General features: G+C 62.1%; 89 protein-coding genes, 1 tRNA gene, 2 pseudogenes and 1 riboswitch (1 of these 93 running past the window's edge). Of the genes and pseudogenes, 41 read left to right on the top strand and 51 right to left on the bottom strand.

The features are described 5' to 3' along the window. Nucleotides 1-1530, top strand: partial view of a M23 family metallopeptidase gene (locus ACR65T_RS06560; protein ID WP_434495724.1) — the 3' portion only. It extends 486 nt beyond the left edge of the window; only the last 1530 of its 2016 coding nucleotides appear in the window; its start codon lies beyond the left edge, outside the window; its stop codon occupies nucleotides 1528-1530. Nucleotides 1531-1581: 51 nt separating this feature from the next. On the opposite strand, the gene ACR65T_RS06555 is transcribed toward ACR65T_RS06560, so the two are convergent. Then, a complete protein-coding gene (locus tag ACR65T_RS06555; protein ID WP_434495723.1) occupies nucleotides 1582-1848 on the bottom strand; it encodes a phosphopantetheine-binding protein in 267 nt (88 codons plus the stop codon). Nucleotides 1849-2241: 393 nt separating this feature from the next. Between ACR65T_RS06555 and ACR65T_RS06550 the strand changes: the two genes are divergently transcribed. Both ACR65T_RS06550 and ACR65T_RS06545 read left to right on the top strand, forming a co-directional pair. After that, nucleotides 2242-2439 carry a type II toxin-antitoxin system VapB family antitoxin gene (locus tag ACR65T_RS06550; protein WP_196391946.1) on the top strand — a complete coding sequence of 66 codons (198 nt, stop codon included), beginning with the start codon at nucleotides 2242-2244 and terminating at the stop codon, nucleotides 2437-2439. After that, nucleotides 2436-2798, top strand: a complete 363-nt coding sequence (locus ACR65T_RS06545) for a PIN domain-containing protein (protein ID WP_434495722.1) — start codon at nucleotides 2436-2438, stop codon at nucleotides 2796-2798. Before ACR65T_RS06550 ends, ACR65T_RS06545 begins: the two co-directional genes overlap by 4 nt. On the opposite strand, the gene gluQRS is transcribed toward ACR65T_RS06545, so the two are convergent. From gluQRS to ACR65T_RS06510, 7 genes are all read right to left on the bottom strand, one after another. Continuing rightward, nucleotides 2793-3647 (bottom strand): tRNA glutamyl-Q(34) synthetase GluQRS, encoded by an 855-nt coding sequence (gluQRS, locus tag ACR65T_RS06540; RefSeq protein WP_434495721.1) that lies wholly within the window; start codon nucleotides 3645-3647, stop codon nucleotides 2793-2795. The genes ACR65T_RS06545 and gluQRS overlap by 6 nt on opposite strands. Nucleotides 3648-3726: 79 nt before the next feature. After that, nucleotides 3727-4356 carry a (d)CMP kinase gene (gene cmk / locus ACR65T_RS06535; protein WP_434495720.1) on the bottom strand — a complete coding sequence of 210 codons (630 nt, stop codon included), beginning with the start codon at nucleotides 4354-4356 and terminating at the stop codon, nucleotides 3727-3729. After that, nucleotides 4353-5702 (bottom strand): 3-phosphoshikimate 1-carboxyvinyltransferase, encoded by a 1350-nt coding sequence (aroA, locus tag ACR65T_RS06530; RefSeq protein WP_434495719.1) that lies wholly within the window; start codon nucleotides 5700-5702, stop codon nucleotides 4353-4355. Before aroA ends, cmk begins: the two co-directional genes overlap by 4 nt. Nucleotides 5703-5823: 121 nt before the next feature. Then, a tRNA-Gly gene (locus ACR65T_RS06525) sits at nucleotides 5824-5898 on the bottom strand. 234 nt (nucleotides 5899-6132) lie between these two features. After that, on the bottom strand, nucleotides 6133-8613 hold the full coding sequence (locus ACR65T_RS06520) for a TonB-dependent receptor (RefSeq protein WP_434495718.1): 2481 nt from the start codon (nucleotides 8611-8613) through the stop codon (nucleotides 6133-6135). Nucleotides 8614-8827: 214 nt separating this feature from the next. Beyond that, the gene (locus tag ACR65T_RS06515) at nucleotides 8828-9829 is read right to left on the bottom strand and encodes a c-type cytochrome (protein ID WP_434495717.1); all 1002 of its coding nucleotides are present in this window, start codon (nucleotides 9827-9829) and stop codon (nucleotides 8828-8830) included. Nucleotides 9830-9833: 4 nt separating this feature from the next. After that, on the bottom strand, nucleotides 9834-10934 hold the full coding sequence (locus ACR65T_RS06510; protein WP_434495716.1) for a 2'-deoxycytidine 5'-triphosphate deaminase: 1101 nt from the start codon (nucleotides 10932-10934) through the stop codon (nucleotides 9834-9836). Between the two features lie 100 nt (nucleotides 10935-11034). Next, nucleotides 11035-11113: riboswitch (SAM riboswitch) on the top strand. A gap of 76 nt (nucleotides 11114-11189) precedes the next feature. On the opposite strand from ACR65T_RS06510, the gene ACR65T_RS06505 reads away from it, so the two are divergent. After that, on the top strand, nucleotides 11190-12395 hold the full coding sequence (locus ACR65T_RS06505; protein ID WP_434495715.1) for an O-succinylhomoserine sulfhydrylase: 1206 nt from the start codon (nucleotides 11190-11192) through the stop codon (nucleotides 12393-12395). 122 nt (nucleotides 12396-12517) lie between these two features. Here ACR65T_RS06505 and ACR65T_RS06500 read toward each other — a convergent pair whose 3' ends face one another. The 6 genes from ACR65T_RS06500 to ACR65T_RS06475 form a co-directional block, all read right to left on the bottom strand. Beyond that, on the bottom strand, nucleotides 12518-12649 hold the full coding sequence (locus tag ACR65T_RS06500) for a hypothetical protein (protein WP_434495714.1): 132 nt from the start codon (nucleotides 12647-12649) through the stop codon (nucleotides 12518-12520). 114 nt (nucleotides 12650-12763) lie between these two features. Next, nucleotides 12764-13171 carry a hypothetical protein gene (locus ACR65T_RS06495; RefSeq protein ID WP_434495713.1) on the bottom strand — a complete coding sequence of 136 codons (408 nt, stop codon included), beginning with the start codon at nucleotides 13169-13171 and terminating at the stop codon, nucleotides 12764-12766. Nucleotides 13172-13175: 4 nt separating this feature from the next. Further along, nucleotides 13176-13403 carry a hypothetical protein gene (locus ACR65T_RS06490; RefSeq protein ID WP_434495712.1) on the bottom strand — a complete coding sequence of 76 codons (228 nt, stop codon included), beginning with the start codon at nucleotides 13401-13403 and terminating at the stop codon, nucleotides 13176-13178. A gap of 115 nt (nucleotides 13404-13518) precedes the next feature. Further along, nucleotides 13519-13914 carry a DUF2946 family protein gene (locus ACR65T_RS06485; RefSeq protein WP_434495711.1) on the bottom strand — a complete coding sequence of 132 codons (396 nt, stop codon included), beginning with the start codon at nucleotides 13912-13914 and terminating at the stop codon, nucleotides 13519-13521. 129 nt (nucleotides 13915-14043) lie between these two features. Further along, a complete protein-coding gene (locus ACR65T_RS06480; protein ID WP_434495710.1) occupies nucleotides 14044-16629 on the bottom strand; it encodes a TonB-dependent receptor in 2586 nt (861 codons plus the stop codon). A 146-nt stretch (nucleotides 16630-16775) separates the two neighbouring features. Next, a complete protein-coding gene (locus ACR65T_RS06475; protein WP_434495709.1) occupies nucleotides 16776-17141 on the bottom strand; it encodes a hypothetical protein in 366 nt (121 codons plus the stop codon). Nucleotides 17142-17331: 190 nt separating this feature from the next. On the opposite strand from ACR65T_RS06475, the gene apaG reads away from it, so the two are divergent. Both apaG and argE read left to right on the top strand, forming a co-directional pair. Continuing rightward, entirely contained in the window at nucleotides 17332-17724 is a 393-nt protein-coding gene (gene apaG / locus ACR65T_RS06470; RefSeq protein WP_434495708.1) for a Co2+/Mg2+ efflux protein ApaG, read from the top strand. A gap of 9 nt (nucleotides 17725-17733) precedes the next feature. After that, complete coding sequence (argE, locus tag ACR65T_RS06465; RefSeq protein ID WP_434495707.1) at nucleotides 17734-18891, top strand: acetylornithine deacetylase; 1158 nt, start codon at nucleotides 17734-17736, stop codon at nucleotides 18889-18891. A 14-nt stretch (nucleotides 18892-18905) separates the two neighbouring features. On the opposite strand, the gene ACR65T_RS06460 is transcribed toward argE, so the two are convergent. Beyond that, on the bottom strand, nucleotides 18906-19271 hold the full coding sequence (locus tag ACR65T_RS06460; protein ID WP_434495706.1) for a hypothetical protein: 366 nt from the start codon (nucleotides 19269-19271) through the stop codon (nucleotides 18906-18908). 359 nt (nucleotides 19272-19630) lie between these two features. Here ACR65T_RS06460 and yajC point away from each other — a divergent pair, with 359 nt between their 5' ends. From yajC to ACR65T_RS06425, 7 genes are read left to right on the top strand one after another with little or no spacing between them, the layout of a single operon-like run. Further along, complete coding sequence (yajC, locus tag ACR65T_RS06455; RefSeq protein ID WP_434495705.1) at nucleotides 19631-20251, top strand: preprotein translocase subunit YajC; 621 nt, start codon at nucleotides 19631-19633, stop codon at nucleotides 20249-20251. A 36-nt stretch (nucleotides 20252-20287) separates the two neighbouring features. Then, nucleotides 20288-21880 (top strand): protein translocase subunit SecD, encoded by a 1593-nt coding sequence (secD, locus tag ACR65T_RS06450; protein ID WP_434495704.1) that lies wholly within the window; start codon nucleotides 20288-20290, stop codon nucleotides 21878-21880. Between the two features lie 13 nt (nucleotides 21881-21893). Further along, the gene (secF, locus tag ACR65T_RS06445) at nucleotides 21894-22961 is read left to right on the top strand and encodes a protein translocase subunit SecF (protein ID WP_434495703.1); all 1068 of its coding nucleotides are present in this window, start codon (nucleotides 21894-21896) and stop codon (nucleotides 22959-22961) included. Continuing rightward, on the top strand, nucleotides 22958-23335 hold the full coding sequence (locus ACR65T_RS06440) for an Mth938-like domain-containing protein (RefSeq protein ID WP_123176343.1): 378 nt from the start codon (nucleotides 22958-22960) through the stop codon (nucleotides 23333-23335). The genes secF and ACR65T_RS06440 overlap by 4 nt, the downstream gene beginning before the upstream one ends. 4 nt (nucleotides 23336-23339) lie before the next feature. After that, nucleotides 23340-24179, top strand: a complete 840-nt coding sequence (locus ACR65T_RS06435) for a phytoene/squalene synthase family protein (protein ID WP_434495702.1) — start codon at nucleotides 23340-23342, stop codon at nucleotides 24177-24179. A 36-nt stretch (nucleotides 24180-24215) separates the two neighbouring features. Next, the gene (locus ACR65T_RS06430) at nucleotides 24216-25550 is read left to right on the top strand and encodes an ActS/PrrB/RegB family redox-sensitive histidine kinase (RefSeq protein ID WP_434495701.1); all 1335 of its coding nucleotides are present in this window, start codon (nucleotides 24216-24218) and stop codon (nucleotides 25548-25550) included. 59 nt (nucleotides 25551-25609) lie between these two features. Next, nucleotides 25610-26203 (top strand): ActR/PrrA/RegA family redox response regulator transcription factor, encoded by a 594-nt coding sequence (locus ACR65T_RS06425; protein WP_434495700.1) that lies wholly within the window; start codon nucleotides 25610-25612, stop codon nucleotides 26201-26203. Between the two features lie 5 nt (nucleotides 26204-26208). Here the strand turns inward: ACR65T_RS06425 and ACR65T_RS06420 are convergent, their stop codons facing one another. Next, a complete protein-coding gene (locus ACR65T_RS06420) occupies nucleotides 26209-26682 on the bottom strand; it encodes an MmcB family DNA repair protein (protein WP_434495699.1) in 474 nt (157 codons plus the stop codon). A 104-nt stretch (nucleotides 26683-26786) separates the two neighbouring features. Here ACR65T_RS06420 and ACR65T_RS06415 point away from each other — a divergent pair, with 104 nt between their 5' ends. Beyond that, nucleotides 26787-27872 (top strand): polyamine ABC transporter substrate-binding protein, encoded by a 1086-nt coding sequence (locus ACR65T_RS06415; RefSeq protein WP_434495698.1) that lies wholly within the window; start codon nucleotides 26787-26789, stop codon nucleotides 27870-27872. A 73-nt stretch (nucleotides 27873-27945) separates the two neighbouring features. On the opposite strand, the gene dnaA is transcribed toward ACR65T_RS06415, so the two are convergent. The 6 genes from dnaA to coaBC all read right to left on the bottom strand — a co-directional run bounded on the left by dnaA (nucleotide 27946) and on the right by coaBC (nucleotide 33706). After that, on the bottom strand, nucleotides 27946-29448 hold the full coding sequence (gene dnaA / locus ACR65T_RS06410) for a chromosomal replication initiator protein DnaA (RefSeq protein WP_434495697.1): 1503 nt from the start codon (nucleotides 29446-29448) through the stop codon (nucleotides 27946-27948). Nucleotides 29449-30378: 930 nt separating this feature from the next. Next, nucleotides 30379-30651: a 30S ribosomal protein S20 gene (gene rpsT / locus ACR65T_RS06405; protein ID WP_014893140.1), complete on the bottom strand. Its 273-nt coding sequence runs from the start codon at nucleotides 30649-30651 to the stop codon at nucleotides 30379-30381. Nucleotides 30652-30766: 115 nt separating this feature from the next. Further along, on the bottom strand, nucleotides 30767-31540 hold the full coding sequence (locus ACR65T_RS06400) for an enoyl-CoA hydratase (RefSeq protein ID WP_434495696.1): 774 nt from the start codon (nucleotides 31538-31540) through the stop codon (nucleotides 30767-30769). A 44-nt stretch (nucleotides 31541-31584) separates the two neighbouring features. Then, the gene (locus ACR65T_RS06395; RefSeq protein WP_434495729.1) at nucleotides 31585-32031 is read right to left on the bottom strand and encodes an RrF2 family transcriptional regulator; all 447 of its coding nucleotides are present in this window, start codon (nucleotides 32029-32031) and stop codon (nucleotides 31585-31587) included. After that, nucleotides 32031-32492, bottom strand: a complete 462-nt coding sequence (gene dut / locus ACR65T_RS06390; protein WP_434495695.1) for a dUTP diphosphatase — start codon at nucleotides 32490-32492, stop codon at nucleotides 32031-32033. The genes ACR65T_RS06395 and dut overlap by 1 nt, the downstream gene beginning before the upstream one ends. Beyond that, nucleotides 32489-33706 (bottom strand): bifunctional phosphopantothenoylcysteine decarboxylase/phosphopantothenate--cysteine ligase CoaBC, encoded by a 1218-nt coding sequence (coaBC, locus tag ACR65T_RS06385; RefSeq protein ID WP_434495694.1) that lies wholly within the window; start codon nucleotides 33704-33706, stop codon nucleotides 32489-32491. Before coaBC ends, dut begins: the two co-directional genes overlap by 4 nt. Before the next feature lie 428 nt (nucleotides 33707-34134). Here coaBC and ACR65T_RS06380 point away from each other — a divergent pair, with 428 nt between their 5' ends. From ACR65T_RS06380 to ACR65T_RS06360, 5 genes are all read left to right on the top strand, one after another. Further along, nucleotides 34135-34689: a DUF3124 domain-containing protein gene (locus ACR65T_RS06380; RefSeq protein WP_434495693.1), complete on the top strand. Its 555-nt coding sequence runs from the start codon at nucleotides 34135-34137 to the stop codon at nucleotides 34687-34689. Between the two features lie 43 nt (nucleotides 34690-34732). Next, nucleotides 34733-35872: a DNA replication/repair protein RecF gene (recF, locus tag ACR65T_RS06375; RefSeq protein WP_434495692.1), complete on the top strand. Its 1140-nt coding sequence runs from the start codon at nucleotides 34733-34735 to the stop codon at nucleotides 35870-35872. A gap of 97 nt (nucleotides 35873-35969) precedes the next feature. After that, the gene (gene recQ, locus ACR65T_RS06370) at nucleotides 35970-37808 is read left to right on the top strand and encodes a DNA helicase RecQ (protein WP_434495691.1); all 1839 of its coding nucleotides are present in this window, start codon (nucleotides 35970-35972) and stop codon (nucleotides 37806-37808) included. Nucleotides 37809-37987: 179 nt separating this feature from the next. Next, complete coding sequence (gene gyrB / locus ACR65T_RS06365) at nucleotides 37988-40432, top strand: DNA topoisomerase (ATP-hydrolyzing) subunit B (protein WP_434495690.1); 2445 nt, start codon at nucleotides 37988-37990, stop codon at nucleotides 40430-40432. An 8-nt stretch (nucleotides 40433-40440) separates the two neighbouring features. Continuing rightward, nucleotides 40441-41286: a trypsin-like peptidase domain-containing protein gene (locus ACR65T_RS06360; RefSeq protein WP_434495689.1), complete on the top strand. Its 846-nt coding sequence runs from the start codon at nucleotides 40441-40443 to the stop codon at nucleotides 41284-41286. A gap of 186 nt (nucleotides 41287-41472) precedes the next feature. On the opposite strand, the gene ACR65T_RS06355 is transcribed toward ACR65T_RS06360, so the two are convergent. Next, entirely contained in the window at nucleotides 41473-41745 is a 273-nt protein-coding gene (locus ACR65T_RS06355; protein ID WP_434495688.1) for a ribbon-helix-helix domain-containing protein, read from the bottom strand. A gap of 224 nt (nucleotides 41746-41969) precedes the next feature. Between ACR65T_RS06355 and glyA the strand changes: the two genes are divergently transcribed. From glyA to ACR65T_RS06340, 3 genes are all read left to right on the top strand, one after another. Further along, the gene (gene glyA, locus ACR65T_RS06350) at nucleotides 41970-43229 is read left to right on the top strand and encodes a serine hydroxymethyltransferase (protein WP_434495728.1); all 1260 of its coding nucleotides are present in this window, start codon (nucleotides 41970-41972) and stop codon (nucleotides 43227-43229) included. An 8-nt stretch (nucleotides 43230-43237) separates the two neighbouring features. Beyond that, a complete protein-coding gene (locus tag ACR65T_RS06345) occupies nucleotides 43238-43552 on the top strand; it encodes a (2Fe-2S) ferredoxin domain-containing protein (RefSeq protein ID WP_434495687.1) in 315 nt (104 codons plus the stop codon). 78 nt (nucleotides 43553-43630) lie between these two features. After that, nucleotides 43631-43888: a hypothetical protein gene (locus ACR65T_RS06340; protein WP_434495686.1), complete on the top strand. Its 258-nt coding sequence runs from the start codon at nucleotides 43631-43633 to the stop codon at nucleotides 43886-43888. A gap of 37 nt (nucleotides 43889-43925) precedes the next feature. Here the strand turns inward: ACR65T_RS06340 and ACR65T_RS06335 are convergent, their stop codons facing one another. Together ACR65T_RS06335 and ACR65T_RS06330 are read right to left on the bottom strand one after the other, a co-directional pair. Continuing rightward, nucleotides 43926-47207, bottom strand: a complete 3282-nt coding sequence (locus ACR65T_RS06335; protein ID WP_434495685.1) for an efflux RND transporter permease subunit — start codon at nucleotides 47205-47207, stop codon at nucleotides 43926-43928. Nucleotides 47208-47227: 20 nt separating this feature from the next. Continuing rightward, the gene (locus tag ACR65T_RS06330) at nucleotides 47228-48364 is read right to left on the bottom strand and encodes an efflux RND transporter periplasmic adaptor subunit (RefSeq protein ID WP_434495684.1); all 1137 of its coding nucleotides are present in this window, start codon (nucleotides 48362-48364) and stop codon (nucleotides 47228-47230) included. 18 nt (nucleotides 48365-48382) lie between these two features. Here ACR65T_RS06330 and ACR65T_RS06325 point away from each other — a divergent pair, with 18 nt between their 5' ends. Continuing rightward, entirely contained in the window at nucleotides 48383-48940 is a 558-nt protein-coding gene (locus tag ACR65T_RS06325) for a GYD domain-containing protein (RefSeq protein ID WP_434495683.1), read from the top strand. A gap of 325 nt (nucleotides 48941-49265) precedes the next feature. Continuing rightward, nucleotides 49266-49532, top strand: a complete 267-nt coding sequence (gene bufA2 / locus ACR65T_RS06320) for a BufA2 family periplasmic bufferin-type metallophore (protein ID WP_434495682.1) — start codon at nucleotides 49266-49268, stop codon at nucleotides 49530-49532. Nucleotides 49533-49620: 88 nt separating this feature from the next. On the opposite strand, the gene ACR65T_RS06315 is transcribed toward bufA2, so the two are convergent. Both ACR65T_RS06315 and ACR65T_RS06310 read right to left on the bottom strand, forming a co-directional pair. Beyond that, nucleotides 49621-50304 (bottom strand): NrsF family protein, encoded by a 684-nt coding sequence (locus ACR65T_RS06315; protein WP_434495681.1) that lies wholly within the window; start codon nucleotides 50302-50304, stop codon nucleotides 49621-49623. 4 nt (nucleotides 50305-50308) lie between these two features. Beyond that, the gene (locus tag ACR65T_RS06310) at nucleotides 50309-50884 is read right to left on the bottom strand and encodes an RNA polymerase sigma factor (RefSeq protein WP_434495680.1); all 576 of its coding nucleotides are present in this window, start codon (nucleotides 50882-50884) and stop codon (nucleotides 50309-50311) included. Nucleotides 50885-51168: 284 nt separating this feature from the next. Here ACR65T_RS06310 and ACR65T_RS06305 point away from each other — a divergent pair, with 284 nt between their 5' ends. The 4 genes from ACR65T_RS06305 to ACR65T_RS06290 are packed head-to-tail and all read left to right on the top strand — an operon-like array spanning nucleotide 51169 to nucleotide 53690. Continuing rightward, nucleotides 51169-51447, top strand: coding sequence for a BufA1 family periplasmic bufferin-type metallophore (locus tag ACR65T_RS06305; RefSeq protein WP_434495679.1), 279 nt, complete (start codon nucleotides 51169-51171; stop codon nucleotides 51445-51447). An 8-nt stretch (nucleotides 51448-51455) separates the two neighbouring features. Continuing rightward, complete coding sequence (gene bufB, locus ACR65T_RS06300) at nucleotides 51456-52382, top strand: MNIO family bufferin maturase (RefSeq protein WP_434495678.1); 927 nt, start codon at nucleotides 51456-51458, stop codon at nucleotides 52380-52382. After that, a complete protein-coding gene (locus ACR65T_RS06295) occupies nucleotides 52366-53139 on the top strand; it encodes an HvfC/BufC N-terminal domain-containing protein (protein ID WP_434495677.1) in 774 nt (257 codons plus the stop codon). Before bufB ends, ACR65T_RS06295 begins: the two co-directional genes overlap by 17 nt. A 56-nt stretch (nucleotides 53140-53195) precedes the next feature. Further along, entirely contained in the window at nucleotides 53196-53690 is a 495-nt protein-coding gene (locus ACR65T_RS06290) for a DoxX family protein (protein ID WP_434495676.1), read from the top strand. A 262-nt stretch (nucleotides 53691-53952) separates the two neighbouring features. Here ACR65T_RS06290 and ACR65T_RS06285 read toward each other — a convergent pair whose 3' ends face one another. Beyond that, nucleotides 53953-54186, bottom strand: coding sequence for a hypothetical protein (locus tag ACR65T_RS06285; protein ID WP_434495675.1), 234 nt, complete (start codon nucleotides 54184-54186; stop codon nucleotides 53953-53955). A 279-nt stretch (nucleotides 54187-54465) separates the two neighbouring features. Here ACR65T_RS06285 and ACR65T_RS06280 point away from each other — a divergent pair, with 279 nt between their 5' ends. Further along, nucleotides 54466-54948, top strand: coding sequence for a hypothetical protein (locus ACR65T_RS06280; protein WP_434495674.1), 483 nt, complete (start codon nucleotides 54466-54468; stop codon nucleotides 54946-54948). Nucleotides 54949-54993: 45 nt separating this feature from the next. Here ACR65T_RS06280 and ACR65T_RS06275 read toward each other — a convergent pair whose 3' ends face one another. Then, a complete protein-coding gene (locus ACR65T_RS06275; protein WP_434495673.1) occupies nucleotides 54994-55149 on the bottom strand; it encodes a hypothetical protein in 156 nt (51 codons plus the stop codon). A gap of 149 nt (nucleotides 55150-55298) precedes the next feature. After that, the gene (locus ACR65T_RS06270; RefSeq protein ID WP_018408066.1) at nucleotides 55299-55511 is read right to left on the bottom strand and encodes a cold-shock protein; all 213 of its coding nucleotides are present in this window, start codon (nucleotides 55509-55511) and stop codon (nucleotides 55299-55301) included. Between the two features lie 390 nt (nucleotides 55512-55901). On the opposite strand from ACR65T_RS06270, the gene ACR65T_RS06265 reads away from it, so the two are divergent. Further along, nucleotides 55902-56180 (top strand): hypothetical protein, encoded by a 279-nt coding sequence (locus tag ACR65T_RS06265; RefSeq protein WP_434495672.1) that lies wholly within the window; start codon nucleotides 55902-55904, stop codon nucleotides 56178-56180. Nucleotides 56181-56246: 66 nt separating this feature from the next. Here the strand turns inward: ACR65T_RS06265 and ACR65T_RS06260 are convergent, their stop codons facing one another. Further along, on the bottom strand, nucleotides 56247-59120 hold the full coding sequence (locus ACR65T_RS06260; protein ID WP_434495671.1) for a discoidin domain-containing protein: 2874 nt from the start codon (nucleotides 59118-59120) through the stop codon (nucleotides 56247-56249). 158 nt (nucleotides 59121-59278) lie between these two features. On the opposite strand from ACR65T_RS06260, the gene ACR65T_RS06255 reads away from it, so the two are divergent. Continuing rightward, nucleotides 59279-62656 (top strand): GH36-type glycosyl hydrolase domain-containing protein, encoded by a 3378-nt coding sequence (locus tag ACR65T_RS06255; protein ID WP_434495670.1) that lies wholly within the window; start codon nucleotides 59279-59281, stop codon nucleotides 62654-62656. Here the strand turns inward: ACR65T_RS06255 and ACR65T_RS06250 are convergent. The 4 genes from ACR65T_RS06250 to ACR65T_RS06235 all read right to left on the bottom strand — a co-directional run bounded on the left by ACR65T_RS06250 (nucleotide 62653) and on the right by ACR65T_RS06235 (nucleotide 69008). Continuing rightward, nucleotides 62653-64131 carry a glycoside hydrolase family 15 protein gene (locus ACR65T_RS06250; protein WP_434495669.1) on the bottom strand — a complete coding sequence of 493 codons (1479 nt, stop codon included), beginning with the start codon at nucleotides 64129-64131 and terminating at the stop codon, nucleotides 62653-62655. The two genes, ACR65T_RS06255 and ACR65T_RS06250, sit on opposite strands and share 4 nt — an antisense overlap. A gap of 191 nt (nucleotides 64132-64322) precedes the next feature. Continuing rightward, entirely contained in the window at nucleotides 64323-66131 is a 1809-nt protein-coding gene (locus ACR65T_RS06245) for an ABC transporter ATP-binding protein/permease (protein WP_434495668.1), read from the bottom strand. 666 nt (nucleotides 66132-66797) lie between these two features. Next, nucleotides 66798-67949, bottom strand: coding sequence for a patatin-like phospholipase family protein (locus ACR65T_RS06240; RefSeq protein ID WP_434495727.1), 1152 nt, complete (start codon nucleotides 67947-67949; stop codon nucleotides 66798-66800). 321 nt (nucleotides 67950-68270) lie between these two features. Beyond that, nucleotides 68271-69008 carry an acetoacetate decarboxylase gene (locus ACR65T_RS06235; RefSeq protein WP_434495667.1) on the bottom strand — a complete coding sequence of 246 codons (738 nt, stop codon included), beginning with the start codon at nucleotides 69006-69008 and terminating at the stop codon, nucleotides 68271-68273. A 514-nt stretch (nucleotides 69009-69522) separates the two neighbouring features. Between ACR65T_RS06235 and cyoA the strand changes: the two genes are divergently transcribed. The 6 genes from cyoA to ACR65T_RS06205 all read left to right on the top strand — a co-directional run bounded on the left by cyoA (nucleotide 69523) and on the right by ACR65T_RS06205 (nucleotide 76881). Next, on the top strand, nucleotides 69523-70374 hold the full coding sequence (gene cyoA / locus ACR65T_RS06230; RefSeq protein ID WP_434495666.1) for a ubiquinol oxidase subunit II: 852 nt from the start codon (nucleotides 69523-69525) through the stop codon (nucleotides 70372-70374). Beyond that, entirely contained in the window at nucleotides 70371-72383 is a 2013-nt protein-coding gene (locus ACR65T_RS06225) for a cbb3-type cytochrome c oxidase subunit I (protein ID WP_434495665.1), read from the top strand. Before cyoA ends, ACR65T_RS06225 begins: the two co-directional genes overlap by 4 nt. Beyond that, complete coding sequence (locus tag ACR65T_RS06220; protein ID WP_434495664.1) at nucleotides 72380-73045, top strand: cytochrome c oxidase subunit 3; 666 nt, start codon at nucleotides 72380-72382, stop codon at nucleotides 73043-73045. Before ACR65T_RS06225 ends, ACR65T_RS06220 begins: the two co-directional genes overlap by 4 nt. Next, complete coding sequence (gene cyoD / locus ACR65T_RS06215; RefSeq protein ID WP_434495663.1) at nucleotides 73042-74184, top strand: cytochrome o ubiquinol oxidase subunit IV; 1143 nt, start codon at nucleotides 73042-73044, stop codon at nucleotides 74182-74184. Before ACR65T_RS06220 ends, cyoD begins: the two co-directional genes overlap by 4 nt. 111 nt (nucleotides 74185-74295) lie before the next feature. Next, the gene (locus ACR65T_RS06210; protein WP_434495662.1) at nucleotides 74296-76065 is read left to right on the top strand and encodes a pyrroloquinoline quinone-dependent dehydrogenase; all 1770 of its coding nucleotides are present in this window, start codon (nucleotides 74296-74298) and stop codon (nucleotides 76063-76065) included. Nucleotides 76066-76281: 216 nt separating this feature from the next. Further along, nucleotides 76282-76881, top strand: coding sequence for a hypothetical protein (locus ACR65T_RS06205; protein ID WP_434495661.1), 600 nt, complete (start codon nucleotides 76282-76284; stop codon nucleotides 76879-76881). Between the two features lie 148 nt (nucleotides 76882-77029). Here the strand turns inward: ACR65T_RS06205 and ACR65T_RS06200 are convergent, their stop codons facing one another. Continuing rightward, nucleotides 77030-77707, bottom strand: coding sequence for a hypothetical protein (locus ACR65T_RS06200; RefSeq protein ID WP_434495660.1), 678 nt, complete (start codon nucleotides 77705-77707; stop codon nucleotides 77030-77032). Between the two features lie 208 nt (nucleotides 77708-77915). Between ACR65T_RS06200 and ACR65T_RS06195 the strand changes: the two are divergent. Further along, nucleotides 77916-78071, top strand: a pseudogene (locus ACR65T_RS06195) (transposase); the annotation flags it as partial. A 34-nt stretch (nucleotides 78072-78105) separates the two neighbouring features. Here ACR65T_RS06195 and ACR65T_RS06190 read toward each other — a convergent pair. Both ACR65T_RS06190 and ACR65T_RS06185 read right to left on the bottom strand, forming a co-directional pair. Further along, complete coding sequence (locus ACR65T_RS06190) at nucleotides 78106-78495, bottom strand: PRC-barrel domain-containing protein (RefSeq protein WP_434495659.1); 390 nt, start codon at nucleotides 78493-78495, stop codon at nucleotides 78106-78108. 384 nt (nucleotides 78496-78879) lie between these two features. Continuing rightward, nucleotides 78880-79020: a hypothetical protein gene (locus tag ACR65T_RS06185; RefSeq protein ID WP_434495658.1), complete on the bottom strand. Its 141-nt coding sequence runs from the start codon at nucleotides 79018-79020 to the stop codon at nucleotides 78880-78882. A gap of 281 nt (nucleotides 79021-79301) precedes the next feature. Here ACR65T_RS06185 and ACR65T_RS06180 point away from each other — a divergent pair, with 281 nt between their 5' ends. Then, entirely contained in the window at nucleotides 79302-80516 is a 1215-nt protein-coding gene (locus ACR65T_RS06180; RefSeq protein ID WP_434495726.1) for an NADH-quinone oxidoreductase subunit D, read from the top strand. A gap of 197 nt (nucleotides 80517-80713) precedes the next feature. Here the strand turns inward: ACR65T_RS06180 and ACR65T_RS06175 are convergent, their stop codons facing one another. Further along, on the bottom strand, nucleotides 80714-82711 hold the full coding sequence (locus ACR65T_RS06175) for an aconitate hydratase (RefSeq protein WP_434495657.1): 1998 nt from the start codon (nucleotides 82709-82711) through the stop codon (nucleotides 80714-80716). A 498-nt stretch (nucleotides 82712-83209) separates the two neighbouring features. Then, a pseudogene (locus tag ACR65T_RS06170) lies at nucleotides 83210-83459 on the bottom strand (NADH-quinone oxidoreductase subunit D); the annotation flags it as partial. 139 nt (nucleotides 83460-83598) lie between these two features. Between ACR65T_RS06170 and ACR65T_RS06165 the strand changes: the two are divergent. Beyond that, nucleotides 83599-84381, top strand: coding sequence for a LysM peptidoglycan-binding domain-containing protein (locus ACR65T_RS06165; RefSeq protein ID WP_434495730.1), 783 nt, complete (start codon nucleotides 83599-83601; stop codon nucleotides 84379-84381). 1161 nt (nucleotides 84382-85542) lie between these two features. Here the strand turns inward: ACR65T_RS06165 and ACR65T_RS06160 are convergent. From ACR65T_RS06160 to ACR65T_RS06110, 11 genes are all read right to left on the bottom strand, one after another. Further along, on the bottom strand, nucleotides 85543-86505 hold the full coding sequence (locus ACR65T_RS06160) for a F0F1 ATP synthase subunit gamma (RefSeq protein ID WP_434495656.1): 963 nt from the start codon (nucleotides 86503-86505) through the stop codon (nucleotides 85543-85545). Continuing rightward, on the bottom strand, nucleotides 86502-89111 hold the full coding sequence (locus ACR65T_RS06155) for an alternate F1F0 ATPase, F1 subunit alpha (protein WP_434495655.1): 2610 nt from the start codon (nucleotides 89109-89111) through the stop codon (nucleotides 86502-86504). Before ACR65T_RS06155 ends, ACR65T_RS06160 begins: the two co-directional genes overlap by 4 nt. A 2-nt stretch (nucleotides 89112-89113) precedes the next feature. After that, the gene (locus tag ACR65T_RS06150) at nucleotides 89114-89935 is read right to left on the bottom strand and encodes a F0F1 ATP synthase subunit delta (RefSeq protein ID WP_434495654.1); all 822 of its coding nucleotides are present in this window, start codon (nucleotides 89933-89935) and stop codon (nucleotides 89114-89116) included. Nucleotides 89936-89938: 3 nt separating this feature from the next. Next, a complete protein-coding gene (locus ACR65T_RS06145; protein WP_434495653.1) occupies nucleotides 89939-90220 on the bottom strand; it encodes a F0F1 ATP synthase subunit C in 282 nt (93 codons plus the stop codon). Nucleotides 90221-90244: 24 nt separating this feature from the next. After that, nucleotides 90245-90949, bottom strand: coding sequence for a F0F1 ATP synthase subunit A (locus ACR65T_RS06140; protein ID WP_434495652.1), 705 nt, complete (start codon nucleotides 90947-90949; stop codon nucleotides 90245-90247). After that, the gene (locus ACR65T_RS06135) at nucleotides 90939-91253 is read right to left on the bottom strand and encodes an N-ATPase subunit AtpR (RefSeq protein ID WP_434495651.1); all 315 of its coding nucleotides are present in this window, start codon (nucleotides 91251-91253) and stop codon (nucleotides 90939-90941) included. The genes ACR65T_RS06140 and ACR65T_RS06135 overlap by 11 nt, the downstream gene beginning before the upstream one ends. Then, on the bottom strand, nucleotides 91246-91584 hold the full coding sequence (locus ACR65T_RS06130) for an AtpZ/AtpI family protein (protein WP_434495650.1): 339 nt from the start codon (nucleotides 91582-91584) through the stop codon (nucleotides 91246-91248). Before ACR65T_RS06130 ends, ACR65T_RS06135 begins: the two co-directional genes overlap by 8 nt. Further along, nucleotides 91577-91972 (bottom strand): F0F1 ATP synthase subunit epsilon, encoded by a 396-nt coding sequence (locus ACR65T_RS06125; protein WP_434495649.1) that lies wholly within the window; start codon nucleotides 91970-91972, stop codon nucleotides 91577-91579. Before ACR65T_RS06125 ends, ACR65T_RS06130 begins: the two co-directional genes overlap by 8 nt. Before the next feature lie 133 nt (nucleotides 91973-92105). Then, a complete protein-coding gene (gene atpD, locus ACR65T_RS06120) occupies nucleotides 92106-93518 on the bottom strand; it encodes a F0F1 ATP synthase subunit beta (RefSeq protein ID WP_434495725.1) in 1413 nt (470 codons plus the stop codon). A 168-nt stretch (nucleotides 93519-93686) separates the two neighbouring features. Continuing rightward, on the bottom strand, nucleotides 93687-94340 hold the full coding sequence (locus ACR65T_RS06115) for a hypothetical protein (protein WP_434495648.1): 654 nt from the start codon (nucleotides 94338-94340) through the stop codon (nucleotides 93687-93689). Beyond that, a complete protein-coding gene (locus tag ACR65T_RS06110) occupies nucleotides 94337-94546 on the bottom strand; it encodes a cation-transporting P-type ATPase (RefSeq protein WP_434495647.1) in 210 nt (69 codons plus the stop codon). Before ACR65T_RS06110 ends, ACR65T_RS06115 begins: the two co-directional genes overlap by 4 nt. Nucleotides 94547-94661: 115 nt before the next feature. Between ACR65T_RS06110 and ACR65T_RS06105 the strand changes: the two genes are divergently transcribed. After that, nucleotides 94662-95000: transposase (locus ACR65T_RS06105; protein ID WP_434495646.1), on the top strand; the 339-nt coding region annotated here is incomplete at its 3' end.

Genomic DNA, 95000 nt, shown 5'->3' with positions numbered 1-95000 from the left:
ACCGACGCCCGCGCTCCCGAAAACGCCGCCGACGCCGATCTCGCCCCGGATCTGGCGGAAGTCTCGTTCGAGACCCGGGACCTCGCCGCCGTGACGGTGATGGCTCAGAGCGCCCAATTGACGCTCGCCGAAGCGCAGGCGCAGGTGATCGAGCAGGTCAAATCCAGCCTCGCCGCCGGAACGCAAGCGGCGGCGCTGCCCCTGCCCGGCCAGATGCTGCTCACGCGCACGAGCCGGGCGGCGATCGACCCTCTCGCGCTCGCCTATGCGACGCCTGGCGGATCGCTCACGCCCTTCTCCGGAATCGAAGTGCGCATGGTGGCGGAAAACGTCACCGTCGCGCCGCGCGATACGCTGCAGCCGACGCAGATGGAAGAGAAGCTTGTCGTCGTGAAGCGAGGACAGACGCTCGCCGACGTGCTGGACAGCGTGGACGTGCCCAAAGGCCGGGCCGCCGCGGTCGCCGCCGCCTTCAAGAACAAGCGCGGCGAGCCGGTGCGCGAAGGCCAGCGCGTCAAGCTGCTCTTCGCCGACTTCGACGGCTCGGGCAAGAACATGCAGCTGGCCCGCATGTCGGTTTACAACGACGAAACGATCGAATCGGTCGTCGCTGCGACCGACAGGGGCGCATTCATGCAGACGCCGACGGCGCCCACGTCGCTCGCCAAAAATGGCCGATCGAAGTCGCACAATGAGGTCGAGGAAGATGAAGGCGCGATGCGCCTCTATGATTCCCTTTACGAAACCGCGCTCAAGCAGCAAATTCCGCGACCGATCATCAATGAGCTCGTGCGGGTTTTCGCAAATGACGCCGATCTGCAGCGCGGCGTTTCCGGCGGCGATACGTTTGACGTCTTCTATGACGAAGCGGAGGACGGCGCGACCGCGGGTCGCGACGCGCTGCTCTATGCGTCGCTGACGACCCGTAACGAAACCTATCGCTATTACCGCTTTTTTACCCCCGACGACGGGCTGCTCGACTACTACGACGAGAACGGCCGCTCGAGCCGCAAATTCCTTGTGCGCAAGCCGATCGCCATCGGCGAAACGCGCTCAGGCTTCGGCATGCGCCGCCATCCGATTCTCGGCTATTACAAGATGCACACGGGCGTCGACTGGGCGGCGCCGATCGGCACGCCGATTCTCGCGGCCGGCAACGGCACGGTCATCAAGGCGCAGTGGGATTCGGGCTATGGACGGCGCGTCGAGATCCAGCACGCCAACGGCTACATCACCACCTACAATCACATGTCGGGCTTTGCGCGCAGCGTGAAGGAAGGCATGCGGGTCAAACAGGGCCAGGTGATCGGCTTCCTGGGCTCGACCGGATTGTCGACCGGACCGCACCTTCACTACGAGGTGATGGTCAATGGCCATTTCGTCGATCCGATGCGCGTCAAGCTGGCGCGCACGCGCGAGATCGAGGGCCGGCTTCTCGCAGAATTCAGGAAAGAGCGCGATCGCATTGACTCGCTGATGGCGAAGGCGCCGAACAACAGCGCAAAAGTGGCGACTCGTCAGGCCCGGTAAGCTTCGATCTTTGTTGCGGCCTCCGGGCTGGGCGGCCCGAAACGACCTTTCTTAGGCCGCCTGGAGCCATTCGTAGGCGGGGGCGAACTGGGCGGCGCGCACGCCCCGGACAATATTCTCTATCGTCGCCATCGTCCGGCGATTGAGCGAGTCGCGCGGGAATTCGACGCGAAAGTCGCGCTCGATCGCGAGCAGCAGGCGGATCGCCGTATAGGGCGTCATGCCCAACTCATAGAGATTGGCGCGCGGCGTCAGATGGCTCGCCGGAACGCAGATCTGGGCTTCCTGATCGATCAGGCTTTGGATCGTCTCGAACATTTCGCTCTCCCTTGCCGCTTTGGAACTCAATGATCGAAAGCTACCGGGAGCCCGAGAAAATGTTCGTGCGCCGACACACACGGAGAACTGCAGGGCGATCGGGCGAAGGGCTTCTTCATCTTGAGGAGCGTGCGCAGCACGCGTCTCGAAGGGCGAGGAAGCCCGTTTCGCGTATTTTTCCTCACCCTCGTCCTTCGAGACGCCGCCTGCGATCTCGGGCCTGCCCGAGATCGACATTAAATTCGCAAGTCGGGTAAACCCGACTTGCGGGCGGCTCCTCAGGATGAGGGTGAGGAAAACAATCCTTCACCCGATCGCCCTGCGGAGAACCGGCATCGGCATTGTTACCGGCATCAAATGATGCTATTTCTGTGCTTCTCAGTGGGAGCACGCATGCGCACGACAATCGCGCTCGACGATGAGCTCGTGGCCAAGGCCCAGGATTTCACCGGACTTACGGAAAAATCGGCGCTGATCCGCGAAGCGCTCAAGGCGCTTATCGAGCGAGAAAGCGCACGAAGGCTGGCGCGTCTCGGGGGCTCGGAACCACAGCTTCAAGACATTCCCCGACGGCGATCGACCCCGAAGTGATTCTCGTCGACGCATCGATATGGGTTGGCCACTTCCGCCAAACGAATGTTCGGCTCGCCGCTTTGCTGAACAACAGCGAAGCATTGACGCATAATTTCGTCATCGGCGAGCTCGCGCTTGGCAATATGGCCAGCAGAAACACCCTGCTGCCGCTGTTGCGCAATCTTCCGAGGGCGCCGCTTGCCAGCGACGACGAAGTCTTGAAGTTGATTGACCGGCGCGCGTTGCATGGCGCGGGCATCGGATATGTCGACGCCCATCTGCTCGCCGCAACGCTGCTCGCCGCGCCGGCGTCGCTTTGGACGGGGGACAAACGACTGCAATCCGCCGCTGCGCGCATCGGAATCTCGGTTCTATAAGCCTATGCGCCGGCGCACGTCGGCGGGCGTCCAGCCCTCCGCCCGCAGCGCCGTCGAAGCGACGCTCTTCGCAAGCTTCTCGCCGTTCTCGTCCAGAACGAGGCCGTGGTGGCGATAATCCGGCGCCGGCAAGTCTAACAGTCGTTGCAGCAGGCGATGCAGGCTCGTCGCTTCAAACAGATCCTTGCCGCGCACGACGTCCGTCACCCCCTGCAGCGCGTCGTCAACGACGACGGCGATATGATAGCTCGCCGGCGTGTCCTTGCGCGCGAGGACGACGTCGCCCCACTCTGACGGATCGGCGACAATGTCGCCGGCGTCAAATTCGCGCCACGAGAGCCCCTGCCCCGCCAGAGCGGCCGCCTTACGCATATCGAGCCGCAGCGCGACGCCGCGCTGCGTTAGGACCTCGCGCGCCGCACGTCGCGGCTTGTCGCGGCATGTCCCCGGATAGAGCGGCGCGCCATCGGGGTCGCGCGGCCAGCCCGGCTTGCCAGCCGCAAGGCGCGCAATGTCGGAGCGCTTGCAGTCGCAGGCGTAAATGAGCCCCATCGCGTCCAGGCGCTCGAGCGCGCCGGCATAGTCTCCGAAATGCTCGGACTGGCGGCGGACCGGCCGCTCCCAATTGAGCCCGAGCCAGGCGAGATCTTCATAGATCGCCGCCTCGAATTCGACGCGGGCGCGGCCTGTATCGATGTCCTCGATGCGCAACAGCAAGCGCCCGCCGCACTGGCGCGCGAGATCGAAATTCAGAAGCGCCGAATAGGCGTGGCCAAGATGCAAATAGCCGTTCGGCGACGGCGCGAAGCGGAAGACGCGCTGGCTATCCGCTGTCACTCCCGACGTCATTGCGAGGAGCGCAGCGACGAAGCAATCCAGCCGCCCACCAATGCCTGGATTGCTTCGCTTCGCTTGCAATCACGAAACTTCAACGTCGCGCCTTTTCCACCACTCCCCGCGCGGCCGCGAAAGCCTCCTCGATGTCGAGGTCGGTCGTGTCGAGCGTCACCGCGTCAGCGGCCGCCTTTAAGGGCGCGGCGCTGCGGGCGCTGTCGCGGGCGTCGCGCTTCTTCACGTCTTCGAGAATGGCGGCGTAGTCCGCTTCTTCGCCGGCGCGCGCAAGCTCCAGAGCGCGGCGGGTGGCGCGCGTCTCCGGCGCCGCGGTGACGAAAATCTTCACCTTCGCGTCGGGGCAGATCACCGTGCCGATGTCGCGGCCATCGAGGACGGCGCCTTCCGGCCGCGCCGCGAAGCCCCGCTGCATGTCGACGAGCGCCGCGCGCACCGCCGGCATGGCGGCGACGACGGACGCCGCCTCGCCCATGTCGCGGGCGCGCAGCCGCTTTTCGTCGAAGTCAGTGAGCGACAGGCTGCGCGCGGCGGCGACCGCGGCTTCGACGTCGTCGAGCGGGAGCCCCTCCTCCAGCAACGCGCAGGCCGTGGCGCGATAGAGCAGCCCCGTGTCGAGATGCGGCAGGCCGTAATGCGCCGCAAGGCGTCGCGCCAGCGTGCCCTTCCCCGACGCCGCGGGGCCGTCGATGGCGATGACGAAGCTCACGAGAAGCGCGCTCCGAGTCGCTCCATGAGCGGGCGAAACGCCGGAAAGCTCGTCGCGATCATCGTCTCATCGTCGACCGTGACGTTCTTCTCGGCGGCGAGCCCCATGACCAGAAAGCTCATGGCGATGCGATGATCGAGATGCGTCTCGACCATGCCGCCGCCGGCGACCCTGCCGCCGCGCACGATCAAGTCGTCATCGACGATCTCGCAGTCGACGCCATTGGCTTTGAGCCCGGCGGCGACCGCCTCGAGACGATCCGATTCCTTCACCCGCAATTCGGAGAGCCCGCGCATCCGCGTTTCGCCTTGTGCAAAAGACGCCGCGACGGCAAGGATCGGATATTCGTCGATCATCGACGGCGCCCGCGCCGCCGGCACGTCGACGCCGGCAAGATGCGAGGAGCGCGCGCGAATGTCGGCGACCTCTTCGCCGCCCTCCTCGCGCCTGTTCTCGAAGGCGACATCGGCGCCCATTTCCTGCAGCGTCGTCAGCAGACCGCTGCGCAGCGGATTGATCATGACGCCTTCGATGACGATGTCCGAACCCTCGACGATCAGCGCGGCGACGAGCGGAAAAGCCGCCGATGACGGATCGGCGGGAACCCGCACGTCGCGCGCGATCATTTCCGGGCGCCCTTCGAGCGCAATCTTGCGGCCATGCGGGCCGTGAGGCGCGCTCACGACCTTGGCGCCGAAATGCGCGAGCATTTTTTCGGTGTGATCGCGCGACGCCTCGGCCTCGATCACCGTCGTTTGGCCAGGCGAATTCAGTCCGCAGAGCAGCACCGCCGATTTGATCTGCGCCGAGGCGACGGGCGTCTTATATTCGACCGGCAGAGGCTCGCTCGATCCTTGCAGCACAAGCGGCAGACGGCCGCCCTCGGCCTGCTCCAGAACCTGCGCGCCCTGCAGCGCCAGGGGATCGAGAATGCGCTTCATCGGGCGTTTCCGCAGCGAGGCGTCGCCGTCGAAGCGCGCGAGGATCGGGTGGCCGGCGACGACGCCCATCATCAGCCGCGAGCCGGTGCCGGCATTGCCGAAATCGAGGGTCTCGGTCGGCTGCAGCAGCGAGCCGAGCCCGGCGCCCCAGACGCTCCAGCGCCCGTCCGCGTGGCGCAGGATCTTCGCGCCAAGCTGGCGGCAGGCCTGCGCGGTGCGCAGCACGTCCTCGCCTTCGAGAAGCCCTTCGACCTTCGTCTCGCCGATGGCGAGCAGGCCGAAGATCAGCGCGCGATGAGAAACCGATTTATCGCCCGGCGGGCGCACGCGGCCCGACAGCGGCCCGGATCGATGGGCGCTGAGCGGCGCGGCGGGGGCGTGAGCATGGGCGGCGGCGGTCGGCATCGTCACTTTCGGTCGAGGGCTTCGCCACCCGCTTCGCACTTTTGGCGATAATGCTCAACAGCGGCGGCTGACGGGGCCGGCATAGGCTGACGGGGCCGGCATATATGGCAGCGCGTGAGATTGGAGCGGGCGATGGGAATCGAACCCACGACATTCAGCTTGGGAAGCTGACGTTCTACCTCTGAACTACGCCCGCGCGCTCCTTGTGTAACGCGGGAGGCCGCCCGTTTCAACGGGAGCACCCTCCCTCCGGTCGGGGCTGAAGGGCTTCCTCATCCTGAGGAGCGCCGGAGGCGCGTCTCGAAGGACGAGGAAAGCCTTTCCCGCGCGGTTTTGGTGAGGAAGACCATTCCCCCCTGCAATCACGGCCGGTCGACTTCCTCACTCCGTTTTTCACTTCTGGATTTCGGCCAGAAATGCGCCGCTCCGCTCACTCCCAGAACTTCACCAGATTGAACGGCTCCATCAGGTCCGGGCCTTTAACGGATGGGTCAAATTCAATAGGCCCTCCGAACGTCAGGCGCCAAGCCGGCGGCTCGATCGGATGCGCATGGACATCCATTCTGCCGACGGCGCAGTTGGCGGCGGTCACCGGCGCGGCGCTGACGCCGTTGCAGGCCTGGTAGAGCGGATCCGTTCCGATCAGAGAGCCATAGCCATAGGCGATCAGCTGCGAACGAGAGTTGAGCATGTTGAAGACGTCGAGCTGGAACTTCCAACCTTCCTTCCAGCGATAGCCTATGCGCGCATTCACCGTGCCGATCGCGGGGCTTTTGAAAAAGCCGTCCTGCGTCAGAGCGCGCGGGCCGATGTAGCGATATTTGAGCGCCCCAAACCAGCCCGTCGACTCGCCCAATTCCAGAACCGCCGTCGCGACGATGGGCGCGGCGTTGATCAGGAAGTTTCCCGGCTTGTTGCCAAGAAAAGTTCCCCAGGGCAGCGCATCCGGCTGCAGCAGCGCGTAGTAAAGGTCTGCCTGATCCTTGTCGAAGCCGAGAAAACGCGCGTTCACCATGGTCAGGTCGCCTTCGAATCCCAACCATGAGAACGGCCGATAATGATTGGTGAACTCGAATCCAACGCGGCGGCTCGGAGGCCCGAACACCGTATTGCCTTCGTCGCCGGCAAAGACATTTTCCGATTGGAGCTGAATCCAAAAGAGCGTCAGCGCCGATTCCAGATTGTCGATCGCTCTCGTTTTGACGCCGACTTCAGCGCCTGTCGATGGCGAAAGCAGCGGCCGGCGTTGCGCGAACGTGTAGCCGAGATCGTCCGACGCCTCGGTCGTCGAGAACGTCTGCGTCGTGCCGCGCGCGTCCGTCGAATGGAATCCACGTCCGAAGTTAAGATAGAAGTCGGTTTTGTTGTCGAAGGGATTGATGATCACCGAGGCCTTGGGACTAAGCAGCTGTCCGGTGCTCGCCCCATTATTGAAGGGCGCGGTCCAAAGCCGGACTGGTTGACTCGGATTATCCCCGACGTAACCCACGATGGGCGAAGCCCAATAGCTTTGAAGGCCGCCGACGCTCGCCCAATAATAGTCCCAACGCGTGCCGACGACCGTCGTCAGCCAAGGAGCCCACTTTGTTCTGATGTCGCTGAAGAGGCCGATGCTCGCCTCGCCAACGCGGTCATTGCGAATCGCATCATAGGCCCGGCGGTTGTATGTGTCCTGCAACCCGACCCGAATGTCGTCGTAACGCCCCTGATAGCCAAAACGCAGTTCGAACGGCGTCTCGGCGACGTTGAACTTGATGCCGTGAACGCCATTCGAACCGAGCATGGTTCGACGATCGAACTGACGGAACTGGTCGCCAAGAATGGGATGAGACAAGAAGTAGGTAAAATCGTTGAACAAATCCAAGGTCGAATGTACGGCGTAACCTTCAATGCGGGAATAATTTGTCTCGCTGAGCTGGCTCCAATGGCCGGATATCGAGAAGCGGGTTGTGTCGCCGCCATCGGTCGGGTTCATCGTTCCCCAGCGCGACATCAGCCCCTGTTCGACGGCGCGTAACGGAATTTGGTCGGTCGAATTCCAGCGATTGGCGTAGGCCATGCCGGTAATGCCGAACCCATCCGCCTCGGTGCCGCGTATCCAACGCATCACAGCGTTGATCTTGCGCACTCTGTTCGGCACGAGCCAAGGACCGTCATACACCGACGCCTCAGCGGCGCCGAGAATGTCGCCGCCCATGAACGCCCAAGATTTCATGCCGAATTGGCGCGCGAATCCGAATTCGCCCGCGCTTGATGTGAAAACGCCCGTCGGCACCCTGTTCAAATACTGCATGCGGATGGTGCCGGCGTTCGAGAAATCGCCATCCTCGACGTTGTAGGGGCCCTTCCGCGCATCGATCGACGCGAGCAGTTCCGGCATGACGAAATTCGCATCCGCGTAGCCTTGGCCATGGCCATGGGTGCGCATGTTGAGCGGCATGCCGTCGAGATAAAGCGCGAGATCGGTGCCGTGATCGAGATCGAAGCCGCGCAGATAGTACTGGTTGGCCTTGCCCTCGCCGCTGTGCTGGGTCACGGCGAGGCCTGGCACGATTTCGAGCGCCTCTCCGGGGCGATAGAAGGGAATTGCGTTGACTTGTCCGCCGGTGAAAAACCTCTCGCTCGACGAGGTCATTTCCTGCGGACCCGCGGGATAATCGATCTTGGGCCCCAGCGCGGTGTCATTCTCGGACGACTGTCCGGAGGGCCCCGGCGCGACTTCGACTAGCCTGGTCGGCCGCGCCGGACCCGCCGGACGGGCCGCATGTTGACTTGTCGCTCGCCGCGCCGCATGTCCGCCAACATTGATCGTCGGCAATGCCGTCTGAGCGGACGCCTCGCTTAAGAATACGCACGCCCAGCCCGCCGTAAGAGCGAGGAGCGAGGCAGTCGTCGGGTGACGTCGGTTCATGCGTGGCTGCCGTGTATGATAAATTGTTCGTGACAGCTTATTCTCGGCGGCCGGGCGCTGAAGTTAAAGAGTGTTTTTATAGGAATTTCGCGATTGTGCTGATCTGTTGCAAACGGGACACACGCGGATCCAACCTCGTTTAAGGGCGTCCCCTCAGATCGGAAAAAGATTCAATTGTTCGTTGCGAACGCCCCGCTCTCACAAGACCGCACGATCATCTCACATTCGGATTCCTTACCTCCGCCTTCTGCTTCTCGATCTCCTTCAGCTTCGCGCGGATCTGGCCATAGGGCCCGTATTTGTGCTGCTCCTCGGAGAAGCCGTCGGCATAGGGGCCGTAAGGCGCGTCGATCGGCTTTTTCAGAAGGTCGGGAAAATCCTTTTCCAGCCCGGCGCGATGCGGCCTCGGCTTTGAGATCATCAGCGCCGCGACGTCCCAGGCTTCTTCCGGGGAGAGCCGCGGATGCAGATAATCGACGCCGTCCGGCATGTTGGAATGAACGAAGTTCGCCGCCGTGATCAGCCGCGCCATGCCGGCGCCGTCATTGAAACTGTCCGAGCCCCAGAGCGGCGGAAAGGCGTAGCCGGCGCCAAGCCCCGGCAGGCTGTTCTGCACGCCGGCGCCGTCGACGTTGTGGCAGCCGATGCAGCGCGCCTGATAAATATCGCGCCCGCGCATCGGATCGGCGGCGCGGTCAAGCTCCGGCATGGTTCCAGCGCCGAGTCCCGAAAGCTTTTCTCCCTTGCGCACGCTGGACGAGAGAAACTGAATATAGGCGACGATGGCGCGCATCGGCGCGGACGATGCCGGCAAAGGGCGGCCGTTCATGCTGCGCGTCATGCAGGAATTGATGCGCTCCTGCAGCGTGATCTGCGCGCCGGTGCGCGCGCTATAGGCGGGGAAATCCTTGGCGAGGCCAAAAATCGGCAGACCGAATTTCTTCACGCCGGCGTCGAGATGGCAATTGCCGCAGGCGAGATTGTTTCCAGCGTAGCGCTGCGCGGGGTCGGGCATGTCCGGCCCGATATGGGAATAAGTCGCGGTGATGAGATCGCGCCCGTGGCGGATCAGCCGGCTATGCGCGTCATAAGGCAGCGCGTCGACTTGTGGAACCGACCAGAACTTCGCGCTCGACGCGCCGAGTTCTTCGGCGGCGGCGGAAGACCCGAGCGCCAAGAACGCGAAGAGCGCGCCGCCAGTAAGCGCCTTGCGCATGAGATCACTCCACCATGAAATGTTTCGAGAGCTTGAGCCCCTGCCCCTGATAATTCGACACGCCGCTCTGGCCGTAGAGCGCCTCTGGGGTTTCGGCCATGTGTTCATAAACGAGGCGGCCGATGAACTGACCGTCTTCGAGGATAAAGGGCACTTCGCGCGAGCGCACTTCGAGAACGGCGCGGGCCCCCGGCCGCCCGTCCGGCCCGGCGCCGAAGCCGGGATCAAAGAAGCCGGCGTAATGCACCCGGAACTCGCCGATCGCCGCATCCATCGGCGCCATTTCGGCGGCGAGATCGGGCGGAATCGCGAGGCGCTCGTGCGAGGCGAGAATGTAGAAATCGCCCGGATCGAGAATCAGCCTTCCGTCGCGCGCCGGCAAGCGGTCCCAGTAATCGTCGATGTGATAGGCGCCGATCCGATCGACGTCGATCACGTCTGTGTGCTTCTGCGCGCGATAGCCGATGATTCCCCCGAACGCGTCCGCGTCGAGCGCAACCCGCAGCACGACGCCGTCGCGTAAGTTGAGCGGACCGTCGACGAGCGGCGAAGTGCGATGCAATTCGGCGAGCGCCGCGTCGCCGAGCGTCCCGCCATGCGATTCGCTCTGCGCATAATTGCGAAAACGCAATTGGTTCAATCGCGTGCCTGTGCGAACGCGCACCGAAAAGCTGCGCGGCGACACTTCGGCATAGAGCGGACCGTGATATCCGGGGGCGACCTCGTCGAAGCGGTCGCCGCGATCCGTGATCAGCCGCGTGAAAATATCGAGGCGCCCGGTCGAGCTTTTCGGATTGGCGGCGCCAAGGACAGCGTCGCCGAGCGCCAAGCTTTCCAGAAGCGGCACGACATAGAAGCAGCCACGCTCCAGCACGGCGCCGTCGCCTGCAAGCGACATCTCGTCATATTTGAGCGCGGAGAGGAGCTCGTCGACGCCGCGCCGCTTTCCCGGCAGAAAACTGGCGCGCACGCGATAGGCCTTGGGGCCGAGCCGCAGATCGAGACTGGCTGGCTGAATCTGCCCATGCGCCAAAGGCGCGGCGAGGCGGATCTGACCGGCCTCGGCCATCGCCTGAATCTGCCGGCTGGAAAGCACGCCGCCCATTCGTCTATCGCCCCGTCGCCTTTCCTTGCGCTGGCATAAGCGCCAAATCGCGCCGCCTTTCAAGCCGAGGCTGTTGACAGCTGAGGTCCCTCTGGCCTCTATAAGCGCACGTGGTTATTTGAGCCGGCCGGCTTGCCGCCACGAAAAACAACGCGCTAAAAGGCCGGGTCTCCCTAAGGAAGCCCGCTTTTTGCGTCGCAGCGCCGTTCGGCGCGCATCAAGCGAATGGCGCGCCTTCGCGCCGAGGGAGAACCAATGTCCGCCGACGCCCCGCCCCGCAGGCCGCTGAAACCCGCGACGCAACTCGTGCATGGCGGGACCCAGCGCTCTTCCTTCGGAGAATTGTCGGAGGCGCTCTATCTCACGCAGAGCTTCGCCTATCCGACGATGGAGGCGGCCGAGGCGCGCTTCAAGGGCGACGAGCCGGGCTTCATCTATTCGCGCTTCTCGAACCCCACCGTGGCGATGTTCGAGCAGCGCATGTGCCTTCTGGAGGGCACGGAAGCGGCCCGCGCCACGGCGAGCGGCATGGCGGCGGTGACCGCGAGCCTGCTCGCGCAGCTCAAAGCCGGCGACCATGTGGTTTCGGCGCGCGCGCTGTTCGGCTCCTGCCTCTATGTCATCGAGGACCTCCTGCCGCGACTGGGAATCGCTTCGACGCTCGTCGACGGCGCCGAGCTCGAACAATGGAAGGCGGCCGTCCGTCCTGAGACGAAGCTCTTCTTCCTGGAAAGCCCGACCAATCCCGGGCTGGAGGTCTATGACCTCAAGGGGATCGCCGACATTGCGCATGAGGCCGGCGCGAAGCTCGTGGTCGACAATGTCTTCGCCACGCCGCTCTTGCAAAAGCCCTTCGACTTCGGCGCCGACGTCGTCGTCTATTCCGCGACCAAGCACATCGATGGGCAAGGCCGATGTCTTGGCGGCGTGATTTTGGCCTCGCAGGCGCTGATTGAAGAGAGCGTCCACAATTTCCTGCGCCAGACCGGGCCGGCCATGTCGCCGTTCAACGCCTGGGTGATGCTGAAGGGCCTCGAGACCTTGCCGCTGCGTGTCGCGCAGCAGACCGCGAGCGCGGCCAAAATCGCCGACTTTCTGGCCGAGGAGAAGGCCGTCGGTCGCGTCCTCTACCCATTCCGCGCCGATCACCCGCAAGCCGATCTGGCGCGCCGCCAAATGTCGGGCGGCGGCACGCTGGTGAGCTTCGATATGGCGGGCGGCAAGGCCGCAGCGTTCCGCCTCGCCAATGCGCTGGACGTGATCAAGATTTCCAACAATCTCGGCGACGCCAAGAGCCTCATCACCCATCCGGCGACGACGACCCATCAGCGGCTGACGCCGGAAGCGCGCGCGTCGCTCGGCATCGGCGACGGCCTGCTGCGTCTTTCGGTCGGCCTCGAGGACGCCGACGATCTCGTCGACGATCTCGCCCGCGGGCTGTGGGCCGCCGCGCGCGCCTGAGCTTTACGGCTAGAGCGCTTCCCGATCACATGGAATCATGTGATCGATAAGGAATCGCTCAAAATCAAAATGTTAGAGCAGGTTCTCATCGAAAAAGTCTGTCAACTTTTTCGGAACCTGCTCTAGGCGCCAGGCCGCCTCTTGCGGCGGGCGGGAATTTTCGCCTCCTGCATCGCGCATTCGGCGACGAAGTAGGACACGGCAAGTATGGCGCAAAGCGCCTCAAGCACGACGCCCGTGATCAGTTCGTTCATCAGCATGCCCTTTGAAAAGCAATCGCGGCGGAATGGTGAAAGTCGAAGCGGCGGCCCGCGGCGGCGGCGGGAGAAGAGAATTGACGCCGACGCAGGCCGTTTCGCGACGCAGCGCTAGGCCTGCGGCGGCGCGCGCGGGCGGTGCGCTGGGCTGGGACGGGGCGTCGGCGCGACGCAGTCCGCCACCGTCCGCGCGAGCTTGAAGCTCGGGACGGGCGTCGCGCCGATCGGGCCGGGCCGCGCCGCGAGAGGCGCAAGACCGCTGCAAAACGCCTGACAGAGGATACAGGCGGAGCGATCGTCTTTGGGGCCCAGCCGCCCCGCAAGCGCGCCGGGTTGGGAGGCCCCCGGCGCGAAACAGATAAAGAGTTGGGCGACCAGACGGCCGCCGACGCCCGACTCGGCGACGCCGCGCGCGAGCGGCGCGACAGCCCAGAGCGACGCCGCCGAGAACAGCAGAATCGCACCAAGCCGCGCACGCGCGCGACGCAGCGAAGCGAGCCTGAACGCCGACGGAGACATCGGTTCAGGTCGCGTCGGTCAAAGGCCGCGAGAATCTCGCGCGGCGTTCGAGGTCGATGAGGCGAATGACGCGCTGGTCATTTCCACGCCACAGAGGCGCCGGCACGATGGCGGCGAGCGCCGCCATGCCGGGCGCATGCCCCGGCTGCGCGTGCTCCCGCTCGATGAGAGATTCCAGCGTCGCGCCGGCGACGACGCTTTCCCGGCCGCTCGGGCTACGTTTACGAAACATGGGCTCACTCCCGAATCCGCCGCTTTGGCGCGGCGTTGTCCTTAAGCTGCACCCGATGCTGCGCGCGCCCGGAGTCCGGGCGAGAGCGCAAAGCGGCGCGGCAGCGTGCGAAGGATCAGGAGTTGGCGGGAGGCGCTCGCGCCTGTCGGGAAAAATCCTGCAGGCGGGTCGGCAGGGCGCAGTCCGCCACCGTCCAATCAAGCGCTGTCCATTGGACGGGCGCCTTGCCGAGATGAATGACGCGCGCGGCCAGCGGCGCGACGCCATCGCAATGGTTTTGACAAAACAGACAGACGTCGCGGTGGCCCTTTGCGTGGCCTGGCGCCTGCGATCGGTCGCTCGAGGCGACGTCGGTAAAGCAAAATTCGCTGACGGCGTCGCCAGCTCCCAGTCGCGACGCGACCTGCGCCGCCGCAGGCGCGAAGGCCTGAACGGCCACCGCGAGCGCGAACAGCAGAACTGTCAGCCAGTTACGACGCATAAAGTCTCGAGCCTTGGAATCGGCGCGCATGCGGAATTCACATGCGCGCATTGATGTAAGCAAAAAGCGAAGGCCACGACAAGTTAATCTTGGAGCGACCGCCTCGCCGCGGCAAAGCGTCTCAGCAGGACGATCGCACGCTCGGAACGCCCGGGAGGCTTACCTAACTGCCGACGTGCCTCCGGAACCACCCCGGTCGATCGTTACGCCCGAACCGTCCGGGCCGCCGAAGTCATAGTTGAGCGCGATAAAGAAGGTGCGCTGCGGATAGGGATTGGGATTCACATAGGCCTTCCAGCGGCCAATGTTGTTCACGCCGACGGACAGCCACCAGTTCGTCTCGAGCCGGTATCTCGCCTTCATATCGAAAACGAGGATTTCACTGTCCACACTGCCGTAATTGTTGTGGTTGAAGTCGGTGTTCGCAAAGGTGACGAACGCCGGGGACGAATAGCGCGCGCCAAGGGCGAACGACATGTCGGGATTGGGGCTGTAGCTCGCGACGCCGCGGAAACGAATTCTGGGGACGCGGGGAAATTGATTGCCGGCATAGAGAATGCTGTCGAGATTGCCGCTCGACAGATTGGTCTGAATTTTTGCGTCGGTGAAGGTCAGGCCTCCCTCGAAATCCAGTCCCGGAACGAGAATGTCCTTCATATGCGCCGCCGCCTCGATACCGCGAAAGCGAACCTTGTCGAGGTTGGCGTTTTGCGAGACCTGGGTGCCGAAGATCGAGAGCGCGGTCTGGCTGGCGATGGCGTTCCAGCGGTCGTCGAGGAACAGGCTGATGCGCGGGTTGAAGAGCCCGATCGCGCCGCCGAACGCGTCGACCGTCCGATACTCGCCGGTCAGATCGTAACAGGTGCAAATTTCAGGCTGCAAATTCGGGTTGTTGATGAGCACCGAACTTGGGCTCGACAGAGACTGGAACAATTCTGTGACTGTCGGGAAGCGGTAGGCGCGCGCGATCGAGCCGCGCAAAGAGAGCTCTGGCGTAAAATAATATTCGAGCGCCGCCTTCGGCGAGAAGGCGCCCTTATAGGAATCCGGGAAATAGGTGATGTTCGCGGCTCTAAAGGGAAGGCCGACGATCGCCTGGCCCGCAGGGTTCGACGCGTTGGCGAACCCCCCAGTGCCATTCATGCCGCCAAAGGCGCGCCACCACTCGCCGCGCGCGCCGGCGGTGAATTTCCAGTCCGGCAGAGGCCGCCAGACTTCCTGAACGTAGAGGCCTTTGGTCTCGGTTTTGCCGAAGTTCAGCGCCTGGATCCCCATATAGTAATTATTGGGCCAGGACACGGTGCTGGTCTGCTTGGTCGCCAGCGAATAAAGATCGCCATGGGCGCCGAACGACACTTCGTGCTTACCGAGAATGTCGTAAGGCGGGCGCCAAATGAAGCGCGCGTCGCCGGTGCGCCAGAACGTTCCGCCATTATTGGTGTTCAGCCCGCGCGGATCGACGTTATAGGCGGTTCCCGCAGCGTTGACGCGCGGTCCGTAGGACTGCGCATTGTTGGTGAAATCGCGAAGGAAGTTGAATGACGTCGCCGACAAATCGAAATCGAAGACGCCGCCAGTGTCCTGTCTGAGCTCGAGCGCCTGCATCAGGTGGTTTGCGGCGCCGTGCCCGGGATTGACGCCGCCAGGCGTAACCGAAAACGGGCCAAGCTGCACGCGCCCGTTTTGGGTGTTGTAGATCGGCACGCCGTTCCTGTCGTTAATGAAGCTTTGGACGCTGGTGGTGTTGTTCAGCGTCCAGAAACCGACCTGATATTTGGCGCGCAGAAGCGGCAAGATGTCATAGGAGACTTTGACCTTCGCCAAATCGGTTTGGACATAATCGGCGCCTGCGGCTGCCGTAATGATGCGTGGACGACCCTGTTGGTCGAAGTCCTGGAAGCCGCCAGAGAACGCCGAACCTGTGCCCGGCGTCAGAAAATTGCCCGGAAATGTTTGCGCCTGTCCTTGATTGTCCAGGTGTTCATAGCCGACCCAGTAACGGAAGTCGTTGATGCGATCGCCGACCAGGACGTTTGTCACGCCGCCGAGATTGAGTTCTTTCCTGCCGTAGAGGCTGAACGGCTGCACCGCCACGGTGCCCATGGCGTGGACCTCAAAATCGTCCGGCATGCGCGTCGTCATCGTCAGCACGGCGCCGATCGAATTGCCCGGATAAAGCGCCGAGAACGGCCCGTACATCACATCGACGCGCGAAATTTCGGCCGGGGAAACCATGCCCCAGCGCGGCGCGAAGTTGTAGCTGTTGCCGAGCAGATTCGAGAGCAGCACATTGTCGGCATAGACAAGCACCAACGCACTCTGAATGGTGCCCGTGGTGCGCGTCGAGACGATCGCGTTGCGATCGCCAATATAGCGTTCGCGGACGAGAATTGACGGCATATATCTGAACGCGTCGGAAGACGTCATGATATTTGTGGTTTTTTGAATCTCTTTGCGCGTCCTGCTCTCGACCACCGCCGGAATGTTCGCCGGCAAGGTGCGGCTGAACGGCGCTGGCTTTGGCTCGGCGTAACGATCCGCCAAAGCAGGCCCCGGCACGGGCGCCGCGGTGGTGACGCGTCCCTGTCCGCCAACGGGTCGGCCGACAGGCCCCGGCCGCACAGGGCCGCGGACGCCGCCGACGCTGATCGTGGGAAGCGCCTGCTGCGCATCGGCGGCCGACGGGGCGAGTAGGCTAAGTACGGCGAAAGAGGTTCCTCCGAGGAGGCGAGAACGACGGATCATGACGGTGTTCCTTGGCGCCGACGCCAGTCGGCATAGGGAGAGTTGCCGCAGCGTTGAATGCAACGCGCACGCGGATCAGTGACGTGGAGGCTGCTTCGAGCAGCGGCGAGAACCCGGACTGCGCGCTCTTGCGCGCGTCAGCGGTCTCAGCCGCGAGAGAAGGGCGGCGCCCGTGCGCTATGCGCGCGCGAGGATCGCTCGGAGAGCGACCGCACCGCATATGTAGGCGCATCGATCAGCGCATATTCGCCCAGCGCCACAACATGGTCCGAGACCAGCGAAACCCAGGCCGGCGGCGGCTCCCCGCATAAGAGGCAGGATTGACAGTTGTGCCGATGGCCAAGCCGGTCGTTGGGCGCGGATTGTTCCCCTGCGCGCACCTGCTGGCAATGAGCTGCGAGCGTCTCTTCGGGAGAGATCGAAGCGGCGCGCGCCAGCCCGGCTCCGCCGGCGACGGTCTGGACGACCATGGCCAGGATAAGCAGCAGGGTGCGAAGCGTCGTGAGCCGCATTTTGATTCCGGTCAAAACTGACAACCCACTATTTACAATTCAGTGCGTGGCGGATACCCGCGGCGCGACGAAATGGGTCCGAAAGGCAGCTGGTGTGTCTATTGGGCCACAGTCTGTGATCGTTCGCGCGCCGACCATTGCCCAATCAAAAACGTTTCACTTTGCTGGCGCCCGTTCTAATCTTGCATCCATGTACATCTCCATCACCAGAGACATTCAGGTCACGGCGCTTCCCGACTTTCTGCCGGATCGCTCAGACCCCGACCAGGATCGCTACTTCTGGGCGTATACGATCGAGATCGCCAATCTCGGGCGCGTTCGCGTGCAGCTTTTGTCGCGTCACTGGATCGTCATCGACGCCAACGGTCGCCGCGAGGAAGTGCGCGGACCGGGCGTCGTCGGCGAACAGCCGGTGCTGGAGCCCGGGGAGACGTTTCGTTACGCCTCAGGCTGTCCGCTTGCCACGCCTTCGGGGATGATGCAGGGCAGCTATCGGATGATCACCGACGCCGGCGAAACCTTCGACGTCGAAGTGCCCGCTTTTTCGCTCGACAGTCCGCTGTCGCGTCCGACGCTGAATTAGGCCGGCGAGATGGAGCGCCTGGAAGACGCGATCGACCTGCTCTCCCGATTGGTCGCTTTTGACACGGTGAGCTCCAAATCCAATCTGCCGCTGATTGATTTCGTCGAAGCTTACCTGCGCGAACAGGAGGTGCGCTTCGTGCGTGCGCCGAACGCTTCCGGCGACAAGGCCGCCCTCTTCGTCACGATCGGCCCCGACGCTGACGGCGGCGTGCTCCTGTCCGGCCACACAGATGTCGTGCCGGTCGCCGGGCAAGCCTGGAGCGCCGACCCGTTCACGCTACGACGCGACGCGACGCGACTCTATGGGCGTGGCGCGGTGGACATGAAGGGGTTCGACGCCGCCTGTCTCGCGATGATTCCTGAATTCAAGGCGGCGCGGCTGTCTCGCCCGATCCACATACTCTTGAGCTATGACGAGGAGACCACCTGTCTCGGTCCTCTCGACGTCATCGCGCGGTTCGGGGCCGACCTGCCGCTTCCATCAGCCGTGATCGTCGGCGAACCGACGTCGATGGAGGTCGCCGACGCGCATAAGAGCGTCGCCACCTATGTGACGCGCGTGCGCGGGTTCGAGATCCATTCGGCGAATCTGCATCGCGGCGTCAGCGCCGTGCATGTCGCCTGCAAACTCGTGTGCGAGCTGGAGCGCCTCGGCGAGGAGTTGCGCGCGGCAGGCGATCCGAGCGGGCGTTTCGATCCGCCCTTCTCGACCATTCACGTCGGCGTGATTCACGGCGGAACGGCGCGCAATATCGTCGCCAAGGACTGCGAATTCCAATGGGAGTTTCGAGCGTTGCCCGGCGCGCCGGCGAATTTCGCCTACGACCGGCTGGAAAACTATTGCGAGGAGCTGAGGCAGACGTTTTTCGTCGGCTTTCCCGACGCCGGCGTCGAGACCACGATCGAGAATCAGGTGCCGGGGCTCGCGCCGCAGCCGGGCTCCGAGGCGGAGACCCTGACGCTGCGGCTCGCCAGGCGCAATGCGACGATCGCCGTCCCTTATGCGACCGAAGCCGGTCAGTTTCAGCGCGCGGGCGTAGCTGCGGTCGTCTGCGGCCCTGGCCGCATCGACCAGGCGCACCAGCCCGACGAATTTATCGACATCGCCGAGCTGGCCGCCTGTCTTAAGTTCCTGCGCGGCCTAGCGCAGCAACTTCGCGCATAAGCGTCCTTCGTTAGTTAGCCGCAGACCCATATCCAGGCCTGGCGGTAGGGATGCCAGCGCCAGCAACTGCCCACGCCGTAATCCCACCAGCGTCCGCGCCACCAGCGTCCGCCGCCGTGGTGACCGCCGCCGCCCCAGCCGCCGTGGTGACCGCCGCCGCCGCCCCAGCCGCCGTGGGGACCATGGCCGCCGCCGCCCCAGCCGCCGCCGCCTTGGCCGCCGCCGCCTTGGCCACCCCCACCATGGCCGCCGCCGCCATGGCCGCCGCCGCCGCCTTGGCCACCGCCGCCATGCCCGCCTCCAGCGGCGCCGGCCGTAACGGGCATCGCCAGCGCGCCGATGAGCGCCGCGACCAGAGAAATGTTCTTGAAAGCTGACATGACTCCACCTTCCATTGAATGGCTCAGCACAGTCCGCGGATCGGCGGGAGGCTTGGACTGAGGCATGACCCCACAGCTCTATGTGGAGTCGTTTCTATAATTTGCGAGCGATCCCTCTCCGGCGCCGCAAGTAAGCGGCTTCGCGAAAGCGCCCTTAAGGCGCCTTACACTGACTATGCTCTCCAGCGGCGAAGGACTGTGCGTGGCCGCATATTCGGTTGCTCGCGCTTATGCGCGCGCATCGCCTGAAGTCGGCCGCGCGCCATTGCTTTCGTGAAGTGAGCGGCTATAGTCCGCGCCCGTTCGGCGCTTGGAAATAATCCGCGTCGGGCTCCGAGCCCTTTAAAGAGATTTTCGCGATGAAGCTGATCCCGGACGCTTTGGCCCAAGCCCAGACGCCCTCACCACCTGCCGCCGAGACGCCTACGAGCCCGCCGGCCCAGCCGACGGCGCCTTCCACGCCGACGTCGCCAACTCCGCCACATCCGCCAACCGCCACCCAGACGGGTCAAACCGTCGAGACGCAGCCCGAAGAGCATCAACCTCCGACCATGCCGGAGATGCTCGGGCAGCTTATTCCCATCTTCGTGGTGATGGGCATCGTCTACATCTTGGTGATCCGCCCGCGCTCCCGACGCGAGAAGGAGCAGCTCGCGCAGCTGCGCAACGTCCGACGCGGGGACACGCTCGTCACCACGAGCGGAATCGTCGCCAAGGTGACGAAATCCATCGACGACGCTGAAATCGAGGTCGAGATCGCGCCCAACGTGCGGGTGCGCATGCTGCGCACGGCCGTCGCCGAAGTGCGCGCCAAGGGCGAACCCGTAAGAGAGGAGACGCCGCCGACGGCCAAGACTGGCGGGGCCAAAGGCGGCGGAAAGTCGGCGAAGTCTGGTGAGACCAAGTCGAGCGACGTCAAGACCGGCAACGGCAAGGCGGGCGACAAGCCCGGAGACGCCGGATCCGGCTCACAGAGCTGACGCGGGTCCTTTCGATCACTAGCCGATAGCAGGACAATGCTGCGATTCTCGACCTGGAAATTTCTCGCCATTGTGGCGATGACTGTCGCCGCGGTGCTTGTCGTCGCGCCGAGCATGTTGTCGCCGTCCCATTATGAAGAGCTGAAGTCGCGCCTGCCCGCCTGGCTTACGCCTCCGACCATCGTGCTCGGCCTCGACCTGCAGGGCGGCTCGCATGTGACGCTCGAAGTGGATCAGGCGGATCTCATCAGCACGCAGGTGAAAAATCTGCGCGATGACGTGCGCCGAATCCTGCGCGAAGAAAAGGTCGCCATCACCGGCGGCATCGGAACGACTGCCCGCGGCGTACAGGTGCGCGTCGCCGACCCCGCGGATCGCGAGAAAGTCCTTCCAAAATTGCGGCAGCTGCGCAACAGCTTCAGCGGCGCTCTCATGGGCGGGCCTTCGCCGCTCGACGTCGAGGCGTCGCCGGACGGCCTCATCCGCGTGACCGTCACCGACGCGGGCATCACGGACAAGTCGCGCAAGGCCGTAGAGCAATCGATCGAAGTCATTCGGCGGCGCGTCGACGCCCTCGGCACGCGCGAGCCGAGCATTCAGCGTCAGGGCGACGACCGCGTGCTGGTGCAGGTGCCGGGCCTTCAGGACCCTGAAACGCTCAAGGAAATCCTCGGCAAAACCGCGAAGCTCGAATTCCGCCTCGTCGCCGATCCGGGCCAAAATCCGTCGGAAGTCGAGGAGCTCGATCAGGTCGAACAGGAAGGCAAGCTCGGCGTCGAGAAGCAGGTGATGGTCAAGGGCGAGGATCTGACGGACGCGCAGCCGGGATTCGACCAGCAAAGAAGCGGCGAGCCGGTCGTCAATTTTCGCTTCAACATCCGCGGCGCCCAGGCCTTCGGCGAAGTGACCTCCAAGAACGTCGGGCGCCTGTTCGCGATCATCCTCGACAACAAGATCATTTCCGCGCCGCGGATCTTGACGCCGATCACCGGCGGCTCCGGCCAGATTTCCGGGCGCTTCACCGTCGAACAGGCGAACAACCTTGCGATCCTGCTGCGCGCCGGCGCGCTGCCGGCGAAGCTCAACATCGTCGAAGAGCGCACCGTCGGTCCGGGCCTCGGCCAGGACTCGATCGACGCCGGCAAACGCGCCGCCTATGTCGGCGCGGGCCTCGTCGTCGTCTACATGCTCGTCACCTACGGCGTCTTTGGCGTCTTCGCCAATCTCGCGCTGTTTGTGCACATCGCCTTCATTTTCGCCGGACTCGTGCTGCTCGGCTCGACGTTGACGCTGCCGGGCATCGCGGGAATCGTGCTGACGATCGGCATGGCGGTCGATTCGAACGTGCTGATCTACGAGCGCATACGCGAGGAGAATCACGCCGGGCGCTCCATCCTCGCCTCGCTCGACGCGGGCTTCACGCGCGCCTTCGCGACCATCGTCGACTCCAACGTCACCATGTTCGTTGCGGCGGCGATCCTCTATTTTCTTGGCTCGGGACCGGTGCGCGGCTTCGCCGTGTCGCTTGCGCTCGGCATTCTGACGACCATCGTCACCGCGGTGACCATGACGCGCATGATGATCGCCGTCTGGTATCATTACGCGCGGCCGACAAAACTGCCGATCTGAAGGGGCGACATTTATGAAACTTCTGCGCCTCGCGCCGGAGAACACCAAGTTCCCGTTCATGCGGTTCCGCCGCGTGAGCTATCCATTCTCGGCCGTGCTGTCGCTGATCGCGGTCGCCCTCTTCGTCTTCAAGGGCATGAATTTCGGCATCGACTTCGCCGGCGGCACGGTGATCGAACTGCGCGCGAAATCCGGCGCCGCGGAAGTCGGCACGCTGCGCACGCTTGGCGAAGGCCTCCAGCTGGGCGACATCGAGGTGCAGGCGTTCGGGAATCCGGCAGACGCCACATTGCGCTTCGGTCTGCAGCCGGGCGGCGACGTCGCCCAGCAGGCGGCGGTGGAGCGCGTGCGTGGCGCCGTCGGCGGATATTATGATTTGCGCCGCGTCGAGGTCGTCGGCCCGCGCGTCTCAAACGAATTGGTGCAGTCCGGCACGCTCGGCGTCGTGCTGTCGATCATCGCGGTGCTGACCTATCTTTGGTTCCGCTTCGAATGGCAATTCGCGATCGGGGCCGTGATCGCGACGATGCACGATCTGCTGCTCACCGTCGGCTTTTTCTCGATCACGCAGCTCGAATTCAACACCACATCGATCGCCGCGATCTTGACCATCGTCGGCTACTCGCTGAACGAAACCGTGGTGGTGCTCGACCGAATTCGCGAGAACATGCGCAAATACAAGAAACTGCCGACAGCGCAGATGGTCGACATGTCGATCAACGCGGTCCTGCCGCGCACGATCATGACCGCGACGACGGTGATGCTTGCGCTGTTCGCGCTCGTCGCCTTCGGCGGCCAAGTGATCCGTTCGTTCTCGGTCGCGATGATTTGGGGCATTTTCGTCGCGACCTACTCGTCAATCTTCATCTGCTCGCCGATGTTGATCTATCTCGGGCTGCGCAATGAAGGCGCCGACAAGGCGGCGCAGAAGCACGAGACGGAGCGCAAGGCCGACGCAGCAGTTTCCGCGCGCGAGGACGTTGCGGAAGCGCCGGTCTCCGCGCCGACGAAGTCCGCTGAAAAGACGCCCGCGCCCTCTCGGACGGCGTCCGGCAAACGCGCCAAGACGAGGCCGGCTTGACGGGCGGGTCCGGCGGCTATGTTCCCGGCCGTCACAAAATCGATGACTATGGCGGCGGCGGCTTCCGCTTCGCCGACATGTCCCACCGCGGCTCTATTCTCGCGCTGCCCTCCGGCGTGCGCGCCGTGCCTCTGACCAGCGCCGCGGAGATCGACGACTCTATGATCGATAGCGCGCTTTCCGAAAGCGGCGGCCTCGACGTGTTTGTCGTCGGCACCGGGAAGGATTTGCTGCCGCTTGCCGGCGGCCTGCGCGCCAAGCTGCGCGCGGCGGGCGTCGGTTGCGAAACCATGGCGACGGGAGCCGCCGTGCGGACCTACAATGTGCTCGTCGACGAGAATCGGCGAGTCGGCGCGTTGCTGATCGCCGTGTGACATCATGACCGCCGCCTCGCAGGAGCATTATGTGCAATGCGAGGAACTGCTGCGCGCGCGTGATCGCGACCTCTGGCTCGCCTGCCTCTTTGCCCCCCGGGACGCGCGCCCGCACATTCATGCGCTCTACGCCTTCGCCCAGGAAATGGCGGACGTCAGCGGCAAGGTCACGCAACCGCTGCTCGGCGAAATGCGGCTGCAGTGGTGGGTCGACGCGCTGGAGGCCGACGCCGCGCAAGGCGAAGGCGTGCGCGCCAATCCCCTGGCCGATGCGCTGATCGACACGATCGAGCGATTCTCCCTGCCCCGCGACGAATTCGTCGCGCTGGCGCAGGCGCATATCTTTGATCTCTACGACGATGCGATGCCGACTTGGACGGCGCTCGAAGACTATTGCCGCGCTACGGCGTCGGCCCCGATTCGCTGGGCGGCGCGAATTCTCGGCGCAGATCTTCAAGCGCCGTCGGCGGGGGCTTTCGAAGAGGCGGGAGTCGCGCTCGGCCTCACGCGAATCTTGCGCGCTCTTCCCGAGGTTCCCCAACAGGAGAAATTCCTGCCGGACGAGGCCTTCGCGCGTGACGGCGACCCCTCAGGCCGGCGCAGCGAGCTTGGTCCGATCGTGAAGAAATTGGACGCGCTGGCGCAGTCCCACTATGAGCAGGCGCGCCGGCTGGCCGTCGATCTCGGACCCGCCCGCGCCGCGCTGCTCCCGTGCGCCACCGCTCCACTTTATCTGGAGCGGCTGGCGCGAAGCGACTACGATCCGTTTCGGCCGCTTGGCGAACCCTCGCCGCTGCGGCGACAGTGGCGCATCTGGCGCGCGTCGCGCGGCGTGGGATTGTGACGCGCGCCAAATGCAGCGCTCCATGGAATTACTGAAATGACAACCGTCGAATATGATTATGACGCCCGGCGCCTGCGCATGGAGACGCTGCTCATGCTCCGCTGGGTGGCCATCACCGGTCAGGCGGCGGCATGTATCGGCGTCTATTTCGTACTGGGATTCGATTTTCCCGTCGGCCTCTGCTTCGTCTTCATCACGGCCTCGGCGACGCTCAACATCGGCATGCGCTTTGGCACGCCGCGCAGTTTCCGCCTCGGCGACGTCGAGGCCGCCGTGCTGCTGGGTTACGACATCATCCAGCTGGGATTTCTGCTCTATCTCACCGGCGGCCTGACGAATAGCTTCGCGATGTTGTTTTTGACGCCGGTGATCATCTCGGCGGTTTCGCTGCCAAGCAACCTGACGCTGCTGCTCGGCATCGTCATGATCGCGGTCGCGACGGTGCTCACGGTCGAATATTATCCTTTGCCCTGGCATGCCGACGAAAAGCTGACGTTCCCCCTCCTCTACCGCACCGGCGTCTGGGCCGCGCTCGCGCTCAGCGCGGCGTTCATCGGCATCTACGCCGCGCGGGTGTCGGACGAGGCGCGACTCCTGGCCGACGCGCTCGCGGCGACGGAATTGGTGCTTGAGCGCGAGCAGCACCTCTCGCAACTCGACGGCCTCGCCGCCGCCGCCGCGCATGAACTTGGCACCCCGCTCGCGACCATTACGCTGATCATCAAAGAATTGCAGAATTCCCTGCCAGAGAATGCGCCGGCGCTGCGCGACGACCTCGCGCTCCTGGCGCAGGAAACGGCGCGCTGTCGGGAGATCCTGGGCAAGCTGGCCTCGCTTGGCGCAACGGACCAGAGCAGCGTCATGAATCTGCTGTCGATCGACACGCTGATCCAGGAGGTGGTTGAGCCGCAGCGTGAAATCGGCGTCGAGGTCGAAATTTCCAAAAATGGGCCCTCGGACCCGCCGGTGCTGGCGCGTAATCCAGCGATTCTTTATGGACTGGGCAACCTTGTCGAAAACGCGATGGACTTCGCCCGTTCACGCGTGAAGATCGACGCTTGGTGGAGTTCAAGCTACGTGACGATCGCCATTCAGGACGATGGGCCCGGCTACTCTCCAGACATTCTTGATCGTCTCGGGGACCCGTATCTGCGGGGTCGGCCGCTCGAACGGCGCACGAAAAACGATGCCGAGTCAGGGCTTGGCCTCGGCCTCTTCATCGCCAAAACCCTGTTGGAGCGCTCGGGCGCTACAGTCGAAACAATGAATGTTTCTCCGCCGCGCACCGGCGCAATCGCCAAAATCACGTGGCCGCGCGCCGCGCTCGAGCCCGCCGCGGCCAGGCCAAGGCTTCCCCAACAGGACAAATAGAATCGACGCGACGCTGGCGATAAGCTAGATTTGACAAAAATCAGGGTTGGAAACGCGCGATGTCGACCGAAGAAATTAAGGCGGATCGAGAAGGCGTCTCGGAACCTGAGCAAGTTCCAACGCTGCCACAGGATCGTTCACTGCTGATCCTGGATGACGACAAGCCGTTTCTTGGCAGATTGACGCGTGCGATGGAGGCCCGCGGCTTTCTGGTGACGCCCTGCGAAACGGTCGCCGAGGGTCTTGCCGCCCTTGAGACGAACCCGCCGGCGTTCGCCATCATCGACATGCGGCTTGACGACGGCAATGGCCTCGACGTCATCTCAAAGCTGAAGACATCACGTCCCGACGCGCGCGGAATCATCTTAACCGGCTACGGCAACATCGCGACTGCGGTGACCGCGGTTAAGCTCGGCGCCTTCGACTATCTGGCGAAGCCCGCCGACGCCGATGAAATCTATCACGCGCTGATGGCGACGCAGGTCGACAAACCCGACGCTCAAGAAAACCCCATGTCCGCCGACCGCGTGCGGTGGGAGCATATCCAGAGGGTTTTCGAGTCTTGCGACCGCAACGTCTCCGAGACCGCGCGGCGCCTCAACATGCACCGCCGGACCCTGCAACGCATTCTCGCCAAGCGTGCGCCCCGCTGACGGCTTTAATTCGCCTGTTCGTCGCCGAAGGCCAGCAGGCAGTAACGGTCGGCCGCCATCGTCGCGAAGCGTAACAGCATCGAGCGTCGACGCGCGGGCGCGAGGGGGAAAGCCGGCGCCTCGCGCGTCAGTAGCGCCCCGTGGGCGTCCGCGACGATCAAGCCCGCATCGTTTGGAAAAATCGCTGGATCGAGCGATGCGGGGATCGCGAAATAGAACCGATCGCAAAAGCCGCGATACTGCGGCCATTTAAGATCCGCATGAAAGTCGGCGTAGCTCGACTTGACCTCGACGATGCGCAGGACGCCGTCGGAAGCGAGCGCGATGAGATCGGCGCGTCGGCCGTTCGGCAGGGGCGCTTCGCAAACGACCGAAAAGCCGCAGGCCCTCAGATAACGGCGGGCGCCGCGGGCCACGCATTTGGTCACGTCGGCGCGGCTTTCGCGCCCCGTCGCGCGTTTTACGAGGATCGCGGTCATATTGTCTCCGCTGACGTGCCGCCCGCTCAAGCCAGCATGGCGCGTCGCCAAAGCGCGCGCAACCATGATAGGTTCGCCCCATTGATCCACTACAGGCTTGTCGCATGAAACGGCTTCTTCTCGCATGCCTCCTCACGCTCGTCGCCGCAACATCGCCCGTCCTGGGCGCAGAGCGCGTCGTCAACATTTTCAATTGGAGCGATTACATCGATCCAAGCGTGCTCGAGGACTTCACCCGAGAGACCGGAATCAAAGTCATTTACGACACCTATGACTCGAACGAGATGCTCGAGGCGCGGCTTCTTGCCGGCGACACCGGCTACGATGTGGTCGTGCCGTCGGCGACGTTCCTCCAGCGGCAGATCGCAGCCGGCGTCCTGCAGCCGATCGACAGAAGCAAGCTCGTCAACGCGCGCAATGTCTGGCCCGAGATCGACTCCAGACTTTCGCGTTTCGATCCGGGGAACCGCCACGCCATCAACTACATGTGGTACACGACGGGCGTCGCTTACGATGTCGCGAAGGTCCAGGAGCGGCTTGGCAAGCCGATAACGAGCTGGGATCAGGTCCTACGACCGGAGAATTTAAAGAAGCTCGCCGACTGCGGCGTCTACATGCTCGACAGTCCGGAGGACATGTTCGCGATCGCGCTCAACTACCTGAAGCTCGATCCGAATTCGAAAAATCCGAAGGACCTTTCGCGGGCCGCCACCCTCTTAGGAAGTCTGCGCCGCTATGTGAAGAAATTTCATTCCTCTGAATATATCAATGCGCTGGCGAACGGCGACATTTGCGTCGCCATCGGTTGGTCGGGCGACAGCCTGCAAGCGCGCAATCGCGCCCGCGAGGCCGGAACCGACGTCGATATCGCTTACGTGATTCCGACTGAAGGTTCGCTCCTGTCGCTGGACAATCTCGCGATTCCAAAGGATGCGCGCCATCTCGACGAAGCCTATCTCTTCATCGACTATCTGCTTCGACCGGACATCGCCGCGCGCAATTCGATCGCCACCAATTTCGCCAATGGCGTCGCGCCGTCGCGACCGCTGATTGACAAGGCGGTCGCGAATGATCCGTCGGTCTATCCAAACGACCTCACCATGCGGCGCCTGTTTACCGTCACGGCGCCCGATCAGACAGTTCAGAAACTGATCACCCGAATGTGGACGACGGTGAAGACCGGACGATGAAAAGATCCGGCGCCGACGTGCGCCCGGCGGATCGCGTCACGCATGACGCGTGAACCCCGCCGAGCGCCGCAGTCTACTGCTCGCTCAATATGCGCTTCAGAAGTTCGATGACTTCGGCGAGCCCTTTGTCCTTGGCGGCGAGCTCCTCGATTTTCCTCACCGCGTGCAGCACCGTGGTGTGATCGCGGCCGCCAAACCTACGGCCAATCTCCGGCAGCGAGCGCAGCGTCAGCACCTTCGATAGATACATGGCGATCTGCCGAGGCCGCACCACATTGGCGGTGCGTCGAGACGACAGAATATCGGAGCGCGAAATATTGTAGTGGCTCGCCACGAGCTTCTGAATGTCGTCGATCTTGACGCGTTTGGGGTCCTGTGTGCGCACGAGATCGCGAATGGCCGATTCCGCGGTCTCGACGGTCAGCGGCGCGCCGGTCAGCGTGGCGTGGGCGAGAAGCCGATTAACGGCGCCCTCAAGATCACGGCCGTTGGTCGCGATCGTCCGCGCGACGTAGGAGATGACCTCCGGCGGCACATGGAAACTGGATTGCGACTCCTTCGCCGATGCAATGCGCGCGGCGAGGATCTTGATGCGCAAGGACTCGTCCAGCGGGCCGATGTCGACGCAAAGCCCGCCCTTGAATCGCGACAGCACGCGCTCATCGAGCGTGTCGAGCTCCGACGGCGGCCGGTCGGCGGCGACGACGACCTGACGGCCGGCGTCAATCAGCGCATTCAGGGTGTGGCAAAATTCCTGCTGAATTGATTTGCCTTGGAGAAACTGAACGTCGTCGATGATCAGCACGTCGATTCCGCGCAGCTTCTCCTTGAACGCCAGCGACGTATGCGTGGTCAGCGACGAGACGAAGCCGCTCATAAAGCGCTCGGCCGTCAGATAAATCGTATGGCGGCGGTTGTCGTTCGACGCATGCGCGAGCGCCTGCAGGAGATGCGTCTTGCCGAGCCCGACCGCCGCATGGGCGTAGAGCGGATTGAACATCGGAAGATCGCCGGAGCGCGCCTCCGCAACACGGCAGGCGGCCGCGTAGGCGAGCTGGTTCGATGGCCCGACGAGAAAGGTCGAGAAGGACAGCCGACGATCAAGCGGCGAGCCGACGAATGCGTCGGCGTCGTGACGCAAGGTCATCGGGCGAGCGGCGCGGCGCGCATTTCCTTCGTTGGCCGCTTCGAGAGCAGGCGCGAATGACGCGACGGCGCGCGCGACGCAGTGCGGCGTGTTGGACTCGACCTGATCTGCGCCGTCTTCACGCGAGCGCGCTTTGCGCATAGGCGAACGTACGTCGATGACGACTCGCTCGACTTTCGAGAATTCGCTCGCGACGCGCGCCTTGATGCGCGGCGCATAGTGCGACTGCACCCAGCTTTTCAAGAATTTGGTGGGCACCGTCAGATGCACCGCGCCGCCGTCGATACGCTCGAGCTCCAATCGCGTGAACCAGGAATTGTAAACCGCGTCGCCGAGGTCGCTCCTCAGTCTGTGTCGGACTCGGTCCCATTTCGAGCGATCTTCAGCGGTTACTCCGTCGTCTGCCAATTGTTCTCTATGATCGGACATATCAGACCTTTTTTCCGAAACGAGCGCCAGAAAGGGAGCCCCCGGGCGAATCTCGCCGCTGGCGCTGATCGAAAGGAACCTAGTTGGATCGAGTAATTGCCGCCGCGAACGGCGCTAAATCAGCACTCTTGGAGGCGGCCCAATCGCGAGCCGCGCGCATCTGCCGACGTTGGCCTCCTGCGTGACACAGACGCCGCAATACGCCGCGAGCGACCGCGTATTGATGCGATCGTTGACGCTGCGCACTCCCTGGACTGTCTCGGCCAACCGCCCCTTCGCCATGGCAAAGTCTCCCCTCGTCCGGGATCAGCGAGAATCCCGGATTGATACGCGTCGCAGGAAACGGAATTTACTCTACGCCCTTGCGAACTGATCACTTGAGTTTTCAAGCCGAACGGCTGGAAGGCGGCAATGCGTCTAGCTCTGTGGGCCCATCCGCGCCGGGGAACGCATGTCGTTCCCCCTATTGCGCGCCCATGAAAAACTGACGCCGACCGCCCTTCGTTCGACCCTTCGAAGCTACACGTCAGCGCCATCGCGCGCAACGACGCTCGCAATTAAATCTGTCATAATGATTGGGCTTTTGTCGCGCGGCGCCGTGAACTTTCTTCATCTTCGGCGATAAGCCGATGATTCGCCGCTCTTAAAATTCCGCGGGTGACATGCGCGTCGGGGCGACCGCCGCGCGCCGGACAAGCGCCAAAAATAGTGTCAAGTGCCCGAGCTATTTCCCGTTCGTGACAGCTTGATTGCAAGAGATTGAATCGGGAGAATTTTGAATGATCACGAATTATTGCTGCGAAAAAAAATTCCTGGCCGTGTCATCTGCGCTTCATGCGACGAATTGCCGTCGCCGTCCTGCGCAATAAAAAAGCCCGGCTCTCGCCGGGCTTCAAAAATGCTGCGTCCACGTTACGCGCGGCGAATTTTCTACGCCTGTGCGGCGAGCGCCTTCACGCGCGCGGTCAGTCGCGAAACCTTTCGCGAGGCCGTGTTCTTGTGAATGACGCCTCGCTGCGCGGCGCGCATCACGATCGGCACGGCATTTTGCAGCGCGTCCGCCGCCACCGAGGCGTCGCCCGAGGCGATCGCCTCCTCAACCTTGCGCACAAAAGTGCGCATGCGGCTGCGACGCGCCCGATTGACCGAAGTGCGGCGGGCGATCTTGCGAACGGCTTTCTTGGCCGAACTCGTATTGGCCATGCTTTGCGTGTCCTTGAAAGTGACGGCGATGCCGCCCAAAAACCAAACGGCCGCGAAATCGCGGCCAAGTGGCGTGGTTTATAAGCGCGACGGCCGCCTTTCGTCAATGGCCGCCCTATCGATTGGCGAAGGTCGGCTTCCGCTTTTCCACGAAGGCGTTCATGCCTTCCTTTTGATCGCCCGTGGCGAAAAGTGAATAGAAAAGCCCTCGCTCATGTCGGATTCCCTCGGCGAGCGTCGATTCAAAAGCGCGATTGACCGCCTCCTTGGCCATGAGAACCGCGGGAAGCGACATAGACGCGATCGTCGCGGCCGTCTTGATCGCCTCGGCGAGAAGATCGGCGGCCGGGACAATCCGCGCGACGAGGCCGGCGCGCTCGGCCTCCTCGGCGCCCATCATCCGACCCGTCAGTATGAGATCCATCGCCTTGGCCTTGCCGACGGCGCGGGTCAGCCGCTGCGTGCCGCCGGCGCCGGGAATCACGCCGAGCTTGATTTCCGGCTGGCCGAATACCGCCGTGTCCGCCGCGAGAATGAAGTCGCACATCATCGCGATTTCACAGCCGCCGCCCAGCGCGAAGCCAGAGACGGCGGCGATAATGGGCTTGCGGGCCCCCGCCACGACGTCCCACCGTCCGATGAAATCGTCGAGAAAGGCGTCAACGAAGCCCTTGTCGCGCATCTCCTTGATGTCCGCGCCAGCGGCGAAGGCCTTCTCGGAGCCGGTGAGGACGACGCAGCCGACGCCGTCATCGGATTCAAACTTCGCGAGCGCGTCGTCGAGCTCGGCGATGAGCCGCGCGTTCAGCGCGTTGAGCGCTTCGGGCCGGTTGAGACGGATCAGTCCGACTCGGCCCTGCGTCTCGACTGCAATCGTGTCATAAGTCATGCGCGCCACCTCGCCAGTCCAGCGACTTCGCCGGCTCGCGCGCTTCATATCTCAAAATCGCCGCTCGCGTCCGCCCTTTCTCCAAAACCAAGCGTGACCGCGCGGGCGTGCAGATCGTCGAGCGTCACGGCGTCCAGTTGCCGCAGCGCGCTCTCTTCCGCTTCAGCGATGATCGGCTCCAGCACCGCCGAGAGCAGCGGCGGCGCCACGTCCGGCTCCTCCTCCTCTTCAGCGCGCAAGGCGACGCGAACGATTTCGCCGACGGAGAGACGGCGCCTCTCACGCGCCAGCGCATAGCCCCCCGCTGGCCCTCTTACGCTTTTGAGAATTCCCGCTCTCACCAACGCCTGCAGGACCGTCTCCAATCGTCGCGGAGGAAGATCGTGACGCGCGGCGAGCTGTTTTGACGACACCGGCCGACCACGCGCATGAAGCGCCACGTCGAGCGTCGCCATGAGCGCGAAGCGAGCGGTGCGCGGCAGGAGCTTCATCACGCGCCTTCTCCGGTCAGTCCCGTCGACCCGAAGCCGCCCGCGCCGCGCGTCGTTGCGTCGAGATCGTCGACCTCCTCAAGCGTCACATGCGTCACCGGCGCGATCACGAGCTGGGCCATGCGCATGCCGCGAACGATCTCGAAGGGCCGCCCCCCAAGATTGATCAGCAGCGTCTTGATCTCGCCGCGGTAGTCGCTGTCGATGGTGCCCGGGGCGTTGAGCACGGTGACGCCGTGCTCAGCGGCGAGGCCCGATCGCGGGCGAACCTGTCCCTCATAGCCTTGAGGCAGAGCGATCGAGAGCCCTGTGGGGATGAGATCGCGGGCCCCCGGCTCCAGCACCAGCTTTTGCCCCGGCGCTAGCGCGGCGTGGAGATCAAGGCCCGCTGCGCCTTCGCTGGCATAGGCCGGGAACGGCAGACCATCGCCGTTCGGCAGTCGGCGGATCGCGACTTTCATGACGCTTCGCCGATCATCTGCGCGAGGCGCGCCACGAGCCGCTCGGCGACGTCTTCCTTGCGAAGCCGCGGCCAGTCTTCGACGCCCCCTCGCGAAACGAGATGGGCCTCATTCGTGGCCCCGCCAAATACGCCGGTCCCCTCGCTGACGTCGTTGGCGACGATGAGATCACATCCTTTTCGGGCGAGCTTTTCCTGCGCGTGGCGGATAAGGTCGCGCGTTTCCGCAGCAAAGCCGACGACCAAGCGCGGACGGTTCGGTCCGCGTGAGACGCTCGCAAGAATGTCGGGATTTTCGACAAGCGACAGGCTTGGCGCGCCGCGCGCGCCTTTCTTGATCTTGTCGACCGCCGGCTCCGCGCGCCAATCGGCGACAGCCGCCGCGGCGACGAATATATCCGCCGGAAGCGCGGCCTCTGCGGCGGCCAGCATGTCTCGGGCGCTCTCTATATGTATGGTCTCGCAGCCGGACGGATCTGAGAGGGCGACCGGCCCTGAGATCAACGTCACACGCGCCCCTGCGCGCGCCGCCGCCGCCGCAATGGCGTGCCCCTGCCGCCCTGAGGAACGATTGGCGATGTAGCGAACCGGATCGATCGGCTCATGGGTGGGCCCGGAGGTGACGACCACATGCAGCCCTTCGAGCGCGCCGCCGCGCGTCAGCAGGCCTTCGGGCGCGGGCAGCCGAGTGTCCTGCTGCAGCGCGGTCTCGATCGCTTGGACGATCTCCAGCGGCTCGCTCATGCGCCCGGGTCCATATTCGCCGCAGGCCATGTCGCCGACGTTTGGGCCGACAAACCAGGCCCCGTCGCCGTGCAGCGTCGAGACGTTACGCTGGGTTGCGGGGTGAAGCCACATGCGCACATTCATCGCCGGCGCATAAAGAACGCGCTTGTCGGTCGCGAGCAGCAGAGTGGTCGCCAGATCGTCGCAGAGACCGCGCGCCGCGCGCGCGAGGAGATGCGCCGTCGCGGGGGCGACGACGATGAGATCAGCGTCCCGTGACAGCTGAATATGGCCCATCTCCTGCTCGTCGGTTGCGGAGAAGAGATCGTCGTAGACTTTTTCGTTCGCCAGGCTGACGAAGGCGAGCGGCGTCACGAACTCCTTGGCCGCCGCCGTCATGACGACGCGCACCCGCGCGCCGCGCTCGCGCAGACGCCGCACGAGATCAAGCGACTTATACGCGGCGATCCCCCCGCCGACGATCAGCAAGACGCGTTTAGCCTCGAGGCTCCGCGCACAACCCACGCCCGCCACTGAAAAAACTCCGATCGCCGCAGGCGGAGAATACAGATTTTATGCGTAAGGCCAAACGACTTCGCTCATCCGTGCGGGAAAGCCTTTCCGCACGCAAGGAATGCTTGCGCGATCATTCGTCGCTCCACGACAAGATCGCGAGCGACGCTTGCCGGCGTCCCCGCCGACAAGCACGGCCTCTCCCGGTTGAAACGCGGCTTCGCGGGCCTCCAGGAGCACCGAAACCCGTAAAAGGCTCCAGCGATGCGACGCCGCGTCGCGCATGCCAACAGTCGGCCTCCAAGCGGCCTCCACGGCGAATGACATTCGATTAGACCTTTCGCAGCGCGATGCTAGTGTGCGCCGGCGCCGCATATGTCGAGTCGAAAGGAAAAGGTGTGCGCATGCCGCTTAGCCTTGCCCCGCGTGTTCTTGCCCCGCGTGTTCTTGCGCTCGCTCTCGTCGTGAGCGCCTTCGTCACGGAGTGCCCGGCTCGGTCGCCACTGTCGTCGGCTCAGCCCGTCATCGTCAGCCCCGACGCCACGACAGCCGCTCCGGCGGAGAAACTCGCGCTTCGCGGGCGCACGCTCATTCCGCTGCATTCGACGCTTATCGGGCAAGGCGGCGTGACGCGGCTGAACTTCTCCGGCGCGCTCTCGATCCACAACGCCTCGGCGACGAATATTCTCGCGATCGAAAAGATCGAATACCGCAACGGCTCGGGTCAGTTGATCGAAAGCTACCTGAATGATCCCATCTATCTGAAGCCTTACGCCTCACTGCAGGTCACCATCGCGCAAGACGACGTTCGCGGCGGCACCGGCGCCAGTTTCACGGTCGACTGGTCAACGGCGCAAGGATCGGACGAACCCTTGATCGAAGCCGTGATGACCTCCTACACAGGTCCCCACAGCTACGCCATCCTCTCGCCGGGCCGCCGCGTTTCCCGGCCACAATGATCGCTCACGCGAAGGCGCCGCGTCGCTTTGACGCGACGGCGTCATGATGACCCTTGCAACAAGAAGCGCGCCGCGTGTGCGCCGCCTGACGCTCAGCGACTTCCGCTCCTATGCGGCGCTCGATTGCCGCTTCGAGTCGACGATCATTGCGCTTTTTGGCGAGAATGGCGCGGGCAAGACCAATCTGCTTGAAGCGCTGTCGTTGTTCTCGCCGGGCCGCGGTCTGCGCCGCGCGGAACTCGCCGAATGCGCAAGACGCGGCGGCGCCGGCGGTTTCGCCGTCTCGATCGAAGTCGACAGCGACGGCTCGGGGACCCAGCTCGGCCATGGTCTGACTCCGTCAGGCGAACGCCTTTTTCGCATCGACCGCGCGCCGGCGTCTTCGGCGCGGGCCTTCGCCGATCATGTCCGGGTGCTCTGGCTCACGCCGGCGATGGATGGGCTTTTCTCGGGCGCAGCCGGGGAAAGACGGCGCTTTTTGGATCGGCTGGCGCTCGGCGTCGACGCCGAGCACGGCGCGCGCGCCAATCGGCTGGAGCGGGCGCTGCGCAACCGCAACCGGCTTCTCGAAGAAGGCGTCGCCGACCGGCGCTGGCTCGACGCCGCCGAGCAGGAGATCGCCGCGCTCGGCGTCGCCGTGGCCGCGGCGCGGCGCGAGACCGTATCAAGGCTCGTCGCGCTGATCGCCGCAGGACGCGACGACGCCTCGCCCTTTCCTTGGGCGGACGTGACGATCGAGGGCGAGCTGGAGCGACGGCTGGCGCTCGATCCGGCGCTCGTGGTGGAGGAGTGGTACCGCGGCGAACTCGCCGCGTCCCGACGCCGTGACGCCGCCGCCGGACGGACGCTGATCGGTCCGCAGGCGAGTGATCTCGCGGTGCGCCACGGCCCGAAGAACGAGGCGGCTCGGGCCTGTTCGACCGGCGAGCAGAAAGCCCTGTTGATGGGACTGACCCTGGCGCATGCGAAGCTGATCGGCGCCATGACCGGACAGGCGCCGCTGGCGCTGCTCGACGAAGTCGCCGCGCATTTCGACGCGAAGCGCCGCGAAGCCTTGTTTCAGGAGCTTGAAACGCTCGGCGGGCAGATATGGATGACGGGCGCGGACCCGGCGCTGTTTGCGTCATTACAGGGACGCGCCCAGCTCTTGCGGGTAACGCCCGGGAAAGTGGAGGAAGCCTAGCCCTCCCCAGTAATGACCCAAGCTCCATCAACCTGGCGCGTCCGCCAGCTTGAGTTCCTGATCGCCGCTGCGTCCTTGCCTATGCTATCCCGCCGCCATGGCCATGCTTCCCCCGCAGGCGCGCGCCCTGCTCAAATCCATTTTCGGCTATGACGACTTCCGCCCCGGTCAGGCCGAGATCATCGCCGCCGTGCTCCAGGGCGGGCCGGTGCTCGCGGTCATGCCGACCGGCAGCGGCAAATCGATGTGCTATCAGCTTCCCGCGATCATGGAAGGCGCGCTCACGGTGGTCGTCTCGCCGCTCATCGCGCTGATGCGCGATCAGGTGCAGCAGATGCGGGCGCTCGGCATTGCGGCGGCGACGCTCAACTCCATGAACGGCGCGGAAGAGAATGATGAAGCCCGCCGCGCGATGCGAGACGGCGCGTTGCGGCTGCTCTATGTCTCGCCCGAGCGCCTGATGATGGACGGACTCATCGCCGATGTGCGCCGCGCCGGGGCGCGACGCCTCGCCATCGACGAAGCCCATTGCGTTTCGGAATGGGGCCATGATTTCCGTCCCGAATATCGCGAGATCGGTCGCGCCGCCGAGGCGCTCGGCGACATCCAGGCGATCGGCCTCACCGCTACGGCCGACGCCGCGACGCGCGAGGACATCGCCAGGAGACTTTTTTCCTCGCCGCCACAGCTCTTCCTGCACAGTTTCGATCGGCCCAACATAGCGCTTAATTTCGCTCTGAAGGACCAGCCGAAACGCCAGCTCTCGCACTTTCTCGAAAAACACAAGAGCGAAAGCGGCATCGTTTATTGCTCGTCGCGCAAGCGCACCGAAGACCTTGCGTATTACTTTCAGGAGCAAGGTTACGACGCGCTGGCCTATCATGCGGGGATGGATCAGGCGGCGCGCAATCGCAATGGCGACCGTTTCCTGCGTGAAGACGCCGTCATCGCCGTCGCGACCATCGCCTTCGGGATGGGCGTCAACAAGCCGGATGTGCGCTTCGTCGCGCATGCCGATATGCCGTCGTCCGTTGAGAGCTACTATCAGGAGATCGGGCGCGCGGGCCGCGACGGGCTGCCGGCCGATACGCTGACGCTCTACTCGCTTGACGACATGGCCTTCCTCCGCCGGCGCATCGACGAAAAGGACGTGAGCGAGGAGCGCCGCCGCATCGAGCACGACCGCTTCTCCGCGCTGGCCATGCTGTGCGAGACGCCGCGCTGCCGGCGCCAGACGCTGCTCGCCTATTTCGCGGAAGAAGCCGCGCCTTGCGGATGCTGCGACGTGTGTCAGGGCAAGGTCGCGGTTTTCGACGGCGTCATCCCGACGCAAAAGGCGCTCTCCGCCATCTATCGCACCGGCCAGCGCTTCGGCGCCGGACATATCGCAGACGTGTTGAGAGGCGAAGCGACGGACGCCGTGCGCCGGCATGGGCATGACGCGATCAAGACTTTCGGCGTCGGAAAGGAATTTTCCAAATCGCAGTGGTCGTCGATCATGCGTCAGCTCTTCGCCGCCGGCGCGCTGCGAACCGCAAGCGCGGAACATAGCTCGTCGAAAGACGGGCGTCCTTACGGACGCCCTATGGGCGGTTTCGCGCTGACGGCGAAAGGCGAGAAGATCCTCTTCGGCCGCGAGACGATTATGCTGCGCGACGATCCGCTGACGCGCAGCGACCGCCGCAAAAAAGCCGCCGCCGGCCTCGACGAGACGACGGACCGCATTCTCGCGGCCCTCAAGCGCAAGCGGCGCGAACTGGCGCAGGAGGAAGGCGTGCCGGCCTATGTCGTCTTCGCCGATCGCACGCTGATCGACATGGCGGAAAAGCGGCCGGCGACGCTCGACGACATGCTCGCGGTGCACGGCGTCGGCGAGAGGAAAGTCGCGCGTTACGGCGACGCCTTTCTCGAAGCCTTGGCGGAGGCGCTGCGTTAGCTTTCTGCCCGGCGCCCAGGCATAACCCTGGCCGGGAAGCCGGCGCGGGCCCGCCGCCCGCCGGAAAGGCGGTGAAGCCGCCCGAAAGCGCAGTTATTTCCGTGCATTTTGCAACCATTCCGGGGTAAAATCGGCCTTCTCGAATCGAGGGTCGTTCGACCCCCCGACGAATAGGTCACATGAACGAAGAAACCGAACGGAACGACCCCGCGGAATATGGCGCAGGGTCCATCAGGGTGCTGCGTGGCCTCGACGCCGTGCGTAAGCGTCCCGGCATGTATATCGGCGACACGGACGATGGCACCGGCCTCCACCACATGGTTTACGAGGTCGTCGACAACGCTATCGACGAGGCGCTCGCCGGCCATGCCACCCATGTCGACGTGACGCTCAACGCAGACGGCTCCTGTACGGTCTTCGATAATGGCCGCGGCATTCCGACCGACATCCATCACGAGGAAGGCGTCTCAGCGGCCGAAGTGATCATGACGCAGCTGCACGCCGGCGGAAAGTTCGACCAGAACTCCTACAAGGTTTCTGGCGGTCTGCACGGCGTCGGCGTCTCCGTGGTCAACGCCCTCTCCGTGTGGTTGAAGCTGCGCGTCTGGCGCGACGGCAAAGAACACGCAATCGAGTTCGCCAACGGCGACGCGGTCGCGCCGCTCGTCGTCGTGGGCGATGCGCCGGTCGTCGGCGGCGCGCCCAAGCGCGGCACCGAAGTGACGTTTCTGCCCTCCCCCGCGACCTTCACGATGACCGAGTTCGACTTTGCGACGATCGAGCATCGGCTTCGCGAACTCGCCTTTTTGAATTCCGGCGTGCGCATCGTTTTGACCGACGCGCGACACGCGGAAGTCAAGCGCGAAGAGCTTTATTACGAGGGCGGGCTCGAGGCTTTCGTGCGCTATCTCGACCGCGCGAAGACGCCGCTCGTCTCGGCGCCGATCCTCATTCACGGCCAGCGCGACCAAATCAACGTCGAAGTCGCGCTGTGGTGGAACGATAGCTATCACGAAAATGTGCTGGCCTTCACCAACAACATTCCGCAGCGTGACGGCGGCGCGCATCTCGCTGGATTTCGCGGCGGGCTGACGCGCCAGATCACCGGCTACGCCGAATCCTCCGGCCTCGCCAAGCGCGAGAAAGTCGATCTCACCGGCGATGACTGCCGTGAAGGATTGACCTGCGTTCTGTCGGTGAAAGTGCCGGACCCGAAATTCTCCTCGCAGACGAAGGACAAGCTCGTCTCGTCGGAAGTGCGTCCGGCCGTCGAGAATATCGTCAACGAATTGCTCGGCCAGTGGCTGGAGGAGCATCCGGCCGAAGCCAAGACCGTCGTTTCCAAAGTCTGCGAAGCGGCGGCGGCGCGCGAAGCGGCGCGCAAGGCGCGCGAGCTGACGCGCCGCAAGGGCGCGCTCGACGTCGCCAATCTTCCGGGCAAGCTTGCCGACTGCCAGGAGCGCGATCCGGCCAAGGCCGAACTTTTCATCGTTGAGGGCGACTCCGCCGGCGGCACGGCCAAGCAGGGCCGCAATCGGGAATTCCAGGCGGTGCTGCCGCTGCGCGGCAAGATCCTCAATGTCGAGCGCGCGCGTTTCGACAAGATGCTGTCGTCCGAACAGATCGGCACGCTGATCACCGCGCTCGGCACGGGCATCGGCCGCGACGAGTTCAGCGCCGACAAGCTGCGCTATCACAAGGTCATCATCATGACGGACGCGGACGTCGACGGCGCCCATATTCGCACGCTGATCCTGACCTTCTTCTATCGGCAGATGCCGGAGCTGATCGAGCGCGGGCATATCTTCATCGCGCAGGCGCCGCTCTACAAGGTGATGCGCGGCAAGTCGACGCAATATCTGAAAGACGAACGCGCGCTTGAAGACTATCTGATCGAAAGTCTGCTCGACGGCGCCGTGCTGCGCACCGGCTCAGAGGATCGCGCCGGCGCCGACTTGCGCCAAACGCTCGAAGATACCCGCGCGTTCCGCAACGTGATGCTGAGCCTGCATTCGCGCTATGACCGCGCCGTCGTCGAACAGGCGGCGATGGCCGGCGATCTGACTCCGCAGACAGATGAAGCAGAGGCGAAGCGCTACGCTGACGACATCGCGCGACGCCTCGACGCGATTTCGGAGGAGACCGAACGCGGCTGGTCGGGCGAGATTCGCGACGGCGGGCAGAGTCTCGAATATGTCTTCAAGCGCACGCTGCGCGGCGTGACGCATGCGGTGACGCTCGACGCCTCGCTGTTAAATTCCAGCGAGGCGCGCAAGCTGCATGAGCGCGCCGAATGCCTGCGCGACGTTTTTGCCGGGCCGGCGACTCTGATCCGGCGCGGCGACGAGGCCCCGCTCTCCGGGCCGCTCGCGCTTTACGACGCGATGAACTCGATCGGCCGCAAGGGCCTCACTATTCAGCGCTACAAAGGCCTTGGCGAGATGAACGCCGAACAGCTCTGGGAGACGACTCTCGACCGCGACGCGCGTTCGCTCCTACAGGTGAAGGTGAAGGAAGCCGTGGAGGCGGACGACATTTTCGTCAAGCTGATGGGCGATGTCGTCGAGCCGAGGCGCGAATTCATTCAGGAGAATGCGTTGAGCGTAGCGAATTTGGATGTGTGAGACTTGGTATGCAAAAACTCAGTGGCGGAGTTTCGCTTTCAACCAAGTGCTCGAGGATTGCTCAAAAAATTGAAATGTTAAGACGCCAGTTTGACGGGTCTTGGCTAGTTTGCGCAACAGCAACAGGAAGCTATTGGATATATGACGAAAAGTGGTACCTGATCACCAACTGGCACAATTTGACGGGGTGCGACCCAGAAAAAGAAACGGCGCTGTCCTCATCAGGAGCAGTTCCAACCCACGTCAGAGTGCGCTTCCTACATAATATTACGGTCGACGGTAAGAGCGCGTTTGGATGGAGCACTCACGAACTGAGCCTATACGAAGAGGACGGGAAACCGCTTTGGTTCGAGCATCCAGTTTTCGGACGAAAAGTTGACGTTGCAGCACTCGCCATCTTCAATTACGACCCAACAGACGCCACAGTAGCATCTTTGGCAGTTAATAAGCATGATGATTGGTTCGACTTAAGGCTCAACCCGGGTGACGACTGTTTCGTGCTCGGGTACCCGGGAGGATACAGTGGAGGATTCCATTTCCCTCTCTGGAAAAGGGCATCAATTGCGAGCGAACCTAGCATTGATCTTGACAGTCTTCCGAAGCTACTCGTCGACACCGCGACACGCAAGGGAATGTCCGGCGCGCCTGTGGTTGCAATATCCAATGGCTGGCATGTGCCGAAAGGTAAAGATATTAACGATGCCGTCTTTGGAAGAGTAGAGAAATTCATCGGAATTTACTCCGGCCGAACCGATGCCGACGAAAATCTTAGCATCGGGACCGTATGGAAGGAGCAAGTCATTGAGGAAATTATCCGCAAAAAACATACAGGTTTCAATCCATTGCAACCATAAAGATTTCCGAGCCTTGGCGTGAATAGAGCGCCCTTGCACACACACTCCACCTACTTCACCGTCGCCTTCTCCGCCGATCCCGAACTCGCTTCGGCCATCGCCGACGAGCTGCAGCGCCTGCAAGACGGCATATAACTCATCGCGTCCGAAAAATATCGTCGCCCGCCGACCGCTGAATGAACGCCTTCATGCTTTCTTCTTTTGGCCCGCGCGCGCCTTGGCCGAAGCGACGGCGTCGTTCCGCAATCGCGCCCAGAACTCCTTCGACAAGGGGACGCCCTCGCCGCTCGCCAATCCTTCAAGCAACAGCGTCTCAAGCCGCGCGTCGCGTTCCTTTGCTTGCGCCTCGCGCAGCAGGCTGCGAAAATATTCGCTCACGTTTCCATAGCCCTTGTCGGCCAGTTGATCTTCGACGAATTTCTTGAGCGACTCTGGAAGCGAAATCGTCACCGTCGCCATCGCTTTCTCCCAACTTTCGGATAAACTCTTATCTATTAGTAATAGATCATAACTAGGCGCGCCGCCAGCGCCGGGCGACCCCCGCTTCCGCTATCCCTTCCATGAGCGGACGCAGCGACGCGCCCCCGACAGGCCCGAATACGGCGTCTAGCGTCGATCGATTTTCCCGGAGGGCGATGTTAAGGGGAAGAAATCCATCGGAGATCGAGAGTGCTTTGTCTGCGATTGCGGCCCTACACGATCACTACTTCACCGCCGGCCTGTCCGCCGACCCCGAACTCGCCGCGGCCATCGCCGGCGAGTTGCGCCGGCAGCAGGACTGCATCGAGCTGATCGCCTCCGAAAATATCGTCTCGCGGCTCGTGCTGGAGGCGCAGGGCTCGGTCCTCACCAACAAGACCGTCGAGGGCCTCCCCTATGCGCGTTACTATGGCGGCGCGCACTTCGCCGACGCCATCGAGGCGCTCGCGGTCGAGCGGGCGAAGAAGCTGTTCAAATGCCGCTTCGCCAATGTGCAGCCGCATTCAGGCTCCAACGCCAACGCCGGCGTGTTTCTCGGCCTGTTGAAACTCGGCGATGCGATCCTCTCGATGAATGTCGCCGCCGGCGGCCACATCAGCCATGGCCATCCGGCGACTCTGACCGGGCGCGACTACAAAATCGTCTCCTATGGCGTCAGCCGCGAGTCCGAACGCATCGATCTCGACGAGGTGCGCGATCTCGCGCGGCGCGAAATCCCGCGCATGATCATCGCCGGCGGCTCGGCCTATGCGCGGGCCATCGATTTTGCGTCGATGCGCGCGATCGCCGATGAGGTCGGCGCCTATCTCCTCGTCGATATGGCGCATTTCGCCGGCCTTGTCGCGACCGGCCTCTATCCCGATCCCCTCCCCCACGCGCATGTCGTGACGACGACGACATACAAATCGCTGCGCGGCGCGCGCGGCGGCATGGTTCTGTGGAACGACGAAGGCCTGAGCAGCAAGATCAACGCCGGCATATTCCCGGGCGTGCAGGGTTCGGTGCTGCTGCATGGCGTCGCCGGCAAGGCGGCGTGCCTTGGCGAAGCCATGCGTCCGGAATTTACGGCCTACAACCGCGCGGTGATCGACAATGCGCGGGCGCTGGCGCGCGCGCTTGCAGACGCAGACCTGCGCATCGTCACCGGCGGCACGGATATGGGCCTGCTGCTCGTCGATCTTGCCGCGCGCGGTTTGACTGGCGATGTCGCCGCCAAAGCGCTGGAGCGCGCCGGCCTCGCCGTCAACAAGAATATGATCCCCTTCGATACGCGTCCGCCCGAGGCGCCGTCGGGCCTGCGCCTTTCGAGCAATGCCGGAACGACGCGCGGGTTCGGCGTCGCCGAATTCGAAGCGATTGCGGGATGGATCGATCGCGTGCTGAAAAATCCGAAGGATGCCCCGTTGATCGAAGCTGTCCGCAAAGACGTCGCGGCGCTCTGCACGCAACACCCAATCTATTAGGCGCGCTCGTGAACGCTGGCCCCGTTCGTCTTCTCGTCTGCGTCGGCCCGCGCTGCGACGCCGAAGGGAAAGGCCGCACGCTGCTCGCGTCGATCGAGACGTCTTTTGCGCAGGCCTTTTCGAAGGAGCTGGCATCCGGCTGTATCGTTATTGCGACGCGCGACTGTCTGCGACTCTGCACGCGCGATCCCGTCGTGCGTTTCGAACCGTCAGGCGACGCCCTGTCCAATCCCTCGCTCGACGAACTCTTGCGTCTCACCCGCGCCGCCCTTGCCGAGCAAGCCCTCGCGCCAACGCGACGTTCTGATTACCAAGCTCCGTAAACTCGTCTTGCTTTTCCAGTGAACGGTTCTACGCTAAATTTCGCGCACTATAAAACGCATAGGTGTAAGAGGAACAACATGCGTAAACTCATTCCGTTTTTGCTTCTCTTCCCGTTTCTCCTGGCGTTCGCCGCGACCCCTGCCTCCGCTCAGGGCACGTCGCAGGAACGCTCCGACTGCATGGGCGACGCCTTGCGATTCTGCAGCTCCGACATTCCTTTCGTCGAAGAGATCGAAGCCTGCCTGGGCGACAATGTGGCGCGACTGAGCCCCGCCTGCCGCCGTGAGTTCGGCCCGACGCAGAGCACGAAGCTGCGCGAAGAACATTTCCGATAAGTCTGCGCCAGGCGCGGCTAAGTCTGCGCCACCTTGATCATTGCAGCCTGCGCCGAAGGCCGTTGAGCCACCTCTTGGCTTGGCCCAGATCAATCTTTTTTGCTTCCTGCAAGCCGATTTCCTGCGCGAAACTCCCGTCCGACCTTACAGCCGCCGGCGTGGACTCGCGGGCGCTCGCCGATTGGAAATAACGCGCGAAAATGCGCACGACCACATAGAAGGTCGGCGTGAACGCGAGGCCGAACAGCGTCACGCCGAGCATGCCGAAAAACACCGCCGTGCCGATCGACTGACGCATTTCGGCGCCCGCGCCCTGCGCGACGGCGAGCGGCAGCACGCCGAGAATGAAGGCCAGCGACGTCATCAGAATGGGCCGCAGGCGCGTGCGGGCGGCGGTGACGGCGGCGTCGAATTTGGATTGGCCGGCGTCTTCCGCCTGCTTGGCGAATTCGACGATGAGAATGGCGTTCTTCGCCGCGAGGCCGATCAGCACGACCAGCCCGATCTCGACCAATATGTTGCGATCGAGCCCCCTTGAGACGACCCCGAGCATCGCCGCGAGAATGCACATCGGCACGATGAGGATCACCGAAACCGGCAAGAGCAGGCTCTCATAGAGCGCGGCGAGCAGCAGAAAGACAAAAATCACCGCGAGGCCAAACGCGACGGCGGCGGTGTTTCCGGCAAGCTTCTCCTGCAGGGCGATTTCGGTCCATTCGAAGCCAAATCCCTGCGGCAGCTTCTCCGCCGCGAGCTTCTCGACCGCCGCGATGCCCTGCCCGGAGGAGACGCCGCGGGCGAGATTGAGCTGCACCTCGGCGGCCGGATAGAGATTGTAGCGCGGCACGCGGAACGCGCCCGTCGTGTCGCGGAAGGTGGCGACGGCGCCGATCGGCGCCATCGCGCCCGAGGCGCTGCGGGTCTTCAGATTGGCGATGTCGCGCAGCGTCAGGCGAAAGGGATCATCCGCCTGCGCCATGACGCGGTAGGTGCGTCCGAGGACATTGAAGTCGTTGACGAAGGTCGAGCCAAGATAGACCGAGAGCGTCTCGAAAACGCGCGAGACCGGCACGCCGATGAGTTCGGCCTTCGTGCGATCGACGTCGGCGAAGATTTGCGGCGTGCGCGTGTTGAACAGCGTGAACGCCTGCGTGAATTCTCCTGACTGACCAGCCGCGCCAGCGAGCGTCCACGTCGCGTTTTCGAGCGCAGGAAGTCCGCGCCCGGCGCGATCCTGCACATAGCCCTTAAGGCCGCCGCCAGTGCCGATTCCGGGAACCGAAGCCGGGGCCAGCACGAAGACGAAGGCGTCGTTCAGCTTGGACAGCTGGCCGTAAAGGTCGGCTTGAATCTGCGCCGAGGACAGCCCCTTCTTTGCGCGTTCCTCGAAGGCCTCCAACGTGACGAAGATCACGCCGGTGTTCGGCGCATTGGTGAATGTCGCGCCATCGAAGCCGGTGAAAACGACCGCGTCCTTGACGCCCGCACGTTTCAAAATAATGTCGGTCGCCGCGCGCATGACCTTGTCCGTGCGATCGAGCGTCGCCCCGGGCGGCAATTGAAAAGCGGCGATCACATAGCCGCGATCGAGTTGCGGAATGAGGCCGGTCGGCGTTCGGCGCAGCAGATCGAAGGCGAAAAAGATGAGGATCGCGTAGACGGCGAGCATGACGACGCCAAGCCGCACGAGACGGCCCGTCGCCGCGCCATACGCCGTCGAGACCCTGTCGAACGCGGCGTTAAAGGCGTCGAAGAAGCGGCGCAGCGGCGCATGCGCCCAGCTCAGCCGATGCGTCTTCTCCTCCTCCTCGACATCATGCGGCTTCAACAACATCGCCGCCAGCGCCGGCGACAGCGTGAGCGAAACAAAGGCTGAAATCAGCGTGGCGCTCGCGATGGTGATGGCGAATTGCTTATAGAAGGCGCCTTGCAGGCCGCTGATGAAGGCGGTGGGGATGAACACGCCGCAGAGCACGAGCGCGATCGCGATCAGCGCCCCGCCGACTTCATCCATCGTCTTGTGCGCGGCTTCCTTGGGCGAGAGCCCTTGCGCGAGATAGCGCTCGACATTCTCCACGACGACGATCGCGTCGTCGACGACGATGCCGATGGCGAGCACCAGACCGAAGAGCGAGAGCGTGTTGAAGCTGAGGCCGGCGGCCTTCATCACGGCAAAGCTGCCAATCAGTGAAACCGGGATCGCCGCCACGGGAATGATCGCCGCCCGCCACGTCTGCAGGAACAGGATGACGACGAGGACGACGAGGACAATCGCCTCGAGCAGCGTATGGACGACTTCGTCCACAGACTGCTGGATGAATTCGGTGGGATTGTAGACGACCGTGTAATCGACGCCGGCGGGGAAATTCTTCTTGAGCCGCTCCATCTCCTGCTTGACGGCTTCGGCCGTCTGCAAGGCGTTCGAGCCGGGACGCTGAAAGATGCCGAGCGCCGTCGCAACGTCGTGGTTGAGATAGGCGTTGAGCGTATAGTCCTGCGCGCCGAATTCGATGCGCGCAATGTCGCGTAGATAAATCTGGCCGTCGGCGTCGGCGCGGATGACGATGTCGCCAAATTGCTCCGGCGTGCTGAGCCGTCCCAGAGTCTGCACCGAAAGCTGGAAGGCGCCCGCCGAGGCCGCGGGCGGCTGATTGACCGCGCCCGCGGCGACTTGCAGATTGGCGCCGCGCAGCGCGGCGATGACGTCGCCCGCCGTCAGATCGCGCGCCTCGACTTTCGCCGGATCGAGCCAGACGCGCATCGAATAGTCTCTCGCGCCAAACAGGCGCGCGTCGCCGACGCCGTCGATCCGGGCGATGGCGTCCTTCACGTATAGCGTCGCGTAGTTCGAAATATATTGCTGGTCGCGCGAGCCGTCGGGCGACAGCAGATGGACGACCATCATCAGGTCCGGCGAGGCCTTTTTCACCACGACGCCGAAGCGCGTCACCTCCTCTGGCAACCGCGGATTGGCGATGGCGACGCGGTTCTGAACGAGCACCTGCGCGAGATCGATGTTGACGCCCGGCTTGAATACGACGTCGATCGACACGCGTCCGTCGCCGGTCGATTGCGACGTGATGTAGAGCATGTCGTCGACGCCATTGACCTCCTGCTCGATGGGCGAGGCCACGGTCTCGGCGATCACGTCCGCCGACGCGCCCGGATAGGTTGCGCTGATGTTCACCGTCGGCGGCGCGATTTCCGGATATTCGGAGACGGGAAGCGCGCCTTGCGCGATCGCTCCCGCAAGCGTCAGAAGCACAGAAAGCACCGCCGCAAAAATCGGCCGCTCGATGAAGAAGTGCGAAATGCGCATAGCGTTCCTGATCTCGACGTCTATCGGTCGCTGACCGCGACAGGCGCTTCCTTGATCTCGCCTTCCTTGGGCTGGACGGTCGCCCCGGACCGCACCATCGGATTTGCGAGCCCGCCGATCACGATCCGATCCTTCGCGTCGAGGCCGGATTGGATCACGCGCAGACCATTGTGAATGGGGCCAAGACTCACGGATTTGGCGATGACCTTGTTATCATCCGACACGACAAGCACGGTCTTGCTCGTCTGATCGGAGACGACGGAAGCATCGGGAATGAGCAGAGCGGAGACGTCGCCGCCGAACAGGCGCAGGCGACCGAAGGTGCCGGGCGTCAGAAAATAGTCCTTGTTGTCGAAGACGGCCCGGCCACGGATCGTGCCGGAGCGCCGATTGAGCTGATTGTCCACGAAGTCCATGACGCCGCCGCGAGTCCACTCCGTTTCGTCAGCAAGCCGCACGGAAACGCGATTTTTGAACTCGCGCGAAGTTTCCTTCTGGCGCTCCGCTGAGCGCGCATAGCGAATGTAGTCGGCCTCCGAGGCGTCGAAAATGAAGTGAATGGGATCGAGCGTCACGATCGTCGTGAGCAAAGTCGCATCCGCCTGTCCGCCTTGAACGAGATTGCCCGAATCGACGCGACGGTCCGACACGCGCCCGGCGATCGGCGCGCGAACCTGCGTCCATTCCAGATTGAGTTCCGCGTTGCGAAGCGCGGCTTCGGCGCTCATGACCTGCGCCTTGGCGATATCATTGCTCGCTTTGCGCTGATCGACGTCGCGCGCGGTGATGGTGCGGCCCTGCGTCATCTCCTGCGCGCGGGCATAATCGCGAGTCGACGCTACGGCTTGCGCCTGCGCCCGAGTGAGTTCCGCACGCGCGCTGTCGACCGCGATCTGATACGGCCGCTGATCGATGACGAAGAGGACGTCGCCGGCTTTGACGAACTGCCCATCGGTGAAATTGATCTTCTCCAGAGCGCCGGAGACGCGGGCGCGCACCTCGACCTGCTTTAAGGCCTCGAAACGACCCGTATATTCGTCCCAGCGCGGGATCGTCCTGGCGAGCGGGCGGGAGACCACCACTTCGGGGGCTGGACCCTCTGCGCGCGCGCCCACTGATTGGGCGAGAAACACCAACGCCGCGAGCGTTTTAAACACTGCGCTTACGACTCTCCCGTGACCATCGCCGCCGCGCGCCGCCACAAAAGTCAACAGCATCTCACCTCCGGTTTTGACATTCGCATTAAACCGGCCATTCTTGACCGGCGCATAACGCAGGGACGACCTAAGGGCAGCGCTCCCAGAAGGCAATCGCGCTCTGCAGCGCCTTGCCGCCCCGCGTTGCCAAGCATTGCCGAAACGCGCAAACTGCCGCCTCCGGACGAAGGAGCTAAAAACATGCCCTTGTTCCTGGCGCAGTTTGCCTATTCTCCTGCCGCTTGGTCCACCTTCATCAAGGCGCCCCAGGATCGCGCCGCGGCTTCAGAAGCGCTTCTCAGGCACTTCGGCGGCCGCCTCATCGGATTATATTACACGCCCGGCGCAGAATATGACGGATTTGCGCTCTTCGAAGCGCCCGATGAAACCACCGCCGCGGCTATTGAGATCGCGGACGTCGCCGCAGGGCATCTGAGCCGCAATCGCCTCACCAGAGTATTCTCGGCTGACGAGACGAGCGCGATGCTCCTGCAGGCGGCCACCGCCCCGAGCATGACGCCTAAAATAACGGCGTAGGATTCCGGCCTCAGACGCTTTTCGCACATCAATAGCCGTTCAGCGGCAATTCGAGGCACGGCGCCGCCGTGTCGGCCCACACGTCTGCGCTGCGCGCGCATTCGCTGCGCGCGCATTCGATCAGCGCCATCTCGCCGTACGCCTTGCTCGGCGGTGGGCGCGTCGCTCCGCCGGCGCGGCCGCAAAAGGAGAAGTCAGCGACGCGGCGCCCGTCCCTCGGGGAGTCTCGGCTGTAACCTTATTCGTCGCCGCGACGAATAGCGTCCGCAGGTTCCCAAAGAACCTGGAACGCTCGTCCTGCGAGCTGATTTTCAAGGAGATGGAAATGAACGTCAAAGTCGTTTCGGGCGCCTCAATGGCCGCCGCGGCGATCGCCCTGGTTCTGAGCGGCGCGGCCCCGGCGCCGGCGCTCGCCAAAAAAATGAGCAAGTCTGTCCATTGCAGCGGAATCAATTCATGCAAGGGAACCAGCTCCTGCAAGACTGCGAACAACGCCTGCAAGGGCATGAACTCCTGCAAGGGTCAGGGGTGGCTGCCTGAAAAATCGGCAAAGGCTTGCGAGGCGAAGGGCGGCAAGGTCGCCGAGATGTGAGCCACGCGGCGCGGACGGGTGCGCTTTCTTCATCCGTTCCGCGCCCTTCATCCGTTCCGCGCCGTTTTTCAATTTCCGGACCGTAAGATTAGCGGCGATGCGCTTGAAAAGAGGCGATCAACTCGTCGCGCATGGTCCAGTGCAGGAGCGCCCGGCCGAACAGCGAGGCGATTCCCGTCAGCAGGATGACGGAACCGAACTGCCAGATGCAGACCGACACTGCCGCGTCCTGTCTGAAGGATAGACGTAGCGCCGCCGCCGCCATGGCCGTCGATGCGAGCGCGGCAAGCCCAATCGTCACGAATGGCGCGATGGGCGCGCCGCGCCTGACCATCGAAAGTATCAAAACCGCCGCCGGGATGCTGATGGCGAGAATGGTGGGCAGGCAATAAATGTCCGAATGCGAGAGGAGACCTGACAGGCCGAAGGCGTCGACGTCCCTCCAACATCCAACGGCGAGCGCGCCTATCCAGATCAAGAAGAAAAATCCGGCGGCGAACCGCTCCCAGATCGGGCGCGCCGGACAGCCGGCGCTGAAGGCGCCCGCCGCGGCGACGACGCTCGTCAGGAACGCCGCGGCCAATTCCGTCGCAAACTGCGGGTCGGCAAGCTTGGCGACAAAGTCGGGCCTCACCCCCATCGCCGCCACAACGATCGCGACATAACAAAGCGACACCGCGAACCAAACGAGCGCGCGCCACGCAGGATGTGGGATCGGGCGTATCGGCGCGCAATTGTCGGTCAGGGCTTCGATCAGGTCTTGGTTCAACATTCGCCTAGCCATTCCGCTCCAGGGCCTGCCGCATCGCTTTGATCGCTCTATGGATTCCGACTTTCAGCGAACCGACGCTCTTCCCCGTGGCCTGAGACGCTTCGTCCAGCGAAAGACCTTGGATCTTGATCAGTTCGATCGCCTGGCGCTGGCCAGCCGGCAGGATCGCCATGGCTCTACGAAGGGCCTCGCGATCATCCCTCGTCTCTTGTTCGGATTTCGCGCCGTCGCCGTCAAAGGTTTCAGGCAAAATATCGACCGTCGTTTCGTTGGCGCCTCGCGCGTAACGGCTTCGCGCGGCGTCGGCGACGCGCCGCGCCGCGATGGTCATCAGCCAAGGCGTAAACGGACGCCGGCGATCATAGGTCTGGCGCACCGTGTGAATGGACACAAGGATTTCCTGAACCACGTCTTCCGTGTCATGCGCGTTCGGCCATCTTCGCATGACGAACCGGCGCAAAACGGGAAAGAGATCGGACAAGAGCTCGCCATACGCCGCGTGATCGCCGTCCTGCGCCAACGCCATTAGCGCGCGCCAGCGGCTTTCCCGGTCGTTCGAGGTATCGCTCAATTCGCTCATGTCCACTGCGAATCTGAGTTGCCGCTCCGCCGCTTCCGAGGTCGATATCGACTCTGCGCTGGAGCGGGGAGTCCGCTAGCGATCATTTTAATCGATCATGCGGCGGCGCGCCATCTCGCCTGACTTGCTCGTGCAGAGGAACACAGACTGTAACCTTTGACGCCGTCGCGACGAATTTGACCCTCGAGACGGCGAACGGTCATCTTGTATTGCACGTCGAATACGTCAGACTTCAACCGATCGCCGTTTATGGATGAATCGGACGCAAGCAGAGGGAGATCAGAATGTCAGACAGGAAACTTTGCGCCGCCTTTGCGATCGCGGGCGCCTTTGCGACGGCCGTCGCTCTGGCTGAAACGGCTAAGGCCGCGAACGACCAAGAAAAGTGCTTCGGCGTTTCCTTGAAGGGCAAGAATGATTGCGCGGCGGGCCCGGGAACCAGCTGCGCAGGAACGTCAAAGACCAATTATCAAGGCGACGCATGGAAATATGTTCCGAAGGGCACGTGCACGTCTATCGTAACGCCCAAGGGCAAGGGCAGCCTCGAGCCGATTTCGCACTGAGGCCAGGCATGGGCACGCGTTCCGCCCCCGAACATTGCCGCGAGCACGCAGCCTCCTCGCTGCCCGCTCGCGCTGGCGTCGGTTTCAAGAGCGCGCATCTCGCGGACATCCAAGCCTCGGCGCGCGATGTCGGATTTTTCGAAATCCACGCCGAGAATTACATGGGCGCCGGCGGGACTCCGCACGCGCAGCTGATGCGTTTGCGCCGAGATTCGCCCCTCTCGATCCATGGCGTCGGCCTGTCGATCGGCGGCGCTGAGCCTCTCGACCGCGCGCATCTTGGCCGCCTGAAGACGCTTGTCGAACGCTATGATCCAGCGGCGTGCTCCGAACATCTCGCCTGGTCGACGCAGGGCGCGCGCTTTCTGAACGACCTGCTGCCCCTGCCCTATAATGCGACGACATTGGCGCATGTCGTCGCTCATGTGGATGAAATCCAGGAGGCGCTCGGCAGGCCGATGCTCCTCGAAAACCCAGCAGCCTATCTGCGGTTCCGATCCTCGGAATATTCGGAGATCGAATTCCTGCGCGAAGTCGTGCGCCGCACGGATTGCCGGCTGCTGCTCGACGTGACCAACGCCTATGTCAGCGCAGCGAACCTCGCCTATTCGGCGGAGGACTATATCGACGCCTTCCCGATGTCCTATGTCGAAGAGATACATCTTGCCGGATATGCCGAGGATGTCGACGAAATTGGCGGCCCTCTGCTGATCGACGCGCATTGCGCGCCCGTCCCTGACCCGGTTTGGCGCCTCTATGATCGCGCGCTGGCGCGACGCGGACCGGTCGCGACGCTGATCGAATGGGACAACGACGTTCCCTCCTGGCCGACCCTCTTGGCGCAAGCCACGCAAGCGGAGGCGTTCCTTGCAAGGCGGCGGCGCGCTGTCGAAGACAGCTTGAGATCGGAGGCGCTTCATGACGACCTCGGCTGACTTCGATCAGGGCGCATTTGTCCGCGCGCTGCTCGAGCCAGAGCAGCCGCCGCCGAAGGGGGTTGAAACCCCCGGCGGCTTTCCGCCAGAGCGACGATTCGCGGTCTATCGCAACAATATGTGCGTCGGACTGGTCGACGCGCTGGCGGAGCGCTTTCCAATTTGCTTGCAGTTGGTCGGCGATGAATTTTTCCGCGCCATGGCGCAATGCTATGCGCGCGAACGCCTTCCGCGCACGCCGATGCTTTTCGAGTATGGCGACGCGTTTGCGACGTTCGTTTCGGAATTTGAGCCGGCGCGCGAACTTCCTTACCTTCCGGACGTCGCGCGGCTGGAATATGCCGTAGGCGCAGCCTATCACGCCGCTGACGCCGCGCCGCTGTCGTTGGATTTCCTGCGCGCCCTGCCGCTCGATCGATTGGAAAGCGCAACGGCTGCTCTACATCCCTCGACGCATGTGATCGCATCAAAACATCCGATCGTTTCGATCTGGCGACGGCACATGTCGGATGAAAAGATGAAGCCGCTGGAATTGGACCGCGGCGAAGAGGCGCTTGTCGTCCGTCCCGAGCTGGCGATCAGCGTGTCAACGCTTCCTGCCGGCGGATCGGCTTTCGTGGATGCGCTCAGGAGGGGAGGAACATTCGGCGAAGCCGTGAATGCGGCGACCGGCGTCGCGGCGGATTTCAAACTGACCGACTGCTTGCGCGAGCTTCTCTTGACTGGAGCCTTCGTGGCCGTCAGCGTCGCGCACTGAACTTAAAAAACGCGTTTTGGCGTGGCCGCGGCGATCATTGATGGAGCTTGAATGCAATGAATTTCATAAGAAAGATCGCACGCTGGTTGGATGCGATCCCCTACTCTCTGATCGCCCTCTTCCTGCGCATCGTCGCCGCGCATCCGTTCTTCGTCTCCGGTCAGACTAAGATTGAAGGACCAACTCTCGGCCGCGACATTTTCGGCCTTGATCTGTCGTTCCAGATCCCGACAGCCGTGCGCAGCGCGACCTTCGCGCTATTCGCCGACGAATATAAACTGCCGCTCATTTCGCCGAACGCCGCCGCCTATGTGACGAGCGGCCTCGAATTCGTCCTGCCGCTGCTGCTTGTCCTTGGACTTTTGACGCGCTTGTCGGCGTTCATTCTTCTGGGGATGACAATCGTCATCCAGATCTTCGTCTATCCCGATGCATGGTGGACGGTCCATGCCTATTGGATGGCGATCCTCACCGTGTTGATCGCCCGTGGGCCCGGCGCGATCTCCCTTGACCATCTGCTGTTTCGAGCGTGGTCGCCGAGGCGCGCTTAAGGCGCCTCGACATAGACAACAGAACCTGTCTGCTGAGGCGCAGTGTGTGCGTGAGCCAAACCGACCCCGACTCCGAAGAAGATGACCGACCCGATGATGGCTCCGACGATCGTTCTGCTAAATTTCGACATGACGTCCTCCTGTTGTTTTGCTGAGGAGAACGCTACGCGTTACAGAACCGTGCGAATGTGCGCCTTCGCACGCGGCCCTCACGAGGACCGATCGTCGCCTGGCTTCTCTGCGCCTTCAGCAGGAAATTGCCTCAGCGGCGGTTGACCCACACGCCGAGGATCGCGCCGCCGATCGCGCCGGCGATGGCGCATATGAATGCAACGGAAAGTCCTGCCGCAGCAACGCCCAAACCTGCGGCCAGTGCGGAGCCGATTCCGGCAAAGGCAAGCGGAGCCGTCGCGCCGCTGATGTCGTCAGAGGTCTTTGCGTCCGTCTTGGCGAATGTTTTGGCGTATGGCTTGGCCATCTTCGGTGTCTTGGCCATTGTTCTGATCCTCGCTTACGCTCAGGCCTTCCGCCTGATCGCGCTCGCAAGGACAGATAGGGCGCCTCTCTCCACCGGGGCATACTGCCGTAAGGCGCTAAGGACTCTGAAGCAGCTTAAAGAGGGTCGCCCACGAGCGCTGCGCGCTTTGCGCGACGCCGCGCTCTAGCGGGATCTTTAATCCGCGTCTGCGCCTCAGGCGGGACTTGTTATCGACCGGCGGCGGCGCAACGGGTAATCTTTGCTGTCGTAAAGCGGCCGAATCTCGCGGCCGAAAAAGTGCTGTTCATCGACTTCGAGGGAACAGCCGGCGAGCGCTTTTGGCGTAAGCTCCTCTACGGCGAAGCGTATGGCCTCCGAGGCGTGCGCGAAGCGCCGAAAATTGAGGGACTTCGAATTCCAATTGGCAGCCTTGGAAAAAAAGAGGGCGGCTTCCGTTCGATATTGCTTCGCGTCCATCGACCCCTCCAGAAACTATTGCATGAAGTCTTCCCGCGCGACGAGTTCGAGAGCGGATTCTACGGCGACCCTCTCCTGCCCATCGCGTTCTCTCTTCATTCGGTATTGCAGGCCGGCGCCGGCGTCCGGCAGATGGCGCGTGACGCTGAACGAATCCGTCCCCGTCGCAGCCCCGAATTTTTGGATCACGCGAACCCCAATCGCGAATTTATGCGAGGGAGAGGCGGTAAGCCTTTGCGCCGGACGCCGAAAGCTTCGGATCGTGTCGTTGTCATTGGTCATGTGGAGGCGCTCCTCGAGTGATCGTCATGAGCGCATTCAGGCGCTGGAGCCTGCCATGCGCTCGACTTACCGCCGTCGCTTCGCTTCGGCTTCGCGCGCCTGGAGCTTTTCAACGGTCAGCCAGGACGAATCCTTGACGACTGCCGCCGCACCCCCGTCGCGGGGTTTATCCTTCTTGGGCTTTTTCGCTTCGCGATTACTGCGTTGTTGGCCTTTAGCCATGTCCGCCCCTCGTATGAATGGGCCGCGCGCTCAACGTCCACTGCTGCGCAATCCTGCGCGGACTCTTGAAGAGTCTTGTTCCTCCTAAAAGGAACTTCCCCGGCCCCTGGCGTGCCGCATTGCAGAACGCCGGGGGCCGGGACGAATGGTTAGGCTGCGACTTGCAGCTGATCGGCCGAAGACTTTCCGCTACGACGATCGATGGCGATTTCGTAGCTGAGCTTCTGGCCTTCCGCGAGACCCATAAGTCCCGCGCGCTCAACCGCGCTGATGTGGACGAATACGTCCGGGCCGCCGGATTCCGGCTGGATGAAGCCAAAGCCTTTTTGGGCGTTGAACCATTTTACGATACCGGTCTGCATGACATGTCCTTTCGAGAACAGCTGTCTGCGCCACGCAAGATTGCGTGGCGCTTGGGGATCGAAGTTCTGGAGAGGAAGTCAGAAGCCGACGCGCCAAGGGAGCGGAAGCAAGATCATTCGGCCGAAACTCGATATTTAATATTTAGCGCATATGGGCGAAAATACAAGCTGAAACGCGAGAAGAACTGAGCGAATATGACGCCTCGGCCGGCCTTCGAAGGCGAAACATTCCGACCCGTTGATGGAGGCAAGAATAGGTTCAGCTTCAACTTCGAGACGAAATAAGGTCCAAAAGAAATTGCTTTCATCGGCAGCAACGCCCATTTCGTGAACACGCCCGGCGTCGCGGCAGAGCGCCAAGCGAATTCGCCAAGCGAAGGAGCAAGGGTGATGAATGAAAAAGCCACTCTCCGATTTGCATCATCCGCGTGGTGGGCTGAACATCCCCGGACCAACCTCGTGGTTGTGCATGCGATTCTTTCGCTCTCCACGAATGACCGGACCCCAGAGGAGATATGGCTCGCGCCGACCACCGACGAGTGGCGAAAAGTTGCTGAACTCGCCGCTGACTGCTGCGATGACGGCGATTTGGCGTTGACCGGCGATAGAATGGCGTGGCGGATCCTATCGAGAACATTTCGGGGAGACGCGCCGCCCTTCTCGATCTAAAGGCGTCGCGGGCGCCTTTTGGAGTAAGCCCCCGACCTCTGCGGAGGCGCGCTCCAGTGAATGTGTTCAATAGTCGATAACCAGCCTGCGGAAATACGCAGAAGAGATCACATCGCCGTCGATGTCGCACAGCCTCCCATCCGCCACAGCGCGCCGAGCCGCGGGATAGCGTAGCGTCACGCGGTCTGGCGACGGTCCCGTCAAGGCCAGTTCGACTGTCACGGCGGAATTCACCCGGCTAGCTCGGAGATCAAGGAAGCCGAAAGTTGTTGGTAGCTTTTCCAGCCTTATGCCCTCTCCCTCCCACCAGTGATCAGGAACGGCGCGGAATAGTTCGAGAGTGGCGCCGTTTTCCCGAACCAACATCCTTCGAACGGCGGCAACGAACTCGGCCCCAACCCAGGTGTGCGGCATATCGCCGATATATTGCGGCGACCGAGGCGGGCTCCACACGACTTCCGCCCAATGTCGCCAATTTCTTGGCCTCCGGCAATCGAGTACGAGGGCGAGCAGACGAAAAGCGTCTTCGAATCGGCCCAGCGACACGAAGGCGTTGAGGTTGCGGATGGCGTAGGGCACGAAGCCGCCTTCGAAATCCGGCGCGCTGATTGATTTGATGCGAGCGGCGCTGAGGTCGTAGGTCGCTCGCAGGAGCTCGTGAGGAAGCACATCCTCGACGCGGCAGGGCTCGAAGGCAATCGAGGTGGACGTCGGATCAATGTCGCCACGGTCGGCCGAGCCTGCGATGAGGCCTTTGCCCAGGAACGCCGCAGTCATGCGAAGAGAGCAGGCGAGATTTGCGGCGAACTCCTGTCCCCTTGCCTTGGCGCGCGCCGCAGTCTTCCTCTCGCCAGCTTCGTTCGCCAGATATTCGCAATTGCGCCAGGCGCTCAAGGCGAAGAAATCGTCCCAATAGCTATAAGTGGGCTCGCCATAGCCCTCATGACTGATGGAGCGGGGCAAGAGCCCATGAAATCGGGATTCTGGCCCATGCAGCGCATTGGTTCGAGCGCAAAGCTCTTCGATGAAAAAGGTCGCTCGGACCACGGGTTCGATAATGGCGGCGAGGAAGGCGCGATCCTTCGATATCCGATATGCCTCCGCCGCGATGCCGACGAACTCGCCCTGGGCGTCGAACTCGATTCCGCTGCCATAACCATGGTTGAGCGCGCCGTCCTCATCGAGGATGGGCGGAACCAAGCCGTTCGCGCAAATTCGTTTCGAGTACCAGAGGACGAAGGCTTTGGCTTCATCGATCAATCCAGCCCAGAGCAAGGCGAGGGCTTGGGCGGAGCCGTCGCGTATCCATACGCGGTCATAATTTCTCGGACCGGGCTTGAAAGCGAATCGCGTCGCATTCACGAGGATCAGCGTGGTTTGCGCTTCGACCGTCTCGGTAATCTCCTTATCGCCGACCACGATTCTTCTGGGGCCTATCCTTCTTCTCCAGCCATCGGCGACGCTTTTGCGGATGGCGGAGAACGCCACGCTGGCGTCGGGCGCGACGCCATCCTGAAGCGGCGCGGCGACAAGGATGGCGTCGCTTGCGTCGGGCGCCAGAGAAAAAGCGAACTCTAAGGCGGCGCTGAGAAGGCCTGACTCCGAACGCAGGCTCCGGTCCGTCGCCCTCGCGCCGTTTTCGATGTGCCTTACGACGTCGCCATTGTCGAAGTCGGCCACGGTTATGACGTCGGGGTCGCGCGAAAAGGCGGCATGGACACGATCGTTGATCCGCACCTCCCGGCGCTCGACGCAAATGGCGTCGATAAGCGTGTGGCCGCCATGCTGCCAATAGGGATTGATCTGAACCGGCCGCACCGCCAGCACGAGCGCGCCATCGCGATGCGCGCCGCCGTGGTTGACGATGCGATACTCGACCAGCGCCTGGCCGGCATGGGCGAGGGCGGTCGCCCGAACCTCCATGTCCTGCGCAGACCAAACGACGCTCGGGATCGGCAGCGTTCCGCTTTCAAGAGAGCAGCGAATTTGTTCGCTCGCGGGAGCGCCGATGAGTTTTGCCCCCACGCGCAGCAGGGGCATGATTTGGGCCGATCCGCGTCGCGGTTCGAGATTGCCGTATTCGTCGAAAAGGGCTTCTTCCGTGTATTCGAACTCTCCCAGCACGGTCCAATAGACTTGGCGTCCGAGCAGCGATTGCGGGTAGAGATCGCCGCGTCCCGCGCGCGCCGCCCGCTCCAATTGGCCGATCGGCATCCGATCCCTGTCGAGGATGCGGAGTTTGAGTTCATTGACGACGGCGCCGTCGGGCGCGCTCGCCGCATGCACGGTCAGGCGAATGTAGCGGCTGGCCGAGTAAGGCCACCAGAAGCTGTCGCTCTGGCCTTCTCCGGTCGAGATGCGGCCGAGTTCGCGAAACTCTTGGCCGTCATCGGAGAGATAGGCCGAGAAATCCGTTCCGTATGTTTCTCCCCATTCCACCAGCGTCCCCGCCACCGATCGGACATAGCCGAGATCGACGGTGATGCTTTCGCCCGCCGCGAGCCTGACCGGCGCATGGCCGAGCGCCGCGATCCGGCCCTCCTCCAGTGTCGAAACCGCGTCTGCGGGCCCATAGAGGTTGATTTCCACGATCTCTGGACCTGGCCGGCGCTCAGGGTTTTCGCAGCTCCAGCGCACGAAGCGGGCCTGTGCCGGCGGGAAGCCGAAAACCTCCTGTCCGCCCTCGCCGTGTCGGGTGGCGCAAAGACGCGTCCAGGCTTCGCCGTCCGGCGAGCCCGCGAACACATATTGGCGCGCCGACCGATGACCCCAGTAGATTTCCAATCCGCCGAGCGTGGCGACGACGCCGAGATCGATCTCGAGCCAGGGCTTTTCCGAGAGATCTGAGACCCAAATCGTGGCGTAGCGATCGTCGATCGCATGACGAGGAACATCGCTGCTGGCGCTCGCCTTCCACATCGCTTTCCGTGGGACGGTCATGGCTCTCCTTTGGAAGGTTGCGGACTTCGGCGATTACGCCGAGGCTTCGGTATATAGTTGGTTCTTTGGGCCGTCGGGACGAGGCTCAGGCTCGGCGAGAGTGCGCGAGTTCAGTTGCGCGCCGGCGCCACGTCGCACAACGAAGGGTCGCCGCCCGCATGGAAGACAGCCCGCCGACCATGGATCGCCGCCGCTTGGAGAGCGAATCCGGATTGACCGTTAAAGCAAATGCCAACGGCTCGATCCGGCGCATGTCTCACCAAGGAGTCTTGCTCAATCTGTTCCTCGGAGATGAGATCGAGGGCGGACCGGCCAACATTTACCTGCGGCGACTGGACGGTCAGGGCGAGGCGATCGGCTTTCTCGCGCCGCTGAGCCGCAAGACGGCGCGCTTCGACAATCGCAGCATGAACCTTGTGGGCGAATGGCGGGATATCAGCTTTTCGCTGACTCTGCTTCTTTCCTCATCCGCCGCCTCATGGTTCTGGCGTCTGACGCTGGAAAATCGCGGCGAAACCTCCCAAACCTTGGATCTCATCTATGTGCAGGACTTGGCGCTGGCCGATTACGGCGCAGCACGGTCGAACGAATACTATGTCAGCCAATATGTCGATCATTCGCCTCTGTTTCACCCGGAGCGGGGCGTGGTCGTCGCCTCCCGCCAGAACCAGCATGTCGGCGGACGCAACCCGTGGTGCGTGATCGGCTCTCTGCGGCGTGGCGTCAGCTTCGCCACTGACGCTTTGCAGGTTTACGGTCTCTCGACGCGCGCTGGGGGCGCGCCTGCGGCCCTGACGCAGGGGCTAGCCGGCAAACGTCTACAGCACGAGCATTCTCTTGCCGCCATCCAGGACGCGCCGATCTCGCTCGCGAAAGGAGAACGAGCGGAGTGCGGCTTCTTTGGCTGGTTGGAACGGGATCATCCGGCGGCGACGTCGCCCGCGGATTTGGCTTTCGTCGAGCTGGCGCTGGCGCTGCCCGAAGCGAAATCCGACTGCCCTCGCTACGCTAGCGGACAAGACGCTTCGGCCCCGCCGAGCCTGTTCTGCTCCGCGCCTCTTCTCGACGCGATCGAGCTGAGTGAAGCCGAGATTGTCAATCTATTCGGCGATAACTTGCGGGAAGCGGAGCGCGAGGACGGCCGCCTTCTCTCCTTCTTTACCGGCGAGCGCAGCCATGTCGCGCTCAAGGCGAAAGAACGCGCTGTGCTGCGGCCCCATGGACATATCCTGCGCACCGGCGGCGGTCTCATTCCCGACGAGGCGGCGATGACCTCGACCGTCTGGATGTCGGGCGTGTTCAATTCGATGCTGACCCAGGGTCATGCAAGCGTTAATCGGTTTCTGTCCACAACCCGCAGCTATCTCGGCCTGTTCCGCTCGCATGGCCAGCGGTTGTTCGTTGACGCCGGCGACGGATGGCGCTTGCTCGACGAGCCCTCGGCCTTCGAAATGACGCCGGAAGCCTGCCGCTGGCATTACAAGCACCAGACGGGACTGATCCGGGTCGAGAGCCGTGCGCTCACCGAGACCCACGAGTTGCGTCTTTCCATCGACGTTCTCTCCGGAGCGCCGCTGCGCCTACTCCTGTCGAACCGCATCGCCCTCGACGGCGATGACGGCGTCGACGCGGCGGCGGCGCGCTATGAGCGGGACGGCGAAGGCGTTTTTGTTCGACCGAACGCGGACAGCGAGGTCGGAAGACGCTTTCCCCATGGCGGCTTCCGTATCGATCTGTTGCCTGGCGCGTCCCTAGAGAGAGTCGCTGGAGATGAAGCGCTCTTTCCTGACGGCGTCTCAAGGCGCGAGCCGTTCCTGTGCCTCATTGTCGCGCCCGCAAGCTCGATCTGCTTTCGTATCCAGGGACGCCTGTTGGCGCCCGAGCCGGCTGCAGCCATGGAAACCGATCGCTATTGGCGAGGCATGTCGCTGGGGCTCCGCATCCTCGCGCCCACCGACGGCCCTCTGGCCAAGGACGCGGCTCGGCTCGGCGAAATCCTGCCCTGGTTTGCGCAAAACGCGCTCGTCCATTACCTCGCGCCGCGTGGCCTCGAACAATTTTCCGGCGGCGGCTGGGGCGCCCGCGATGTCGCCCAGGGACCTGTCGAGATGCTCCTGGCGCTTGGCCGCTTCGAGCCGTTGCGCGACCTTCTGCTGCGCCTCTTTCGCCAACAGAACCCGGACGGCGATTGGCCGCAATGGTTCGGAATCTTCGAGCGGGACAGATGCGGCCGCGCTGAGTATTCCCACGGCGACATCGTGTTCTGGCCGCTGCTGGCGCTCGCCAAATATCTCTGCGCTTCCGGAGATCGGTCGATTCTCGACGAGGAGGCGCCTTTCTTTGGCGAAGAAGACGCGGCGAGCGAACGGACGACGATAGAGCGCCATGTCGAGCGGGCGCTGACTCTCATCGAACGCCGCGTTATTTGCGGGACCGATCTCGCCGCCTATGGTCACGGCGACTGGAACGACTCACTGCAGCCTGCCGACGCGAGCAAGCGCGAAAATCTCTGCAGCTCCTGGACGGTGACGCTACACCACCAGACTTTTGTCGCGCTCGCTGGCGCATATCAGCAATTGGGCTTGATCATTGAGGCGGAGAGTCTGCGTAGCCAGGCCGAATGCGTGCGAAAGGACTTTCAGCGCCTCTTGATCGTCGACGGCGTGCTTGCAGGCCTCGCCTTTTTCCATGGTACGGATGATGTCGCGTATCTACTGCATCCGCGCGATGCGGCGACGGGCGTTTCCTACCGCCTGATTCCCATGATCCACGCGATTATCAACGGCCTGTTCACGCCCGAGCAGGCGCGCAAGCATCTTGCGCTGATCGAGCGGCATCTGACGGCGCCAGACGGCGCCAGACTGTTCGATCGGCCGATGGAATATCGTGGCGGGCTTCAAAAATATTTCCGGCGGGCGGAGAGCGCCGCGTTCTTTGGCCGCGAAATCGGCCTGATGTATACGCACGCTCATTTGCGCTACGCGGAAGCGTTGTGGCGTTACGGCGACGCGGAGGGGTTCTTTCGCGCGCTTTGCCAAGCGAATCCGATCGGCGTGCGCAGTCTCATCCCCTCGGCGGCGCTGCGTCAGGCGAATTGCTACTTCACCAGCTCCGACGCCGCTTTTGACGACCGCTACGAAGCTCGCGATCAGTACGGAGGCGTCATGCTCGGGACGGTTCCGACCGAGGGCGGCTGGCGGATCTATTCCAGCGGCCCAGGCGTCGCCGTCCGCTTGATCCTCTGCTGCTTGCTCGGACTGACCCAGGAAAAGTCGGCGCTCGTCCTCGACCCGGCGATCCCACCAAGCTTGGATGGCTTGCGGATTGAGGTCGCGCTCTTCGGCCGTCCCTTCGAGGTAAGCTACAGGATCGCGCGCATCGGCTGCGGGCTGATCGGCGTGAACCTCAACGGCGCCGATCTACCCTTCGAGCGTCGCGCCAACCCCTACCGCCTCGGCGCCGCTGAAATTCCGATAAAGGCGGTGCGGAGCCGGATTACGGCTGGCGTAAACCGCCTGTCGTTGAGAATTTGTTAGCTTTCGTTGCATGCGTCGATCGCGCGAGCAGCGCGTCGGCGCGCGGCATGGGCCAGGATAAAGCAGGCGTAGCTCCAGGTGAGATTGTCGGCCGATGTCGGCATCCCGTCATATTGGCTGAATTGTTCAGCCAGCTCACGCGACGCCGGCGTAAAGCGGCGCACCGTCTCTAGGAACATGTCGCCCCGGTGAAGCGCCGCCGCCGCCAGCCGTTCACGAAGCTTTGCCGCAAGCGCGCCGTTCGAGAGAGACGCAGCGGGCGTTTGCAAAAGAGCGGCGAGCGACGCGCGGCTTTCCTCGGCGACGACGACTTCTTCTTCCTCGGCTGCGGCCTGCGCAAGAAGAAAGCAAAATTGCGCCGCGCCCAGCGTCGAAAAGTAATAGGCGCCCCCGCTAAAATAACAGTCGCCGGCATATCGGCCGAGCGCCGGCGCGCAATTGGCGGGGCGGGTGCGGTTTATTTGATATTCCTTCTCGAACAAGCGCTCGAGCGCCGCCAGCGTCGCGAGCGTCTTGGGATCGACGACGCTATGCGGACCCGCGCGTCGACCCGCGTGGACAGTCGCAAGGACGACGGCGATGTCGAGACGCCGTGGCGCCGGCGCCTCCCGCCCAGCGTCCGTCTCAGTCAGACGGCCGCGATAGACGCCATCCTCGGGATCGAAATGCCGATCGAGCTCGGCGAGAAGCGCGCCTGCGGCGGCGGCGCAGGCTGTCGCGCGCACCGTATCGCCCTGCGCGGCCAGGAACGTGGCGCCTGCGGCGAGCGCCGCCTGCTGGACGAGACGCGTGTGGTAATGGAAGCCAATGCTTTCCTCCCACAGATCGCAACAGGGCAGCCGCCAGTGTGAAAGCGTATAGTCGAGATCATAGCGCAAGAGCGCCAGGGCGGGTGCTCCCGCCCGCGCCCGGAAGGCGTCGAGCGAGAAAAAGCGCATCACCGCAAGCGCGCGCAAAGCAGGGCCGTCATTTTGGGGCCGACCCCACTTTAGCACGTCGAGACTTCCGTCAGCATTGTAGCGCGCTTCGCCCAACGTCTTGTCGCCGGTGATTTCGGCGATCTCCGCGCGCGCGCGCAGATGCTCAAGAAAGGAAGTCTCGACCGTTTCGGGATAGCAGCCACGCTGCAGGAACGCTGGGCCGTCCAGCGAGCAAAGCGTCAGGCTAAAAGCGACGAAGTCGACAAGATGCTGGCCTTCGGAGGGCTCGAGCGTTTTGTCTTCGATGGCTTCGCGCAGCGCGTCGACGGCGATCGCGGAGTCGCGCAGCCAGTGAAAGAAATAGTCGGGCTTCGGGTCATATGCCGCCATCTCAGGCGAGGCCACGATCGATCCGCGCGCGGGGCGGATTGTCTGCCCCAAAGCGAGCCGACGCTTCACCAAGCTCGTCGCGGAGACTGCGCGCAGCATCGCCTTTGCGCAGAAACGATGCTGCTCCCTCGTCCACTCCAAAAGTCCATTCAGCTCCTGGTTCATCCTCTGCCTCGGTGTCCGGCCATTCTTGCTGCGTATCGCGGGTCGCTATTGTTTCGGTCCCTTCGGCTTGAGCGCAGATGGAAGCGACTTGCCTTGCGTCTCAAATGGCGACGCGACCGCGGCTTCGTTCAATCGACCAGACTCGGCAAAAAGATGAAACGCTCAAGCGTCAATTAGAATTCGACGCGTCCCTATTCCGCTGCCTTTGTCGCATTCGACAATGACACATTCGAAGACGGTCGGCCTGGATGGTCAGGCGTCTTGAGATGTTGACCGCCACGCTCCAACGAGAGCTCGATGACCTGCGTATAAAATGTGCTCTTTTCACGTTCGCTGCCGATCGAAAGAAGCGCTGCTCCGGCGAGTTCCTGATCAAAAATCTCCAATACGGCCGTGCGCAAGGGTACGGGAAGCGTCTCGATCGCCGTATCGGCGACGACGCAAGCGGGCCGATGCAACAGCAGTCGACCGAAGGCGACGCCCTGCTGCTCGGGATCGGTAAGATCCCTGTCCCAATGCGACCTGAGATCGAGTGATTCAAAGAGATAAGAAAGTCCTAGACGAGCAAGCGCAGCTTGGTATTCCGCATCGGAGAAGGTGTCTGGCCTCGAGGGATAGGCAAGAACTTCGCGCAACGATCCCTCGGGGATATAAGGCCGTTTCGCCAGAAACATTGTCGTCGTCGGCAGCTCGATCTTGCCGCTGCCCCAGGGCCATAATCCAGCTACGGCGCGAAATAGACTTGTTTTACCCGAACGGACCCCGCCCACCACAAGGACACGCTCGCCCGGCGCAACTTTTAGGTGGGACTCGCTCAAAATTATGCGGCCCGCTGGCGACAGTAATTTCAGCTCTTCGAGCATGAGCTCGCCGGTCTCGACCGTCGACAGCTTGATGCGCTCATCGCCTGTTCCGACCGTGTCCATTTGCAGCAGCGCCAAACGAAAAGCGCCGACGCGCAACAGTGTCGCCCGCCAATCCGCGATTGGGCCAGTGTTATCGACGAACCATCGTAGAGATGTCTGGACCTGTGTGAAGGCTCCAGCAGCCATGAGCATGCCGCCGAAGGTAAGATCGCCGCCGAAGTAAGCGGGAGAGGCGACGATAAGGGGGGCGATGATCGTGAACCAGCCATAACCCGCGGTCATCCAAGTTAGCCGGGTCGTCGCAGCGACGAGTTTCTTCAGGACTGCGAGAAGACGGTCGAATTCGCCGTTTAGGCGCGCCCGCTCTTCGCGTTCGCCGCGGTAAACAGCAATGCCTTCGCAATGCGCAGCAGTGTGGACCAAAGCGACGCGAAGTTCGGCCTCACGCGCGTAACGCGCCGCATTTAGATCCATGAGCGGCCTGCCGACACGCCACGTCGCGAGAGAAGCGATGGCGGCATAAAGAAGGGCCGCCCACACCATATAGCCGGGAATGGCGAAACTCCGATCGCCCAAATGGAAGGTTACGCCCGTCGAAAGATTCCACAAAACCCCGAGAAAACTCGCGATAAGGAGGGAGGCCTGGAACAGTCCCACACCGAGGTCGGTTGAAAGCTCCGCAAGATGATGGGCATCTTCATGGATGCGTTGGTCTGGGTTTTCGCCAAGATCGCTGGCGCCGGCGAGGAGGAACGCGCGCCTCGGTATTAGCCATTGCTCGAACAAATCACGCGTCAAGCCCTCTCGCAATTTCATTCTCAGCGTCTGATTAAGCCAAGTCTGTGAGACATTCAGGATCAGCAAGGAGCCGGCAATTACCCCATAAACGCCGAGCTGATTGAAGAAGGTCAACAAATCTTTTCGCTCGATCGCGTCATAAAATGGCTGATTCCAGGCATTGAGCTTGACCTGTGCATAGGCAGTCGCGCCGATCACCCCAACAAGACCGATTAGAAGAGAGGTCAATGCGGAGCGTTGATGAGAAAGACGCAGCAGACTCGCCATCGTCGCTAATAAAGAAAGGAGTCCATTGTTCGCAGTTGGCGCGCCCAGATTCGGTTGAGGGGTAATCATGTCGTCGTCCGTTCGCTCAAGGACCGGTGTGGTCAGCTGCCTTTCCCGCGGCGCCCATCTTGCCTAAGCTCCGGACTCATGACCAGTAGCTGACGGTTGCTGCAAGCCGCCTGACCCCCTGCTTCGTTCCGGTCTCGTGAGGGCCGACCAATTCACCAACTTAGGGTCTGATGGAGTGGATGCCCCCTCCTGACGGCATCGCGATGCGCCAAGGCGGCTCCCGACAAAGGGGCGAGAAAAAGAGCATCGAGCGCTTCCGGTTCGGTGGCGGCGCGCGCCACCTTGAGGATTTGCCCAGTCCTCGTCGACGGTGCAAATCGCTGTTTCTTCCAATGACATGTCCAGTCCGGCAAAAAACGTCATGGCTGCCGCTTCCCGATGCTCGGGACGATTCGGCACCGACCACGTTCTCACATCTCGATAGGGGCAGCCTCCTTCAACATCCTTCGGCCGAGACCTCAGACACTAAGTTCGCTTTCTTTGTCATGCGCTATTGCGGCGCTGAATTCCGCTTTGGCGATGCAAAGCACGTAAAAGGACGCAGACCATCTTTCGATGTATCGCGACTTGGCTGGTGAGTGACATGCGCCGCAAGCCGGCGCCGATTTGCCTCACACTGGCTCACTCGTATGGGCGAGGGCAACTCCGGTGGATGCGCCTATCCTGTCAATCCATCTCGGCGAGCACGAATTCATTCAGACGTTCATCGTGTTCAAAGAGCGCCACGCCCGAAGCCCCGTTCGGCGGCGTTCGCCACTGTTTCGACCATAGGGCGCTGTCCGCCGCCGCACGCCCCGCCGCCCAGTGACGCTGCATCGAAACCCTTGAGAATTCGCAGTCCTTCGCCGCGCCTTCAAAGGCCGCGCCGGAATAGACGAGACGCACGATGGTGAAAATGCGTTGCTCGCCCCGCGACAGCAACTGTGAAATCTTCGGCGTCGACGCCATCTCAGGCGGTATGACGTCCCGCAACAGGAAGATGGCGCGCCGCAATTCATGTATCTCTTTGAAATGCGCAACGCTCGTGCGCGTACGGCTCGAATAGATAATATCCTTTCGCCGCTCAAGAACGTCGTTGATCGTTCTCGGCTCTTTCCCTGTAGAGTTGAAAAGGTCGACTTCGAAGATCAATGATTTTGGGCGCCGGGCGGCGTCGAGAACATAGGAAAGCGGCGTATTCGAGACGATCCCGCCATCCCAGTAATAATCGGAGCCGATTTTGATCGGCGGGAATCCAGGCGGCAGCGCGCCGCTCGCCATGACATTATCAGGGCCGATGCGCGTCTCACGATTGTCGAAACAAACCACCTGCCCGGTTTTAACGTTCACAGAGCGAAGGCTAAACCGCACGGAGCCGGAATTGATGATGTCGAAATCGACATGCTGTTCGAGTAATTTTCGTAATGGCGACGTGTCATAGAAGCTGGTGTCGCCGTCGCCGATAAGTTCGTCAAACGGAAACTCGACGCGCGGCAAAAAAAATCCGGGAACCCCGAATGTGAAACAGCGTAAGGAGCTGAGCGACGAATAAAGGCTTTCGCTGCTCGCGCCTGAAAAGGCTAAGGCCGCGGGCGGAAAATCCGCGGTCACGCTTTCCCAAAAGGAGCGCAGCTTGTCTACGCGACTCTCGGGCGCGTTGCCAGCTATGATCGACGCGTTGATTGCTCCGATCGAAACCCCCACGATCCAATCAAATTCGATCCCCGCGCGCGAGAGACTTTCTAGGGCCCCCGCTTGATATGCGCCCAACGATCCGCCTCCTTGGAGAACGAGAATCGTTTCGTCATATTCCCTGTCGAGCCCAGGCTGATTTTTCATCATTGAACATCCGGGTTACGAATTGACGCTCGCCTTTATCGCTCTTGAGCGTGGCGGTCGTCATCTGATTTTACAAATCGCTACATAATCTCCGATTTGATTTCTGACGTTTGACGGGAGCGAGAACTTCGTCGGCATTCTGTTCGGACATAAAAATGCGTCAGGATTTCAAAGATTCCTGCGGCGTGGCATACAAGCCGTTCGGGCCGAACGGGCGTTCATCCGCGCCATTCACAACTTCATAAAGTTGCAAACGCGATCTGAACCGACAAACTCCTTGAACGATCAAACGATTATGAATCTAGTTCGAGCTCGGCTCATTCAGGCGAGATAATCGAATACGATCTTGCCGAGGCCGAGCGTGAGATCGGCTACGATGTGCGTGGCGCCAAGGATTTCGCGCACAGGCAGATCCGCCACGGGCGCCAGCGCGTGCGGATGTAGATCGAGCGAGGCCGGCCCCGTAAAGGCGCTTTTCAAAACGACATCCTCGAGGCGATAATCGACAAGCTCCAGAATGCGCGGCGAGCCATCAACATGTGGAATAATCTTTAGGAGATAGTTGGGCGTCGCCAACGCCTCGAGGATCTCGTTGTGATCCAGGCTCGTGTGGTTGTAGCCCATTATGCCGTTCGCGACGCGCACGGGCCCGTAGTCGAGCGAGCCGATAAGCGCATCGCGCACGACGTGAAGTTTCGGCTGCGCAAATTTTTTGGGAAACCCCCAGAGTTCGCGGCCGCCGTAAATCGGCGGCCCGTCGTTCAAAAACATCGCGTGGGTATACTGGCCTTTGACGCCCTTGAAACGTACCGGAATGACCTGTCCCGACTCGCAATAATCGCCGAAGCCGGTCGAGTCGGGCATTTTAATGAATTCGAATTTGACGATTGGCTCGTCAATTTCGAGCGGCTCCGGCACGACTCGCTCCAACGCCTCGCGGTCAGTGCGATAGGTGATGATCAGAAATTCGCGGTTGAAGAAACGATAGGGCCCGGGCGGAAAGGCGGGGCTCGTGAGCGGCATGGCGAAGGCGGTCTTTCGCACGTCGTCGATCTTCATAATGTGACCCCCCATGGCTGTTGCAGTCGATGATGTTGAGCGAATCCCGTTTGCGCGTCAGTTGAAAGACTACTTGGAATCGGACTCTCTCGCGAGCCCGCCTCGGTCATCCCAGATCTTTGGCAGGTTGCCTACTCGCCAGGCATTCCGCGGGTGCGACGCCTGCGAGGCTATCCTATGTTTAGCGCGCACGCATCCTCGCCGTGCTACGCCCGAAAGCAATGCAGATGAGGCGCAGACATGAGTTCGGTAGCGCGCTTATGTTAGGCCGTATGGACTCTCGTCTTGATTGTTCTGCGGCAGAAACTTATCCTTCGCAAAATGGTTTTACATTTGGGTTGCTCGTCGACCGACCCACCATGACCAGCGAAGTTCACGTCACGCCGTTCTCATGTGCCGACCTAAAAAGATCGCTTAACTGAGAAAGATTGTTGACATGCAGCCGAGCCATGCAGCGCGGCGCCCTTTCGCGGCGAGCTTAAAGAGTATCAAGACCCTTCCGCCGAAGGCTGCAATGTTGCTGCTGGCGGGCTGCTCCGGCGGGGTCCTCGATCCCAAGGGCCAGATCGCCGCCGAGGAGAGTGAAATTCTCCTCAATTCAGTCGGAACCATGCTGATCATCGTCGCGCCAACCCTCCTGGCGACGCTCGGCTTCGCATGGTGGTTCCGCGCATCCAATCGCAAGGCGCGCTATCTTCCCTACTGGGTGTTCTCTGGACGCTTGGAGCTGGTCAACTGGGGCTACCCGCTGCTCATCATCCTCTTTCTTGGCGGATTGATCTGGATCGGCTCGCACCGACTCGATCCGTTTCGGCCAATCGCCGCAGCCGGCAAGCAACTTGAAGTGCAAGTCGTTTCGCTCGATTGGAAATGGCTCTTCATCTATCCTGAACAGGCTGTCGCAAGCGTTAATGAACTCGTTTTGCCGGTCGAAGCGCCGGTCCATTTCTCGATTACCTCCGCTACGGTGATGAATTCGTTCTTCGTGCCGCAGCTGGGAGGCATGATCGCCGCGATGCCCCGGATGACAACGCAGCTCCATTTGAAAGCGGATCACATAGGCGATCTCTGGGGCCTTTCGACCCAATTCAGCGGCGATGGCTTCGCCGGAATGCGCTTCGACGTGCGGGTAAAATCGAACGAGGATTTCGAGCGCTGGGTTGAGAATGCGCGAAAGAGCGCTTGCGATCTCGATCGCGCCGGCTACGCCGCTCTTCTGCGCCCGAGCCAGGATGTGCGTCCTTTCGTCTATCGCTCAGTCGTTCCTGCCCTGTTCGTCAAAATCGTTACAGGAAAATTCTCTACGCCGAATAGTACGGGCGAGCAGGAACCGTCCACTGTTGCTTGCCCGGAGACGGCGCAATGAAATTATGGGGTAATCTGTCATGGGACGCGATCCCATGGAATTCGCCGCTCCCACTGATTGCGGGCGGAGTCGTGATCGTCATTTGTATCGGGATCGCGGCATGGATCGTGCTTGCTGGTCATCTTCCCTATCTCTGGAAGGAATGGATCACCAGCGTCGATCACAAGCGCATCGGCGTCATGTATATTCTGCTCGGCCTTGTTATGATGCTGCGCGGATTCGCCGACGCGATCCTGATGCGCTCGCAGCAGGCTTATGCGTTCCGCGCGCAAGGTTACCTTCCGCCCGAGCATTTCGATCAGATCTTCAGCTCGCACGGCACGATCATGATCTTTTTTGGCGCCATGCCGCTGATGATCGGTCTGATGAATTTCGTCATCCCTTTGCAGCTCGGCATGCGGGATGTGGCCTTTCCGACATGGAACTCAACCAGCCTGTGGCTCACCGCCACTGGCGCTCTGCTGGTCAATATCTCTCTCGTCGTCGGCGTGTTCTCACGCGCCGGATGGCTGCCCTACCCGCCTCTCTCCGAACTGGAGTTCTCGCCCGACGTGGGCGTCGACTATTATCTGTGGGCGCTGCTCATTTCCGGCGTCGGCACGCTTGTGACGGGAATCAACTTCGTCACGACGATCCTCAAGATGCGCGCTCCGGGCATGGGCTATCTGAGAATGTCCATGTATTGCTGGACGGCGCTCGCATCCAATATGCTCATCGTCGCCGCCTTCCCGATACTGACGGCGACGCTCGCAATGCTTGCCCTCGACCGCTATCTCGGCTTCCATTTCTTCACCGCCGCGGGCGGCGGCAATATGATGATGTTCATCAATCTGATTTGGGCTTGGGGACATCCCGAGGTCTACATCCTCGTGCTGCCCGCCTTCGGCATATTTTCCGAGGTCATCTCGACTTTCTCGAGCAGACCATTGTTCGGCTATCGGTCGATGGTGATCGCGACTCTCGGAATTTGTGTCATCTCCTTTCTGGTGTGGCTGCATCATTTCTTCACCATGGGAGCCGGCGGAACCGTCAATGCGGCGTTCGGCATCGCCACCAGCGTGATCGCAGTCGTGACCGGCGTCAAAGTCTTCAACTGGCTCTTCACCATGTATGGCGGCCGCATTCACTACAAGACGCCGATGCTGTGGGCGCTCGGCTTCCTCGTGACCTTCGTGATCGGCGGCATGACGGGCGTTCTCCTCGCGGTTCCGCCCGCGGATTTTCTTCTGCACAACAGCCTTTTCCTTGTCGCCCATTTCCACAACACCATCATCGGCGGCGTCGTGTTTGGCACCTTTGCAGGCATCGCCTACTGGTTCCCGAAAGCTTTCGGCTTTCGCCTGCAGGAAGGTTGGGGCGTCGCCGCCTTCTGGCTCACCCTCGCCGCTTTCTACGCCGTCTTTGTTCCGCTCTATGTCACGGGCCTGCTTGGCATGCCGCGCCGCATGCAGCACTACGATATGGAGATGTGGCGGCCCTGGATGCTCGCGGCGATGGTCGGCATTGGGCTTTTCGGACTCGCCTTGATTTGCCAAATTATCCAGCTCGTCGTCAGTATCCGTCAGCGTGATCGACTGCGGGACGAGACTGGCGACCCTTGGAACGGCCGCTCGCTGGAATGGGCCACGCCGTCGCCGCCGCCGAAATTCAACTTCGCCGTGCAGCCCACCGTATATGGCGAGGAGCCCTATTGGGAGATCAAGCAGCGCGCGATTGCGAGCCAACAGAACGAAGAGCGCTATGAATCGATCAAGCTCCCGAGAAACAACGCTACCGGATTTGTGACGGGTTTTTTCACGACTGTCACCGGGTTTGCGATGGTGTGGCGGATCTGGTGGCTGGCGGCCCTGGGCCTCGTCGCCGCCTATGCGGTGTTTGTCTGGTACGCATGGCGCGACGTCCCTGAGGAGAAAATTCCGGCGGAAGAAGCTGCGCGCATCGATCGCGCGCACCGCAAGAGCCGCGCCGAGTGGCTCGCGCGCCATTCCGAGAGGGGCGAGGCGGCATGACGATGATCGAAGCGCCGACGGCCGCGCACGGCCGACCTGTCGACCCTTACAGACTCGGCCGCGCCGACGGCCTGGCGACCGGCCATGGCGACGCGGGACCCGCATCCGAGCGCGTCATCATCGCCTTCGGCTTCTGGATTTTCCTGCTCAGCGACATCGTGATGTTCTCCGCCTTCTTCGCGGCGCATGCGGTATTGCAGACCGCGACAGACAATGGACCGACGGGTCAGGAGTTGTTCGATCCGTCAAAGGTCGCGATCGAAACCGGGTGTCTGCTTGTTTCAAGTTTCACCTGCGGCCTCTCGGCGGTGGCGACGAATGCGCGCAATTTGTTCTGGACGCAGGCGGCGCTGCTCGCGACCGGCCTGCTCGGCCTCGCCTTCCTGTCCCTCGAGGCCCATGAATTCTACGGCATGATCGCCAGCGGCGCGGGCCCGGACCGTAGCGCCTTTCTCTCGTCCTTTTTCGCCCTCGTCGGCCTGCATGGCGCTCATGTCAGCATCGGCCTGCTCTGGCTCGGCACGATGATGGCGCAGCTCTTCGTCAAAGGCTTCGGACCCATTCTCTACAGGCTGGTCTGCTTCAACCTCTTCTGGCATGTGCTCGACATTATCTGGGTTGCGATATTCACGGTCGTCTATTTGATCGGAGAAGGGCGATGAGCGAAGTCGAAGGACGAAACGCCGAGGACGTCGCACCGGGATTCATGGATGCGCCAGGCGGCGGTCTGCGCGAGGGCCTCCTGACCTATGCGACGGGCTTTGTGCTCGCTGCGGCGCTCACCGTGGGGTCCTTCGTTCTTGTTCGAACGAATCTGATCTGGGGACCCGGCATCGTCATGGCGCTCGTCGCCTTGGCGATCGCTCAAATCGGCGTGCATCTCGTTTTTTTTCTCCACCTCACCACGGCGCCGGACAACACCAATAATGCGCTCGCGCTCGCATTCGGCGTGTTGATCGTCACGCTCGTGGTTGGCGGCTCCTTGTGGATCATGGCGCATCTCAATCAGAATGTGATGCCCGGGCATGGATTGGGGCGGATGGACCTCGAGACTCTCGCGGCCGAGAACGCCGTGCGCGCAAAGGGCGTCGTCGCTCCGATCGCGCCGGAGGCGCTCGAGGCGCGCGTCTCAGGCGTCATTACATCCGTTCAATGCGATGAGGGCATGCATGTCGATGCGGGTCAGGTCTGCGCCGAGATCAATCCGCAGCCCGGTCAGGCGGCCGTCGATAAGAAGGCTGACGAACTGCGCGTGACCGAGGCTCGTCTCGAAAAAGATCAAAGAAAGCTCGGCGCGGCGCGCGCGGCTCTGCAGCGCAAGGAAGCGGCCGGCGCACGCGGCAAGGCGGTCGGTCGGCTGCGAAGGTCGGTCGAGAGACTGCAGACGCAGGTTGACGGCGCCGAAAGCGATGTTCAACGGGCGCAGGCGGCGCTCGCAGTGGCCAAGATCGAAGTGGGCGAGACGCGCATCGTTTCTCCAATCGAGGGAACGATCCACGCGCGCAACGTCGAGCCGGGCCGCCAGGTTTCGGCGAAAGCCCAGACGCCGCTGTTCGTCGTCGCTCCCGATTCGGCGCATGTCGACGCCACGATCAGCTCCGCGGAAAGCGGCCGAATCTCGGTGGGCGACACGGCGGTCTTCACCGTGGACGCGATTCCAGGGCGGGCGTTTTCCGGCGAGGTGACGAAGATCGAGCCCTCGCCGAGCGGCGCTGAGGCGATCGTCGGCATTGCGGCGTCCGATCCGAGCCATGTCCTCAGGCCCGGAATGACGGCGACGGTGCGCATCCCGGCGCGATAGAGCAAATTTTCACCATCGCCCGCTCGATCACGCGCGGCGGAGGCGGCGACGCTGGATTTGACCAAGGACGATTTTGCAAGCCGAGGTTGTCCGGGCGAGAGGAGGTCGTTCATGAACAAAGCGGCAAAAATCGCGATTGGCGTCACAGCCGCCGTCAGCATTGCGGTCGCGGGGACGATTGTCGCGAATTGGAACGCCTTCGTTCCGATCGCGGCGATGGGAATAAACTATGTGCGCTACCTCAACGCGCCCCGGGGCGAGCTGACGGTCGAAACCGCAGAGGGTTTTGACGCCGCGAACACAGGCCCCGCCCGCTCTCTTCCGCCGGATGACGGTCTCTGGCCAAGCTACAACAAGACGCTCACTTCCGACCGCTTCTCCTCCTTAAACGAGATTAACCGCGAGAACGCGGGCCAGCTCAAAGTGCTCTGCACCTATGACACGGGCCAATACACCGGCTTCAACTCGGGTCTCCTCCTGGTGGACGGGGCGCTGCTCTTTGCAACCGAATACGACACATTTTCCATCGACCCGACGACCTGCCGTGAAATCTGGCGCAAGCATGAGAGCTATACGCCGGCGACGCCTCAAGGAGTTAACCGCGGCGTCGCCTATCTCGACGGGCGCGTATTCCGGGGCACACAGGACGGGCGCGTGCTCGCCTATGATTTCAAGACCGGCGAACGCCTGTGGGAGACCGCCATCGCCGACCCCGAGAAGAGCGAGAGCGCGCCCGCCGCGCCGATCGCCTGGAACGGCCTCGTCTTCATCGGCAATGCGGGCGGCGACTTCAAAGGCGTGAAGGGCCGCATGTATGCGCTCGATGCAGCGACCGGGCGGATCGTCTGGGAGTTCTATCTCGTCCCCAAACAGCCCGGCGATCCGACCCGCGGCCCTCAGGGCGAAACGCCGCTCGATGCGTCGAGCTGGAAAATGGCCGCCGATTCGCCGATCTCAGGCGGCGCGACCTGGACGTCCTATACGCTCGATCCGCAAACAGGGCTGCTCTATGTGCCGGGCGGCAATCCTGCGCCGGACTTTGACGTGATGCTGCGGGGCGGCGAAAATCTCTACTCGAATTCGGTGATCGTGCTCGACGCGAAGACCGGAGCCTATCGCGCGCATTTCAAGCTGCTGCCCAAGGACTGGCACGATTGGGACGTCTCCAGCGCGCCGGCGCTGGTCGCGACCGCGTCGGGTCGGCGCATGATGCTGGTCGCGCCCAAGGACGGCCATCTCTACGGCTTCGACCTCGAGACGAAAGAGCGGCTCTATCGCGTCCCGGTGACGAGGATCGAGAATGCTGACGTCGCATTCTCAGCCGACAAAAGCGTGCATTTTTGTCCCGGTTCGGTGGGCGGCGCCGAATGGAACGGACCAGCCTACGACCCGCAGAACAATCTTGTTCTAGTCGGCGAGGTTCAATGGTGCACGACTGTCAGAGTCGAACCTAACCGAAAGGTCGAGGGCGCGGCGAATTTCACGCCCTGGTCCGGAGAGGACTCCATCAATCCCTTCAACATGTGGGGCAAAGCCGATCCGGTGTTTCAATGGGCGGGCTGGCTCTATGCGGTCGATGCGGACAACGGTCGATGGCGCTGGCGGGCCAAGACCAACTATCCCGTGCAGAGCGGCGTGGCGCCGACGGCGGGCGGCGTCGTTTTCTTCGGCGATATGGGCGGCAATTTCTATGCGCTCGACGCGGATACGGGCCGCAAGCTCTGGGGCAGGAAGATCGGCGGCGCGGTCGGCGGCGGCGTCATCACTTTCGCGACGGCGAAGGGCCAGCGCGTGGCCGCCGCGACCGGTCTCACGGAGGTCCTTTGGCCGACCGAGATCACCACGGCCAAGGTTTCGATCCTGGGCCTCGCTCAGAATTGAACGCGCGGCTGGCGATCGGCGTGGCTCGCTTCAACTGCCGCGAAGAATTTTGGCGTTCGTGCACTGAAGTCCACGTTTGGCGTCAAAGGAAAATTCACATCAAAGCGCTATGGTTGGACAGCAAGCTCGGCCGCATTACCTAACAATGGTCGCGGTGGCTAGCCTTCGCACAAGTTGCTGGGTGTAACTGGCTAAAGAGTTGCTTGGGAGGTGAAGTTGTCGGACAATCGAATCCAAAAGGCCCCCACGGACGTTGGCCTCGAAAACCTGGTCCGCGAAGAACTGCTCGCCCTCCTGCGCGATGTGACGGAGCAGCGCGACAACCTGCTTTCGAAATACGAGGCCATGGCGTTTCAAGTCGACGAGTCGGTCCGAGAAATCGCCGCTGATCAGCTGGACGCACAGGAAAATGCCAAAAGGGCCGAGGCGAGCGAGCATCGCGCGGAGCAAGAGGCCACGCACGTCACTGAACTTTCGCGCCAGCTCGACGAAGAGCGCCGGAAGAGAGCCGAGATCTCTGCGGAATTTTCCCGTTTTCGCGACGCGATGAAGGATGCGCCAGTTGAAGACCCGTGGGGCGTATTGTGGCGCGCGGTTTCGCAGATCGTCAGCAATTCGGTCGGCTGGATGCGCGCGAAAATCCCGCCGGACAGCCCGTTTTTGCCGTGGTTCGACCGAGCGATCGAGTTAGCGAAAGCAGCAGGGCGCCTCGCATGGAGATGGGGTAAGGCCCTCTTCGAATGGGCGAAGCCACGCGTCATCGATTTGTGGAAGCGGCTCGCAAGCGAAGGCGCACGGCGCATCAACAAGGAATAGCGCAACTGCAAGGGAGAGGAGTGGATTCATCACGCTTCCTCTCAGTCCGCGAGCAGGAGCTTCGATGTAAGTTTCGAAGTTGGCATACCTCGAGGAATCTCCCCGCATCTTCCAAATGTGGGGCGGATGGTTATTCGCCCAGTTGCAGTTAGATGGGCCAAAAATCCGCCGGCCGCGCTGGGGGGATGTCCCGGAGAAAGTTGAAAATGGAGGAGCGGCGTTGCTCGCCTTGAGCCGTTAGGCTCGGGGTGCTGATACCACGAAAGGAAAGCAACGCCATGAAGGAACATACCACATCGAAGGCGATTCCCACGCATGCGCTGAAAGCCGAGCGCTGGCGAGCGTGTCGGCGAGCTTCGAGCGGTTTTGCCTTGCCGCCGGGGTCGAGACGCCGAACGAGATGATGGAGCAGGATGCGGCGGCGGTCTGCGGCGAGCGTCACGAGCGGGGCGAACGGCGCAAGGCGCATCGCTGGGGGAGGACGAGAGGCAAGATCGGCTTCCACGGCGGCAAGGTCGAGATCGAGCGCCCGCGCGTTCGCGGACTCGACGTCGATAGATTGTCGATGAGCGCCTGCACGGTCGTCGCGTTTTCCGTCGTGAACATCGTCGAGAATGTCATGAGCACGGTGCGGCGCGTCTGCCGAAACGTCAAATATTCGCGCTCGCCATCGATGGCCCTGCGAAGCAGACTCGATGATCTCGATCTGCTGGCGATCCAGATCGACGGCATTCACATGGACGAGGACATGATCCTCGTCGCGGCGATCGGCGTCGACGCGAACGGCGACAAACACCCGCTCGGCCTCGTGGGCCGCCGCCGCCATGCAGGAAGCAAGGAAAGGCTTCCGGCGATTGAAGGCGCACAAGCATCTGGAAGCTCTCCGAGCCGCTCTCGTGCAGCGAAACGCAAAGGCCGCGTCAGCGGACGCATCTTGTTCAAACCGCCGCGGCCGCATAAGATTCGTCACGCAGCAGCCGCTTCGCGCTTTTCAACAGCGAACGGGACATCCCCCGCGCTGGACCGTGGCCGAGATTTCGCCCAACCAGCTCTTCACCTGGCGTCGGCTGGCCGCGCAAGGCGCGCTGGCGGCGCCGCAAGCCGAGGAAGAGGTCGTGGCTGCTTCGGCGTTCCGCGCCCAGCAAGAACAAATCCGCGAGTTGCAGCAACTTCTCGGGAAGAAGACGCTGCGATAATCCGAGGCCTTTTGACCGCTCTCTTTGCTCACCTCGTTGCGGCGGTTGACCCGCCGATTTCTTGCCAATAAGGCCGAGCGCTATAATGCTGATGCACGCGCGTCTCCCACTCACGATCCATCCAGCTTTCGTCGGTGTAGTCCGGCGCGCTCTCGACCAAGTCCTGACTCACATCCGTCACGTATCCTCGACGGTCTCCGTCGTATTTCAGCGATGTCCAAGGCAATGGATGATGACCCGGATGCAGGCACATGAAGCCGCAGAAGTTGACGACCGCGTAAAGAACTCGGCCCGACACCATATCAATCATGAGATGGTCGATTTTGCCGATTTCTTTACCGCCCGTATCGTAAACGGCCGCGCTATCGATATGCTGGCTCGATATCAAGTTGGTGTTCCGATTTGCTGCAGTAGCCATTTGCACTTTCCCTTGCGTATGGCCGCCATCCGCCGCCTTCGAGCAACATCCCCTGCTCAGCTCTTGTTGGGAGTGGGTTGGACGTCTCGCATCGAGGCAAAAAGCTAGCGGCGTCATTTGCACCGAGAACGCATAACACCCGTGCAATGTTCCTGGGCCGCCACCCTTGTCCAGGCTGGTCGGCCGATCTGTTCAAGGCGCCGCCGGGGGCGTCGCTCACGGTTGGGCTGTCGAACGGCGGAGAACACGACGGGCGCGTAAAGGACGGGCGCGTAAAGAAAGAGAGGGTCCTCGCGGAACCACCAGATGTGCGTAAGGGATCGTTGCTTTGGCAGTAGAGTTCGGCATTTAACTGCCCTAGACTAAGTTGCCTTCCAACTTGGCTCAGCCAACGTATTTGCCAGTGGCGACGGTCGGCGCGACAGACCCTCGCGTTGCGCCAAAACGCAGCGCCTCCGCGATGGTCTGTTCGACGAGATGTTGATGGAAGTCCTCCATCAGCCTCTCCACGCCTTTCAAAGACATCGAGTCGGCCTATCAGGACCGTTACACTTTTGTCCCGCCATCAAAGCGGCAGATCAAAGCCGGTTCAGTGGTACACTTTGCGCCCGCGCTTTAAAATGACATCATACTTCACGATAACATCCGCACTTCGTCGAGCTGCGCCAAGGACCGCTGCGGTTGAACCGACTCTGAGTTAAACCAAAGCGCAGAAGGCAAGTCAGGACACGCCCCATTTCAGAACTTGCGCGGTGACGTCGCCGCCCTATTTTCGGGCACTAATCCCGCGACGCGACGCCCTGTCTATGTCTACCGAATCTGCACAAACGGCGCACTACGTTCCGCAGCGAAGCTTCACGCTCAACTTCGGGCCGGTGCACCCTGCCGCGCATGGCGTCCTTCGCTTAATACTGGAGCTTGATGGGGAGGTCGTGGTCCGAGCGGACCCCCATATCGGATTTTTGCACCGGGGCACAGAGAAATTGATCGAGCACAAGACCTATCTTCAGGCGCTTCCGTATTTCGATCGACTGGACTATGTCGCGCCAATGAACCAGGAGCATGCCTTTTGTCTGGCCGTAGAAAAGCTCCTCGACATCGGCGCGCCCCGGCGTGCTCAGCTCATTCGCGTTCTTTTTTGCGAAATCGGCCGAATTCTCTCCCATCTCCTGAATGTCACGACTCAGGCGTCGGATGTCGGAGCGCTCACGCCCAACCTATGGGGATTCGAGCAGCGAGAGAAGCTTATGTGCTTCTATGAACGGGCGTCCGGCGCGAGGCTTCACGCCAATTATTTCCGCGTGGGAGGTGTGCATCAAGATTTACCGCAACAGCTTTTGGAAGATATTTTCGCGTTTTGTGATCCTTTCCTCCGTGTCGTTGACGACCTGGACGCCATCCTTGGGAAGAATCGCATTTTCAAGGAGCGCAATGCCGGCATTGGCGCGATTGAGCTCGACGAAGCCTGGGCTCGCGGATTTTCCGGCGTCATGGTGCGCGCCTGCGGCGCGCCATGGGATCTCCGCAAGTCCCAGCCCTACGAATGTTACGGGCAGCTCGACTTCGACATTCCCGTAGGATCGCATGGCGACTGCTACGACCGCTATTGCGTGCGGATGGAGGAGATGCGTCAATCCGTGCGCATCATGAAACAATGCCTTGAAAAGTTGCTATCTCGCGAAGGGATGGGACCGGTCCAGATCCAGGACCACAAGATCGCGCCGCCCAAGCGCTATCTGATGAAACGCTCCATGGAGGCGATGATCGAGCAGTTCAAGCTCTATTCTGAAGGTTTCCGCGTTCCGGCCGGGGAGGTATACGCCGCGGTCGAAGCGCCCAAGGGAGAATTTGGGGTCTATCTCGTTTCCCAAGGCGGCAACAAGCCATATAGATGCAAGATCAGAGCTCCCTCCTTCGCCAATCTGCAATCCATTGACCGCCTCGCATGTGGCCATATGCTGGCTGATGTTTCTGCGATCGTCGGCTCACTTGATATCGTATTCGGTGAAATAGACCGATGATCCGACGTGCGAACAGGCTCGTCCCGTCGTGCGGAAACCTCGCCGCTGCGACTCGCCTAATTGGACGGATGCACTGCCGCTTTCAACCCTTCAAGAGCGACAGGCTCGCCCGCGACCTTTCGAGTCGCAGGCTTTTTATCCTTGTACGGTCCTGCCGCCGTTGGTGAGATCGATGGCGGGGCAATCGAACCAATCCACTATGCCGAGCGCCTCTCAGACCCCTCGCGCATATGGCCAAGGCGCCGTCGGTGGCCAATCACGCCGCCATCGATAATGACAGCGATTTCATCGGGCGTGCAATGGTGGACCGTTTCGACGTCTCCCTTGCCGCTCGTGAAGACTATGGCCTCCCCGCTCGTGAGCTTGCTGCGCAGGTTTTCGCAGTTCAGCTTATCGCCGATTTGCAGGCGGTCATAAGCGTCGTTGTTCGCGAAGAGCAGCGGGAGGACGCCGTAATTTATTAAATTTTGGCGGTGAATGCGCGCGAAACTCTTTGCGATCACCAGGCGCAGGCCAAGATAGCGCGGCGCTGCGGCGGCGTGTTCGCGCGACGATCCCTGACCATAATTCTCGCCGCCGATAACGGCGTGCCCAAGTTTGGCGCCAAGCGCGCGCGCGTGACGTGAGTAGTCCGAATCAATCGGTTCGAACGCGAAATCTGAGATGCGCTGCAGATTTGAGCGGAAAGGCAGCACCTTGGCTCCTGCGGGAAGAATTTCGTCGGTTGAGACGTCGTCGCCCATTTTCAGTAGGATCTCTAACTCGACCTTGTCAGGGAGAGGGGCAAAGTCCGGCAACGAATGAATATTGGCGCTCTTTTCCAAAAGGACGCGCTTCGCTTCCGCTAGCGGCGGGGGCGGCTCAATCAGCGACAATTCGGACCTTGGCGCGGGCTCAACCAGTTCCGGATAAGGATTGCCGATCTTGCGCGGGTCAGCGATACGGCCCGCAAGCGCCGAGGCGGTCGCGGTCTCTGGCGAGCAGAGAAAGACCGAATCTTCCTTCGTACCGGACCGTCCGGGGAAATTGCGCGGCGTCGTGCGCAAGGAATTTCGACCGATCGCCGGCGCCTGACCCATCCCGATGCAGCCATTGCACCCTGTTTGATGAATGCGGGCGCCAGCGCTGAGGAGCGCCGCAAGCCGTCGGTCGTCGAGCAGCATCTGCAGCATTTCTCGCGACGTTGGATTCACGTCGAGGGAAACGGCTGGCGGAATCGTCTTGCCTCGAACCATTTCGGCGCAAATGGCGAAATCCCGCCAACCCGGATTGGCGGAAGAGCCTATATAGGCTTGGCCCATCTCTCGGCCTTCAACCTCGGTGACGGGAACGACCTTTCCGGGACTGGAAGGCAGCGCAATCAGCGGCTCGAGCGCCGACAGGTTGATGCTGTCGTGAATATCATATTCACAGCCTTCATCCGCCGCGAGCGCTCGCCATTGCGCTTCGCGCCCGCGCGCTGCCATAAACTCCCGCGTTGCTTCATCGGAAGGAAAGACGGACGTCGTCGCGCCGAGTTCGGCGCCCATATTGGCGATAACGTGCCGGTCCATCGCGGTCAGGCCACGAAGGCCGCTGCCGTAATATTCAATTATTTTTCCCACGCCGCCAGCGACGCCGTGACGGCGCAGCATCTCGAGTATTACGTCCTTCGCGCTAACCCAGGGTGGTAACGCGCCATTGAGTTCGACGCCGAATATCTCGGGCGTCTCCGTCAGATAGGGCTCTCCCGCCATGGCCAGCGCCACATCGAGCCCGCCAGCGCCGATCGCCAGCATGCCAAGCGAACCGGCGGCCGGCGTGTGGCTGTCGGAACCCAGCAGGGATTTCCCTGGCTGACCGAAGCGCTCCATATGTACGACGTGGCTGATGCCGTTGCCGGGCCGCGAATACCAAAGGCCAAATCGGCGGCAGGCGCTTTCGAGGAAGATGTGATCTTCAGCGTTGAGATTGTCGACCTGTAGGAGATTGTGATCGACATATTGGACGCTGACCTCCGTTTTCACCCGATCGAGGCGCATCGCCTCAAGCGAAAGCATGGCGAGCGTGCCCGTCGCATCTTGCGTAAGTGTCTGATCAATGCGCAATGCGAGCGGCGCGCCGATTTTCTCGCCGCCGTCAATACGGTGCAGATCAATCAGTTTTTTGGCGAGCGGCCTTTTTGCCGATGACTTCGAAGCCGACGCTTTGGCCAAGGGACGCGCCTCCGAACATTCGCCACGAACTCGCAGATAGCGCGTTGCGCCGATCAAGACAGCGCAGCTATTGGGCGGTGAAGCCCGAATTGATTTTTCCCTCCGCGGCGCGTTGCGGTCTACCGCCAGCCTCAGACATAGTTGCGCATCGGCGGCCGCTTGGCCGCAGACGGATCCTTCGCGCCACTTGTGGCAAAGCGCTGAAGCGTCCAAAGCGGACGGTGTTCAGCTTGAGTTCACACACGGCGTCGACGACGTCCTCACGCCAATCATCGGCATTGTAATCCCAACAGGCGTCAACCGAGCTGTCAGGCGCCGAGCGGCTCCCCGGAGCCACGAATTGCATGCAGAGCCACCGGAACTCGCGGTGGCGGAGCGTCACGCCAGCTTGAGAATAGCCGTTTATCAGTCCAGTGCCGATTGTTACGATTACCAGCCTAGTTCGGCGCCGAAACAGCCTCGGAGGCATTGCGCGTAGAAGCGATTCGGCAGTCAGCTTTTCACGGCCTCAAGAGCCGCTGCCTCCTGGTTCATTGGCGCGACATAATCCAGGCGATCGAAATTAGGGAGCGCCTGCAGATAAGTCTTGTGCTCGATCAATTTCTCGGCGCCCCGGTGCAAAAATCCGATGTGGGGGTCCCGCTCGGAGCACGACCTCGCCATCAAGCTCCAGTATTAGTCGAAGAACGCCATGCGCGGCAGGGTGCACCGGCCCGAAGTTGGCGGTCTGTTGAGAATCGGTCGACATGCAGGTAGCGCCGTCGCCTCGCTGGGAAAAAGCCCAAAATAGAGCGATGAAGTCGCCGCGCAAGTTCTGAAAAGGAGCGTGTCCCGCTTGCCTTCTTCGCTTTGGTTTCTATCTGACGGTCGGCTCGGCTCCAGCGGCCTTGGCGTGGCTCGATGAGGCGCGGATTTTCATGCCATACGCTGTCGTTCATGGATTCGATCGGGACATCGACCGTCCCCAATCGGCGTGCGAAACCCTGGAATTGGTCAAACTCCTCGAAGCGCAGGCAGAGCCTGACATTCGGATTCTTGATTCAGACGGCGCCGAGATCGGGCTCGGCGTGCTCGAAAAGCGTCAGAGGGAGGAGGTCGAGCGAAAATATGTCGCTGCAGCGGCTTATATTCAGCCATCGTCCGGCGCGCGCGCAACGCCCCTCCCGCCTGCCGCAGGCGCGGCGAACAGGAGACCGATTGCGACCTTGGCCACCTTGGCGGTTGCAGTTCTCTCGGTTGGAGCGCTCGCCTGGCGTTACGAGTACCTGCGCGCGCGACAGACGATTCCATCCGGAAGTCGTGCGACCCGCCCAATTGTGGAGGCTACGCCCATATCGCCGCCTGCGATGAAATCGTCGGAAGCAACCGGCAACCCAGCAAAGCGGGCAGAGAAAACTGAAGTGCTTGGGACGCGACGGCCTGCCCAGCAAGCCGTTTCCTATACGGTTATCGCTGGCGACACATTCCGCAGCATTGCCAGAAAAATCTACCATGACGCCAGCCGGTGGCGAGACATCTCGGCGGCCAATCCGCTTCTGGATCCGCGTCAATTACATCCGGGGGAAGAGATCAACCTGCCGAGTCAAGGCTCGCATGGGCGCAACCCACTTCCTGATGAAGCGGCTGCCAAACGTCGCCAGCGAGATGGCGTTGCACTTCCTCGCCTATAATCTCACGCGCGTCTTGAATATCATGGGGGTCAGGCTGCTGATGGCCGCAATATAGTGATAGTCGCGGCTTCCTCGAGCGGCTCTCCTCGGCCCAGAAGATGCTTGGAATGGCCCGAGAAAACCCCAGGGGCGCCACCCACTCGAAAATGTCAAAACTCCGCGAAAATGATCGCCTCAGCGTGCAGCCGCTATGGCGGATGCCGTCGTGCTACCGCAAACGCGTTTCACACAACCAAAACCAATAGCGGACATATGCTTCGCAAAGAATGAGTTCGAAGCTCCCCAATTAAGGCGAATATTTAGCGCCGTCAGGTGGCGATTTTGCGTGCCGGCTATAGTTGAAGGCGGAACCATAACCAAAGGGCTTGCTCGACGGCTTTCGCTCTCGGGCAAAACGAAAAGTGAGTCACGCCGATGAAAAGCCGTTGTTATTTTAGCGTTCTTGCCGCTTTATGCTTCTGCGTTTTGCCGTTGTCGTTGGTGGCCCAGCCTGCGGCGGGACCGATTGCGACCTTCAGCGATGCGGAACTCATCTCAAAGTACGTCGTCCAGGCGAAAGGACAAAAAGGGGCGTCGGACGAGCAGAGAACTTGCGAAGCGAAATGTCGAAAAAACTATCGCGCGTGCTACAGCCGGGGAGAACAGGCCTTGAAGCCGCAAGTCCCGGAGGAGCCTTGCAGGGAAGAGCAGGTGTCCTGTCTTCGCGCCTGCGCGAGAGGTTCGCGATAAAGAGCGAAATGCCTTAAGCTGGGATTTTCCGGATAGGTGGGTCTCCCTCACTCTCTGTGGGTGACGCCGGCTAAAACGGCATCATGCGCGCACGCAAGAGTTCCGGACTCGCTCGGCTGTACATCGCGCGCTTGAGAGTTTTCAGGAGAGCGTTAAATTAACTGGCTCTAAGCAAGGGCGGCTTGGCTCGCACATCCACGCGAAGAGATATGTCAGCTTTGGGGGTCGCCAAGCCAAACGCTCGCTCAAGTCGCCGTTGAGGACCGCCGAATTTGTCCTTCGATCGTGATCTTTCAACGCGTCGCCGTCCTCTGTGAAGTCGGCATGTTCTTGCATCGCAAGTCGTTCACGTTCGTCGCAACCCCAGTTAATTTATTGGCCCCTCCTGGAACGCTGACGCGTGGTGTCACGTTGTTTGACGAATCCCCGCAGTTATTTGCTAGGTCGATCAACGCCAGGCCATTGCGACGCATCATGGGCCTGCGACTGTGTCAGTGCGGATCGTCTCGCCTCTGTGCTTTGCGCTTCAAAGCCGGAGGTGACGTCGAACAGCTCCTCGTCGATCATGCTCTGGCGCAAACGATGGAACGCGCCGTTTAGGTCCTCCAGCAATTCGTCGATGTTTTTGTCGGCGCGTTGCATCGCCGCCAGTCGGCTCGCGTTCTCGCTCGCGAGGGATTCGGCGCACGCCCGGAAGAGCGAGACGAACAGATAGTCGCGGATGAGCGCCCGCAAGGTTACAGCGCCGCCGCCCATGAGCTCGGGTAAGTTTGCCGTCGGCCAGGGAAGTTCGGCAAGCGTGCGTCGCCAAATCTCGTCCAGCGGCAGCAGTCGCTGATTGACGGGCGCATAAACCGCTCCGGATGTCGGGCGGTTGTGGAAGAGGTGGAGTTCGGTGATTTCACCCTGGCTATGGCGCGTCTCGCTCTCGATAAGAATCTGCCCGACGAGCGGGGTAATGGCCTTGACCGAATTCGGCACGGTGAAGAGTCCCCTCAGCGGCAGTCCAGCTTCCGCCAAGCACGCATGCACGCGCGCGCCGACGGCCCAGACCAGGGGCTTGCCAGGCCGTGCGGCGAGGATCTTCACCGCATAATCAGCCACTACGTCGTTGAACCGGCCCACCAGTCCCTGGTCCGAACCGAACACGACCACGCCGACGCACCCCTTATCGCTTCGTCCTATAGCTGTTGTCATCGTCGCCGCCGGCGCGCTTCGCCGGAAACAAATGCTCAACCCCAGCTCTACGCTGCGATCATAGTCGCCGAGCGCGTGCACCGCTCTCTCGTATTGGCCGATGTTAGAGGCAGCCAGGGCTTTCATCGTGCGAACGACGGATTGGAGATCGCCGGCACTGTTGATCTTGCGCCGCAGGCTCGCTGTGGTTTCGCTCACGACCGCCTCTTATTGGGCGCGCGGAGGACGTTATCGCGTCTGTCGATCCCGATGGAGATCGTCGCGTTCATGCCTGGCTTAAGCAACAGATCGGGATTGGGAACGCTGATGACGACGTCGTAGGTCGCCACGTTCTGGAGAGTCGTCGGCGATCGACGAATTTGCGTCACCTCACCGGCGAAGGGACGGTTGGGCAAGGCCTGGACCGTGAGCGAGGCCTTGTCGCCGAGTTTGACCTCGCCAATGTCTTTCTGGGCGAGTTGGGCGTTGACCTGCATGACAGTCGAATCCGCCGCGACGAGGAAGAGCGGCGTCTCAGCGCCCCCCACCACCGTCTCGCCCATCTCGACGTTGCGCGAGACCACTGTTCCGTCAATCGGCGAAATGATGTCGGTAAAGCCGAAGCTCGTCTCGGCGGCGTTAAGGGCCGCTTCGAGCTGTGCGACCGTCGCCTCTTCGCGTTGCGCCTGCCTCTGCATGCGCTCGTAAGCCTTGCGCGCGCGTTCGAGCGCTCTCCGGGAAATGGCTCGACGCTTCCTCAGCGCCTCATGGCGATCGAAAGCGGCTTTGGCCCGCGCGAGATCGGCTTCGTCCTTTTCGAGCCGAGTCTTGGCCGCCGCCAGCTTGGCCTTGTCCTGACCCACCACGACTTGATAGGGGCGCGAATCGATTTTGGCGCAGAGCTGACCCGCCTTCACGGTCATGTCAGCAACGCAATAGACCGCCTCGATCGTGCCGGAAACGCGCGCGCCGACTGTCGCGGTCGTCGTGGGAACGACGACGCCGCTCGCGGTCAGGCTGCGGACGACGGAAAGGGGTTCGACCGTCTGAGAGAGGTAATGCACAGCGAGCCAGCCGCCAGCGAAAGCCAAAATGACGAGGGCTGCGGCCGCCCGCCAACGGATGGAAACCCCACCCGCAGACGCCTGATCCAGCATTTCCCCCGCCTTAACGGCCCGTACCGCCTTGGGCCTCGGTTTGACCTCCGTTCGGCCATCCGGCTGGGACTCGGGGTCAGGCGTCGTCTCGACTTTGGTCTCAGCTATGGAGGCGGCTTTCGCTTCTGGTTTTGATTCCGGCTTGGTTTGAAAGCCTGCAAGCGCATTGCGGGCAATCTGGACAATCGTCGCCCGATCTTCGTCGCTCAGTTTTTCCGCGGTGATGAGTCGCGCGCACACCTCCTCCGGGATGGACGCCGCAGCCTCCTTTACGGCGTGCTCGGCGTCCGTCATCTGGTCAATCGGCACCGGATCGAAGAGGTCTGCGGTTAAAGCCAGAAGGATGGCGATTTGTCCGGGCACCGGCGCCGGAGCCAATTCCGACTGTTTCAGGCAGGCGCGGATTCGCCTTCCATGCTCGATGATCTTGCGAGTGGCCTCATCGAGGCGGGCGCCGAACCGGACAAAGGTCTCGAGTTCCTCGAATTGCGCGTAGGCGAGCTTGAGGTCGCCAGCCACGGCGCGGTAGGCAGCCAGTTGCGCCTTGCCGCCGACGCGCGAAACGGATTTGCCGACATCGACCGCGGGCAGCACGCCCATTTCGAACAGCGACGGCGAAAGGTAGATCTGCCCGTCCGTAATGGAGATGAGGTTGGTGGGAATGTAGGCGGAGATGTTTTGTGCTTCGGTCTCGATGATGGGCAGTGCAGTGAGTGAACCGCCGCCGAGCTCCTTGCGCAGGTGGGTGGCCCGTTCGAGCAGGCGCGAGTGGATGTAGAAAATGTCGCCGGGGAAGGCTTCGCGTCCCGGCGGTCGACGGAGCAGGAGGGAAAGCTCGCGATAGGCTCGGGCGTGTTGCGTGAGGTCGTCGTAAACGATCAGCACGTCGCGACCCGCTTCCATAAAATGTTCCGCGATGCTGGTCGCGGCGTAAGGAGCGATGTAAGTGAGACCGGGCGGATCATTGCCCTCGGTCACGACAACAACGGTATGACCCATCGCGCCCTTCTCGCGCAAGATGGCCACGGCCTTGGCCACGCCGGACGCGCGCTGGCCAATCGCACTATAGACGCACACGACATCCTCTCCCCGTTGATTGAGGATAGCGTCGATCGCAATGGCGGTTTTTCCCGTCTGCCGGTCACCCAGAATCAACTCGCGCTGGCCGCGCCCGATAGGGATGAGCGCGTCGATGACTTTGAGTCCGGTCTGGAGCGGCGCGGTGACGGGCGCGCGGTCCATGATAGACGCGGCGGGGCGTTCAATAGGCAGGCGATCGCTCGCGGACACCGGCCCCTCGCCATCGAGTGGCCGACCGAGCGGGTCGATGACGCGTCCCAGCAATCCGTCGCCCACACCGACATCCATGACCCGGCCCGTGCGCTCGACTTCATCGCCAGCGTGCAGATGCCAGTAATCGCCGAGCAGTACGACGCCGAGTTCGTCCTCGTCCACGTTGAACGCGATGCCAAGCAGATCGCCAGGAAACTTCACTAATTCATCATAGCCTACGCCGGGAAGACCAGAGACCTTGGCGATGCCGGTGGCGATGCTGGTGATCGCGCCAACTTCCCGTGGCTTCAAATGCGGCGTGAATGCTCCCAGCACTTGGCTTATTCCAGCAAACACATTGTCGAAAACGTCCTCGATGCCCTCGGGATGATCCATGTTCATTGGCTCCTGGCGTCAGGCTTCGATTCTTCAGATTTGAGCTCGGTTTTCGCTTCAGATTTGTCCTTCTCTTTCAGAAGTTCGCCGACGCCGTTTTCCAGCGACGAGAGGTAATCCGCGATGCTCCAGGCGACTTTTTGTCCATTCGTGGTGAGTTCTATCCCGCTGATCAGCTCCGGCGCGGTTTCGAACCGGATGTGGATTTCAGCCGAGCAGGTTTCCTCGAGCACATTTCGGATCTCCGCACGTTGCTCCGCAGGCAGGTCAAACGCGCTGCGCAAGAGCGCGGGGTAAGATGTCGTCTTGAGGGCCTCGGCGAGCCCGGCTTTCGCCGGGCCGTCCATCTCCCCCAACCGGCGAATGAACACCTCGACCAAGCGTTCCTCCAGACTCGTCGAGGCGAGATCCATCAGCGCCTTTCTCGTGATGGCGAACACTTCTTGCTGTGTCCGGCGACCGATGGCCTTACTTAAGTTACGCACGTCGTTGCTCAGCGTTTCCATTCGTTTAGCGCTCAAGGCGTCGGCCGCCTCCCGCGCTTCGCCGAGGAGCCGCTGAGTTTCGGTTTTCGCCTCCTCAGTCGCCTCGCTCAGGAGTGCCGCGCGCTGCTGGTCAAACGCCTCGTTCTTGTGCTGGAACTCATCGCGCTCCCTTTGGGCTTCGGCCTTTTTCGCGTCGGCGTCCGCGAGTTCCGTGGCGATCCGCTTCTCTCGCGAGTCGATCGCGTTGAGGATGGGCTTGTAAAGAAAACGCTTCAGCAACCACACCAGTACGATGAAGTTGAGCGCTTGCGCACCGACGGTGAACCAATCGATGAGCACGAATTACTTTCCGGCAGTTTCAGCGATGACGTGATTCCAGAAAGGATTGGCGAAAATGAGAATCATCGAGACCACGAAACAGTAGATCGCAACAGATTCAACCATTGCCAGGCCCACAAACAAGGTGCGTGTGATCGTCGTTGCGGCGTCGGGCTGCTGCGCCAGCGAACTCAATGCCGTGGCGACGGCCCGCCCTTCGCCGAGCGCAGGTCCAATACTTCCTAGGGCGATTGTCAGGCCCGCGGTGACGATTGAAGCAACTGCGATGAGCGTGACGTTATCCATAGTATCGCCTCTTGTGGTCATAATTCATGCGACAATGTTATGCGCGTCGGGTTCCAACTTGGGCTTGCGGCCACGCGTGGCGGCCGCGATGTAAACCGCGGCGAGTATGCTGAAGATGTAGGCCTGCACCATGCCTGTGAGCAGACCGAGCGCGCTCATGGCGATTGGAAAGATGAAGGGCGTGATAGTCAGCAAGATGGCGAGAATCATCGTCCCGCTCATCATGTTGCCGAAGAGGCGGACCGCCAGGGCCAGCGTGCGCGAAAGTTCACTGATGATGTTAAACGGCAGCATGATGACCGTCGGTTCCGCGTAGGACTTGAGGTAGCCTCCCAGCCCCTGCTCCTCGATGCCGAAAAACGGCACGGCCACCAACACGCACAGCGCCAGCGCCACGGTGGTCGAGAGCGACGCCGTCGGCGGCTCGAAGCCGGGAATAACGGTGCAAAGGCTGGCGGTGGCGACGAACAGAAAGAGCGTCCCCAGAAAGCCGAGATACTTCCTCGGGTCGCGGAGGCCGACGTCTTCAATTTGCGTCTCGATGCCGGTGACGACGATTTCCAGAAGATTCTGCCAGCGAGAACGCTCCAGACCCGTGGAAAGTTTTAACGTGATGAATTTCGAACCGACGGCCAGCAAGAGCATCAGCCCCCATGTGAACACGATGGTGGCGTTGAGTTTGAGAAACCCATGTTGCCAGAAGATCATCTCATCGGAACTAAGTCGCATAGTCAGCCTCTTGCGCCGCGGGGGGGTGGTTATCTCCCGACGCCTGCGTGAGCCGCATCACGACGAGGCGCGCCATGATAAATCCAAGGAGGCAAGCCAGCAGCCGCTCCCAGCGGCCGCCGGAAACAAAGTAAAAACCACTCAGCACAACGCTCATCCGCATCACCAGGCTGCCGAAGAACCAGAGCGCCGGCTGCTTCGACGAAACGCCCTTGCGAACTGTCAGCCAAAGGCCGCCAAAGAAAATGGCGCCGAGCAATACGCCCGCCGCCATCGCCCCTGCGAGAGACAGAACTTCATTCATCGTCATCCTCCTGTTCGTCCCGGATCGCCTTATCTTCCTGAGCCACCCAATGCCAGGCGTTCAAACAGCCGATGATCAACCCCATGACCAGCAACATCAGCGTCCAAGAGCGGGCGCTGGGATAGCGCTTGTCCAACCATAGACCGAGCGCCGCGCCGAGCAGCGTCGGAATGGCCACCGACCAGCCGATCAGGCCCATCATGCCCAAGCCGTACCAGACGCCCTGCTTGGAGTTGCGCCGCGCCTTGAGTTTGCGCGCCGCCTTCGCGCCGACCTCCTGACTGAGCGACGGCTTCGGCCTCAAAGGCTTGTTTTCGGATTCGTCAGCCACTGCGAAAAGTCACCATGCGACGGATGAGATCGCCTTCCATTTTCGCCAATACCGTGCGCACGTTTTGCTCCTGCTCGTTCAAGCGTAGGTACTCCCGCTCCACCGTCTCGCGCAATTGGCCGAGGTCCGGTCCGGCAATGGCGTTGCGCACGGAAACGAGCACATCCAGGCCGGTCTTGACCAGAACCCCTTCATCCACGGCCACATATACCTCGCCTTCCAATTCGGTTTCGTACGTTAGTATTCCCGGCGTGAGGGCCGCCACACAATCGAGTCTGTGCGGCAAGAGTCCGAACGAGCCCTCGGGCGTCTCCGCGACGATGCGCGATGCGCCGGTTTTCTCGGCGAAGATTTCGAAGGGCAGGAGAATCTTAAGATTCATGAGCATCGGCGGCGATTCTACCTCTGGCGGGGCTTTGCCCTGGCCTTGGGATGCGGCTCGGGCGGAGCTTTGGCCAGCGACGCCGCAGCAGGGTTGAGGTCGGCCTCGGCCTAAGATTTTGACGCGGGTTTGACATTTGCTAATGCCGGCCAAGCTTTGATTTTGCCTTCGCTTCGCCAATCCCCCCGATCATGTAGAGCGCACTCTCCGGGTAGTCTTTGAATTCATCGCGCAATATTCGCTCACAGCCGTCCAGTGCTTCCTCCAGGCTGACGAGTTTGCCCTTGAGGCCGGTAAACTGCTCGGTCGTAAAAAACGGCTGAGTAAGAAACCGTTCCAGGCGGCGGGCGCGAGCGACCACATTTCGGTCCTCCCGCGAAAGCTGCTCAAGGCCGAGCATCGAAATGATGTCCTTGAGTTGCGCGTATTGCGCGAGCGTCCGCCGGATTTCATGGGCCAGGCCGTAATGCCGTGGGCCGACGATGCCCGGCGTGGCCATCTTCGAACTGGATTGTAGGGGGTCGATGGCCGGATAAAGCCCTTCGCTTGCCCGCTTGCGTGACAGCACGATGGACGCAGAAAGATGCGAGAAGGTATGTACCGCCGCGGGATCGGTGAAATCGTCCGCCGGCACATACACCGCCTGAATTGAGGTGATGGCGCCGGCATCGGTATTGGCGATGCGTTCTTCGAATTGCGACAACTCGGTGCCCATGGTTGGCTGATAACCCAAGCGCGACGGCATCTGACCCATCAAGCCGGACACCTCCATGCCAGCCTGAATGAAGCGAAAAATATTATCGACAAGCAGCAGAACGTCACGATGCTCGTCGTCGCGAAAATACTCGGCCATTGTCAGCGCTGCATGGCCGACGCGGAAACGGGCGCCAGGTGGTTCGTTCATTTGGCCGAACACCATCACCATGTTCCGCAGCACGCCTGCTGCAGTCATGTCGCGATAGAGTTCCTCGCCTTCGCGGCAGCGCTCGCCGATGCCGCAAAAAATACTGACGCCTTCGCGCTCTCTGACGAGGTTATGAATCATCTCGGTGAGCAACACCGTCTTGCCTACGCCCGCTCCGCCGAATAAGCCGGCCTTGCCGCCGCGCTCCAACGGCGCGAGCACATCAATGACCTTGATGCCCGTTTCGAAGATTTCAGACTTGGTGGATCGTCGCGCCAGTGACGGCGGAGCCCGATGCACTGAACGCCATGCGACATCGGGTAATGTCGCTCCGCGGTCGATCACATTTCCAAACACGTCGAACATGCGCGAGAGAATTTCATTGCCGACCGGCGCCTTTAGCGGCCCGCCCGTGTCCTTCACCGCCATCCCGCGAGCGAGACCTTGCGTCGGTGTTAATGCTATCCCACGCACGTGACGCAAATCCAGTTGCGCCAGTACCTCAATGAAGATTAGCTCGTCATCTCCAGCCCGCAGCAACGAGTAGATTGGCGGCAAATGCTCATCAAACCGTATATCTACCACGCTTCCGCGCACTGAGGTTACGGCGCCCAGGAATGAGGTCCTCGCAGGTTCTTGCCCGAGCATCTTCAGCACCTTCTCAGCAGCATGAGCCAGTCCGACGAATGTCGCCGGCGATGGCCTGATTCGGCCCGCGGCGCCACTTCGAAGAACGGCGGATTTCCGTGCACCAGCCGGCCGTCAGCGCCAGGTGATCAAGACCTATTTTGTTTTGACGTGAGGACATGGAGGCGGTCATGTCTTCGTCCTATTGATACGAGTCATGAGGTCCATTGGCTCACCTGTTGTCAGTCCTCGGCTTGCCCGTCGAGTCAGAGCTGCAGGCTCTGACGGTCGCCTTTTTATTCGGAGTAAATCATGGCGTCTTCGATGGACGTCGTAGCCATATGCCGAGTTCTCCGAACTCGGCTTTGACGTCCCGACAGAAACCCGGACCATCACGATTGAGCACTTCCAGATTCTCGGCCAGCGCCTTGTGCCTTTACTGCAGCTCTTCAAGTCCACTGAATTTCTTAGTCTTCTCGAGCCCACCCCCGCGCTCATCTTCCGCTTCAATGCGGCGATACCTTCACTCAGCGTCTCCAGCGGAAGCATCCAATCCGTTAAGGGACCAGGACGCTTCTCGACAGGATAGGGCTCGCCGGTCAACAGCGCCTGCTTGACGAACAAATCGTGCGCTTCCAAGACCAGTCCGTCAGCGGGAATCATGTCGCCCGCGGACAATAAGACAAGATCTCCCGGGACGACATCGGCAACGGGCGCCTCAACCGGTCTGCCATCGCGAACAAGCTTGGCGCGTACCGATACTGACTGACGCAAACGCTCCGCGGCTTTTCCAGCGCGATGTTCCTGAACGAAATCGAATGTGACGCTGAACAGCACGATCATGGAAATGATGGTAAAATTGGCGACCTCCCCCTGAGAGCCGAAATAGCGCTGGCGACGAGCAGCAGAATGACCAGGGGATTCTTAAACCGCGAAAAAAATTGCAGGACCAACGGTTGCTGTTGACGGACATCGAACAGGTTGGGGCCAAATTCGGCGAGACGCGCGCGAGCCTCGGCGCTCGTTAAGCCCGTCTCGTCGCTTGCCATTTCCGCTGTGCGACCGGTGAAGGGGGGGTAGCCACCAAGCCGAGTCGTCGTGCTGCCTTTTCGATACAGCGAGAGGCGTGATTCACAAGGGCGTCTGATTCGGAGGCGCCTTGTGATGAGCGAATTGTTTTTGTTGAGCGCGCGCCAGATGGCGCGGATTTCGCCGTTCTTTCCTCTGGCGCATGGCGTGCCGCGCGTCGACGATCGACGGGTGGTCAGCGGTATTGTCCATGTCATCAAGCACGGTCTGCAATGGAAGGACGCGCCCAAAGGCTACGGGCCACACAAGACGCTTTACAATCGCTTCATCCGTTGGAGCCGGCTTAAGGTCTTCGATCGCATCTTCGCCGCACTTTCCGGCGAGGGCCCAAGACCCGAGCGCATCATGATCGACTCGACGCATCTGAAAGCGCATCGCACGGCGGCGAGCCTTTTAAAAAAGGGGTTCTTTCCC

The organism is Methylocystis sp., from assembly GCF_051061285.1.
In the GTDB taxonomy this organism is placed as follows: domain Bacteria; phylum Pseudomonadota; class Alphaproteobacteria; order Rhizobiales; family Beijerinckiaceae; genus Methylocystis.
This window is presented reverse-complemented; position numbering and strand designations above follow the sequence as displayed.

Bases quoted from the DNA above. Each gene is read 5' to 3' on its own strand.
- ACR65T_RS06555 (WP_434495723.1), bottom strand. From the start codon at position 1,848: ATGTTCGAGACGATCCAAAGCCTGATCGATCAGGAAGCCCAGATCTGC.
- ACR65T_RS06550 (WP_196391946.1), top strand. From the start codon at position 2,242: ATGCGCACGACAATCGCGCTCGACGATGAGCTCGTGGCCAAGGCCCAG.
- gluQRS (WP_434495721.1), bottom strand. From the start codon at position 3,647: ATGACGTCGGGAGTGACAGCGGATAGCCAGCGCGTCTTCCGCTTCGCG.
- aroA (WP_434495719.1), bottom strand. From the start codon at position 5,702: ATGCCGACCGCCGCCGCCCATGCTCACGCCCCCGCCGCGCCGCTCAGC.
- ACR65T_RS06520 (WP_434495718.1), bottom strand. From the start codon at position 8,613: ATGAACCGACGTCACCCGACGACTGCCTCGCTCCTCGCTCTTACGGCG.
- ACR65T_RS06515 (WP_434495717.1), bottom strand. From the start codon at position 9,829: ATGCGCAAGGCGCTTACTGGCGGCGCGCTCTTCGCGTTCTTGGCGCTC.
- ACR65T_RS06510 (WP_434495716.1), bottom strand. From the start codon at position 10,934: ATGGGCGGCGTGCTTTCCAGCCGGCAGATTCAGGCGATGGCCGAGGCC.
- ACR65T_RS06505 (WP_434495715.1), top strand. From the start codon at position 11,190: ATGTCCGCCGACGCCCCGCCCCGCAGGCCGCTGAAACCCGCGACGCAA.
- ACR65T_RS06500 (WP_434495714.1), bottom strand. From the start codon at position 12,649: ATGAACGAACTGATCACGGGCGTCGTGCTTGAGGCGCTTTGCGCCATA.
- ACR65T_RS06495 (WP_434495713.1), bottom strand. From the start codon at position 13,171: ATGTCTCCGTCGGCGTTCAGGCTCGCTTCGCTGCGTCGCGCGCGTGCG.
- ACR65T_RS06490 (WP_434495712.1), bottom strand. From the start codon at position 13,403: ATGTTTCGTAAACGTAGCCCGAGCGGCCGGGAAAGCGTCGTCGCCGGC.
- ACR65T_RS06485 (WP_434495711.1), bottom strand. From the start codon at position 13,914: ATGCGCGCCGATTCCAAGGCTCGAGACTTTATGCGTCGTAACTGGCTG.
- ACR65T_RS06480 (WP_434495710.1), bottom strand. From the start codon at position 16,629: ATGATCCGTCGTTCTCGCCTCCTCGGAGGAACCTCTTTCGCCGTACTT.
- ACR65T_RS06475 (WP_434495709.1), bottom strand. From the start codon at position 17,141: ATGCGGCTCACGACGCTTCGCACCCTGCTGCTTATCCTGGCCATGGTC.
- apaG (WP_434495708.1), top strand. From the start codon at position 17,332: ATGTACATCTCCATCACCAGAGACATTCAGGTCACGGCGCTTCCCGAC.
- argE (WP_434495707.1), top strand. From the start codon at position 17,734: ATGGAGCGCCTGGAAGACGCGATCGACCTGCTCTCCCGATTGGTCGCT.
- ACR65T_RS06460 (WP_434495706.1), bottom strand. From the start codon at position 19,271: ATGTCAGCTTTCAAGAACATTTCTCTGGTCGCGGCGCTCATCGGCGCG.
- yajC (WP_434495705.1), top strand. From the start codon at position 19,631: ATGAAGCTGATCCCGGACGCTTTGGCCCAAGCCCAGACGCCCTCACCA.
- secD (WP_434495704.1), top strand. From the start codon at position 20,288: ATGCTGCGATTCTCGACCTGGAAATTTCTCGCCATTGTGGCGATGACT.
- secF (WP_434495703.1), top strand. From the start codon at position 21,894: ATGAAACTTCTGCGCCTCGCGCCGGAGAACACCAAGTTCCCGTTCATG.
- ACR65T_RS06435 (WP_434495702.1), top strand. From the start codon at position 23,340: ATGACCGCCGCCTCGCAGGAGCATTATGTGCAATGCGAGGAACTGCTG.
- ACR65T_RS06430 (WP_434495701.1), top strand. From the start codon at position 24,216: ATGACAACCGTCGAATATGATTATGACGCCCGGCGCCTGCGCATGGAG.
- ACR65T_RS06425 (WP_434495700.1), top strand. From the start codon at position 25,610: ATGTCGACCGAAGAAATTAAGGCGGATCGAGAAGGCGTCTCGGAACCT.
- ACR65T_RS06420 (WP_434495699.1), bottom strand. From the start codon at position 26,682: ATGACCGCGATCCTCGTAAAACGCGCGACGGGGCGCGAAAGCCGCGCC.
- ACR65T_RS06415 (WP_434495698.1), top strand. From the start codon at position 26,787: ATGAAACGGCTTCTTCTCGCATGCCTCCTCACGCTCGTCGCCGCAACA.
- dnaA (WP_434495697.1), bottom strand. From the start codon at position 29,448: ATGTCCGATCATAGAGAACAATTGGCAGACGACGGAGTAACCGCTGAA.
- rpsT (WP_014893140.1), bottom strand. From the start codon at position 30,651: ATGGCCAATACGAGTTCGGCCAAGAAAGCCGTTCGCAAGATCGCCCGC.
- ACR65T_RS06400 (WP_434495696.1), bottom strand. From the start codon at position 31,540: ATGACTTATGACACGATTGCAGTCGAGACGCAGGGCCGAGTCGGACTG.
- ACR65T_RS06395 (WP_434495729.1), bottom strand. From the start codon at position 32,031: ATGAAGCTCCTGCCGCGCACCGCTCGCTTCGCGCTCATGGCGACGCTC.
- dut (WP_434495695.1), bottom strand. From the start codon at position 32,492: ATGAAAGTCGCGATCCGCCGACTGCCGAACGGCGATGGTCTGCCGTTC.
- ACR65T_RS06380 (WP_434495693.1), top strand. From the start codon at position 34,135: ATGCCGCTTAGCCTTGCCCCGCGTGTTCTTGCCCCGCGTGTTCTTGCG.
- recF (WP_434495692.1), top strand. From the start codon at position 34,733: ATGATGACCCTTGCAACAAGAAGCGCGCCGCGTGTGCGCCGCCTGACG.
- recQ (WP_434495691.1), top strand. From the start codon at position 35,970: ATGGCCATGCTTCCCCCGCAGGCGCGCGCCCTGCTCAAATCCATTTTC.
- gyrB (WP_434495690.1), top strand. From the start codon at position 37,988: ATGAACGAAGAAACCGAACGGAACGACCCCGCGGAATATGGCGCAGGG.
- ACR65T_RS06360 (WP_434495689.1), top strand. From the start codon at position 40,441: ATGCAAAAACTCAGTGGCGGAGTTTCGCTTTCAACCAAGTGCTCGAGG.
- ACR65T_RS06355 (WP_434495688.1), bottom strand. From the start codon at position 41,745: ATGGCGACGGTGACGATTTCGCTTCCAGAGTCGCTCAAGAAATTCGTC.
- ACR65T_RS06340 (WP_434495686.1), top strand. From the start codon at position 43,631: ATGCGTAAACTCATTCCGTTTTTGCTTCTCTTCCCGTTTCTCCTGGCG.
- ACR65T_RS06335 (WP_434495685.1), bottom strand. From the start codon at position 47,207: ATGCGCATTTCGCACTTCTTCATCGAGCGGCCGATTTTTGCGGCGGTG.
- bufA2 (WP_434495682.1), top strand. From the start codon at position 49,266: ATGAACGTCAAAGTCGTTTCGGGCGCCTCAATGGCCGCCGCGGCGATC.
- ACR65T_RS06315 (WP_434495681.1), bottom strand. From the start codon at position 50,304: ATGTTGAACCAAGACCTGATCGAAGCCCTGACCGACAATTGCGCGCCG.
- ACR65T_RS06310 (WP_434495680.1), bottom strand. From the start codon at position 50,884: ATGAGCGAATTGAGCGATACCTCGAACGACCGGGAAAGCCGCTGGCGC.
- ACR65T_RS06305 (WP_434495679.1), top strand. From the start codon at position 51,169: ATGTCAGACAGGAAACTTTGCGCCGCCTTTGCGATCGCGGGCGCCTTT.
- bufB (WP_434495678.1), top strand. From the start codon at position 51,456: ATGGGCACGCGTTCCGCCCCCGAACATTGCCGCGAGCACGCAGCCTCC.
- ACR65T_RS06295 (WP_434495677.1), top strand. From the start codon at position 52,366: ATGACGACCTCGGCTGACTTCGATCAGGGCGCATTTGTCCGCGCGCTG.
- ACR65T_RS06290 (WP_434495676.1), top strand. From the start codon at position 53,196: ATGAATTTCATAAGAAAGATCGCACGCTGGTTGGATGCGATCCCCTAC.
- ACR65T_RS06285 (WP_434495675.1), bottom strand. From the start codon at position 54,186: ATGGCCAAGACACCGAAGATGGCCAAGCCATACGCCAAAACATTCGCC.
- ACR65T_RS06275 (WP_434495673.1), bottom strand. From the start codon at position 55,149: ATGGCTAAAGGCCAACAACGCAGTAATCGCGAAGCGAAAAAGCCCAAG.
- ACR65T_RS06270 (WP_018408066.1), bottom strand. From the start codon at position 55,511: ATGCAGACCGGTATCGTAAAATGGTTCAACGCCCAAAAAGGCTTTGGC.
- ACR65T_RS06265 (WP_434495672.1), top strand. From the start codon at position 55,902: ATGAATGAAAAAGCCACTCTCCGATTTGCATCATCCGCGTGGTGGGCT.
- ACR65T_RS06260 (WP_434495671.1), bottom strand. From the start codon at position 59,120: ATGACCGTCCCACGGAAAGCGATGTGGAAGGCGAGCGCCAGCAGCGAT.
- ACR65T_RS06255 (WP_434495670.1), top strand. From the start codon at position 59,279: ATGGAAGACAGCCCGCCGACCATGGATCGCCGCCGCTTGGAGAGCGAA.
- ACR65T_RS06250 (WP_434495669.1), bottom strand. From the start codon at position 64,131: ATGAACCAGGAGCTGAATGGACTTTTGGAGTGGACGAGGGAGCAGCAT.
- ACR65T_RS06245 (WP_434495668.1), bottom strand. From the start codon at position 66,131: ATGATTACCCCTCAACCGAATCTGGGCGCGCCAACTGCGAACAATGGA.
- ACR65T_RS06240 (WP_434495727.1), bottom strand. From the start codon at position 67,949: ATGAAAAATCAGCCTGGGCTCGACAGGGAATATGACGAAACGATTCTC.
- ACR65T_RS06235 (WP_434495667.1), bottom strand. From the start codon at position 69,008: ATGAAGATCGACGACGTGCGAAAGACCGCCTTCGCCATGCCGCTCACG.
- cyoA (WP_434495666.1), top strand. From the start codon at position 69,523: ATGTTGCTGCTGGCGGGCTGCTCCGGCGGGGTCCTCGATCCCAAGGGC.
- ACR65T_RS06225 (WP_434495665.1), top strand. From the start codon at position 70,371: ATGAAATTATGGGGTAATCTGTCATGGGACGCGATCCCATGGAATTCG.
- ACR65T_RS06220 (WP_434495664.1), top strand. From the start codon at position 72,380: ATGACGATGATCGAAGCGCCGACGGCCGCGCACGGCCGACCTGTCGAC.
- cyoD (WP_434495663.1), top strand. From the start codon at position 73,042: ATGAGCGAAGTCGAAGGACGAAACGCCGAGGACGTCGCACCGGGATTC.
- ACR65T_RS06210 (WP_434495662.1), top strand. From the start codon at position 74,296: ATGAACAAAGCGGCAAAAATCGCGATTGGCGTCACAGCCGCCGTCAGC.
- ACR65T_RS06200 (WP_434495660.1), bottom strand. From the start codon at position 77,707: ATGGCGGCGGCGGCCCACGAGGCCGAGCGGGTGTTTGTCGCCGTTCGC.
- ACR65T_RS06190 (WP_434495659.1), bottom strand. From the start codon at position 78,495: ATGGCTACTGCAGCAAATCGGAACACCAACTTGATATCGAGCCAGCAT.
- ACR65T_RS06185 (WP_434495658.1), bottom strand. From the start codon at position 79,020: ATGTCTTTGAAAGGCGTGGAGAGGCTGATGGAGGACTTCCATCAACAT.
- ACR65T_RS06180 (WP_434495726.1), top strand. From the start codon at position 79,302: ATGTCTACCGAATCTGCACAAACGGCGCACTACGTTCCGCAGCGAAGC.
- ACR65T_RS06155 (WP_434495655.1), bottom strand. From the start codon at position 89,111: ATGGATCATCCCGAGGGCATCGAGGACGTTTTCGACAATGTGTTTGCT.
- ACR65T_RS06145 (WP_434495653.1), bottom strand. From the start codon at position 90,220: ATGGATAACGTCACGCTCATCGCAGTTGCTTCAATCGTCACCGCGGGC.
- ACR65T_RS06140 (WP_434495652.1), bottom strand. From the start codon at position 90,949: ATGCGACTTAGTTCCGATGAGATGATCTTCTGGCAACATGGGTTTCTC.
- ACR65T_RS06135 (WP_434495651.1), bottom strand. From the start codon at position 91,253: ATGAATGAAGTTCTGTCTCTCGCAGGGGCGATGGCGGCGGGCGTATTG.
- ACR65T_RS06125 (WP_434495649.1), bottom strand. From the start codon at position 91,972: ATGCTCATGAATCTTAAGATTCTCCTGCCCTTCGAAATCTTCGCCGAG.
- atpD (WP_434495725.1), bottom strand. From the start codon at position 93,518: ATGCTCGGGCAAGAACCTGCGAGGACCTCATTCCTGGGCGCCGTAACC.
- ACR65T_RS06115 (WP_434495648.1), bottom strand. From the start codon at position 94,340: ATGATCGTGCTGTTCAGCGTCACATTCGATTTCGTTCAGGAACATCGC.
- ACR65T_RS06110 (WP_434495647.1), bottom strand. From the start codon at position 94,546: ATGGCAAGCGACGAGACGGGCTTAACGAGCGCCGAGGCTCGCGCGCGT.